Below are 115,343 nucleotides of genomic sequence, written 5' to 3'. Positions count from 1 at the left end.
CCATTGGTCTATTTGCTGGAGGGTTCCTTTACGTCCTATTTCAAGAATCGCTTTCTTCCCGAGGGAGTTGATGAATCCGCCTTTCGGGATTCCGGCAATACCGGCAAGGTACTGGTGGTAGGTGACGGCGGTTTTGTAAAAAGCATGCTGAATCCTGTTTCCGGTGATCCTCTTGCTCTAGGGGAGGATCCTATCGGAGAGTCTTCCTTGGCAAATAAAGCATTTTTGCAGCATGCACTGCATTACTTGTCCGACCCTGAGGGGATAATCGCTTCCCGTACCAAGCAGTTTCAGATTAGGCCCTTAAACAGGGCCAAGGTTAAAAGTCAACAAACCTTTTGGCAACTGCTTAATTTGCTCGTACCGGTAGCTCTTATCCTGATCGTCGGGTTTGTCAGGCAATTGCTGAGGAGGAGCAGGTATGAATCCGCCTAACGACATGTACGGCATTTCCTGTTTTTTCAAAAACTTTCACAGGAATACCCCCATACACAAGGGCATTTGTGATTTTATTTCTATTTTTACCCTGTTATAAAAGGAGGTAAAAAAAATGCAGGGATAGCGATGGATAATTTGCAGCGATTCCTTTATTTTGGCAGCCTAAATTCAGCGAGTAGCCCAGTACAAACGGTCGAATAAGGCCATAAATATAAATCAAGATCAAATGAAATTCATTGTTTCTTCTTCTTCGCTTTTAAAGCATCTTTCGTCCATTAACGGTGTGGTCACTACGAACCCGGTAGTGCCTATACTTGAGAATTTTCTTTTTGAGATAAAGGACAGCAAGCTTACCGTTACGGCTTCTGACCTGCAGACCTCCATGATTACGGAGATAGATGTGGAGGCAAAAGAGGATGGAAACATTGCAGTGCCTGCAAAGATTCTGATCGAAACCCTCAAGAACCTTCCGGAACAACCCGTTACTTTCAGCATAGACAAGGAAACCTATAGCATAGAGATCAGTTCGGACAATGGCCGGTATAAGTTGGCAGGCGAAAATGCCACCGACTTTCCGAAAATACCGGTGGTAAACAACGCCACTTCCGTCGATATGTCTACGGAAGTCCTGAGCAGTGCAATAAACAATACCATTTTTGCAACCAGTGGCGACGAACTTAGGCCGGCGATGACGGGGGTGTACGTCAACCTAAGTGACACAAATACCACCTTTGTGGCAACAGACGGCCATCGATTGATCCGCTACCGGCGGGTAGATATCGTGTCAAGTGACCCTGCAAGTATCATTATACCGAGAAAGGCACTTAACCTGTTAAAGGCAACCTTGCCCTCCGACAACGTACCCGTGAGTGTGGAGTTTAATGCCTCCAACGCGTATTTCAAATTCAACAGCATCAAGATGATCTGTAGGCTCATCGACGAGCGCTTTCCCGATTACGAAAACGTCATCCCTTTGGACAACAACAACAATATGACCATTGATCGGTTGGATTTTCTGGGTTCGCTTCGTCGGATTGCCATCTATGCCAACAAGACGACCCATCAGGTTAGGCTTAAGTTGACCGGAAGTGAACTGCAGATTTCGGCGGAAGATCTGGATTTTTCAAACGAGGCCAACGAGCGACTAAGCTGTGTGCATGATGGGGAAGATATTGAGATCGGCTTCAATGCCAAGTTTTTGGTCGAGATGCTTAACAACATCAACTCCAGGGAGATCACCTTGAAGTTTAGCGCACCAAACCGGGCGGGACTTATTACCCCATCGGATATGAAAGACAATGAAGATATCCTTATGTTGGTGATGCCGGTGATGCTCAGCAACTACGTGTAAGATTTTCTTTATCCGGCAGAACGTCTACAACCCTTTTTTCCTCCTCCAGGCATTTGTTTGGGGGAGGTTTTTTGTTTTATTTCCTTTTTAATTAAAAAATTAGGTGTATATTAGGGTATGAAATTCATATGGTTATCTATTTTTCTGACAGTAGCGTGCACCAAGCCTAGCGACCGGGAGGTTGAGACAGAATTATCTTCAGATTTGATTTTGGTCGCCGTTGATAGCATAGAAATTCCCTTTATTGGCAAACCAGTCGTTAACGACATACATCCCAGAGCACGTCGTATCCTCTTTATGGATCAAAGGGATTTGGGGGAAGAAATTTATGTAGTAGATTTTGAGGGTAATACATTGCATTCCTATTCCAAGTTTGGAGATGTGCCAGACAGATATGGGGTACTGATGGCACCGTTGACCTTCGTGGACAACCATCATTTCTTAGCGTATGGGTTCGTAGGTTTTAATACCTATTAATTATCAGGAAAGCTCGTGAGTTCAACAAAAGAAAACAATATGGAGCCCCACGTTTTTGCCCAACGGGTTTTTGGTAAAAGTTTTGCCAAACATGGCGACCGCTTGTTGTATTTCGACCAAGGGTCACGGACTAGAGAAAACGAGGGGCCTGCAAGCTACGCAGCAATGCACTTACTTAAGTGGCTTGATCCATCAACTGGAAAAAAGGAGGCTTTTGCCAACTTCCCAAATGGGAGCTTGTTTAAAAACGGCAATTACTTTCCCTTTGGATCATGGTTGCCTGCTTTCTGTATTTCAGACGGATTCATTTATGTTGCCTTCGGGATTGAACCTGTGATTTATTTATATGATGTTGATCCACCGCATGAGCTGATTTCTCAGTTTAAACCCTCGCTAAAGGACTATCATTACTTCCAAGGTGGTGAAAATGCCAAGGTAGGAACCGATATTGGATTTTTTTTATTGGGCGGAAAAATTGAAAGTATCGTCCGTTTTAAAGAATTTCTCCTAATAGCGTATTTCCCGGGGTATAGTCCTGCGGATTTAAGCGCATTTCAGGAGAATATGGGTGTTGAGGAGCGCATTGCATTGAGGGAGCGCATGGACGAAAAATATAAGCGACGTGTATGGATAGGTGACCTGGAGGGTAACACTTTGGGTGATTTTGTCCCCGAGGTTTTTCAAGCCAATAATATAGGTGTTCGTGAGGGGGAATTGTTTGCCATTGGGGTGGAAAATCCAGATATTGAGGAAGATTTATTCCGTATATACCGGCTGGATATTGCAGAATCAACAAGTCGGGATATTGAATAGTAAGATTCGGGTCCTAGAGCAGTACGATATAATCCCTCCTGAATTTTTGAATATTGTGTTGCTTTTCCTAGTTTCGGATCAAACTCACGACTAGCTCTTACATCGAACCCATGCCAACCACCACCATTCGCCTGATGACTGCCGATGACCTGGATGCCGCCATGGCACTCAAGGATGCCGAGGGGTGGAACCAAACCCGGGAGGATTGGAATTTATTTCTTGGCATGGCACCTGACAGCTGTTTGGTAGCGGTGGAGGATGACAAGGTGGTCGGCACGGTGGTGGGCATAAACTATGCAGACAGGGTCGCATGGATTGGTATGATGCTTGTAAATCGATCCCACAGAGGTCGGGGCATCAGTAAAATGCTGATGAAGGCTGTGATCCAATCGCTGAATAGGGTAGCGTCTATTAAGTTGGATGCGACTCCGGCCGGATTTCCTGTGTATCGTCAACTTGGGTTTGAGGAGGAATATACCTTGTTGCGAATGGTGGCCTACGACCCCCAATCCCCTTCTTTTTCCAACGTGTTGGTAAACAGTGTAGGTGTTCTCACAGAGGAAGAAATGGTCCAGATTTACCCTTTGGATAGGAGGGTTTTTGGAGCAGATCGTGGGCAGGTGGTACAACATGCCTTTCGAAGCATGCCCGGATTGGCTTGTCGGATAAAATCAGAACAGGGAGCCCAAGGGTACCTTTTCGCACGTCAGGGAACCCGCTACTTGCATTTGGGGACAATCGTGGCCCAAACGGATGCCGAGGCGAAGGCATTGCTGGCCTTTGCACTTAATGGATTTACAGGAGGTTGGCTGGTCATCGATGTGCCTAAAGAAAAGCAGGCTTGGGTCTCTTGGCTTGAATCTTGTGGCTTTCAGGTTCAGCGTGAATTGTTTCGCATGTTCCTGAAGGGTAATCCGTATCCAGGGGATCCGACAAGGGTATTTGCCGTATGTGGTCCGGAACTGGGCTGAATGCCAACGATGTTTAGAATTTAACCAGTTGTTTTGAGTAGACGTTACCTGATAGTCCTTTTGCTGGTTCTCTTGTTCGTTTTCAGCGGAAAACGAGCCGATGCACAAATCTTGAATATTGAGCGGCTGCGTATGGAAAAGGACACCGCCAAGTATTTCCAGTTTAAGACCACGTTTGGGTTGAATCATTACAACCGGAGTGCGGGCGTAGATGATCCGGTAAGTCTTTTCGGGTATAACCTGGACGTAAATGCGATCTATTACCCCGCCAAACATGCCTTCGTTTTTGTTTCCAATTTTGACTACCTCAAGATCAATGACGCAGACTTCCTTAATTTTGGGTTTGTCCATGGTCGTGTTAACTTCCTTAGGGAGGAAAAAGTAAACTATGAGGTGTATGGGCAGTACTCATTTGATAATTTCCGGGGCTTGGATCCAAGATTGCTAATCGGCGGGTCTGTCCGGTTGAGTACAATCAAGACGGATCGGCTAACCTTACTTGTAGGGATAGGGGGGTTGAAGGAATGGGAGACTTGGCAGCACCCCTATTTGGAAGAAATTAGACAGATTAGTTTGTTCAAAAGCTCGAATTATTTCTCGTTACGTGCGACCTTAAACGACTTTGTCGATGTGAATCTGGTTAATTATTACCAAGTGGGGTTCGACCGGTCCATTTCTGATTTCCGACAGCGGTTTAATAGCTCCACTATAATCAACACCAAGATCAGTGACCGTTTTTCCCTTACCAATACGTTTGATCTCAGCTATGAAAACAGGCCAATCGTTCCTATTACGAATTTGATCTTTTCCTTCCGCACGGGCTTGTCACTGGATTTCTAACCTACATTAAATCAGGATGCTACAGGCATTCGTTTTTTTTAATCCAATTTGCCATTATTTCATTTGGATTAATTTTATAACTTGCATCAATGGAAAATTTTGTCGTCTCTGCCAGGAAATACAGGCCTTCCGATTTTAAGAGCGTAGTGGGACAGCAGCATATTACCACCACGCTGAAAAATGCCATCAAAAACGACCACCTTGCGCAAGCATTTTTGTTTTGTGGGCCCCGTGGTGTAGGCAAGACCACCTGTGCGCGTATTCTGGCGAAGACGATCAACTGTGAAAACCGTACCGCAGATTTCGAAGCTTGCGACCAATGTGATTCCTGCCTATCGTTCAAGGCAAACAGCTCCTTTAACGTCCACGAGCTTGATGCCGCCTCCAACAACTCTGTGGACGACATCAGAAACCTGGTAGACCAGGTGCGGTATGCACCGCAAAAAGGGAAGTTTAAGGTATACATAATCGATGAGGTGCATATGCTCAGCAATCAGGCTTTCAACGCATTTTTGAAAACCCTGGAAGAGCCGCCAAAGTATGCGATTTTTATTTTGGCCACTACGGAAAAGCACAAGATCATCCCCACCATCCTTTCCCGCTGTCAGATATTTGATTTCAACAGGATACAGATAGCCGATATCACGGAGCATCTTAAGTATATTGCCCAAAAGGAAGCAATTGCCTACGAGGAGGAGGCCCTTCGGCTTATTGCCACGAAGGCAGATGGAGCACTGAGGGACGCACTTTCGATTTTTGACCTAATAGTCACATTTTCGGACGGCAATAAGCTTACCTACCAGGAGACGATCAATAACCTGCATATCCTTGACTATGATTATTATTTCAAGGTGACCGATGCCTTATTGGAAGAGAGTATATCGGCTGCCCTGTTGATCTTTGATGAAATCCTGAAGAAAGGGTTTGATGCGCATAATTTTTTGGTAGGTCTAGCGGAGCATTTTCGGGAGCTCATGGTCTGTAAGGATCCGGCGACGTTACATCTATTACAGGTTTCCGAATCCGCGAAACAGCGCTACAAAGAGCAATCAGAGAAGGCTTCCCTCTCCTTTTTGCTCACTGCCCTGAACATGGCAAACCATGCTGATTTCTCCTACAGGACCAGCAAAAACCAACGGCTTCATGTGGAGCTTTTATTGATGAAGCTGGCCAATCTTCCAAGCGCCATTTCCCTGGCAGCCCTTGCCCAAGATGAGGCAAAAAAAAAAGTTTAGCAGCTGAACCCAAATCCGCTGGGTCTGCGGCGTTGTCCGTGATTGCCGCATCCGGAAGGGAAGGGAATACCCCGGTAAAAAAGACCATTTCCATACCCACTACCCTTCGGGAAGCCGAGAGGCAATCCAAGGATAGACCTATTGTGTCGGTTTCGGCAACTAAGGAGGAGCCCGGTGGCGAACCGGTGGATCATGTTCTGTCCACAGATCCCCTCGAAATCGAACGGGTTTCCGCCGCACTGGAGGAGATTCTTTCCGATTATAAGGCAGCTCATAAAAACATGGAAGTAGCTGTGCTTCGTCAACCTTATGAGTTGCGTGGGATAGCGATTCATTTTCTCTTGGCAGGGGAGTTGCAGCAGGATATTTTTATGCGCTGTAAGCCGGAGCTTACCGGGCTTTTCAGGCGAAAGCTTCATCACGCAAAGGCGGAGATCACCTGCGAGATCAAGGAGGAGGCCCAGGATCAGTCAAAAAATCTGTACACCGCAAGCGAAAGACTTCAGTATCTATTGAAAAAATCACCAGCACTCAACGAACTGAAAAAAAGGTTTGATCTGGAAACCGATTTCTGACCTTCAAATACGCTATCATCAAAAGTCAATACCAATGCCGAAGTTAATCATGTTTTGAAGCTGGATCGCCCGGGAGGAGGTGCCATCTTCCTGTTGGATGAAAACCCGCTCATCATATATAAGTACCGTTTCGATTCGGGTGGTAATGTAGCGGTTGACCCGCATGGAAAGAACAGAGTTGAAGTTCACCACCATGTTTCCGAGACGTTCGTAATTTGAGAATAGGTTAAGGTCTGCCTTCCAACGGATATTTTCCATGACTTGGGTGTCAATAGAGTTTCCCAGTGAAACACCCGCCTCTGCCCGTACATTTTCTCCGGGTATTACCCCAAAAGCTCCAGCCCTGCTTAGCGAATCATCCAGCACGATTGTAAAACGACCTGTGAAGGGGGATATAATGGTCGAGAATCTACCGTTTTTTTTCAGCTCTTTCTGGTAATTGAGACCGGTGGAGGACTGCACATAGCCTGGGCTTAGTAAATCTGAAATGCGGGATCGGCTTTCCCTGTCCTCACCAGGAGGCCTGAAATATCTGTATCCTCGAAGAAGTTGGGTTCTGGCATCTATCTGGGTAGATAGGTACATTTTTTTGGTGATCTCCCTACCATATTTGCTGATAAAGATGAAGTTGTCATTGGTTTTTCGGGTAGGGAAAGCCCGACCGGTCTGCCGGTTGAGCCCATAGTTCACCGTGAGTTTGGTGTCCCAAATCTTATCGCCTTTTTTATAGTTGGCAAACAACAGAAGACCGGTATTCAGGGCAGAGGAACTTGCACCACCAGCCGACCAATTGCTTAGCGATACCTGCTGAATACTTAAATTGAAGTTTCCCCCTTTTTTCCAATAGATTTCCCGTGCGATTGGGGCAAAAATAAGGGAGTCACCCAACATAATGAGTGTATCGCCGCTGATTATAACCGTATCGGCTCTACTCAGCGCTCCCACGTCTTGCGCATTGGCCCGCAGGGCAACGCAGCATAGTAAAAAAAATAATGCTATTGGGAAATACTGCTTCATCACATACTGGGTTATTTCAACACCAAAAAGCGAACTATGCCGATCACTTTCGGATGACAAGCTTTTGTCCAACTTTTAACAGGTTGTCTGCGCCGATTTGATTCCATTGTTTTAGCTGTTCAACGGTTACCTGATGCTTCCGCGAAATGGCATAGAGCGTATCCCCTGGTTCCACCACGTGCTCTATGATAGAAGCCGGCAAAGTAGTGGTGGTGGAAGGGGAGGTGGTTTGGGAAACACGGGGAGCCACTTGGGATGTGACAGTGTTGGACGACGAGGCCTGAGGTCTGTTCCCTGTATCGGCCAATCGAGTCTCTGTGCGCACAGGTGCGGAAGGCCTAGGGGTTGGGGATGCCATTTTGATTTCCTCTCCCCGCTTTCTGTAATCTTGAAGCAACAGAACCATTCCCGGTTTCAGGTCTTTATCCTGGTAGATGCGGTTTTTTGCCTTAAGTGAATGAACCCTTATGCCGTGGATTTGCGAGATTTTCCAAAGTGTTTCCCCCGCTTGAACGACGTGTTCGGTGGCTTCGGCTTTTCCTCTTTTTCGTTTGGTATAATAATATTGACCGGCTTGGATGGGATCGGACTTACTGAGATCATTTAATCTCCTTAGTTTCTTTTCTTTCATATCCACTTGGTTTGCAAGCTGGGTGATGGGACCACTGGCCGAAGCCATGACGGCTTTTATGCCGTTTACGCTTACTTGGCCACGTTGAGTGGCTTTGGAGGTGTTGCCTGTTACCTTCGGGTAGGGAGATACCTGCCCGCTTTGGGCCAGCACCGGGCCCGTCTGTCCTTTTTCGGTTGGTGGGAGGTCTGTCTGAATGGCCGGTCGAACAGGCGCGATGCCTTTTTGAATATAAGTCACGACATAGGTTTTGTCACCAGGGATCGTACCGGTCGGGGCCCATTTGTTATAATCTTTTAAGTGGTTTTCGGATACTCCCAACTGCCTGGCCACCTCGGCCAGTGTGGTTGGGCCTTTGACCGTATATTCGTGTAGGTAATCGCCATTACTTACGAGTTTGCCGGTTTGTCCTTCGAAGGCGATTTTATGGGCGAGGTACTTTTTAAGGTACCAATGGGAATTTCTGTCTATTTCCATGGTTCGCTTCCCCTTATACTGGTCGCCAAAATACCCCCGTGCTCCTCCGAGGCCCATTTGATAAGACACCAAGGCTGTTGCCCAGTTGTTCAGATGCCCTTGGTGCTTTTTCAGGTACAGGGCAGCCCCTCGGGTAGAGGAGACGATATTCTTTCGCTCGTCGACTTGGTTGTCCACACGCAGAAAGACCTCTTCGGCCGTCCCTTTTTTAAATTGCCAGAAACCCACTGCATTGGAGGTGGAAACGGCATCTGAAATCAAGCTACTCTCTTGGATAACCAGGTATTTTAAATCATCCGGAACGCCCTGTTCACGAAGCACCCGCTCTACTATGGGCATGTACAGGTTGACACGGTCCAGCTTGATCTGAAAATATTGGGGATTTCGATAGAGTGCGTTCACATCCGCTTGTATTTCCCTACGTGCCTGCTCATTGAGCTGAAGCGTCATGTCCGCAAAGTAGATCACAGAAGGAACTTCCGGTACCTGCGCAATGGCCGGCAGGGAAGCCAGCCAAATCATTAAAAGTGGAAATATTTTTGCTATTCTCATGCCCTGTATTAGGTTCGTTTTCTGGCCATCATAATGCCGTCACGAATCGGGAGTATGACATTTTCTACCCTGTGATCGTTTTGAACTTTTCGGTTAAACGCCAATATGGCGGCCGTATCTTTATCCAGCTTTTTGCGGTGGCTCTCAAGTACCTTACCGGACCAGAGAATATTGTCGGCAAAAATGATTCCTCCCGGATTAAGGCGGTCTATTACCAAGTCATAATACCGGGAATAGTTGATTTTGTCCGCATCGATGAACACCATATCAAAGTTACCAGTAATTTTTGGAATTAATTTAAGGGCATTGCCTATGCGGTAGTCAATTTTATGTCCAACACCCGAAGACCCGAAGAAGCCCCTCACCATTTCCTCAAGCTCATCGTTGATGTCCAGTGTAATAAGACGACCCATGTCATCCAAGCCTCTGGCCATGCAAACAGCCGCATAGCCGGTAAATGTGCCTATTTCCAGCACCAAGCGAGGCTTAAGCATTTTGGTCTGTAGTTCCAAAAATTTTCCCTGAACGGGGCCGGATATCATGCGGGGTTTGAGCACTTTCAGATGGGTCTGCCGTGCGATATTCTCCAACACCGCATCCTCCTTGTCAGTATGATCGACACAGTAGGTAAACAAAGCATCTTCTATCATGGTCTAATCGGGTTTGGGGAGGTAGGATAACACACTGAATTGATCCTCGTTGTAAACTTCTTGGGCAAGATCTTGAAGATCCTCTGCAGAGGCCGATTTTATGAGGGAAAAAATACGCTCCAACGGCTCAATATAGCCTTTGTCAAGCAACGTTTTGCCGTATACCAACATTAAGCCAGGGTAGTTTTCCTCTGCCATAGCCATTTGGCCGATGGTCTGTTCTTTTGCCATGTGGAGTTGCAATGTGCCGAGTTTTTTTTCGCGTATACGCCTGAGTTCCCGCATGACTATCCTACGGGCTTTGGTCGCGGACGGTTCTTCCGTACCGTAAAATATACCAATGAATCCTGCGTCGGTATAGGCCTGATACACGGATTCAATGCTGTAAACCAGCCCATGTTTTTCCCGCAGGGCCATATTCAATCGCGAGTTCATGCTTGGTCCACCTAAAATATTATTGAGCAAAAACAACTTGTAACGGTTGGGGTCTTTGAGCCCCAAAGTAGGCCTTCCCAAGGCACAGTGGGCCTGTGTTATCTCCTTGTAGGTGGTGGTAACCTTTGGTACATACCCATTGACGGGAAGACGCCTGTATACGCTGCGTTTTGAGGGGATGGCAGACAAGAAGGGAACTACTACTGTCAAAACTTTTTTAAAGCTGATGTTTCCAACTACCGAAAAGACAATTTTTGAGGTATCCATGCGGCTCTGGATAAAGTCGAGGAAGTGTGCTTGCCTAAATGCCCGAACAGATTCTTCCGTCCCTAGGATGTTGTTTCCTAGACTGTGCCCGGGAAACAATATTTCATCAAAATCATCTTGGATGGAGTCGTCAGGGGAATCTTGGTACATGGCCATCTCTTCCAATATCACCTGTCGTTCTTTTTCAATCTGCTTCGGAGGAAAAATGCTGTTGAAGGTAATATCGCATAGCAGCTCGGCGGCTTTGCCAAAGTGCTCTTTTAGTACACTGGAGTAAAAGCACAGCTTTTCCTTGGTTGTATAGGCATTGAGCTCGCCACCCAGGGAATCGAGCCGGTTGATGATATGAAAGGCTTTACGTTTATGGGTACCTTTAAAAGCCATGTGTTCCCAAAAATGCGCCAACCCTACCTGGTCTTTTTCCTCATCCCTACTTCCTATGTCCAAAATAAATCCACAATGCACCATTCGGGTATGGGTGACCTCTTGGTGAACAATGCGGATCCCGTTTGCTAATTCCTTGATCTGATACGACATTCCAATTTGATACACTTCTAAAATACAAAAATAGCAGCAATAATCGGTAATACATGATAGGAATTGTGGGAACGCATGAAAAACCTGTTTTAAGGTAGACCATGGTTTTGCTGCCCATTTGGAGACCATGCCGGAGCAATACAAATAGGTATTTGACCTTGCCTGTCTTTCGGTGGTTGGATGACTTTTATGTGTTTCTGGTAACTTTTTATCGGTAAAGGTGATATCTTGCCGCGGCTTGGGCGGCCTGCTTGTATGTTGCTTCGAACGGGGACTTTACCGCAAGTGGAGGATAATTTCCTTCCTTGCGGGTTATTTCCCAGTGTGTGAGGGCTGCGAAGTGTTTGATTTATTTACACTAAATGTTTTATCAATTACACCAATCTGATTAGTATGCGTTATCAACCGTTGGATAAGGATCTGTACATTCGAAATCGAAAAAAGTTGGTTGGGAAGCTTCCCCAAAATGCACTTGCCATATTTCACGCAAACGACGTACTGCCTACCAATGCAGACGGTACCATGAGGTTTAGACAGAACAATGATCTCTTTTACCTCACAGGTATAGACCAGGAAGAGACGATCTTGGTTCTTTGCCCGAATTGTCCCAAAGAAGAAATGAGGGAAATTCTCTTTATACGTAAAACAGACGAGCACATAGCGGTTTGGGAGGGCCATAAACTGACCAAGGAGGAAGCAAGTGCAAGTTCCGGAGTCTCCCGAATAGAATGGCTGGACGCTTTTGAAGGGATATGGACGATGCTGATGGCACTAAGTGATGAGGTCTTTTTAAACACGAATGAACATCTGAGGGCCACCGTGCACGTGGAAACAAGAGACGCTCGGTTTATCAAGCAATGCCGCGAGCGATATCCCCTGCACACTTACCGGAGGGTAGCCCCATTGATGCACCGACTACGAGCGGTGAAGGAATCCGAAGAAGTCGCGCAGATGCAGCATGCATGTGATATCACGGAGGCGGGGTTTCGTCGGATTTTACAAGTACTCAAACCCGGTGTGAAGGAATACGAGTTAGAGGCTGAATTTTTGCATGAGTTTGTACGTCGAGGAAGTAAAGGCTTTGCCTATGAGCCCATCATTGCCTCTGGAAAGAATGCCTGTGTCCTTCATTACACCGATAATGACCAAGTCTGTCAAGAAGGGGATTTGGTGTTGTTTGACGTGGGTGCGGAGTATGGTAATTACAATGCGGACATGACCCGTACCCTGCCGGTGGGTGGGCGATTTTCCAAAAGGCAACGACAGGTATATGAAGCGGTTTTGAGGGTTCACCGAAAGGCCTGCAATATGCTCTGCCCGGGGATCACTATTCAGGACTATCACCGGGAAATCGGCGCGGTGATGCAGTATGAACTGATGGGGCTGGGCTTGATTTCTGAGGAAGATGTGGCCAAGCAGGATCCGCAATGGCCGGCATACAAGAAATATTTTATGCACGGGACCTCCCACCATTTGGGTCTCGATGTGCACGACGTTGGAACCATTTACGATCCTATCGAGGAAGGGATGGTTTTCACCGTGGAGCCGGGGATCTATATTCCGGAGGAGGGGATCGGGATTCGTTTGGAAAATAATCTTTTGATACAGCAAGGCGGAAACCTGGATCTAATGCAACATATCCCCATCGAAGCAGAGGAAATAGAGGAATTGATGAATCAGGGCAGGGTTTTTTAACCCGCGTCCGGATTGAGGTCAAACCCTATCGGAGGTAATTGATCTGCAGTTGGATCAGCTCCTCTGCTTCCATCCAAGTACTCATTTCCATCAGGTAGCTGCTTGCATAGTTGGCTTGGCCGATTTTTCTGCTATACCTAACCAACTCTATCCAAAGTAGCGGGTCGCGGTTTAATCTGGTGGCAGCGTGAAGCAAGTTGTATGCATCAATGTCGTTTTCGGTTTCCCTCGTTTTGCGCAATACGAGTGGGGTCATATAGGCATTTGCGACGGGATCTGTGGCGATTTTTGGTAGCCACTCTAACGCTTGATTATCAGGGATGGGTAGGTCATCCCTAAAAAAGGCAATAATGGATTCAATATCAGCCGTTTTGTCGGGGTAGGCTGCTTTTAGTACTTTTCCTATGGTCTCGAACTCGTGGGATTCGAGCCAGTGGGATTTCCGGAAAAGTAACTGAACTGCATAATCGGCCTTTCGCTGTGCGCCATTAAGCCGATCTAGGAATTCCCAGGCAGGTTCCTTGGTGTTGGTAAGCAAGCCGGCCAATCCTTCAGCCAAAATCATAAGATCGTTGGGTTCTGTAGAGGTATCTTCGCCCAAACTCATCCAAGCTGGAAAAGTTACGCTGTATTTTTCGGCGAGTCTTTGCGCTTCATCCCCTTTTCCCGCTAGTTTGATTATTGCCAGGACATCTTCGTCTACCTGTGAAAAGCCTTGTTTCTCAGCTTCTAAAAAGGCGTCGGCTGCCCGGTTAAAGTCGTACTGAGAGGCAAAGATTTTGGCCTGCATGGAAAGAAAAAAACCTGCACTGCCCGTATAATTGGTTGCCAGGAATCCAAGGTTGTTCAACGTGGCGTTTAGTTCCCCTTCCTGGTAGTTCCTGATTACTTTGGTTTCCATGAGTTCAGCGACCACAGACGGTGGAAGTTCCCTTTCCAGGATTCGGTCTATTTGGTGAATGTCTTGGACGTAATCTGTATCAGCTGCTTGGCTCCATTGGTTTCTGAGTATGGCAAGATTTACCGAGGAGGGTATCCGGATCGAATCGGTATGGAGGGAAAATGGGGCGGTTTGATGTACCATGTTATAATTGGCCATTCTGTTTACCTGCCCCAGTGGGTTTTTGTCCAATTCCCCGTCAACCCAAGATAGGTCATGCAAGGCATACAACGCTTGTAGGTTGGCATCTCGAATATCTACCTTTTTATCCATCTCCTGCCACAGTGCCAACGCCTCTCTGGGCTTAAGCTGTTTGGCTTTTAGATACGCAAGGTTATTTAACAGATAGGGATTTCTGGGGAAATACTTGAGACCCTCCTCAAGGTAAAACAGGGCATCGCTGTGTTTGGAAGTGCCCTGCAATTTTGACGTCAGCAGGATGATATCCGGTACGTTTGGGCGTTCGTCAAAACTTCTTATCAGGGCTTGAATACCGGGAGTGGGCTGTCGCTCATTGAAATAGAAATGGGCAAGGGTGTTTAGGTTTTTCGGGTTGTTCCGGTATCGGTCAAACGCATGTTCATAAAGAATAGCTGCCTCTCGATTCCTTCCCAATGCCTGGTAGTAGTCGGCAGAAAGATTGATCGAAGTAGAATGAAGCTGAACCAGAAGAACAGCATCAGAAAAGATTGCCAGTACAAGAAAGCTCAGCAAAGCTCCCATACGCATGTGAAAATAAGGGAAAAAGGGCGGCCGATACATGATTTTTTCCACAGGAGTACCTGTGTTCATGATGCCAATGAAGTTGGAAATCAAATACAAAAAAAACAACAACCCAAATCCGATCTGTGAATACAGGAATACATGCGTAAGGAAGTCGCCCATCGGGGCATTGGCGGTAAGTTCTGCCTTAAACCAAACCAAGCTGCTAATGGCAAACCCTATGAGGTAAATGCCCTTGCCAATCAATGCCAGACCATAAGGCTGAGGTATCTGCCTGATTTTGCGACTCGTTTCAAAGTAGCCAAGAATGCCGGTTGCGATAAAAATCAGGTATACGGGAGGCAAAGGGAACGAAGTCCGGATCTCACCTATGGCCTGCAAAAACAGCAATGCAATCAATGAAAGGTAAGCGATCGACAGTAAGGTGAAGTGCCAGGTAATTTTTAGCCCTATCCCTTGGTTTAGCGTCGAAAGCGCCACAAAACAACTGCCTATGACTGCATGCCCGATGTAAAGAATAAATATAGTGGATATAATCAGGGCACTTAGACCGCCCAGTTCGGACAGGAGCAACGTAGGTGCCGGTACCGGAGACAGCTGGATAAGTGTTGCCCAGGTAACGAACGCGATTGCAAGGATAATGCCGCTCCGTAGTTTCAGGGTGCTGTTTGGGAAAAAAGTATGTAGGACAATGGCAGGAAAGATCAGTCCAAGAAGAGAAATGACCAAGCCTGAGTTTTGTCCCAGCTGGCTTATCTCAAGGTCATTTACCCCAGACAGGACTAGTAGAAAAATAGCAACAACCATACCTCCTATAAATGGGTATCGCTGAAACCCACTGACCAATATCACTCCCAGCGAAAACAACAACCAGATAGATAAACCGATGATTTGGCTTTCCAAGGGAAAACTGAGTGGAGGGAGGGATTCAAACAGTTGGAATAGGAGGAAATTCTGTGTTTCCAAATGGAACTGGGCAAATCCCAATGAAATGGTATCAAGGGGTACATTGACCCTGTCGGAAACCACACCGGTAGCCAAGGGAATGGAACCTCGATAGAAAAACAATCCGGAATAGATGAGACCAATCCCCCCTAAAGCGGCCAGAACGATTGGCAATAACACGAAGATTGCTGAAAAAATCCGTTTTTCGGTGCTGGATTTCATTACTCCAATACCTTCGGAACCCTAAAGTAATCTGAGTCCCGGTGGGGGGCATTCATTAATCCTTTTTCATGGTTCAAGTGAGTACCTACCACATCCTCTCTCAAAACATTTTCTTCCGACGACATAGTAGTGATAGGTGATACGTTGCTGGTATCTACTTCGTTTAGCTTTTCTACCCAGTCCAGAATCTGCGTCATATCGGAAGTCATTTTTTCCGCACTTTCTTCATCAAATTCAAGTCGGGCCAAGTGGGCGATCTTTTTTAACGTAGCTACGTCTATTTTCATTTTTCTCTTATTTCAACAAATTACCTGTATTACTGCCTTGTGTCCATCGACACATCTGCCCCCGGATTGTCCCTAAGCAATTGTTCCTGAATAACACCAAAGCAATGCTCCTTCAGACCGTTCACCGTTTTTGTATTGGAACCATGAACAGACACTGGTGGGTGTATGACGACTTTGGCCTTTTTATGTCGAAGTAAAAACCTTCCGTCGTCGGGCAAAATTAAATGATTATAGGATAAGGTGATAGGAATAAGGGGAATTTGTTTGTCCATGGCGATACGAAACGCACCGTCCTTGAACCTTGCCAGACGCGGAGGGTTCTGACTGTTGATGCCGCCTTCTGGGAAAACTACCACACTGGCACCTTGATCAATTGCCTCTTTTGCCTTGGCGATGGAGGCTCCCCTGCTCTTGAGACTGGTTCTGTCTACGGCAATATGAAGATTCCTAAACATATAGCCGAAAAGGGGGATCTTTCCCAAAGAGGCTTTGCCCACAAACACCAAATCAAAGGGTATCAATCCCAATACAGGGATATCCAGGTAAGAGAAGTGGTTGGAAACGATCACGTATTGGCGGTTGGCCTTGAGATATTCCAAGTTTTCAAATCTTACGCGTATGAGAAGAAAACTGAAAAAGATGGTAGACCAAATCCGGTTAAGTTTTCGTCCGTATTTGTTCCAAGAAGGCACTTCAATCGTAAGAACAAAAACTGGCAGCAGCAAGAAGAAAGTGCCAAAAAACACGATTGTGCCGTAAATTGAGTATATTCTCCGTAAAAGGCGCATGAACGATCAAGTACAAGGTTAAAAGTTTAAGATACCCGGCAGCAGTGGACAGGGGAAGCATCTGTTTTACGTAATGGGATCAATCTTTCTCACTCGGAGCGACGTCCCCTCCGCACTGATGATTTTGACCCGATCTCCCCTGTCTATAAACTCCCCACGGGAATATGCGTCATATAGTTCGTCGTCTACTAGGATCTTGCCACTAGGAAGCAGACGGGTATGAGCGACACCCTCTTTGCCCACCAGATCGATGGAATAAATAGAAGAAGTGAAGCCGTCCGCGCGTTGTTGAGTGGTGGCCAAGGAGATCCGACTAAATGCCTTCCAAGAATTTACCTTTGGCATAATGGTGAACAGTAAAATGGTGGCAGTAATCGCCGATAAAAGCACCGTGAGAAGCGCAGTAAACAGTTTTCCTGATGCTACAAAGGTAAAATCAAAGAGATCGTTTGGCAGCATGCCCAAAGTTAGTCCTGTGAGGATCCCCAGAATTCCCAATACCCCAAAAATGCCAAATCCGGGTAGGACAAAAATCTCAATCAAGAGGAAGATGACGCCAAGGATAAACACCGCTATTTCCCAGTTGGCCGCAAGCCCGGTGAGGTAATAGGGTATAAAATAGAGGATGATAGCGATGACGCTTGCCAAAATGGGAAAGCCAATGCCGGGAGTCTGCAATTCAAAGTAGATGCCGGCAAAAATAATTAGGATCAAGAAGCCGCTGACAACCGGGTTTAGAAAAATGGATATGATATCCTCCACAGAGGAAGGCTCGTACTCAACCAGCTCGTGATTCTCCCATCCAATATGCGATAGGAGATCAGCGATTGTGGACACTTGGGCTTCGCAAAAATTGTTGGCAATGGCTTCTGACACCGTAAAGGTCAATACTTCTCCTTCCTTGGTAATTCCTGGTATCTCAATTTTTTCGTCTACCATCGCCTCGGCGATTTTAGGATCCCTGCCCCGCGCTTCGGCCGTGCTCCGCATCATAGACCTCATGTAGGATTGGTACTTATCGGGGGCGGCTTCACCTGTACCGCCAACTACAACGGTAGCAGCACCTATACTTCCACCCGGTGCCATGTAAATACTGTCGCATGCAATGGAAATCAATGCACCCGCTGAAGCGGCGTCTTTGTCAATGAAGGAATAGACTGGAATCTTGGACTCAAGGATCATGGTACGGATATCATCTGCGTCCTTGACGGCACCACCATAGGTGTCCATGTGGATGATAATCAGGTCAGCGTATATTTTCTCTGCCTCCGCCATTGCCAGTTTGACCTTCCGGTTGGTTCTTGGGTCAATGTCACTCTTCAGTTCAAAAACGAACACCTTTTTTTTGTCCGTCTCACGCTCATTTTCGTTACCATAGGCATGTAGGCCCAGTAGGACGAAAAAAATAATGATAATCAGCAAAACGTGTTGTCGATTCATAGTCATGGCTATTTGGGGTTGAATATACATATAAAATCCCTGAATGGCCTAATTGGTCATGGGCTCAGTTGCAATTGAAAAAATAAAGTTGAACTTTGCATTAGGATCAAAATTAGCATACACAAAACCAGCATTAGGGCATGAGAAGGTATCTGTTACTGTCTGTTTTTAGTATTATAACCACCCTGTCTTGGGCGGAAAATTTGATTCCTGTAGATTCCATCGGTGTTGAAAGGATAGGGGGAAAGACGTATATCGTTCACCAAGTGGCACCCCAAGAGACTATTTTTGGGATCTCCCGTCGATATAATACGCCCGTTAGTGACATTGTTCAAAATAACGAAGTGCTCAAGGATGGACTCAAAATCGGACAGCGGATTTTGGTACCATTTGTGGAGAAAGAAGCAATCCCTGAGGGAGCTATATTGTATAATGTCCAACCTGGTGAAACGCTTTTTGGCATTTCCCGAAAGCATGGCGTGAGTGTACAGGATATTCAGGAGTGGAATAAATTACAAGGCGCAGATTTGAGTGTAGGCCAGGCATTGGTGATCAAGGGAGTCAACCAAGAAGTGGCTGATCCGGTGACGCAGCAAATTCAAGAAACGGTGGCCTTGGCAGACCAAAAAGTGGCAGTTGCACAACCGAAAAGAGGTGAAGCCGCCAGGACGGAGTCCAAGCCCAAAAGGGAAGAAGTAGTGGCTGTAGCGGAGGAGAAACCCTCATCTCGCCCGGAAAGGAATGTCTCATCCGCTTCCCCGCCTCCAGCTCCCGCTACATCCAGTGTAGGCGGATGGAAATCCCATACCGTTTCCCAAGGGGAGACCCTCTTTTCTATTGCACAGACCCATCAGGCCAAGGTAGAGGATCTAATCACTTGGAACGCGCTTTCATCAAATAACCTTTCGGTGGGCCAAGTTCTTAAAGTAGGCCGGGAAACAGGTGCCAGTATACCTGTTACCAGGCTTCCAGCCCCGGATGCAGGCACTTCTAGTGCCTCCAATACCGTCTCATCTCCTCCGGCTTCCACTTCATCAGGTGCGGGGTCGACGGCAGAGGCAGAATCCACTGCTTTCAAAAATGTTAAAGAAACAGGGCAGGCTGAGGTAATTGAGGGAACAGGAAATCACAAAAAATACCTGGTTCTCCATAGAAACGCTCCGGTAGGCACCATCATGAGAATACGAAACGAAGACAACGACGTGACAATATTTGCGAGAGTGGTAGGCACCCTGCCCAATACTGGAGATAATTCCAGATTGCTCATAAAAGTATCCAAAGCGGCGTATGATCAGCTAAAGGCGGTGAACCCACGTTTTCCGGTTGAGATTTCCTACTAATACAGCAGAAGCTTTGGTTTTTGTTTGGCTCGCTCGGTTCGTTCATGATGGTCACTTTTTGGTTATTTGTTGATTATCAATTAATTTTGAGCAGTTGACTACCTACTAATGAATAAAATTCAGTTACTGTTCCATCACGTATTTAAATTCATTTGGAACGCAATCTTTATAATCTCCTATCCTGTGTTGGCTACCTTTGGCGTTTTGTTCGTCACAGTGACAATGTTCTTTTCATGGATTTCCACACTGCTAAGCAGACTAAGTAAGTCCAAGGTGAAGGAGGTGGTGAACAGTGGATGGGAGCAGATGAGCAATGAGTCCGACCTATTGGAAGGCAAACTGTACAAGCAGATTATTTTCGGCCCCAACTGTTATCATTTCAGGCGTAGAGACGGCATACCTTCGATAATCGAGGATTTTATTTTCGGCAAGAAGGTAAAGGTTTTGGACGAGGGGTTGATCGTAGAAAAATGGAACACTACTGATATCAAGGAAATTCCCGATTTTGACATCTGCTTATATAATCCTGACGATGATAAGCTGACTAAGCTCACCAATGTCAAATGCTTTGATTGGCATCTTTCGGAGAAGACTGATGACTTTTTGTATTTTAAGTGGTTTGATGGAATTCAGGGTGGGGAGGTGAAAGTTTCCATTGCAGGATGATTTTAGAAAACCTGCGGGAATTTCTAGAGGAGAAAGTGTTGGAATTTAACCAACCAGCTTTTATCCCTTCGGATCCCATCGTTGTACCCCACCAGTTTACCAAAAAGCAGGATATTGAAATTGCCGGCTTCTTTGCCGCCACATTAGCGTGGGGGCAGCGGAAAACCATCATTCAAAAAAGCTTCCAGCTATTGGAGTGGATGGACAATAGCCCTCATGACTTCATTCTTCACCATAGTGAGCAGGATTTGAGGCCGTTTTTAGCCTTTAAGCACCGAACCTTCAACGACGTAGACACTCTGTATTTCATTGCTTTTTTCAAGTTCCTATATGGGAAGCATGAGAGCTTGGAGGATGCGTTCACATTGGCTTGGTCCGGGGAAGTGGATGTCATGGAAAGGCTTCTGACTGGCTTCCACGAATATTTTTTTAGTTTGGAGGATGCCCCTGCAAGGACAAAAAAGCATGTGGCGACACCCGCAAGGAAGGCAGCGTGTAAGCGAATCAATATGTTTTTGCGCTGGATGGTCAGGGACGACGGGCGAGGGGTGGATTTTGGGATCTGGAGAAAGATCAAGCCCTACCAGCTAGTTTGCCCCTGTGATCTGCACGTAGACCGGGTCGCTAGAAAGCTGGGGCTGATCCAACGAAAGCAGACGGATTGGCTAACAGCCCAAGAACTTACGGCCAATCTTCGGCTATTGGATCCACAGGACCCTGTTAAGTACGATTTCGCACTTTTTGGATTAGGTGTGATTGAAAAATTCTAACGGAAACAGTGAATGTTCGTCACTGTTTCCAATTGGCAGGGTCTTGCCTCCATTGCCCCAAGGTTGCGAGGTCCTCTGCGGATACATAGGCGTTTTTGACGGCATTTGGTAGCATATGCTCATAATCGCTCAGTGAGATTAACTTGACACCGGCTTTTTCAAAATTCTCCCTGGCTATGTCAAACCCATAGGTAAAGATGCAGACCATGCCCATAACCACAAATCCGGCCGCCCGAAGGTCTTCGACTGCTTTTAACGAACTTCCGCCCGTAGACACCAAATCCTCAATAACGACCACCCGCTGTCCGGGGGTGACTTTTCCTTCGATCATATTTTCCATACCGTGCCCCTTCGGCTTGGAGCGAACGTAGAGAAACGGTAAGTTCAATGCGTCTGCTGTGAGGGCACCTTGTGGTATTCCGGCGGTAGCTACCCCGGCGATTGCCTCCGCCTCGGCGAAGTGTTCACTGACCACAGCCACAATGGCGTCTTTGATATAACTCCGAACTTTGGGATAAGAAAGAGCGAGGCGGTTATCGCAATAAATGGGGGATTTCCAGCCCGAGGCCCAAGTGAAGGGATCATTGGGTTTTAATCGGATGGCATTGATTTCCAGTAAGTATTGGGCGATTTTCTCCGAAGTATTCACTTGTTCTAATTCCATGGATCAAAATTATGGTATAAATTTTTAACCAAGGTTGTGAGGGGTAAAAAAAAAGTGCATTTTTGAAAAAACTTGCTTGGGCAATGAAGATTTTTATCAACGACAAGCCTTTGGAGCTTTGTTCCCCGTCAGAATTACAGACCAACCGTACCTTTGAAGTCATTTACGACAAACCAGAGGATTTGCCCCATTTTACCGGGTTGTTTGACGATGTGTTGATCATTAACCCCTCCCGTGAGATCATAGTGAAGCTGCTCTATCTTCTTCGTACCCGGAAGTTGAAAAAACTGGACAGTATTACGGTTGTCAGTGGGATCAAAGAGGAGTTGCAGGAATTCATCAAGAGCAGGTTTTACATAGTAAAGGCAGCGGGTGGAGTGGTTACGAAAGAGGATGATAAAATACTTTTTATCCATCGTCTTGGTAAATGGGATTTTCCCAAAGGTAAGTTTGAGAAAAAAGAAACCCCGGAAGCGTGTGCCATTCGGGAAGTGGAGGAGGAGTGTGGCCTTAAGGTCAGGTTAAAGGCACCTATAGGTAAAACGTGGCATACGTATACCCAAAACCGGAAGAATATCCTTAAAAAGACCTATTGGTACTCGATGGAATGCGTGAAGGATTCGGAAATGGCCCCTCAGGTAGAGGAGGGTATAGACGATATCCGATGGATGACGCATCAGGAAGCCAAAATTGCCCTAGTGAATTCCTATCCATCGATGCGATACCTGTATAAGCGTTTTTTGAAGTCCTGCCCCAAAGTGCTTCAGATGTCGTAGGGTAAAAATTCAGATACATCGCCTCCATAGCGGTGAACCTCCCGAATGATGGTGGAGGAAATTGCTGCGAATTGTGGGGATGTGATCAAGAAAACCGTTTCAAGCTCCTCGTTGAGGTACCGGTTCATCTGACTGATGGTGTTCTCGTACTCAAAGTCCGTAGTGTTTCTCAATCCCCGGAGCAGGTAATTTGCCCCCTCTCGTTTGGCAAGCGAAGAAGTGAGTTCGTTGTAGAGAACCACCCGGACATTGGGGTGATTTTGATACAGTTTTTCGATTTTGTCTACCATGAAATCCACCTCGAAATAGCGGGTCTTTTTGGTCGTATTATGTCCAATAGATATGATGATTTCATCGAACAGGTTTAGTCCGCGCAGCACAATGTCGTGATGCCCTTTGGTAAAAGGGTCAAAGGAACCTGGAAACAGTGCAGTCTTCATAATTGAACGTTAATGGCCCCAGTAGGCTTCAAGTAGACCGGATTTTTGAAACTCGATGGCGCCTGGCTCGTAGAGAAGGGTCTCCGGAGTGGCCATATGGTCAAGGCGATTGAAAAACGGCTGTAGCTGTTCTGTCGAACCAAATACATGGGCCAAATCCCCTATAATCCACGCCTGTATCGTCTGTTGGTCAAAGCCAAGTGTTTTAACCGTCGAGAAGAGGTATTTCATTAGGTCTTGTTCCGTATGTATGGGGAAATGATTGAATAAGACCAACTTTCCGGATTGAAAAGCACCAACATACAATGACCCTAGAGAGGGCATTAAAACAAGTTCTTGCTCGTTGGACGGGGTGAAGCTATCCAGGAGAAAAGAAAGATAGACAGTAGCCCCCGAGGAAACATCTAAATCAGGGAGTGCCGTGTCCAAGGCCGATAGCAACTCCTTCTCTGCGCATCCAACCACTTGGATGCTATTGCCATGAACACCATCGTAAAACACTTCCATCTCTGATGGAATGAAGGACGTGTGTAAGTTAAGGTATGCGTCGCAATGGGAAGGGTCAAAAAGGGATTGAGGCACCAAAATGAAGCAACCGTTGTGAAGGTAAAGTCGTCCGGAGGTATTGGGTGAGTTTATAAGCGGATCTTCGTCGATGATATTGTTTAAGTCCGATCGCTCCTGAAATGAATATAGATTGACCGCAGCAATTCTTTTGGATTCATTTTTGGCCAATACAATCAGATTCCTGGTAAACAAGAAAAGCGATAAACCGGATACCTCATCGAGATCCAGTTTATCGCCATGAAATTTACTCAGGATATATTTTCCGCTATTAGCCAAGGTTTATTCCCAGTTACCCGAGGTAGAGGCATCGACTCTAGAGCCCACGCGGAGTGCCTTTTCATTGTTGTTCTTCCTTCTTGCCGGGTTGATGGGAGCAGGATCCCTAATTTCAAATACGGCGATTTCACGCCCGCTTCTTTCGATTTTGTCGGTGAAGAACTCAAAGGTTTTTCCACCGGATCCAGGTACCACATTCAGGGTTTCCAAGTTGAAATCTGGATACTTTCGTTCGTTAAACAAGGAATCCATTACGTTAACAGAACCAAGTGTATCGAAGGTAACGGTAATCTCTTCCTTACCATAATCCAACAGCTTGGTGGTTTCTTTTCTCACCACTATGAAAATGTCACCATCACTGATGTAATCCCTTAACTCTTCCCAGCTTCCGGCATACTGACCTTTTGCCCCTCGGTAGGCGATCTGCGCATCACGGAGCATCTGGAGTTTTTCGATAATCCTGGCTTCTGTACGAGCAAGTCTTTTCTCTTCTTCCACTACTTCGTCCACTCCCAAATAAAGTTTGTACCCTAATCCAAGTGCACCCAATAGGAAGACGACGGATAAAATTCTGGTCAGATTCATTTTTGATTGATTTTAACGTCTGTTAATATGATTTAAAGATTTGATGGTTTTTAATAAGATGCTAGTTTATGCATTTATTTCCAAAATTAAAATATCCTTTCCATTTTCCTAGGTCATCCGCAGATTTTATTCCCCAGAACATGGCATGTTTTTCTTTGTTGCTGATTTTTTCTATGTCATCTACTCCAAGGAACTGAATTTCGCTGATCAGTTGGCTATTGCCATCCAGTTCGGGATCTTTTCCCAATTCCAGTTTGCCTCCTACCACCGACACCGCAAAGTATAGCTCGATGGCATGAAGGGGAGGCTCGAGAAACTCGTGGAGAAATAGGTATTCATCCACCTGTATGTGGAGCCCGGTTTCCTCTTTAAATTCCCTTATCAAGTTTTCGGGTGCGCTGCTGCCATACTTCATGCCTCCGCCCGGTACGTTCCAAAAAAATCTGCCTTCACCCATGCGGTGTTTGATCATGAGTATTTTGTTGTCCCTGACCAAGATTCCATTCACCCTGGTACGTAGCCGGTTTCCAAATTTCTCCTCAATTTCTTTTTTTATGTTAGGCATATTCCCCTTAGATTCGTGTCTGTTCCGTAAATATAACGCGTTGCAAAAGCCATCTGTCCACATTCGAAAATATTTTCCCCATCGGCCCACTGCCAGTCAAGAGCGTTTCTTCCACCTTATGGACAGATTTCTGGGGGAAGAGGTTGTACCTAAGTCTGCCTTCGTATTAAAGGGCTATGCCGGCACGGGGAAAACTTCGGTGGTTGCTGCGCTGGTAAAAGCACTGCCCCGCCTAAACATGCGGTCACTGATGATGGCCCCTACCGGTAGGGCGGCCAAGGTAATGAGCGGATATGCAGGCAAAACCGGATTTACCATACACAAGATAATTTATCGGCCCAGTGAAGACGGGGCTTCTTCCGGAGGAGGCTTTGAGCTTCAAAAGAACTACTATCAGCAGACCTTGTTTATCGTTGACGAAGCATCAATGTTGGCGGACGACAGCGGGACCTCCAACTTTCTGCTTCGGGATTTGGCGCTGTTTGTTTTTCAGCACGACTCCAATCGATTACTGCTCATAGGTGACGAGGCTCAGCTTCCGCCTGTCGGAAGCGAACATAGTCCGGCATTGGATAGACATTATCTAGTCCGACACTTTGGGCTTACGGTTGAGGAGGTGCAGTTTACAGAGGTGACCAGGCAGCAAATGGATTCTGGCATTCTCTATAATGCGACCAGGCTGAGAAATGAACTTGCAAAAAAGGAACCAACAATTAGGTTTTATTCTAGATCCTTCAAGGATTTTTTTCGTATGAACGGAGAACGCCTGGAAGATGGATTGAGGTATGCCTACGATACCTTTGGCCTGGACAGTACAGTGATAGTGACCCGTTCCAATAAGGCGGCGGTTCAGTACAATCAGTACATTAGACGAACGATCCATTTTTTTGAGGATGAGATCTCCGCAGGGGATAGGTTAATGATTGTTAAAAACAACTACACCTACATGGCCGATTCGGATCGGATAAGCTTTTTGGCAAACGGGGATTTTGTGGAGATTTTAAAAATCCGTTCCTTTGAGGAACTGTATGGCCTAAGGTTTGCTACGTTGGAACTGAGGCTAATTGATTATCCAGATGAGCCCTATTTCGAAGCAAAGATCATTCTGGATACATTGTATAGCACTTCGCCTTCATTAGGGCAGGAGGAATGGAGTAGACTTTATCGAGAGGTGTCTATGGACTACCAAGACGTGTCGGGCAAAAAGGAGCTTAGGGAGTCGTTGAAGAAAGATCCCTATCTCAATGCCCTGCAGGTAAAGTTTGCCTACGCATTGACTTGCCATAAATCCCAAGGTGGACAGTGGGATGCCGTTTTTGTGGATCAAGGTTATCTCACCGATCAGCAGTTGGATCGACAGTACATCCGTTGGCTTTATACGGCCATGACCCGAGCAAAAGAAGTGTTGTTTATGGTGAACTTTCACGGAAAGTTTTTCCTTAAAAGCGTAGAGGAGTTGGATTAACCACAATTTGAAAATATGAAGAAGATAGCTTATTTGTTGTTCGTCGGAATACTGATGGCAATGACTGTTCATGCACAGGAAAGGTCGGCCGAAACACCGGTGATTTCCTTTCAGGAATCCTCTGTTGATTTTGGCAATATTACCCAAGGGGATAAGGTACAGCATGTGTTCAAGTTTGAAAATACGGGTAAAACACCGTTGATTATCTCAAACGTAGCTGCCACCTGCGGGTGTACCGTTCCTGCTTGGCCAAAGGAACCTATTGCCCCGGGTCAGGGGGGAGAAATCAAGGTCTCCTTCAATTCAGCGGGTAAAATGGGAAAGCAGAATTCGGTGGTCAGGATTTATTCCAACGCCTCAGAACCTATCGAAAAGGTGTCGTTGATATCTAATGTGCTTCCTAAAGGAACAAGGTAGCATGTTCTCAGGTAATCCCATCGCTTTCCGTGGGCTTACCTGAGATTCATTTCATTCAAGATTATTTCCAGCAGCATTTCCGACCATCGGTCATATACTTTTTCGCTCGGATGTAGGTCGTCGCCTGCAAGGTATTGCTCCATATGGCCCAGCGAACGGTATTCTGTAGTTATGTCCAAATACCTGACGCCCAAAGCTTCGGTCAATGAATTCTTTTTCTCGTTAAAAAGGTCGATTTCCAATGCAATTTTCGTCTTATCACGCCCCAACGAAGTGGCATAGGGCGTCACTCCCCAGTCAGGGATCGAAATGACAATGACCCTTTCTTTTTCACTTCCGACCAATCTCAACGATTTCTCCAGTAGTTCGGTAAAATCCTTCCCATAATCATCAAGTGATTGCCCCCTGTATTGATTGTTTACTCCGATTAATAGCGTCACCAAATCAAACTGTTTATTGTCCAGGTCGGCTTCCCGGATTCCCTTTAGCAAGTCCTGTGTAGTCCATCCGGTCGTGGCAATGATTAGGGGGGGATTTATCTCAATCTCCCTTTTTTTCAATTTTGAGGTTAGGAGACTTGGGAAGTTCTGTGATGGCGCAACACCCTGACCAATGGTATAGGAATCGCCCAGTGCCAAATACGATATTGGTCCAGTCCGAAACGGGAGGCTTCTCTTTTGAGATGGATGAATGGGTGTATCTTCCATGATTGATAACCTGCCATCGCTGCATGAAATCCATAGGAATACCAGCAAGGAAAGCAGTACGACTGTTTTTAGGGGATGAATAATTTCTTTAAGGAAGAAGGAGGACATGGTGGGGTAACCAAAACCATCCATAGAAGTTTACAGGTGTTTTTCAATTAATTCAAATCCAGCCAAGAGTTTCGAGTAGTAAAAGCAAACAGAGATACCCATTAGCTAAATATCCGTTCGTTTAGTTTAAAATTGCCGGCATCTGCATCTAGGGTGATGCTAGCGCCCATCGGCAAGATAAACTGTTTTGGCACATGTCCGATCATGGCACCCCGGTAGGCGGGGATGCCTAGGGGTAGAATGTAGTCGTCGAAAATCTGGTCTAAGTTAAGATTGCCGTAGCCAGAGGAGGGGTCACAATCTGTACACTGACCAAATATGAATCCCCGGATCTGGTCCAGCGCGCCCATGAGTTTCAGTGTGCTCATCATACGGTCAATCCGGTAAGGTTCTTCGCCAATATCTTCCAGAAATAGGATTTTGTCTCGGAAGTCCGCAAGGTACGGGGATCCGGCAATGGCTGTAAGAACCGTCAGGTTACCTCCAAACAAAATTCCCTCCGCCGTTCCGCCGCGGATGGTTTGAATCCGGTTTTTTTTGATAACAAGATCATCTTCCTCCACCAATTCATTTTCCCATGTCAGGAGTTCACGTTCGAAAAAGATCTTTTCAAATTGACGCACGTTGAAGCTGTTCCAGCTTCCGGTACCGTTTGGCCCGTGGAAGGTGATCAGGCCGGTTTTTGCGTAGATGGCGTGGTGGAGTGCCGTGATGTCGCTGTATCCCAATAAGGGCTTGGGGTTTCTCCGGATCGCCTCGTAATCGATCAAAGGCAGTATCCTGGCGGCTCCGGAACCTCCTCGAAGGCATATCACGGCTTTTATCTCCGGATCCGAAAACATGGCGTTCAGATCTGCAGCCCGTTCTGCATCTGTGCCGGCCAGGTGTCCTCTTCGGTTAAAGAGGTTGGGCCCTGCCTTGACACGAAACCCGAGTGCTTCCAGTGCTTCGGTGGCAAAAGTGATCAGGATTTTTTCGGGTGTGGCGGCTGAGGGGCTGATCAATCCTACCAGGTCACCCTTTTTGAGTGGAGCGGGGAACAACTTTGCAGGGATTTCATAAGAGCTGGCGAACGATCTATGTCCTACAAACGGCAGGACGCTCCCGGCCATCAGCAGGCTTTTCATAAAATTTCTTTTGTTCATGGCGGTGGTTTTTGGTTCGGGATTGAAATTAAAAATTATCCCGGATATAAAGTAAGACTTTTTCGATTTCCCTTCGGACAGCCGTAGCACGGTAGGGGTAGTTGTTGTTCATCAGTGCAAAGGCATAGGTTTTGTTGCTCCGCGTTTTTATAAACCCTGCTAGACTATGGTTATTGCTTACGGTGCCAGTTTTGGCGATTACGTAAGGGGTGGGAGCATAATAGTTATTTTTGAGTGTGCCCGTTCGGCCGCCTACCGGAAAAATCTGGGCAATTTCTTCGTCCGGCAGTAATCGGTAGATTTTTTCCAGCACCGTTACAAGCGATCGGGGAGTTATCAGATTATGTCTGGAAAGGCCGGAACCATCTACCCACTGTGGCTTGTCAGGCAGGTCCATCAGGTAGGTTTTTTGAATGTACTCAATTGTCTTCTCGGTATTTAATTCCCGAAAAACTTCGTCTGATACCTGAAGCAACAATTGCTCGGCGATGAAATTGTCACTTTCAAGCATCATTTCCTTGTAAAGTGTACGTGTAGGTACACCTTTTAGTACAAAATGATTAGGGGGAAGAGGGTCTTTTGACGCATGAACTACCTTGCCCCATTCCAGGCTTGCCAAGTTGACAAAGGTCTTTTGGGAGGTAATAAATGGTACCTGCGCACGCATGCCATTGTAGGTTTTTGGATTGTAGAAAAAATCATTTGAACGCCATTCCCTAGTGACGTTGCGCACATTTTTGTCACTTTGGTAGACACTGAACAAAGAGGGGCTTAGGTGCGGACGGTTGTTCACGTTTATTGCCGTTACCAAATTGCCATAAAGCGGCAGTGGTGATTTTTCGGCGGAGTAGGCGAAATTATAGTCATCCCATTGCCAGCCGTATCCAAATGCTTCGTCTTTCCAGTTGTGGTCGGAGAAGAAGATTTCTTTGTAGCGGGCTAGAAACGGGTCAATTTTTGGTTTCGGTATGCCAGCGGCGGGGTAGTAGAGCGAAGGGTCTCCTGTTCCCCAGATGACGACATCATTCCCTTTGGGCAAATACCTAAGTAGCGTTGTGCTATCTCCCAGCACCAATAGTGAGGCAAAAAACGTAAGGATCTTGGTGGTGGAGGCGGGAATAAAATACAGGTGGCTGTTTTTTTCAAATTGTACTGTTTGGCTATCCAGGTCATACAGCAGGAAGCCTGTCAGGTGGTTGTTGAAGAATGAGTTTTGACCTATCAATCCATCCAGCTCCCTGTACCTCTCTCTTGGTGACTGAGCGAGCAACGAGGTGTAGATGAAAAAGGTTATGACAAAAATCGAAATCGTTTTGATGCCCATTCAGAATAATTCGGTTTAGCGATTGTTGATCACTGGTCTAGTTGGGATCCTCCCCAGGCGATCCAGCACCAGCCCAGGATGAAAGCAACTCCCCCCAAAGGCGTGATGGCTCCCAGCCAAGTGATTCCCGTAAGAGACAATACGTAAAGTGAGCCCGAGAAAATCAAGATTCCTACGAAAAAAAACAGTGCTGCCTGCCTCCACTGACGAATGGCAGGAAAACGGAGGGCAATGGAAGCACAGATCAGTGCGGCCAAGCTGTGGTAAAAATGATACTTAACAGCGGTTTCGAAGGTGTCCGATCTACCTTGCGCCTGCAATATCTCCGCGAGGCCGTGGGCGCCGAATGCGCCGATTCCTACCGCTAGGGCACCTAGCAGGGCTGCTGTTTGTACAATGTGTTTTATAGACATGGCTTACGTATATTTTCTCTCACCAAAAATAGCACTTCCTATTCGCACGAGGGTGCTACCCTCTTCTTGGGCTATCATGTAGTCACCGCTCATTCCCATGCTTAGCTCCTCCAAGCTTACGTTTGCAGGTAAATTTTCCGATTGAAAGGAGTCCCGAAGCGCGCGAAGCCCTGCAAATTCAGATCGGATGGTCTTTTCATCATCGGTAAACGTAGCCATTCCCATGAGTCCGGCAATTCGGATATTTGAGAGGTTTGGAAGCTCGGGCCCCAGCAGGATGGCCTTCAGTTCTGCGGGGTCTAATCCGAACTTGGTTTCTTCGGTAGCAATATGCACCTGAAGGAGGCAGGTAATGACCCGTTTGGTTTTTTTTGCTTCTTTATCGATCTGTGTCAATAGATTCAGCGAGTCCACCCCATGAATAAGGTGAATGAAAGAAGCGATGTATTTTACTTTGTTTCGCTGCAGGTGACCTATCATGTGCCATCGGATGTCGGTAGGCAATTGAGGTGCCTTTTCGGCCAATTCCTGCACTTTGTTCTCGCCAAAATCGCGAATCCCGGCATCGTAAGCTTCTTGAATAGCCGTTATTGGCTGGGTTTTGCTCACGGCAACCAATAGGCAGTCTTCTTTTTTGAAGGTTCTTTTGATTTGGTTAAGGTTTTCTTGAATGCTCATGTTTCGGGGGATTGCGAGATTTATTCTAGGTGTTTTCGCCTTTTGCAAAGATAGGTGTATATCTTTTTATGTGTAGAAAATTGACAGGATTAAAATCGGATAAATCAATAAGATACCTTGGGTGTTGTCGGTGCAGAGTTAAGATATAGCATAGATTTAATTGAATAATACTTTTAAAAGTTTACCGGATATTTTACGCAAAGGCTTTTCCGTTCATAAAATTTTTTTAATTGAAAGAGGTAAAAAAAACCGTTAACCTATTTTTTTTAATTCTAAAAACCTTAACTTTCGAAGTTTTTATTAGTCGCTATTCTTTGTAATTAAAACATAATACTGCATTGTTTGGCAATTCGAAATAAAATTTTATATTATATATTCAAAGGTCAGGCAGATGGAATTTCCGTTAGTGTAAAATGGTAGTGTTAGTTAATTTATATCGAAAACCGACAAATGTTTCAAATTAAACCAAAATGATCCGTTATGAAAAAACGATTACTAATGACCTGCCTGGCAATGCTGACGTCGCTGGGCATGGCACTTCAGGCCCAGACCATCTCTGGTAGGGTCACCGACCAGGCCGATAACAGCCCTTTGCCGGGTGTATCGGTCCTGATCAAAGGCACATCTACAGGTACAGCTACCGATGTGGATGGCAGGTATAGTTTGAATGTGCCGGGAGGAGAGACAGTACTGGTCTTTTCTTACCTTGGCTTTCAGACTGTTGAACAGACTGTGGGAAACCGCACCACCATAAATCTGGTGATGCAGGAGGATGCCTCTGAGCTTAGTGAGGTAGTGGTAACTGCGTTGGGTATTGAGCGTAATGTGAAAGCGTTGCAGTATTCCATTACCCAAGTCGGCGGTGAAGAGTTTACCCAGGCGAGGGAAAATAATCTGGCCAATCAGTTGGCGGGTCGTGTAGCCGGGGTGAACGTGACCAACGTGGCTTCTGGACCGGCTGGCTCTTCCCGTGTAATTATTCGTGGTAACACGTCGTTGCAGGGCAATAACCAGCCGCTATATGTGGTTGATGGTGTTCCCATGGACAATACTAACTTTGGACAAGCTGGCGTTTGGGGTGGCTCCGATGGGGGAGATGGTATGACCAGCGTGAACCCGGACGATATTGAGTCTATGTCGGTTCTTAAAGGTGCGAGTGCGGCTGCCTTATATGGATCCAGGGCAGCCAATGGAGTTATCTTGATCACCACCAAAAGGGGAACTTCTCGGAAAGGAATTGGAGTTGAATTTAACTCAAATGCTGTATTCGAGCGGATTAATGATCAGACGGATCTTCAGACCACCTTCGGATCCGGTAGATTTCAAGGTCCTCAGGCAACCGGTGCCTTTGTGCGTCCCACGACCGTACGTCAGGCCTATGACTGGGGTACACAAGCTTGGGGAGAGCGTTTGGGTTCAGGTACCGCCATGTATTTTGATGGGGTAGAAAGGCCCTATGTGCATGCTGGTGACAACTGGAGTCGTTTTTATGAGACCGGACAGGCATTTACCAACAGCATTTCCTTATCGGGTGGCAGCGACACACAGACCTTCCGGTTTAACTTAACTGACTTGCGCAGCACCTCAGTAATTCCTAATGCAGGCTTTGATCGGATTAATATGTCTATGTCTACGTCGGGCAAATTTGGCAAAAGACTTACCTTTGACGCCAAGGTCTTGTACTCAAACGAGAATACCAAAAACCGACCCCGCCTTTCCGACTCTCCGGGTAATGCCTTTCAATCGATCTTCGCCCTGCCGCCCAATGTGAATATAGAGTGGGGTAGGGGAAATCCGAACCGACTTGGTACCATTGCCCCCGGAACAGATCCGGCTTTGTTGGCGGTATGGGGGTTTGCCGAAAACGAGGAATACCTGATGACCAACAACCCATGGGGTCAGAACCCGTATTTCTCCACCTATCAGCTTTCGGTCAATGATATCAGGGATAGGATAATCACGTCCGGTTCCATGAAGTACAATATCACCGATCACTTGTATATAACCGGAAGGGCCGGTATGGACTGGTTTGTAAGACGGTTTTCGAGCCTTACTCCTCAAGGAACCGGCTACGATAGGGGCGGGAATATCTCTGAAGGAAATCGTACCGTGAGCGAAATCAACCTGGAGTCCATGTTGGGCTACAGTAGGGAGTTTGGAAAATTTGGGGTAAATGCGTTTCTAGGATCCAATTGGATGCGACGTAAGGACGAAACCATTTCCGCAAACGGTCAGCGTTTCAATGTGCCCTTCTTCCACGCGATCAATAATGCGGTGGTTCGAAACTACGGGTATGGCTTTTCCGAGTGGGGGATCAACTCAGTTTTTGGGTCTGCGGAATTCAGCTACAACAACTTCTTGTTTATCACAGCTACGGCTCGTCAGGACTGGTTTTCTACACTCAATCCGGCGTCCAACAGCGTACTTTACCCCTCTATCGGAGGATCCTTTGTGTTCTCGGATGCAATGACCGAGCTGCCCACTTGGTTGAGTTTTGGAAAGGTTAGGTCTTCTTGGGCGAGGGTAGGTAACTCCACAGTGGGGCCGTATCAGACGCTGAATGTGTATTCGCTGTTGGGAGCTCCTGCGGTGAATTTTGCCGGGCAAAACGTTCCCATGGCGTCTTTTGCTACCGCACAGGGCAATGCAGGCACCATTCCCAACCCATTCTTGGTTCCGCTGCTGTCCACAGAAACAGAGGTTGGATTTGATGTCCGGTTTTTGCGTAATCGGTTAGGCCTTGATTTTACGTACTACAGTCAGCTCAGCTCTGAGGATCAGCTGAATGCCCAGATTTCACGTACTTCCGGCTTTGGGTCGACCCTGGTGAATTTGGGTAGAATGAGGAACCGTGGCATCGAGGTATTGTTGACTGGTACGCCGATACAGAATTCAAAACTGACCTGGGATGTTTCGTTCAATATAGCCAGAAACCGTAACCGGGTGCTGTCATTGATAGAGGGTACAGAGTTGCTAAATGTGGAAGAGCCCAGAACAAGGACTGTATTTGTACAACATCGGGTAGATCAGCCTTTCGGGGTGCTTGCCGGATGGGTACAGAAGAGAACGCCCGATGGCCAGCCCATTTTTGAGCCAAACGGTGCACCCGTCCAATCTGATCAAATGGAAGTGATTGGTAATGGTATTGCTGATTTTACCGGAGGCATCAACAATAGTATCACATTTAAAGGGTTTAATCTCTCTGCACTTGTAGACTTCCGAATCGGCGGGGATATCTATTCTGGAACCAACCTGCGATTGACTCAGTGGGGATTGCATAAGCAAAGTTTGGCTGGTCGACCAGGCGAAGAGCCGCTGACCGTGACCGGGGTAGTTCAGGAAGGTGTCAATTCCAATGGACAGCCGGTGTACGTTCCTTTTACGAAGACCCTTACTCCGGGAGAGGCAGTCAATTACTGGGGACGTATGGGAGATCGCGTACAGGATCATTTCATCTACGACGGATCCTTCGCCAAGTTAAGGCAGATCACGTTCGGCTATAATTTCCCGAGAAGGATCGTAGAGAAAACCCCGTTTAACACGTTGGGTCTCTCATTTGTCGGAAGGAACCTTTCCATTCTTTGGAAAAACATTGAAAACGTGGATCCTGAATCGGCATATTCCTCTGGAAATGGCCAGGGCTTGGATTACTTTGGCATGCCCCAGACCCGTACGTATGGATTCAACCTGAGAGCTACGTTTTAAATCTAAAAACTAGAGCATTATGAAACTGATTAATAAAGCCATTTTGTTTGTCTTGGTTGCGCTGATCCCAATGGTAGGTTGCGACACAGAAAACCTGCATAACTTGAATATAAATCCGCAGGCAGTCACCCAGATCGATTTGAATTTCATCTTTACGGCGGCAGCTTTGGGGTCTGCATCTGGCGGATCAGCCGGAGATAACAGGTACATCGATTGGAGAACTAACATTGGTATGGGAGCGTATTTGATCCAGCAATTGGCCAATGCAGGAGGAGGAATAGCACCCGGCGATAAATACACCGAAAACTTTGAGTCCAGCAATGCACCCTTTGAGTTTTTCTACGGTGATGCGTTGAAGAATATTTCGGAGGTACTTCGTCAAACAGGTCCCGGTGGGTACGATGAAGGAAATAAGGTGAATATGAGAAATGCTGCCCGTATCTTATGGGTGTTGAATTTTCATCGCCTTACAGACTTCTATGGAAATATCCCCTATTTCGAAGCACTGAAAGGAATGGACGGTGTGTTTTTTCCCAAATACGACAAGCAATCGGATATCTATCCGGCCTTACTGAAGGAGCTGGAGGAGGCTACAGCTGCCATGAGCGCTACCAATCCGAATGAAGGGTTTTCCACCGCAGATATCATTTTCAACGGCGATATCGCAAAATGGAAAAAGTTTGGGTACTCCCTTATGCTTCGATTGGCGATGCGGGCTTCCAATGTAGCTCCCCAGCTTGCTGCTGAATACGTGACAAAGGCAGTAGCCGGAGGTGTAATGATGACCAATGCGGATAATGCATGGGTTCCAATGTCCGAAGGTCCCAGTGTTTGGATCAACCAAAACGGTATATCAAGAGCGTTTTATCCCGGTGATGGTGGACAACCCAGCTTCTTGAGCAAAACGCTCGTAGACTGGCTGAAGGCAGGTGCAACCACAGCAGACGAGGTGGATCCGAGGCTGATGATCCTAAGCGGAGGTATTGCACAATGGACAGCAAACGCATGGATCCCGACCAATACGGATCCTCTTGAACAAAAGGGCATGCCCAATGGATACGACGCAGCTGGTTTGGATGAACTGGAAGGACGCACGGTAGATCAAGTAGCTACCTATTCCCGAATTAATTTTTTGATGCTACAGCGAGATGATCCCTACATGTTAATGAATGCTGCTGAATCCCACTTTTTGATGGCGGAAGCCTTGGAAAGGGGTATCGGATCCGGTATTTCAGGAACTGCTAGAGGGCATTACGAAGCTGGTGTAAAGGCTGCCATGCAGATGTATACCCCCTTCGATGAGTCCTTGGTAGTTACAGATGCTCAGGTAGATGCGTATTTACAGCGGCATCCCTATGGTGTCGGAAAGCCGGCCTTGCAGATGATTGGGGAACAACTCTGGGTGAGCAAGTTCTTCAACTGGTGGGAGGCCTGGTCGGATTGGAGAAGGACAGGCTATCCGGTTTTGACCCCCACTAACCATCCGGCCGGTGTAACGAACGGCGTGATCATGCGGAAGTTGCGATACCCAGCTTATGAGGTGGCTGCCAATGCTAACTTCCAAACCGGTGCCACACTTCCCGATTTATTTACCACAAGGGTTTGGTGGGACGGAGGCAACTAAATTCCGCGCTTCATTGGATTCATTAACAAAGAGGCTGTCTTGATGGACAGCCTCTTTATTTTTTTGATCTCCCAGAAGACACAATCGACGAAAAATACGCTGATCGCTCTGAAAGGCCTGCTTTTTGGAGCAAGGCTTCGAGCAGTTTTAAGCCTATAAAATCAAGTAAAAGGGTATGCCTATCGGCGGTTTAAATAGGAGTTCCGAAATATACCGTCTCCATTGCGCCCCATGTAAGCACCCCAAGCGGGAAGCTTCTTTGTTTTGATCGGGAGATCGATGCGCTTGATACGCATTCCCAAAAACGACAGCAAGTCTGAATGGCTGAAGTATTGACAGTGCACCAAGTCTACAAATCCATCACCATCCATGTCACCGACCCATGGGGTTGTAAAGATGTTTTTCATGCCTTGGGTTTGGTCTAGGGTAAAGATTTCCCCGTTTTTAAAATCAATTCCTATGAGTCGATTAACGATCGGAAAGGAAGTTTGGTCTCCGATAAAGCGGTTGCAGTCAAACTCATTGATGCTTAAGATTACTTCATCACGACCGTCATAGTTGAGATCAGTGGCAATGGGAGAAGAGAAACCCGTACATCCTATTTCGGACATGAAGGTGATTTCGCCCGATTCCCCATCGATCATTACTTGGACAGAGCCGGTGTTTTCAGGCCAGACTCCCTTGCTCACGAACGTAAAGAAGTCTGGTATATCGTCGTCAGTAAAAAAGCCGACTGCAAAACTGTTGCTACACTCCGTATTCGGTATCGATTGTTTCCAGATAGTTCGTCGGGTTTTGCCGTCAATCGCAAAAACCGAGCTGCCATGAGAGATAGCAATGATGTCTAGGTATCCGTCCCGGTTGAGGTCAGCTAGGGATGGTGGCGCAATAAATCCATGTCCTTCTTCGGAGGCGATTCTTTCCGCCTTGCTGAGGTCGTTGGACATCAAATCGGTAAGTTTGGCAAGGTACAGGGATCCGTCCAGGGTTTCTCCGCCTGTTCCAAAAAGTACCATCCACTCTCCATTGTCGGGGCTTTGAAATGCCAGGGGGGTCATATAGGTTTCCTGTCCGTCGGGCACGGTGTCTGCGGCGAGCACCTCTCCTGTCTTGGAATCCAAAACAAGTATAACGGCAGGGAATCGGTTTTCTGTCATATAGGGTAGGGCTTCGTAATTTCCCCCGTTTGAGAGCAGGAGTTCAGGATAGCCGTTTCCATTTTGGTCCGGTACCTGCACCGAATGGTTGAAGTTGAATCGGGCATACTGAAGGATCGGATGATCGGCGTAGTTCAGCCCAAATTTCCATAGCAGTTTTCCCGATTTCCCGTCAATCGCTCTAAACTCGCAGGATCTTCCACCGATGAATATATCCGGAATCCCATCGCCGGTTATGTCGTGGAATGTCGCAGACCCATATATCTGATCGGATGCACCGTGTGCCCAGAGAAGCGAGCCATCCTTTCCATTTATGGCGATCACTCCGTGATCGGTTTCCTGAAACTCGTTTTTTCCCGCTCCCATCACAAAATCCAGTATGCCATCCTGATTTAGGTCTATTGAGCGGGGAGAGGATTGAGAACCTATCTGTTGGAAGCTGGTTTCCCAAATCAGTTCGCTTTGTTTTTTCTGTTTGCACTGGACACAAAGCACTAGGGCCATGGAAAAAATGAAAAGGTTTAGGGAATGGATCCCGCAAGAATTAGGGCGAGAATGGTGTCTTTTTTCCATGGCGGTTTACTGGATGAGGGCGGATAGGGCAGATGCACTCTTGGCTTGGGAAGATAATGCATTATTTGGGATTTCACAGCAGTTTTGGTTTGGAAAAGCGTGTCGATTTTGAAGCACTAGACCGGTTTTTTAGTTGGTAGAAAGGTATTAATCTCTTAGATTTACCTATCTTATCCAAATGGTATTTGGGGATTTCCCCAAATATCACTCGTCGGGGATTTCACAAAAAAAGGAATTGACCACTACAAGCCAGCGTCCAACCTTGCCTGCTTTTTCTGTGTTGTTAACGGAAGGGTAGCCAATTTTATCCTTAATTTGCCTTGAGCAATGCATAGGATCGATGATCCGACGATTTTAAAAAAGTTAAACTGAATTGCTTAAACAGCTATAAATCGGATATGCGCCAGCTAGAAAGAGGGACTGTATCGAAGTCGATAAATCGAATCACCTGTCTTATTTTGTTTTTGATGGGTGTCCTTTCGTTTGGTTCGCAAGCCCAGCAGCTTTTCGAAAGCCAACCGGCAAGAAGGAGTGGCATCCGTTTTCAAAATTCGCTTGCCGAAGACAGAAAGACAAACATCCTAACCTATGAGTACATGTACAATGGGGGAGGGGTGGCAGTGGGGGATATCAATAACGATGGTTTAGATGATATCTATTTTACCGGAAACATGGTTCCCAATAAATTGTATTTGAATCAAGGCAACTTTAAATTCAAAGACATAACAAAGGAAGCAGGAGTCGAAGGGAAATCTGCATGGACAACCGGCGTAACCATGGTAGATATCAATGCGGATGGTTTTCTGGACATTTACGTTTGCTATTCCGGAAAAGGGAATCCGGACGAACGAAGAAACCAGTTATTTGTCAATCAAGGTGACGGTACGTTTATAGATGAGGCGGCCGCTTACGGATTGGACGATGTGACCAACAGCATACAGGCGTTGTTTTTTGATTACGATCTGGATGGAGACTTGGACATGTATCTGCTCAATCACAATACCAATGTAATCAACGAGATCGAGTTTGATGCGAAACGGCGGGATCGAAACAAGTTTGCAGGCGATAAATTATTCCGGAATGACGGAGGAAGGTTCACAGACGTGAGCCAAGAAGCAGGTATCAAGGGCAGTTCCATGGGGTTTGGGCTTGGTGTGGCAGTAGCGGATATTACGGGAAATGGATACCCCGATATTTATATTTCCAATGACTATATTGAGCCTGATTACCTGTATACAAACAATGGGGATGGGACTTTCTCGGAAAGCCTCACGGAATACTTGCAGCACATCTCCTACTTTTCCATGGGTTCAGATATCAGTGACTTCAACAACGATGGATTGCCGGACATTTTTACGTTGGATATGCTGCCGGAAGAAAACAAGCGGCAAAAGCTGTTATATGGGCCTGAGAATTACGAACAATATGCGTTGATGGTGTTGAAGGGTTTTTACCATCAAAATATGCGCAACATGCTCCATCTCAATCTAGGAGGTGGTTTTTTTTCCGAAGTTGGCCAACTGGCAGGTGTGTCCAATACGGACTGGAGTTGGGCGGCTCTCTTTGCAGATTTTAACAACGACGGCTGGAAGGATTTATTTGTTACCAATGGATATTTCCGGGATTATACCAACCGGGATTTCCTAAAGTACAAAGGGGATTACTACTTTGCGCAGGCCAGGGCCAAGGAGCCCGCCGATACCCTGCATTTGGTTACTTCAATGAGTTCGACGCCCATTTCCAATTACATCTTCAGCAACAATCGTGATCTGACTTTTGCGGATCGGACCAAGGAATGGGGATTGGGTAGTCTGGGTTTTTCCAGCGGTGCGTCTTTCGCAGACTTGGACAACGATGGGGCGTTGGACTTGGTAGTCAATAATCTAAACGGGTCTGCGGGTATTTATCGCAACCGTAATCAGGAGCTGGGAAAGCGTACCAGCTACATTCAGCTGCATTTGGTAGGCGAAAATGGAAATTCCCTCGGAATTGGAGCCAAGGTTTATCTATACATAGACGGAGGCATGCAGTTTTATGAACAGCAGATAACCCGCGGATTTCAGTCTTCCGTAAGTCCAAGAATTCATTTCGGGCTGGAAAACAACAGCAGGGTGGATTCGATTCGGGTCATATGGCCAAGTGGAAAATCGCAGATCTTGACAGATTTGGCGGCAAATCAACAATACCGCATTTTCGAGCGCGAGGCTGTACCATTTAAGCCTGCGGTACGTGTCGCCGATAAGCCTATATTTACCGCTATTGTTCCGCCGTTGAATTTTGAGCATATTGAGCCCGGCTATAATGATTTCAAGCGGCAGCCCCTGCTTAATTATATGCTTTCTCCGGTAGGGCCGGTAATCTCGGTTGGTGATGTAAACCGAAACGGGTTCAATGATGTGTATGTAGGGGGTGTTCAGGGAACACCTGGAAAATTGTTTTTTCAGGTATCTACGGGTCAGTTTATTGAATCCCAAGGATTGGATACATCCAAAGATCAAGAGTTTACGGATTCTGATGCGGTTTTTTTTGATGCCAATGGAGATGGATGGCAGGATTTATACATCGTTTCCGGGGGGTACCACGACTATGAACCCAATGACGATAGGCTTCAGGATCGACTTTACATTAATCAAGGTGGAGGAAATTTTGTAAAAGCAGAAGCGGCGTTGCCCGATCTGCGGGTGAGCGGAAGCTGTGTGCGGCCGGTTGATTTTGATGGTGACGGTCATATTGATCTATTTGTGGGAGGCCGTGTTATTCCCGGTGAGTTTCCGGAGTCACCTAGATCCTATTTGTTGAAAAATGATGGGGCTGGGAAATTCACCGATGTGACTGAGGCTTTTAGTCCAGCGTTGGTGAACCTAGGTATGGTTACTGATGCCCAGTGGGTGGACTTGGATGGGGATGGGTATCAGGATTTGGTGGTTGTTGGCGAGTTTATGCCCATCCAGGTCTTTGTCAATCAAGGAGGTACCAAGTTGGAGTTGGCCACAGATCGCTTTTTTAAGGAGCCAATCACCGGTCTTTGGTCCAGTCTTCGGGTAGTGGATGTAGACGGGGACGGCGATATGGATTTGGTGGTGGGCAATTTTGGGTTAAATTCTCAATTGAGAGCTAGCAAAGAGGAGCCGATCACCTTGATCTTTGACGATTTTGATAAGAATGGTTCTCTTGACCCGATCCTGAGCACCTACATTCAGGGTCAATCCTACCCTTTTTTGAGCCGGGATGAGTTGTTGGATCAGATGTATGGCATGCGCAGCAAGTTTACGGACTATGAATCGTTTGCCGGCGCAAAGCTTACGGATATTTTCAGTAGAGAGCAACTGGCCAATGCCAAAAAACTGGATGTGACGGAACTAAGAACCATGTATTTTGAAAACCGAAATGGCGTGTTCGAGGGACATGCGCTTCCCAAGGAGGCACAATTTGCGCCTGTTTATGCCATCGAGTTTTTGGATTTTAACGGAGACGGCCACTTGGATCTAATTCTGGCAGGCAACCAAAACTCCATGCGGTTGAGGTACGGGGTTATTGACGCAAATTTCGGGCAGCTTTTCGAAGGGGATGGTGCCGGCAATTTCAAGTACGTAGATCAACAGCAATCCGGATTAGGTTTCTTCGGAGACGTAAAAGCCCTCCAGTTCATAAAGATGGGAAAGCTTAATGTGTTGTTGGTCGGCACAAACAACCAATCCGTAGCGGCTTATTTGTTGAACAAGCCCTAAAAAAAGAGTGAAAAACCACTATCTTGGGCACAAGAAAAATAGACCTAAAACATCCGATAATTTATGGACAGAAGAAAAATTATTTTGGAGGAATCCCAGATTCCTGAAAAATGGTACAACATCATTGCGGATATGCCCAATAAGCCGCTTCCTCCTCTTCATCCGGGAACATTGGAACCAATTGGGCCGGATTCATTGGCCCCTTTGTTTCCAGAGGCCTTGATCAAGCAGGAAGTAACGACGGATAAATGGGTGACTATTCCAGATGAGGTCAGGCATATGTACAGCCTTTGGCGACCTACTCCGCTTTATAGAGCGTATGGGTTGGAGAAGGCACTGGATACGCCTGCAAAGATCTATTATAAGTACGAAGGGGTGAGCCCTTCCGGTTCACACAAGCCGAATACGGCGATTCCGCAAGCCTATTACAACAAGCAGGAGGGTATCAAGCGGATCACTACCGAGACCGGTGCCGGTCAGTGGGGCAGTGCGTTAAGCTTTGCCTGTCAGCATTTTGGTATCAAATGCGAGGTGTACATGGTGAAGCTCTCCTTTCATGACAAGCCTTATCGAAAGATCATGATGAATACTTGGGGTGCGGATGTGTATCCGTCTCCTTCAGACCGTACCCAAGCAGGGAGGAATATTCTCGCGGCAAACCCGGATTCTCCGGGGTCATTGGGCATTGCGATCTCAGAAGCCGTCGAAATGGCCGCCACTCGGGACGATACCAAATACGCCCTGGGGTCTGTTTTGAACCACGTGAAGCTTCACCAGACCATTATTGGATTGGAAGCGATCAAGCAACTCGAAATAGCGGGGGACCTACCTGATATCGTGATCGCACCATTCGGTGGCGGCTCCAATTTTGCCGGTCTGGCCTTTCCATTTCTTCGACTGAACATGGATGAGGGAAAGAATATCCGCTGTATCGCAAGCGAGCCTGCCTCCTGTCCCAAACTTACACGGGGTGTATTTAGGTATGATTTTGGTGACACGGCAGGGATGACACCCCTTTTGCCGATGTATACGCTGGGCCATGATTTCATACCTGCACCTATCCATGCCGGTGGACTCCGGTATCACGGAGCGGGGGTAATTGTCAGTCAATTGCTCAAGGACAAATTGATTGAGGCGCAGGCCCACGACAATATTGAAATCTTTGAGGCAGGTGTACAATTTGCAAGGGCGGAGGGCATAATACCGGCTCCTGAAGCAAACCACGGGATAGCCACAGCTATAGCAGAGGCAAAAAAATGCCGGGAAGAGGGTGTCTCAAAGACGATTCTTTTCAATCTCTGCGGCCACGGAAACTTCGACATGAAGGCCTATGATGACTACTTTGCCGGAAAGATCAAGCAGCACGAGTTGACCCAAGCAGAGATAGACGCGTCGATTGCACGGCTGACAACACCATTGATTCCATCCTAAACGATGGCCCCTGAGCCGATTAGCCGGTTCGGGGGCTTTTTTTATATGAACAGGAGGGATTTTGTCGTGAAGGCCAGTATTTTCGGTGCAGCTACTTGGGTTGGATCCGGAATGAAGGCCCGTTCAAGTGCAGTATGGGATAATATCCCCTTGGTGGACACCCACTTGCACCTGTGGGATCGTCGTGAGATGGATTACCCTTGGCTTAGTGGGGTATTGGATAGGGATTTTTTGCCGGTAGATTTCGAAGTGGCGTCAGAGGCATTGCCGATATCTAAAATGGTTTTTGTCGAATGCGGCCGCCGTCCGGATCAGTATCTCCAAGAGGTGGATTGGGTTTTGGATAGGAGTAAGGAGGATCCTCGGATTCGTGGGATGGTTGCCTATTTTCCGTTGGAAAAGGGTCTTCAGTCCGAGCAAGAAATGGAATCGCTGGTGTCAAGGGGGATCGTACGAGGCATTAGACGGGGTATATCGGAAGAGCTTGTTGAAAATCCCCGTTTTTTGGAGGGCATATCGATGCTCAGGAGGCATGGGCTGGGTTTTGACCTAAACGTTTCTCCCTCTCTTATGGAGGCTTCGATCCGTTTGGTGCGTAGGTATCCGGATTTGACGTTTGTGTTAAATCATATTGGCAACCCAGATATTCGTGGGGGAGGGGATTTTGATCTTTGGAAGCGACAAATGCGGGTTCTTGGAAAATTCGAAAACGTAGTATGTAAGGTATCCGGAGTTATTACCAAGGCGAACCTTGATGCCTGGCGTTTTGCCGATTTGGTTCCGTATTTGGATCATGTCTTTATGGCATTTGGTATGGATCGTTTGGTGTTTGGAGGGGATTGGCCCGTAGTGCTTCGTGCGGGGTCCTACAGACAGTGGGCAGACGTTTTTTTACAGTATACTGCTTCGTTGAGCAAGAACGAGAGGGAATTGGTGTATCATGCCAATGCAGAGCGTATCTATCGCATTTGATTCCGATTCTTGTCGAGTTTTCGAAAAATGCGCTATATTCGGGTGTATTTACCATGTTGAACCATAAGAAATAATCCCCGAGGTATGAATAGCACGCCAGAAGCCACCCCGCATCAAGCAAGCACCAGAAGAAGATTTATAAAAAAGGCTGTGGTCTCAGCTACAGGGTTTTACATAGTTCCTCGGTTTGTTTTGGGTGGGCAGGGGTATACGGCTCCTAGTGATAAGGTCAATATAGGGATTGTAGGAGCCGGAGGAAAGGGAAGGCAGAACGCTGAGGATCTGATGAAGCTGGACGATGTGCAGTTGACGGCAATTGCCGATCCGGGAAATTTTTGGGATTTGGCCAATTTTTATTACCGCTCGATTGCCGGCAGAGGACCGGTAAAGCGGTTGATAGAAGAACACTACGAAAGCAAAACGGCTAATTACAAAGTTGCGGAGTACCTGGACTTCCGGCGAATGTTGGAACGCCAAACTGACCTGGATGCCATCTGTTGCTCAACACCTGACAATACCCATGCTTACATCACCTACATGGCTATGAAAGCGGGCAAACATGTATACTGCGAAAAACCCCTCACTCATAATATCTGGGAGGCGAGGATGATCAAAAAACTGACCCAAGAAACAGGTTTGGCCACTCAGATGGGAAATGTGGGGCATAGTACCGATGGTATTCGGGAGACAGTGGAGTATTTACGAGCTGGTGTGATAGGAGAGGTAAAGGACGTTCATGCATGGGTTCCGGCGACAAGGTGGATTCCTGAACTGAAGGCCATGCCTACTAAGAGCAGCCGAAAGCCGGACGGGTTTGACTGGGATCTGTGGTTAGGTCCCACCCCGCACAAAGCGTTCCATGATTGGTATTCTCCGGTTACCTGGAGGGATTTTTGGGATTTTGGCTGTGGTGCGTTGGGAGATTTTGGTTGTCATGACATGGATGCCGCCACTTGGGCTTTGGAGCTTGGTTATCCGGAAACCGTGGAGGTATTTCCTGCCGGGTTCAGTAACGAAGACATTGCTCCCTATGGTGAGATAGGTTATTACCGATTCGGGGCAAAGGGCAGTCGTCCCCCAGTGAACCTTACCTGGTACTCCGGAGGCGTAAGGCCCCCTTTGCATCCTGCCCTGCCGGCTAATTATCAGTGGACGGCTAGAGGTACCCTGTTCATTGGGGAAAAGGGTGTCATCGTGAATGAAGGAGGGAATAGAGCACCTAAGGTTTTCCCCGATTCCCTTGCCAAGTCGATGAAAATTCCTGCCCAGACCATTGCCCGATCAAAGGGACATTTTCGGGATTGGGTAGATGCAATTAAGGGTGGGCCAATGGCCAGTGCCAACTTTGAATATGGCGCGCACCTAACGGAGATAACACTGTTGGGTGTTCTGTCACTGCGAATGAAAGGTCAAAAAATCCATTGGGACTCCGACCAAATGAAAGCGAACGGGATCCCGGAAGCGGATAGGTTTATAAAAGAGCCAGTTCGTTCCGGTTGGGAAATGGTATAGAAAAAGGTTGTACCACTTTGGGCTCTTACGACTATTTGGTTTAGTTGGATACAGCACTATTCCCAAAAAGCCTTATTCATTTGGGCGATGTGGCTTATCGAAATGCTTTGGGGACATTCCACTTCGCAGGCACCGGTGTTGGAGCAGGCACCGAAACCCAGTTCATCCATCTTTTGGATCATCTTTTCAGTTCTTTCTTTGTTTTCAGGTTGGCCCTGTGGCAATTTGGCGAGGTGTACGATTTTTGCGGCAGTAAACAGGGCCGCTGAGGCATTTTTACAACTGGCGATGCACGCGCCGCAGCCAATGCATGCAGCGGCATCAAATGCCTCTTCGACTTGGTCGGAAGGAATCAGGATGCTATTGGCCTCCGGTGCCTGACCGGTACGAACAGAGATAAATCCCCCCGCCTGGATGATCAAGTCCAATGCGGAGCGGTCTACGCGAAGGTCTTTTTTGATGGGGAAACTGTTTGCTCTAAAAGGCTCAATGTAGATGGTATCCCCGTGGTTAAAGGATCGCATATGAAGGGTGCAGGTAGTCGTATTGGCCAGGGGGCCGTGAGCCCGACCGTTAATAACGATTCCGCATTGCCCGCAGATTCCCTCTCGGCAATCGTGATCAAATGCAATCGGATCGTCCCCTTTCAGTATAAGGGCTTCGTTCAGTTGATCCAGCATTTCCAGGAATGACATATCCGCCGAAATATCGTACACTAGGTAGTCCACGAATCTCCCCTTGACTTTTTGGGATTCTTGCCGCCAAATCTTTAATAGAAAATCCATTACTTATAACTTCTTTCGGTTGGTTTTACAAATTCAAATTCAAGGGGTTCCTTTAAAAGGACAGAGCCCTTTTCGGTATGTTTCCAGCAAGAAATAAAGGCAAAATCGATATCGTTTCTGAGTGCTTCGCCCTCGGCAGTTTGGAATTCTTCGCGAAAATGGGCACCACAGGACTCGTCACGGGTGAGGGCATCTTGGCACATTTGAATGGCAATGTCAAGATAGTCTGCCACGCGGCCTGCCTTTTCCAGTTCATCGTTCATCTCCTGGGGGCTTCCTGGTATTTTCACGTCTTGATAGAATTCTTCGCGCAGATCTTGTATGGAGGATATGGCACGATGGAGGCCTTCTGCCGTTCGGCTTAGTCCACAGCTATCGTAAAGCAAGGTTCCAAGTTGCCTATGGAAATGATCTACGGTTTTTGTTCCGTTCGCTGTGCAAAGGCGCTCCAACAGGGCGGACACTTCCTCTTCTGCCGTTTCAAATGCGGGATGGGAAATATCCGGTCTGTCGGAGGGTTTAACATCCGCTAGGTAATGCGGCAGGGTGTAGGGAATAATGTAGTATCCGTCTACACAGGCTTGAAGCAGAGAATTGGCTCCAAGTCGGTTTGCTCCATGGTCGGCGAAATTAGCCTCTCCGATTGCATAAAGTCCAGGGATTGTCGTACTCAATTCGTAGTCGACCCAGAGGCCTCCCATGGAAAAATGAGCGGCGGGCGAAATGAGCATGGGTTCAGAATAGGCGTTGACCCCGGTGATTTTTTCGTACATGTCAAACAGGTTGCCGTACTTTTTTTTGATGGATTCCATTCCCTGATGCCTGATGGCGTCTTTAAAATCCAAAAATACCGCATTTTTCATGGGACCCACTCCAAAGCCAGCATCTATACGTTCTTTGGCCGCGCGGGAAGATATATCTCTGGGGGCGAGATTGCCGTAAGACGGGTACCGTCGTTCGAGGTAATAGTCCCGTTCATTTTCGGGAATCTCGTTTGCTTTGCGCGCATCACTCTTGGACTTCGGTACCCAAATCCTTCCATCGTTTCTCAATGATTCCGACATAAGGGTAAGCTTGGACTGATGGCTGCCCGATTGCGGCAAGCAGGTGGGGTGAATCTGCGTCCAGCTGGGGCATGCAGTGAGTGCTCCTTTTTTATGTGCCCGCCATATTGCCGATCCGTTGCAGCCCATGGCCAGGGTGGATAAATAAAAAATCTTTCCAAAGCCACCGGTAGCAAGGATTATCGCATCGGCTGCATGCCGTGTAATTTTCCCAGTGTCCATGTTTCGGGCAATTATCCCTTTTGCGTGGCCTGCTATGGTTACCAAGTCCAGCATTTCATGACGGGAATAGCTCTCGACCTTTCCGAGAGAAACCTGTCTCATCAACGCTTGGTACGCCCCGAGCAGCAGTTGCTGGCCCGTCTGTCCCCTGGCGTAGAATGTCCGGCTTACCTGCACACCGCCAAAAGACCGATTGTTGAGGTACCCGCTGTACTCTCTCGCAAAAGGTACGCCTTGCGCTACGGCTTGGTCAATGAGATGGGCGGAGCACTCGGCCAAACGATATACATTTGCTTCCCTCGCCCGGAAATCACCCCCCTTAAGCGTATCATAAAACATGCGATAGACGCTATCCCCGTCGTTCTGATAGTTTTTGGCGGCATTTACCCCACCTTGTGCGGCAACGGAATGGGCTCGTCGGGGAGAATCATGGAAGCAAAACGTACTGACCTGGAACCCCATTTCTGCCAAAGAGGCAGCGGCGGAGGATCCAGCTAGCCCGGTGCCCACCACGATAACCTTGTATTTGGATCGATTGGTAGGACTGACCAAACGGGCATTTTTCTTGAAATTCGACCACTTCTGATCAAGTGCGCCTTCCGGAATCTTCGCATTGAGAACAAAGTTGGTTTCCATCTGGTTTTTTTATTACTTATAGCGGGTTTTTGGAAAGGAATTTATCCAGTTCTGAAATAATTTCAAACGAATATCGGTTTACACCTGTAGAGGTTAACACGTAAGTATACCAAAAAACCACCATTGAATCAACGGACTCTGTCCGTAATTGTTAAAAACCTGTTGGTACGGAGCGTATATGTATCTAAACAGGCGAAAATTTGGTGTAATTGATGAACCTTAATCAAGTATGGAAGGCATATCGCTCGAAAAATACCTCCAAATAGTGGCAGATGCCTATTATGGCTATATGCATTATCTGATCAACGAGATCATGTATCCGTCTTGGAACAATTACTTCTGGTGGCTGGTAGGGTTGTCCTTGGCTGTTTGGGCATTGGAGATTGTGTTTCCTTGGAGAAAAAATCAGGGTGCCATACGGAAAGACTTCTGGCTGGACGTCTTTTACATGTTTTTTAATTTCTTCCTGTTTTCCTTAATCATCTACAATGCGGTTTCAAATGTGGCTGTGGAGGCTTTCAATGACTTTTTGGGTTGGTTTGGTATAGAGAACCTGGTAGCCATAGAGGTAAGCAGTTGGCCAAGATGGGCGCAACTTCTGCTTTTGTTTGTGGTGGCGGATTTCGTTCAGTGGAATGTGCATCGGTTATTGCACCGTGTTCCGACCCTTTGGGAATACCACAAACTCCATCATTCTGTCGAGGAGATGGGGTTTGCCGCACACCTACGGTTTCATTGGATGGAAACTGTCATCTATAAGACCGCACAGTATATCCCCCTTGCGATGATTGGGTTTGGGTTGGATGATTTTTTTCTGGTGCACCTTTTTACGATCGCCATCGGACATTTAAACCATGCCAATCTGCGGATTTCATACGGACCATTGAAGTATGTGTTGAATTCACCGACCATGCATATCTGGCACCATGCAAAGATACTTCCTGAGGGTACGTATGGTGTCAACTTTGGGTTGACGTTGAGTGTATGGGATTACCTCTTTGGTACTGCTTATGTGCCTAGGGAGGGACGTGATGAGCGGTTGGGTTTCGAGGGAATGGAGTCGTTTCCGAATACGCTGTGGGAGCAGTTAACCTACCCTTTTTCCTCCAAAAGGAAGCCTAGGAGGGGCTAGACCTTACCGTTCAAGGCGGGGTACGGCGTTTTATGTGTGATAAAGGTTACTTTTTTTGGTTTCTGCGTAGCGTAATTTTGTATTGTTCATTAAATAATTAGAGCTATGTTTGGTTTATTCGGAAGCAGAACAAAAAATTACAAAGACATACATGCTGAAGCATTTAACAAAGGGATGAAGTCCCCGAACGCCGTTTTGATCGACGTACGTAGCCCGGGCGAGTTTTCAGCCGGGAAAATCGCGGGAGCGAGAAATATCGATTTGTTTTCTCCTACTTTTCAGCAACAGATAGCCAATCTACCAAAGGACAAGGAGTATTATCTGTACTGTCGTAGCGGCAACCGTAGCGGTCAGGCATGCAGCATGATGGCCAATTTGGGTTTTGAAAAGCTGTATAATTTGGAAGGCGGAATCATTAGCTGGCCGTATTAAGGGTTATTTGGAGCGGAATACCTGTGTGACAAAAGTCCTTTGTAGAAGGTTCCGCTCCAATTAAACTTGCCAAACCAAATCAATTGAAAAAAACATCAACGTACCTTATAAGAATTGAAATTATGAAAATAGAACAGATTTATACCGGTTGTTTGGCTCAGGGAGCCTATTACATAGAGTCTGACGGCGAGGCTGCCATCGTGGATCCACTCCGTGAAGTTCAGCCCTACATCGATCGCGCAGCGGAAGCCACTGCCAAAATAAAGTATATTTTCGAAACCCATTTTCATGCTGACTTTGTTTCCGGCCACAAGGATCTGGCAGAAAAAACAGGAGCAAAGATCGTTTTTGGCCCCACATCCATGCCGCTTGGTTTTGATGCGATCATAGGGGAAGATGGTCAGGAGTTTGAGTTGGGCAAAATAAAGATCAAGTTAATCCATACGCCAGGACATACCATGGAAAGCTCCGTGTTTCTCCTGATAGACGAAGAGGGCAATGAGCAGGCACTTTTTACAGGTGACACCTTGTTTATTGGAGATGTGGGCAGACCGGATCTGGCACAGAAAGTTATAGCAGACCTAACACAGGATAAGTTGGCGGGGCATCTATACGACTCGCTTAGAAACAAGATTTTACCACTTCCCGATCACCTGATTGTTTATCCAGCCCATGGTGCGGGAAGTGCCTGTGGCAAGAACATGAGCAAGGAAACGACTGATACGCTAGGTAACCAGAAAAAGACAAACTACGCGCTTCAGAAAATGACCAAAGAAGAGTTTATCAAGGAAGTGACTACAGGCCTTACCCCTCCCCCTGCTTATTTCCCACAGAATGTAATGATGAATATCCAAGGGTATGACAGCATCGACGATGTGTTGGACAGAGGACAACAGGCACTAACCCCTGAGGCTTTTGAAATTGCCGCAAACGAGACGGGTGCTGTGATCTTGGATACAAGAAAGCCAGAAGAATTTGCGCAGGCATTTATTCCTAATTCCATCAATATAGGAATTGATGGTAATTTTGCTCCTTGGGTTGGCACGCTGATTCCCGATGTACGGCAGGAAATATTGGTGGTGGCAGAGGATGGAAGAGAAGAAGAGATCATTACCCGACTTGCCAGGGTTGGGTATGACCACGCATTGGGATACCTAAAAGGAGGAATAGATGCATGGAAAGCAAGCGGGTTCGAAATTGATAGTGTGCCTGCCATCACGGTGGACGAGCTTGCGGATCTGATGGAGAGTGGGGAGATTTCCCTTCTGGATGTGAGAAAGAACAGCGAGCATCAAAGTGAGCATGTACTAGGATCCGAAAATATTCCCCTAGACTACATCAATCAGCATATGGCGGAGGTAAGTAAAGATAAGACCTATTACGTCCACTGTGCAGGTGGTTATAGGTCGATGATCTTCAATTCTATCTTACGTGCCAGAGGATATGAAAACTTGGTGGATGTAAGGGGTGGATTTGATGCCATCAAGGCCTCCGGTAAGTTTAAGGTTAGTGATTATGTATGCCCCACTACGTTGTTGTAGTCAGGCTTAGGTTGATTGGTGATTGTGAAAGTGGCAGAACAATGTATTCTGCCACTTTCATTTCCAGCCGGCCAGATGTGACTAATATCACCTATTTCGGAGGGTAGAACGGTTAATTTTACAATCGTGGGAAGGTATTTAGCATGGTTGATACTCGGTTTGACCCCCTTGGGCTTGGTTGCCCAGGAAGGGCATATCGAATCAGATAGTACAGGCATACATGCATCTCCTACGTTGGGTGAGCGTGTCAAGGCTGGCGAGGTGGAGTTTCATTTGCGGTCGTTCTTTATGGGGACGATCAATAGGGGGGATCTAATCGATTATCATTCCCTCGCTGTGGGGGGTGGAATCGGCTATTTTAGCCCCTCGTTCAAAGGGTTTCAGGTGGGTTTTAGTGGGTTCTTTGTGTTTCAGTTATATGAGCACAATCTTCGAATTCCAGATCCGACTACCGGTAACGTAAACCGCTATGAGATTCTGTTGTATGATATGAATGATTTGGAAAATACCCGGGATTTGGATCGTTTGGAGCATCTTTATCTGTCATATGAGAGAAATGGATTTCAGGCCGTACTGGGTAGGCAAAAGGTAAATACCCCTTTTCTGAATGAGCAGGATAACCGTATGAGGCCAAATATTTTCAATGGAATGTCCGTGTCCCGTCGGTCCAGTAATTGGCAGGGAAGCCTAAGCTGGTTCGATCATGTTACCATGCGTGGAACGGTTGATTGGTATTCGGTAGAGGAGTCTTTTGGTGTTTACCCTTTTGGCCGGAATGTTTTCGGTACCAGTTCAGGTTATAAGGGGAATGTGAGCAGTAAAGGAATTGGTGTAGGGAATGTTTCCTACTCCGGTAATAACGGAGAAAAATTCCAATATTGGTCTTATCTGGCTGACAACGTGTTTCAAATGCAGTTTGCCCAATTGGAAAAAAAATCAGTGGTTGGAGGGTTTGAGTTGACCGCCGGGCTACAGGGTTTTTACCAATCTGCCATCAATGACGGTGGAAATCCTGACCCCGAAAAGGCCTACATCATGAAAGGTGAAAAATCCATGGGATATGGCGCAAAGGTAGGTTCAAAGGTAGGAAAGCATGAATTCTCCCTCAATGCCCTTTCCATCACACGAGATGGACGGTTTTTGTTTCCAAGGGAGTGGGGGAGGGAAACCTTCTTTGCAAGTCTACCGAGGGAGCGTTTTGAGGGCAATGGTGGAGTCCGCGCCATCTCACTGAAATACGAATACAGGTTTGACAGAAAAACCAATGGGTTGCTCGGTGCCAGTAGCGTGGACCACCCCGATGTAAATAACTTCTCGCTGAATAAATACGGCGTGCCCTCGTACTACCATTTCGTTGGCTCCCTAGATCATCGTTTGGATGGATACTTGGAGGGTTTGAATATTAAAGTACTGGTTGTAAATAAAGCAGCTAAAAATCCGGATGAAATCCCAGATCAGAACAGGATCAACCGGGTAGATATGTGGAATTTCAATGTAGTTATGGATTACAGGTTTTAGAAAAAAACAAACAAGAATAGAAAAATGGAACAATTTATTGAATGGATTAGCCAACCTTGGCCTTGGTATGTAGCCGGGCCACTCATCGGGCTTACTGTGCCCGTATTATTGATCATCGGAAACAAATCTTTCGGAATATCCTCTTCCCTGAGGCATATCTGTGCGGCTTGTGTTCCGGCCAACATCCCGTTCTTTACCTATGATTGGAAGAAAGAAATGTGGAACCTGATGTTTGTGTTGGGGGTATTGATAGGGGGCTTCCTGGCGGGTACCTTCCTGTCAAATCCCGAAACGATCGTGGTAGCAGAGAGTACACAGCAAGATTTGGCAGCCTTGGGGATAACCGATTTTAGGTCGTTGCTTCCGGCAGATATTTTCACTTGGGCCAACCTGTTTACATTGAAGGGCTTGTTTTTCTTTGTGATAGGGGGCTTCTTGGTGGGTTTTGGAACCCGCTATGCCGGAGGGTGTACTTCAGGCCATGCTATCATGGGTATCAGTAGCCTGCAGTGGCCGTCTTTGGTGGCGACCATCTTCTTTATGCTGGGAGGCTTCTTTATGACGCACTTATTGTTGCCCCACATCATGGCCTTCGCAGGTTTTTAATTTAAAAAAAACAAATGATTGAGATCGGATTTGTAAGTCCAATCCTTTAGATCAACGAGTTCGTAAGCGAGTGAATGGTTCACGGAAATACGCTTATTGGGCAAAGGTTGTTCCTGGCTGGATCAAATTCCGATCTTTTAAAGACAAGGAAAAGTATATGACAGTAAAGGAAAAAAATATTCGGCAGGCGGGTAGTCCCGTGGAATGTGAAGCACCTAACATGCGACAGCAATCATCAAGGGATGGGCTTCTCAAGTATTTGATCGTGGGGATCATTTTCGGGATCGTGTTTGTGAAGGCAGAGATTGTATCCTGGTTCAGGATTCAGGAGATGTTCCGGTTTCAATCGCTATTCATGTATCTGGTGATTGGTTCTGCTATTGCGGTAGGGGTCATTGCTGTCCAGTTGATTAAGCGTTTCAATGTTAAAACCCTGACCGGCGAGCCGATCAAAATAGCAACAAAGGAATTCCGTAAAGGCCAAATCATTGGTGGATTCATTTTCGGACTTGGCTGGGCAATCACCGGGGCATGTCCAGGCCCACTTTTTGCCCAGATTGGGACGGGATTTACTGTGGTATTCGTGACGCTGCTAAGTGCCATCGGAGGCACCTGGCTATACGGACGGTTTGCTGATAAATTACCCAATTAAGGTTTGTTGAGTTTAGTGTTGAGAAAAGAGGCTGATTCCGGTGGAGTCAGCCTCTTTCATTTTTTTGTGCACTCTAGTACGACGGGAGCTTGACTTTGGTTATTGCCGCACAAATCACTACTCCATGTCGTCTACGAGCTCTCTTAAGTCTACAGGCACCACCCGTGAAACCCCCGCCTCTATCATGGTGATTCCATAGATGATGTCGGTGCTGGCCATCGTCCTTTTGTTGTGGGTTACGATGATAAACTGGGACTCATTCGAAAAAGTCTGGATAATTTGATTGAACTTGTCAATATTGGCATCATCCAGTGGCGCATCTACTTCATCAAAAATACAAAATGGGGCAGGTTTTAGCAGGTAGATGGAAAACAGCAACGAGGTGGCGGTTAGCGTTTTTTCGCCTCCCGAGAGCTGATTGATGGATAGGGGTCTCTTTCCCTTTGGCTTTGCGATGATCTCAATGGAGCTTTCCAGCGGATTGTCAGGATCGAGCAACTTCAAGTCACAATCATCCTCTGCCGTGAAAAGGGATCGAAAGACTTTTACGAAATTATCCTTGATTTTACCAAACGCATCTAAAAAGGTTACACGCGCCACTTCATCGATTTCCTGGATGGTTTCCAGGAGGGAGTTTTTGGCTTTGATAAGGTCATCCCGTTGACTGATGATGAAAGAGTGCCTCTCCTTTATTTCATCGTAGGCCTCCATGGCCATTGGGTTGATGGGTCCAATTTTTTCGAGGCGTTCTTTGGCTTTTTTTACTTCCTCCCTAATGGACTCCTCCGGTCTATCCCGATATTCGGGAGCTACTTCAGGATCTTCTTCCATCAGTCGCTCCAGATCCAGCTCAAACTCAATATTTAATCGCTCCTGCAAGCCGGTCAGCTTTAACTTCACCTCGTTGGATGCCTGCTGAAGATCCATAATTACGGTATCTATGCCCTGCAACTGCCGCTGATGTTCCCGAATGCTGCGGTCTGTATCATCTATCTGCCCCCGGTGGGCGTAATAGTCTTTTTCTGCCTCGGTTACACCTCCTTCAATACGGTCTTTTTCGCTGTACAGCTCGATCAACTCATCGTCCTGTAACTCGTTGTTTTCAATGAGGTTCCGTATCTCATGGTCTATTTGGGAAAGCTCCTGTTGACCCTTTCCTATTCGCTCCACGCTGCTGTCAAACGTACTTTGTTTGAATGAAAGCTCCTGTTCCAGTGTATTGGCACGGTTCATTTGCTGGTGGAAAAGGATGTTCTCCTCGTTGTATCGCTGGGAATGATGCCCCACTTCCTCCGTGGAGAGTTCAAGTGTTTCGTTGATTTCCGCCAATTCAATTTCCCATTCCGAAAATGACCGCCGTTCTTCTTCGAGGGCGGGATTTATCTCCAGCAATTCTTCCCCTAGTTGCTCGATCCGCGCCATAATGTCCTCCCGCTTGGTAGCATTGGACGACAGCATTTCCCCCAATTGCTCTTTTTTGGTCTTTACAGAAATATATTCTTGGTTTATTTCATTGATTTCTTGCTGCAGCGTTTCTATTCGGCTTCGATAGCTTATTTCTTTCAGTTTTAAAACCTCGCTTAGTTTGTGGTCTAGGTTGGCGCGAATGCCAGATATCCTCCTGTTCAGGTCTTTGATATCCTTTTCCAATTTCTCCAAGTTCTTGGCACGTCCGATTCGCTTACCTTCAAACAGGCCCACGGAACCTCCGGAGATGCTGAATTTTCGTTTGATGTACTTGGCATTTTCCGCTATGAAAATCGATTCTTCGGTTGTTGGGATGTCCTGAATCCCACCTTGAAGGATATAGACGTCGTCCAAAATGAAGGCAATCAGCTTGCCATATTTTTGGTCGTATTCGATTATTTCCGTTGCGGGGATCGTGTTGGGGTAGATCCTGCTTTGTGTGGCTTTAAACCGGTTGAATTGCTCCAGGACAAAAAAGTTTGCCTTTCCTTTGGCGGCGTCGCTCAGCAGGTTAATGGCAGCGACCGCTTCTTGATAGGTATCCACTACATAATAGTTCATGTAGTTTTCCAGGTAATTTTCTATGGTAACCCGGTAGCGCTCTTCCGTGGTTAGGATATCCGAAAGCAGGGGAATGTTCTTGCCCCAGCTGGAATTCTTTTTGAGGAATTTGATGGCTTCGGGAAAGCCCTCTAAATTTTCAACCAATGACTTGGTAAGGTTGTATTCGTTTTGCTTGGCATCGAGCTTCCTGCTTAGCTGTGTCAGTTCTTCTCGAATGATTTCCACGGTGTGGTTTTCTTCTTCGAGTTTTTGGAGGTGCTTCTCCTCTTCGGATTTTAACTGGCTGAGACTGCCGAGTTTTGCGTCAAGTTCCTCCTTGACCTGGAGAAGTCGATATTCAAATTCAGACAGGGTTTCCTCTTGGTTGTAGTCATCCGATGTCGTCTTTTCAAGTTCCTGTTTGAAGGTAGACAGCTGTATTTGCTTGATTTCCTGGGATTTTGTTAGTTGGTATATTTTCTCTTTTCGGATCAATACCTGACTGTTGAGGTGTTTTTGCTTTTCTTGGATGGCGGTTAGCTGTCTTTTCTTTTCCTCATAGATCTCTCGTAGACCAGCCACTTGCACTTTCCGTTCTGCCAGTAGTTTATCGGCGGCGGATTTTTCATGTTCCAGTGATTGGATTGCGAAGGCCGCACGTTCGTTACTTTTCTTATCCTGCGAGATTTGTTCCCTGAGCGCATTTGCCCGATTCTCCAGAAATCGAAGTCGCTCATTCTTGATCTTTTTCTCGCTTTCGAACTGTCGTATCTTATTAACCTGATCGTTGAGCGCGCGTTGGCGGGAAGCTAAGGTTTTTTCACGCCCGATCAATGAAGCCTTTTGAGCTTCCAGTGAGGCCTCTTTTTCGGAAAGTAGGGTTTGCAGGCTTAGCTTTCGGTCGTTCTCTTTTTGAAGGAGGGTGTGGATATTTAAAAGGTTTTCGCGGTGGAGCACCACACTTTTCTTTGCCAATGCGATGCTGGCACTTTTGTATTCCTTTTTGATTTCAAAGTACCTAGCCGTTTGTTTTGCCTGTTTTTCGAGGGATTTCAGGTTTTTGTCGATTTCGTACAGCAGGTCCTCTACGCGCGCGAGGTCGGCATCTGTGCCCTCCAGTTTTCGTAATGTCTCCTTTTTTCTGGTTTTGAATTTGGAGATCCCGGCTGCCTCTTCGAATAACTCCCTCCGCGAGTTGTTCTTGTCGTTTAGGAGTTCGTCGATCATTTTCAATTCGATGATCGCGTAGCTGTTCGAATTGATTCCGGTATCCATGAAAAGATTGGTGATGTCTTTTAGACGGCAGGCGATGCCGTTTAAGAGATATTCGCTTTCTCCTGAACGGTAATACCTTCGGGTGATGGTGACCTGCGTGTATTCGGTAGGGAGGAGGTTTTTGGTATTTTCGAACGTGAGGGAAACCTCTGCCATGTGGAGTGGCTTACGGCTTTTGGTGCCATTAAAGATCACGTTCTCCATCTTATCCGACCGCAGCATACGGGTTTTTTGTTCCCCGAGTACCCAACGGATTGCATCAACCACATTGGATTTTCCGCAGCCATTAGGGCCTACAATTCCTGTGATTCCCTTGTCGAAATGGATGACTACCCTGTCGCCAAAGCTTTTGAATCCCCGAACCTCTAACTTTGAAAGCTGCATGAAAACTATCGTTGATCAGGACAAAAATAAGCAGTTCAGCCAGATTATCAATAAAGGTTTTACATTGGCCTGGTTTTGGTTTTTTCGGAATACCATCCATTTTTCCCTGATTCAGGATCTGACCTTTTAGGGTGTTGATAAATTGTTCCCAGTTCTTTGCTTTTGGAGGAACCAGTCCTGCTTTGATCAGTCAGAAAGAAGATACCTTCAGCAGGTTCAAGCATTTACCAACAGATATTGGTTTAGTAAGATGATTTTTGTCAGGTTATACCGAAATAGTGCCGTTAATCTACACAAAAATACTTTTTATACGTTATATTTAGTATATAAAATAAGATATCGGGTAGGGTTGTTATAAATGCAGGAAAAAATGAGACAATATGATAATCAATCTATGGTTTGGGTGAACAAGGCGATACCAAGTATCCCCATCAAAACCCACTTCGGAAATACGTTTCTGAATAAATTATTCACAAACCAGTGGTTGCTCATTTACAGCAATCCCTTTGATCTGATTCCGAAGAATGCTGGCGAGAAAATACATCTCGAAGATTTTCTGGCGAGTTTGCGTAAAATGAACTGTCAGATGGTTGGGTTCAGTAATCGAACCTTTGAGGAGCACTTGGAGTGTACAAATTGGATCAATTCCTACCTCTCGGACGAGGATTTGTTTCCTGTGTTTTTTCAGAGCGAGAATTTAATGGCCTCGTTGGAAAAGGAAACCGTAGAGCAGGGTGGCAAAAAAGCATTGAATCCAATTTACTTGGTAGATGGCTCCGGTATAGCAAAAATCAGGTTTGATAGCCGTTCGAAGGAAAGTGATCATTTCCGTAAGCTCCTGAGCAAAGTTGGGGAGCTGGTCTTAAATGGTCAACTCAGCCACAAAAATGCTTTTCAGAGTTAATGACCAGCTGTTGACCTGATCGAGGCTGGTTGCCTGCGCCCAGAGTGTTCGACGAACAAGTCGGCACCCTTTTCAATAAGAAGGGTGCCGACTTGTTTTTTGGCATGTATATGGTCGAAATTTCTGACCCTATCACCGGTTTAGTCTGGCTTCGTGACGATCAGGTTGTTATCGAACAAATAGAGTACCTCGCGTAGGGTTTCCGTAGCCAAGGGCTTTTCAATATAGCCAATTACCTCTTTGTATTTTTTGGAACGGTCTTTATCTATCTGCGAGGTGGAAGAAGTGACGATGACCACCAACGTTTTTTCTTTATATGGTTTTCCGGTTAAAAGATCCAAAAAATCCCAACCAGTCATAACTGGCATATTTAGATCCAATAATACGAGGACCTGGTCGGTATCATCACTTAGATCTTCAAGTTTATCTATTGCCTCTTTGCCATTTTCGGCAACGTGGAAATCACCGGGTATTAGGGTTTCTTTAGCCCTTCGCATAATGTAATGCAGGGCGAGTTTGTCGTCGTCTACGATCAAAGTTGAAAAGGTACTCTTCATAATGTGGATGGGTTTGAATCATAAAGTAAGAGATGCTCACATCTATTTACGTTATGATCCCGTTGTAATTGAAACACAAAATAAGGACTTATCCGTGTAAATAAACTTTTTTTTATCTTTTTTTAGCTCATTTCTTACTTTGTGTTTTTGGTGGACATCCTTGATTTCTGATTTACGTACATTTTAAGTAAATTCAAGCCATGGATTCAGGTACTATATTCTACATCATCGCGGTTGTTATCTATTTTATTTATTCTGCATTGCAGCAAAAGAAAAACCAACCCAAAGAAGGGGATATTCCGGATGGTTCGCAATCCGGGGATCCTACTGATTTGCCTCAAAAAGGGACTTTTGAGGATCTGCTGCGGGAAATCCGAAAAGGGCAGGCCCGCCATGAGGAGGATGCTCCCAAACCGGTAGAAAGAAGAGAAAAGCCTGCCCCCGTAGAGGTTCCGTCCTACAGGGAGGTTTCTATTCCCAAAGAAAAGACGACAACCTACCCAAGTACAGGTGGCTTGGCGGAGAAGTACGGGAAGTACCAAAGTAAGCAACCACTTGTTAAACTGGATGATGTGGTGGATATTCATGATGACCGCAAAATCCTTGGAGAGGTGGAAGGGACAACCAAAACCACCCGCCAAAATCCGTATGCCAAACTGCTCAAGGACCCGAAAAGCCTTAGGGAGGCTGTAGTGGTCGCCGAAATATTAAACCGAAAGCATTTTTAAAAAGGCCTATAATTTTTGTTTGTTGATCTATTTACAGGTTTCGCAGAAAATCAATCAATCAGAAAGTTGTTAAAAAAGGTGTTCTTTAACAGAATCCAGATAAAGAAAAAGAATACCCCCCACATAAGGTAGACCCTATAAAAGTCAATGGTTTCTTTGTAGCGGGATTCTGTAATTTCCGCTTTTTCCAATTCGTCGATTTCGTCGAAAATCCTGTCGAGGGCATCTCCGTCGGAAGCGCGGTAGAATTTGCCTTTTCCAATGCGGGCGATATCCCGAAGGGTAGTTTCATTTAAGTAACTTTCCACCATTTGTGGCCGACCGAAAAAGTCGGTTCCATAAGGTACCATGCCATCTTTTCCTACCGCAATGGTGTAGATTTTAATATCCAATGCTTCGGCCAGTTGTGCGGCGAAGATTGGATCCACATTTCCCGCGTTGTTATCTCCGTCACTCAATAATACCATTACTTTTGAATTGGCCTCCGATTCCCTCATGCGGTTGGTGGCCACCGCAAGCGCGCTTCCGATTGCAGTCCCTTTGGCGTCCATCATATTAAAGGCGATCTCTTGAATCAAATCTTTTAGTAGATCATAGTCGGTGGTAAGAGGAGCAAGGGAAAAAGCCTCGCCGGAAAATATAACTACCCCGATACGGTCGCCAAAACGACCCTCGATAAACTCAATGGCCGTTTCTTTTGCCGCCTCCAGCCGATTTGGAGTAAAATCCTGAAGATCCATTGACTCGGATATGTCCAAGACAAGCATAATATCGATTCCTTCCGTATACTGCTCTACCTTCTCATTTGTACGTTGGGGCCTTGCCAATGATACAATGACCATCCACATGCACAACGTAAAAAATGCCATAGGTACCAGTCTGAGGTAAGTCCAGGGATTATTGCGAGGAGCCATTTTTGGAATCGACAACTCAAGGCGGGGATTTTTTAGAATTTTGGTGAACTTACGAACCAACAGAATCAATGGAATAACCCAGAGAAGGTGCAATGCCCACAAATTTTCCCACTCGTAGGACCGGAAGGTTTCCGGGGTAAACCATGTCCACGAGAGGTAGCTGCTCAAATCATTCATGGTTGTGGAGATTTTTTATTTTAGCACTAAAGACGTCCTCAGATAGCAAAGAAAGTCTATCGCAGGACTCCTTGATTCGGTCTGTTACCCGGTTTGCATAGATTACCATCTCGATTTCCCGTAGATCGTTTACCAAAGTGGGCTGGTTTAGGCTGTCTGCTATTTCTGTGGCTGTCCATTCCCTGAAAGGTTTTCCGGTTAGTGATTCCATATAGCCTCTCCATAACCCCAACAGTTCATCGGCTGCCTGAAGGTTCTTATCAGCGAAAAACACCTGCTGCGCGGTTTCCCAACGGGTGAGAAACCTTTTTCTACGTTTTCTTTCCCTGTAAACAAGCCATTCATTTTTGATGCGTTCGCCAAAAAAGTAGTACCCCGCCAGCAAAAGTACTCCAAAGAGAACAGCAATTAGAATCAGAAATGGATAATCAAGGGCTCCCCGCATCGATTGGTAGGCATTGGTTTCCTGGAAAGCCAACACATCGGGTAGCTCATCAATGACCAGATGCAGGAAGAGTTCTGCATCCTGCGGGCGATGGATGATGCTGTCGTATCGTAAAATTTCGAATACAGGTAAATGATATCGTTTGACAGGCTCCAGTGAAAAATTGGAAAGGTAATAGATAGCACTATCCTGCGTGACCGAATCTTTGGTAAACGAACGGAACGTTTGTTTTTCGAGAAACTCCATACTGCCAAAACTATACAGGGAGTCTGGAAAAAGGATATCGACGCCGAGGGAATACTCCGCTTTTAACACATAGGCTACCCGTTCTCCAAGCTTGGCCGAGTCCTGCATAAAATAGCCATGTACCTTTACCTCTTGAGCTGGTAGCAGAGATGGAGTGAGGATCAAAAATAAGAAAAGGATTAAATAGCAGGTTCTAGCCACGCTTCATGCTTCGGTTTCTGATTTTGAATAGTTCCATCAAAGGTAAGACAATGTCCTGCCTCGTGTCAATCTGTAGGTAGTTGATTTGATTTTTTTTGCAGAGATCCCGCAGAGTTTCCCTGTCCTGATGGAAGGATTGGTAAATCTTTTTTGCAAATCCGCCAAAGGCCGTGTTCACCCAGGTTGTCTTGCCGAGTTCTTTGTCGTAGACTGGAATGATTCCCAAGGAAGGTAAGGCAGATTCCAATGGATCTGTGACCTGTATGACGATCACGTCGTGTTTGTTGGCAAGGGATTTCAACGGTTGCTCATAACCCTCGTCAATAAAATCCGAGATGATGATGAGTATGCTCCTTTTTTTTATCAGGTTAAGACAAAAGGAAAACATGGCCCGAAGATCGGTTTTCAACGACCGGTTGGTGTGTTTGAATATTCCTTGGATCACTTTTACGGCCTGCCTTGGCCCCTTGCCGGGGACGATGATTTTTTCCTTTTGGTCTGAATAACTGATCAGGCCTACTTGACTTCCTTCATGTACTGCTGCCAGTGCCAATACGCCGGCGATTTCCCTGCTCGTGTCTATTTTTTTATGCTGTTTGCTGCCAATGTCTTGGGATCCACTGATATCCAACAGAAAGTACACCGACTGATCTTTGTCTTCCTTGAAGGTCTTCACGAAGGTGCCGTGCCCCTTTGCGGAAACCTTCCATTCTACCGTCCGAATATCGTCGCCATATTGATAAGGCCGCAAATCGTCGAATTCCAGGCCTGCTCCTTTGAAAATGGATTGGTAATCTCCTTGAAGATGGTTGTTGGCAATCTTCCGGAGCATAATCTCATATCTTCGGAGTTTTTTGATCAGTTGGTTCATGCGAGCTATCAATGAGGGGCTAAGTTAAGAGACTAGGCCGAATAATAAAACGACTAGTTGGATACATATTGTCAAAATTGTGAAGAAATGGGTAATTTTGATCCGTGAAGTATTTTGTTTGGTTGGTTTTTATTGTGGCGGGATCCTTTGGGTGTACCTCTGGAGATAAGCCTCGGGGTCTGCTCTCTGAGGATGTGATGGTCTCGATCCTAGTGGACATACATCTGACGGAGGGTTTTGTTCAATCTTTGCCCATTCCCTACGATTCATCGAAAAAGGTATACCCTATCCTAGAAAGGGATGTTTTTGAGAAACATCGTGTACCTGATTCAGTTTATCTGGCTAGTCTACAGTATTACCTTCGGTACCCGGTTATGATGGAGCGCATTTATGCCCGCACCGTCGATTCGCTAACCGTGTATGAAAAAAGAGCAGAAAGTACACCATGAAGCTATATCCGACGAATCTTGAGCAAAAGATAAATTTCGACAAGATAAGGGAATTGATACGGGAAGAATGCAGCAGTACCTTGGGGACTGATTTTGTCCAAAAGATTTCTTTTTCGCGCGATGCGCCCCTGATTCAGCGGTTGTTGGATCAGACAGAGGAATTCAAGAGGCTGCTGCTTTCCGGAGAGACCTTTCCATCTTCAAATTTTGTAAACATTCATCCCTATCTGGATAAGGCCCGGTTGGAGGGGGCCTTTCTTTACGAGGAAGAGTTTCATGAAATCAGCTTGGGTCTGCAGACCCTTTCGGCCTGTGTGGATTTTTTTAATTACTACGCGGAGGATTATCCGCAGCTTTTTGCACTATTGGGAATGGTCAACGACGATCGGACCCTGGTTAAGGCCATCGAGCGGGTGTTGGATGAGCGCGGTAAAATTAAAAACAATGCCAGCCCGGAGCTCGCAATAATCCGAAACCAGCTTTTGTATGAGGAAAACCGCCTGCGCAAGGTGTTGGATTCAATTTTTAGACAAGCAAAGGCACAGGGGCTTACTCCTGAGGATGCATCCATTACCATTAGGGGTGGCAGAATGGTCATGCCGGTCCTTGCGGAATATAAACGGCGAATAAAAGGGTTTATCCACGACGAATCCGCGACAGGTCAGACAGTATTTATGGAGCCTGCAGAGGTGTTGGATATCAACAACGAAATACGGGATCTCGAATACATGGAGCGGCGGGAGGTGCAGAAGATTTTAACAAAGCTCACAGACATACTTCGTGCTTTTATTCCCGACCTACGAAAGGCCTTTCATTTTCTGGGCTTGGTGGATTTTATCCGTGCTAAGGCCAAGTTTGCCATAAAAATTCGGGCCAACAAACCGCTCCTCGAGAAGACCAAGCAAATACGCTGGACAAAGGCTAGGCATCCCCTTCTGGAACTAAGCCTAAAAGCCCAGCAAAAACAAATTGTGCCGATTGATGTGTCGGTAGACCATAACAAAAGGATCCTGCTCATATCGGGGCCAAATGCAGGAGGGAAATCAGTTGCACTTAAGACAGTGGCGCTGTTGCAATATATGTTTCAATGCGGGATTTTGATCCCGGTGGAGGAAGAATCTGTCTGCGGGGTTTTTGATCAGTTTTTTATTGATATCGGTGACGAACAAAGCCTCGAAAATGACCTGAGTACCTACAGTTCGCACCTTAATAATATGAAGCATTTCACCCGTTTTGCAAATAAGCGGACCATTTTTTTTATCGACGAATTTGGAACAGGTACAGAGCCTCAATTTGGGGGTGCCATCGCCGAGGGAATTTTGATTGCACTCAATAAATCAGGGGCCTTTGGAGTGATTACCACTCACTACGGAAACCTCAAGCAGTTGGCGGCAAAGGGGCAGGGGCTGTTCAATGGTGCCATGCGCTACGACGTGGAAAAGTTAGAGCCGTTGTATCAACTGGAACTGGGCAAACCGGGTAGTTCCTTTGCGTTTGAAATAGCCAGAAAGATTGGAATTGATGAAGAGATAATTCTTCATGCAAAAGCCCAAGTAGGGGAGGTGAGGGTGAATTATGACAAGATGTTACTCAAGCTGGAGAGTGAGAAAAACCGCTACGAGCAAGTATTAATTGAAAATGAAAAAAAGGAAAAGCTTCTCAACAAGCGATTGGAGGAATACAATGCGTTGAAATCAACGCTGGAAGTCAGTAAAAAGACCATTATAAACGAGGCAAAGGTACAAGCGAAAGCATTATTGGATGAAGCTAACCGTCGCATTGAAAGCACTATCCGGGAAATCAAGGAGAAGAATGCCGACAAAGAAAAGACCAAGCAAATAAGAAAGGAACTCGAGGCACACAAAGAGGCCATAAAACCTGAAAAGACCAAGATACCCCAACCACCCAAAGAAGTGAAGGTACTGGAAGGCGAAATTAAAGAGGGCGATCATGTACGGCTAAAGGACAACGGTGCGATAGCAGAAGTTATATCCGTACAGCAGCGATTTGCCGAAATAAGCATAGGAGATTTAAAGTCAAAAGTCAAACTGAACAGATTGGAACGGATATCCAATACCGCAGTCAAGAAAGAAAAGAAATCATACGTGCGAAGCAGTGGTTTTGACAGTCATTCCCGCATGCTGGAGTTTTCCCCAAACCTAGACCTCAGGGGAAAACGGGGAGAAGAGATTTTTCCTTTGGTTCAACATTTCGTAGATGATGGCCACATGTTTGGTCAGTCTGAGTTAAGAATCGTTCATGGTAAAGGAGACGGAATCTTACGGGACCTTTGCAGAAATATCCTTAGAAACATGCCTGCTGTCAGTAGGTTTGAAGATGAGCACGTAGAAAGGGGTGGTGCTGGCGTAACCCTCGTTTACCTAAAAAGCTCCTGAATCAATTCTGCGACCTTGGAAGGGGGCGATTTCCCACCCCCTTCCAAACTTGGCCGGGCAAAGCGGTTCTTGATGGTGATTTTATCGTTTGAAAGCTTGCCTTGCCAGGAGTTTCCAATCTTTTCCTTCCTTTTGCCAGACCATGAGCACTCCCAAATTAACAGTGGCCGGATCTGCCCCCTTGTTATGGGTATTCCCTACTAGGTTGTGCCTTACAAGTGCAATCTTGCCCAGGACTTCAACCGTTTGGTCGGATAGTTCGATTTTTGTAAAGTTGTTTTTTCCGCTGGCAAGAACCTCCACAAAAGCAGCACGATCTTCGATGGTTCCGTTTGAATGGCCATAGGTGAGATGAGGGGACGCAATCGCGGTCAGTGAAGTAGCGTCTCCGCTTAGCATTGCCTCGCGTAGCTGAGCAACTGCTTTTTCTACAGCAGCGATTTCTTTATTTTGGGCGTAGGTAAAATGGGCTATGCTGCACGCGAGCAAGAAAGTAGTTAAAAGGGACTTAAGCATGGGTTATTGTTTTGGTTTGAGTGTAAATACATAGAATCCAACAAGCGCTTCCACACGGGCAGAAGCACTTGAAGGATTAGGAACGGTAAATTCAAGTCGTAAGTCAGTTCCCACCCGTTCGTAGAGGATGTCCCGGTTAGCGACGGGTTGTATTCCCGATAGGCGGAGTCTATTGTAATTTTCTCCCTCTAAAGTCCATGACCCAGAGGGGTCGAAAAGGCCACCGCTGCCTACGGTTTCATAATTTAAACCTGCCGACCCTCTATTTCTGAATTTTATCTCAAAATCACTGTAATTATTTGTCAGGGAGGTGCCATCTCGGGACACCGAGCCTCCTCCACTAATGGACCAAGTTTGCTCTGAGCTACCCGCCAGGATTTCAATAGCCAATTCCTCTGCCGTTTTTTGAGGGCCGTCGTCGTCGGAACAAGAAAAGTGAACCCAGGACAGAAAACCTAGGATTAGCATTGTTTTGGCTAGCTGCTTCATTTGACTGTCGGTAAAGATCATAAAATTAAACAAATTAGTAACAAATCAAATCAAAAGTGGTTCACTTGAAATTTTCAATCGCGACCTTTTCTGTGCAAAATTGGTACTCTCTCGGATCATTTGACCCAACTATGATCGATTTATCATTTCCAAAATCTGCTACCAAACCTTGAAACCATTGTACTCCCCGCTCATCCAGGTTGGAAGTGGGTTCATCCAATAGTAGAAGAGGGCAGGCAGAAAAAAAACACATCCCAAGTTTGAGCCGTTGCTTCATTCCAGATGAAAAATGCTGTATTGTCTTTTCCGTAGACTTCTCTAAATACATATACTGAACGGCATCTTCTATGGAAATCCCATTTTTGAGAGATTTGAACCGGAAATGGAAGCGAAGAAATTCAATCAATGTAAACTCTTCCGGTAGCTCCAGGTAGGGTGCCGACAGGGCCAACTGCCTATAGATTTCGGATGAGGGGATTTCCACACCCCTAATTCTGTACCTGATTTGCCCGGAACTAAGGGGCATTTGTCCCGCAATGCATTTAATCAACGTGGATTTTCCGGAGCCATTACTTCCGGTGATGGCGGTTTTTTGGCCAGAGGAAAGCAAAAGCGTGAGGTTTTTGAAAATCCATTCGTACTGAAACCGCTTTCCAGCTTCCTCAAGGCTAATTTCCAGCATGTTATTGAATGTAACCTTTCATCACACCCCGTTCTGAAGAGCGGATGAAATTGACAATCTCATCCCGTTCTTTGGTAGCGGGCAGGTTGATCTCGATTTCTTCGAGTGCCCGGCTATTATTAAGACTGTTCAGAAACAAATACCGGTAGACCTCCTGAATCTGATTGATCGTCTCACTTGTAAATCCTCTTCTTCGTAGACCCAAGGAGTTTACGCCGGCATAGCTGAGCGGTTCCCTGGCGGCTTTGGTGTAGGGAGGTACATCTTTCCGAACCAAAGATCCTCCGGAAATCATGCTGTGAGTGCCGATTTTGACAAACTGATGGATGGCACTGCTGCCCCCTACGAAGGCCCAATCGTCGATGGTCACGTGGCCCGCTACCTGCACGGTGTTTGCAATGATCACGTTGTTATTAATGATGCAATCGTGGGCGATGTGGACGTAGGCCATTACCAGGCATGAATTGCCAATTTTCGTAGTCTTTTTGTCGAGTGTGCCTCTATTGATGGTGACGCATTCCCGAATGGTGGTGTTGTCTCCTATCTCAGCGAGCGATACCTCACCCTGAAATTTCAGGTCTTGGGGGATTGCCGAAATGACGGCACCCGGAAAAATCTTGCAACCCTTGCCAATTCGTGCGCCCGGGTATATGGTTACGTTCGAACCAATCCAAGTACCGTCACCGATCTCCACGTTTTCGTGGATAGTAGTAAACGGCTCTACCGTAATCTGTTCGCCAAGCTTGGCATCGGGGTGAATATGGGACAGTTTACTAATCATGCGTCTTTCCTTACAATACTAGCGGTCATGACTGCTTCACACACAAGCGTATTGCCCACGAAGGCCTCGCCTTTCATCTTCGCTATACCCCTTCTTATTGGATTCAAAAGCTCACATTTGAAAATAAGGGTATCACCCGGAAGTACCATTTTTCGAAATTTGCAGTTTTCAATACTCAAAAAGTACGTCCAGTAGTTTTCCGGATCGCTTACCGTACTTAAAACCAAAATCCCGCCGGTCTGCGCCATTGCTTCCACCTGCAAGACACCCGGCATTACGGGGTTGTTGGGGAAATGCCCCATAAAAAAAGGCTCGTTAATTGTCACATTCTTCACGCCTGCAACCACCGTTTGGTCCAAATAGATGATTTTATCCAGAAGTTGGAAGGGATATCGGTGGGGGAGAATATTGCTGATCTGATTGATGTCCAGAACTGGAGGCAGCTTCGGGTCGTAATAGGGGATGTGCATGGGGCCTGCTTTTTCCATTGCACGTTTGATTTTTTTCGCAAAGGCCACATTGGCGGCGTGTCCCGGCCTTGCTGCCATTATTTGCGCTTTCAGTGGTCTCCCTACGAGGGCCAGATCCCCGATTACATCCAACAATTTGTGTCTGGCTGGTTCATTCTTGTAACGCAGCTCCACATTGTTCAATATCCCCTCTTTCCTAACCTCAACTTTTGGTTTTTTGAACATTTTGGCCAAGTGACTTAATTCTTCCTCTTGGATGGCCCTATCTACCACGACGATGGCATTGTTTAAATCCCCTCCTTTGATAAGGTTTTGATTATAAAGCATTTCGAGTTCGTGCAGGAAGCAAAAAGTTCGACAGGATGCAATTTCTGTTTTGAACTGGCTGATATCCGTGAGCGAGGCGTGTTGGCTTCCAAGCACAGGCGAGTTATAGTCAACCATCACCGTAACTCGAAAATCATCGAGAGGCAAGGCCGCCATTTCCACCTCCCGGGAGGCATCTTTGTAGTGGATGCTCTCAGGGATCTCGAAGAATCTTCGGAGCGCATTTTGTTCCTCCAACCCTGCCTCTTCCAAAATCTTAATGAAAGGCAGACTACTGCCGTCCATGATGGGCGGTTCAGGGCCGTTTAACTGAATCAGCACATTGTCTATTTCTAAGCCAACCAAGGCGGCAAGCACATGCTCCACCGTGAAAACCCGTGCATCGCCCTGTTCCAAGGTAGTGCCTCTCGAAACATCCACTACGTTGTCTACATCTGCCTCAACGATTGGATACCCTTCCAAGTCCATCCGTTGGAATTTGTATCCGTGATTAGATGGAGCGGGGACAAAGGTCATTGTCGCCACGACTCCAGTGTGTAAACCTACGCCGGAAAGGGTAACCTGCTTTCCAATGGTATGCTGTTTAACTTTCATTAAAATTTCTTATGAGGCCCTAATTGTCAGTGATAAGGGCACAAATTTATTGGTTTTTTTCCAGATCTTTTAATTTGTTCTGTAATTCGGGTAATTTTTTGAATACCGCATAGGACTTAAGAAAATCTTTAATGTCCATGCCTATGTACCCTAGAAGCGTTGAACCTGACGTTTCAATCCCCTTCATAATAGCTGTGTTGCCCCCTACTGTCGTGTTATCAGCGATCTTTATATGGCCTACAATGCTGGACTTACCGGCAAGTATGCAGTTTTTTCCGATTTCAGCCGATCCCGAAATGCCCGATTGGGATGCAATGACGGTGTTTTCCCCGATCTTGACGTTATGGGCAATCTGTACAAGGTTGTCGATTTTGACGCCCTGTCCTATTAGGGTAGATCCAATCGTAGCACAGTCTATGGTGGTATTGGCACCTATTGACACATGATCCCCAATCTGCACGTTGCCCAGTTGGGGGATGTTTTTATAGCGTCCGTCCGCCTGCGGGGCAAAACCAAACCCATCGCTCCCTATGACCGCACCCGGATGGATTTCGCAGTTCGTTCCCAGTCTGCTTTTTCGCATTATTTTTGCCCCCGGATGGATGATACAGTCATCTCCTATTGCGACATCGTCACCGATGTAGACATGGGGATGGATTTGAACCCTTTCTCCCAAGTGGCAGTTTTTGCCAATATAAGAGAAAGCACCGCGGTAGCCATCTTTTCCCATGACGCTGCTTTCATGCATATAGGAAGGGTCCTCTACGCCACCGAATTGGGGCTTTGACATCCGTTCCACTGATTCCAAGAGTAGCGTGAACCCCAAGTAGGCATCGGCCACGCGAATAAGGGCCGATTTAACCGGCTTAGACGGGCGAAACCCTTCCGAAACGATCACCGCAGAACTTTCAGTTGTATACAGGTAGGGTTCATATTTCAGATTCGACAAAAAACTGATTCCGCCGGGCTTGCCTTCTTGTATCTTGTCAATGCGGTAAACGTTTTGGGAACCATCACCCTCTACCTTTCCATTTAAAAGTTTGGCAATCTGGCTTATGGTAAACTCCATCGATGACTAGCTTAATAAATTTTTAACGTAAAGGTAAATCTTTAGCCCGACAAGCGTAGTGTTTTTTTACGATTTTGCTCATGGCCTTTATGTTCGGCAAGTCCGCGGCTTGTGCCACATCCACCACTTCTCCCTTTTTTGTAAGCACATAGATACTTTCATTGGCTACGTAAGCGTGGTTGCTGATACTGCCATGGGTGAAAAAATAGGGCATTTCTTCATTCGACAGGCGGAGTTTTTGCTGTGTTTTTTGTTGCATGTAGGCCAGTTCTTCCGCCAAAAAGGGAGTATTGGTTAGGGTTACCTTAAAAAGTTGCCGCGTCAAAAACATTCTGGCAATGTTAGAAAGTACCCTATCGGTATTTTTTTGCCATAACTTCAGGGCTCCCCATACGTCAAAGTCGTCCAGTTCAGCGTAGTGGTCCAGTACTTCTTTCCTTTGTTCAAAATCTGCCAGCGTGAGGGTGTTCTCTAAGAGAAAAAGTAAGGATTCAGATCCCGGGATGGGATGCCCTGACTTCCGTAAGTGCTTTGCCCGAAGTATCAGATTGATCAACATCTTTTCGGCACTTACCGTTGTTTTGTGCAGGTATACCTGCCAATACATCAGTCTTCGTGCGCTTAGAAAGTTTTCTATGCTATAAATGCCCTTTTCCTCTATCACCAACTGGTCATCTTTGATGTGCATCATTTTGATGATACGGTCTGCTCCTATCGTGCCTTCTGATACCCCCGTGAAAAAACAATCCCGCTGCAAGTAGTCGAGCCTATCGATGTCCAACTGACTGCTGACAAGCTGGTGGAAGAACTTCCTTTCATAGGTGCCATTGAAAATTTTAACAGCGAGGTCTAATTGGCCGCCAAATTGCTTGTTTAAACCCCGAAGAAAGAGTTGGGAGAGTGATTCGTGCCGAATGGAGGGAAGGAGGCTAAACTCCAGGGCATGGGAAAAAGGACCATGTCCAATGTCGTGAAGCAGGATAGCGATCAACGCCGACTCATATTCCTGATCGTCGATTTCTATGCCTTTATTTCGCAGATGGTCTAAGGTGATGCTCATGAGGTGCATAGCTCCAATTGCGTGGTGGAATCTCGTATGCAATGCCCCCGGATACACGTAATCGGTCAAACCTAACTGTTTGATTCTTCGTAATCTTTGAAAGCTGGGGTGGTCTATGATGGAAAAAATCAGTTCACCCGGTATATTTATGAATCCATAGACAGGATCGTTTATAATTTTGTGGCTTTTCAATGATCGCTTATTTACAGTAGTAAATCAAAAGTAAGTATTATCTATAAAAGAACTAACGAATAGGAGATGCAAAAATTCAATATATTGTGGGCAGACGACGAAATCGATTTGCTCAAACCCCATATTTTGTTCCTTCAGCAGAAAGGGTACGACATCGTGACCGTAAATAGTGGAATCGACGCAGTTGAAAAAGTAGAGGAACAGAACTTCGATATTATTTTTCTTGACGAGATGATGCCGGGTATGACGGGGCTCGAAACCCTTCAGCAAATAAAACTCCTTAAGCCTCAGGTACCGGTGGTCATGATTACCAAAAGCGAGGAGGAACACATCATGGACGATGCGATCGGTGCGAAAATCGCCGACTATCTGATCAAACCAATCAATCCCAACCAAATATTTTTGTCGGTTAAGAAGATCCTGCAAAACAAACAGTTGATCAGCGAGAAGACAAACCTTTCGTATCAGCAGGATTTCAGAAACATCAGCATGGCATACAACGATGCCATAGACCATCAGGAATGGACAGAAATATATAAAAAGCTTACCTACTGGGAGATAGAGATCGGGGAGACCGAGAACAGGGGCATGCATGAGGTGCTTGAAACCCAAAAGGCTGAGGCAAACGCGAACTTTGCTAAGTTTATTAAGGAGAACTACTTGGATTGGCTGAATGATCCCAAATCATCCAAGCCTGTGTTGTCCCATCAGGTAATGAAAAAGCATGTCTTCCCGAAGGTAAGGGAAGGAAAACCTCTGTTTTTTATCGTGATAGATAATCTGAGGCTGGATCAGTGGGAGGTAATAGAACCCATGCTGAGTGACTATTTTGTTTCGGTGTCAGACGACACCTATTACAGCATATTGCCGACCACTACAGCTTATGCAAGGAATGCGCTGTTTAGTGGCATGATGCCCTCGGATATGGCGAGATTTCACCCGGATTTATGGGAAGGAGAAGATACCGACGAAGGGAAGAACAACCAAGAGGAAGAGTTCCTGCGGGCCAACCTAAAACGTAACAACCTAAACATACGGTCATCTTATCATAAAATCATCCAGGTTTCGCAGGGGAAGAACGTTCTTGAGCAATTCAATAATATGTTGAAGAATGATTTGAATGTATTGGTATATAATTTTGTGGACATGATGTCGCACGCCCGTACGGACATGAAGATGATACGCGAGCTGGCCCCCGACGAATCAGCCTACCGGTCGTTGACGTTGAGTTGGTTTACGCATTCCTCACTTTTTGAGCTATTCAAAAAGATAGCAGAGGCAGGTGCCGAGGTTATCATAACCACGGATCACGGTACCAAACGGGTAAATAAGCCGTATAAAATCATCGGAGACAGAAATGTTACGACTAATTTGCGGTACAAACAGGGGAAAAACCTTAATTTTGAGTCTGGAAAGGTCTTTGAAATAGCCAAACCTGAGGAAGCAAAGTTGCCGAAGTTCAATATTTCTACCAGCTATGTTTTTGCCGTGGAAGACTATTTCTTCGCTTATCCCAATAACTATAATTATTACGTGAATTATTATCGGGATACCTTCCAGCATGGGGGGGTTTCTCTAGAGGAAATAATTGTTCCGATAGTCCACATGAGTCCAAAATCGTAATCGTTGAAGAAGTTTATCTGTTCCCATTTAGACGATATTGATGCCTGTGCAAAAGCCGTGATTGATTCTTGCAGGGGCAAAGAGGTGTGGGTTTTTAAGGGGCCAATGGGAGCGGGCAAAACAACACTAATCAAAGCGATTGCCTTTCGGATGGGCATAGTCGACCGGGTTTCCAGCCCTACCTTTGGGTTGGTAAATGAATACGGAGATGGCGGGGGGAATACCTACTACCATTTTGATTTTTATCGGATATCCGATCAATCGGAGGCGGTCGACATGGGCGTAATGGAGTATTTTGATAGCGGTAATTTGTGTTGGATCGAATGGGGTGAACGGATTCCAGACCTGATCCCGCCTGAATCCGTAATTATTTCAATCAATCCTTTGGACGAACATAAAAGAGAAATAACTATTGGGTAGCATGCCGTCGCAGATCGAACTTGCTGAGATAGCCGTGAAGGCGGGAGCAATCCCGAAGGAGTCCCTCGCGCGTATCGGAAAAGCTAAAAAGAAAATAATCATTGGAGTTCCCAAAGAGGACGCCAATCAGGAGAAGCGTGTTCTGCTTACTCCTGAAGCGGTCGGCTTGCTGATCAATAATGGACAGCAGGTAATCGTGGAATCGAATGCGGGAGTTGCTGCCAAGTTCTCTGATAAGGCGTATCTCGACGCGGGCGCGAAGGTGGTGTCCTCTAAAGAGGAGGCCTACGACGCCGAGGTTGTCCTACGGGTTGATCCACCCTCTGTCCAAGAGATCGGTTTTATGCGGCAGGGTGCCTGTTTGTTGTCTTCGTTGCAGATAAGAAATCAGACCGCTGAGTTTATCCAAGCCCTAAATCAAAAAAAGATCACAGCCGTAGCCTTCGAGTACTTGGAAGACAAGGTGGGCGGCATGCCGGTGGTGCGTGCGATGAGCGAAATAGCAGGTAGTACGGTGATGCTAATTGCGGCTGAGTATCTCAGCAGTGTGAACGGAGGGAAAGGACTGATTTTAGGGGGGATTACCGGAGTACCGCCTACGCAAGTTGTCATTATTGGTGCCGGAACGGTGGCAGAGTATGCGGCGAGGACTGCACTTGGGCTAGGAGCCAATATAAAGATTTTTGACAACCAACTTTATAAACTAAGACGGATAAAGCAGTTATTGGGTCAACAGGTGTTTACCTCTACCATCGATAATTTTACGCTCTGTCAGGCTTTGCGAGAGGCGGATGTTGTTATCGGGGCATTGCGAGCCGAGAGAGGGCGGGCCAAAATGGTGGTTACAGAGGAAATGGTCGCCCAGATGATGGATGGGTCGATCATCATAGATGTAAGCATAGATCAGGGAGGGTGTATAGAGACGGCTGAAGCAACCACCCATGACAATCCCGTTTATACCAAGCACAATATTGTTCATTATTGTGTGCCAAACATTGCGTCTAGGGTCGCAAGGACAGCTTCATTTTCCTTTAGCAATATCTTTACGCCTATGTTGTTACAGATGGCCGACCTTGGCGGGGCGGAAGAAATGATTTTTAACTACAAGTGGTTTATGAAGGGAGTGTATGGGTACAGGGGTAGCCTTACTAATGCTTACCTTGCGCGCAAATTTGGAATGCCGCATAAAGAACTACAGTTGTTGCTGGCCGCTAGGTACTGATGCTTTAGGATAGCAGGTTCTGCCTTAGTAGAAACTCAAGCTGGTCGTTGGCCTTTATTAGGCTGTCTGTCAACTGCTTGTTTTCCCTTCGTAACGAGTAAACCTCGTAGGCGTTCTTTACCACAGTCCGCAGATAATCTTCTTCCCATGGTTTTGTCAGATAGTGGTAGACTTTGCCTTTGTTGATGGCATCGATTACGGCCTGAACGTCTGTGTATCCTGTAAGGAGGATGCGCATGGGTTCTGGATGCAACGGAATAATGGACTTAAGGAAATCGACACCATTTTCCTCAGGCATACGTTGATCGGTGATTATGACGTCAATCTCTTCATTAAGAAGTACTTGCCTTCCCTCGTTGGCGGATTCTGCCAAAAAGATCTTATAGTCCCTTCTAAACGTCGCCTTAAACGCCTGCAAGTTATTGATCTCATCATCGACATAAAGGACCCTGATCTTCTCTCTCTCCATTTGCTAAATATCGTTATAAGCCTTCAAATAGTAAAGAAATAGGCTTGTAAAAATAAGCGTTCAATTGGTTTTCTGTCTTTTAATTTTCTGGTCAGCTAAGGGGTTACCTTTGTCTTGTTCTTGTAACATTGCGTTGATAGGTGTAAATCTATCAAGTTTGTTCAAAAAAAGCGAGCTTTTTTTTGAATGTAGGCACATTTATGGATACAAACATATAACTTTACTTCACTTATCACCTAATTTACACTACTGCTTGTTATGAATGAATCGGAGAAGGCTGGTGGCATGAAGCATGTTTACAAGCCTGAGATTTTATCTCCTCGAATACAGAAAGAAAAGCAACGGATTGAATTTTTGTTACATCAGCCTGGCGTTTTTATTGTCGATGAGATCGGAAGGCAACTAGATGAGCTAATTAAGATCGATCACCCCTCGAACCAGCTTGTGGAAGCAGATTTTGGGCGGATTCGGTTACGTTACCTTGACGGAGAGCCCATTGAGGATTGTGGAAATTGGGTTTGGTACCCGTGGAGAAATACCTTGGTTCACCTTCTTTCAGAACCTGAATTTGTTAGGCTAAGGACATCCCGGAATCAGTTTAAAATCACTCCGGAGGAACAGTCTATGTTGGCCCAAAAGAAGATCGGTGTGATTGGGCTATCGGTTGGGCAGAGTGTTGCGTTGAGTTTAGCGATGGAGCGGGCCTTTGGAGAGCTGCGCATAGCTGATTTTGATACCCTTGATTTGAGTAACCTAAACCGTATTCGTACAGGTCTGTATAATTTGGGACTAAAAAAAACGTATATTGTAGCCAGGGAAATAGCAGAAATTGATCCATATTTAAAAATCACGCTATATAATGAAGGAATAAATGAGCAAAATATGCATGATTTTTTTACCTTGGGGGGACAATTGGATATCCTTGTTGAAGAGTGTGACAGTCTACCCATTAAAATTAGCAGCCGGTTGAAGTCTAAAGCCCTACGGATTCCGGTTTTGATGGATACGAGTGACAGGGGGATGATGGATGTGGAGCGATTTGATATGGAACCTGACCGCCCAATTCTGCATGGACTTCTTGCTGCGTTTGGTGATGAGACAGAGCTTACGCGAATTTTGGCAGCAAATGCCAAGGATATTATGATGGCATTATTGCAGTTTGAACAGCTTTCGGACCGGGCAAAATACAGTTTTAGTGAGATTGGCAAGTCCATTACAACTTGGCCTCAGTTGGCGTCTTCCGTATTAATGGGAGGGGCTGCTTGCAGCCATCTATGTAGGATGATATTGTTAGGTCAACGTGTTTCTTCAGGAAGGTATTACTTAGACTTGGAGTCATTATTCAATTCCCATGAAGGTAAGAGTTAGGATAGTCAAAGCCATTGATGATGTGGAAGCAACCGAAAAGTATATCTATGGTCATCATAAGGTATTGGAGTCCTATGGGATCACGAAGGTTACCTCCGCTGACAGGTCTTGGGCATTAAATCCCCACGTCTACCTAATTCTTTTTGAATCAATGGAGGATTTTAGGGTGCTGGGTGGTGGAAGGATACAGATGCGGACTTCCTATTTTCCGTTACCTTTCGAAACAGCCATACAGGATATTGACCCGGGGGTAATCAGCTACTTGGCCGAGTATAAGGATCTGGAAGTGGCAGAGTACTGTGGTCTTTGGAACAGCAGAGAAGTGGCGGGCTATGGAATCGGAAGCATATATCTTGTTCGGGTCGGTATTGCGATATTACCCCAGCTAAACCTGAGGAAGCTGTTTGGATTGAGTTCCCCGGTTACCTTGAGTATCTCGAAAAGCGTAGGTTACGAGGTGATTACCTGTCTAGGGGACAACGGGTCATTTTATTATCCTAAAGAAGGCTTGATCGCAACCGCATTAGAAATAGTGGACATCGAAAATCTTCCTCTCGCCAATGAAGTTGAGCGTGAGTATATCTTTGATTTGAGGCGGAAAATGAGCTTTAACACCGTAGAGAGCGGGCCGAGGGGGAAGATGGAGTTACAGTTTGAGTTACAGATACCTAAACCAAATCAATGAAAAAAAAATACTCCAATTTCTTAAATACGGGCCTGACGCTCGTATTGGTTTTGTTGGTGATTATCCCAACCTTTTACTTTTTAGGTGTTTTCGGCGGTGGAGAGGCGATGACCTTTCAACAATTCAGGTATCAATTTGGCACGGTCGATACCTCCCAACCCTTTGACCTTAGCCAATATGACCGAACCGTGGAGAATAAAGTATCACTTGGTTTTATCCGTGAACCAGTTTCAGTTCTTATTGACCTTGATGAGCTTGATGGATTTAAAGAAGACACAGCTTACTTTTTGGAATTTAGCAACAGCGATATCCAGGAGGCGTACCTCTATGCAATTGATGAGCAAGGAGACTACCAATTGGCAGGGGTTTCCGGAACCAAACATCCCGAAGTAAACGATCTCAGATCTCCCAATATCTATTTTCCGGTTTTGGGAGACATTGTCAAAGCCAAGTACCTGGTTTTTGAAATCCACACGCAGATGCCTGTGGATTTTTCGGTTTCTGTATATGAACGAAATGAGTTCCTGGAAAATAACTCAAAGCGAAGTGTAATTATCAGTGTATATGCAGGGATCATGGTCGCCCTCTTTTTATACAACCTCATTTTGTTCTTTTCTATTCTGGATAAGGTTTATCTGTATTACTGTTTCTACATATTTTTTATTGGCTTGGCACAACTGTCGCTTTCCGGATATTCTTTTTTTATTCTCGGGCAAAATGTCTTTTTGTACGAAATCAGTATGGTGGGTTTCACGGCTCTTTCGAGCATCTTTGTGATTCCCTTTTTTCAACTCTTTATCAAGACATCGGTGTATGTTCCCAAAATTGAAAAATACCTGTACGTCATTATCGTATTTTACCTTCTTGCTTTTGCGCTGAGATTGTTCGGTTTGGTAGAGGTCAGTTATTCGATCGTAGATGTAAGTGGGCTATTGTTGGCAGTCGCGTTTTTCTCAATAGGTGGTTACGTTGCCAGCAAAGGGGATCGTTCGGCTTACTTTTTTCTATTGGCGTGGAGCTTTCTCCTGGTAGGATTGGTTTTGTTCATCATGAATAACCAGGGCGTGGTTGATTTGGGGGCCTATGCCAACCTGCCGATGCTTTCCGGTACGGCAATAGAAGCACTCTTGCTTTCTTTTGCGTTGGCCGATAAAATCAACATCCTTAAAGAGGAAAAGGAGAAAGAGCAGCACGATAAGCTGGAGGCGTTGAAAGAAAACGAGCGGCTGATCAAAGAACAAAACGTATACCTGGAAGACATGGTCAAATCCAGGACTATGGAGTTGGAGCAGACCCTGAAAAACCTAAAAGATACCCAGACACAACTGGTCAATCAAGAGAAAATGGCATCCTTAGGTCAGTTGACTGCAGGGATTGCGCATGAGATCAATAACCCAATAAACTTTGTCAGCTCAAACATTTCTCCTTTAAAAAGAGATATAAAGGACATATTGGAGTTGATGGATCTTTACAGGGAAAAAGGGGAGTTGGAGTTTTCGGAAGACAGCAAGTCCGAGGTCAGGGATCTGGAGGAGGATCTTGAGCTGGATTACCTGCTGGATGAAGTCAACCAGCTATTGGCAGGGATGGAGGACGGAGCGAAAAGGACGGTGGAGATTGTTAGGGGATTGAAACTCTTTTCTAGGATCGATGAGCAAGATGTTAAGGAAGTGGACATACATGATGGGCTTGATAGTACACTAATCTTGTTGAACAGCTCCATGGCCGGAAGGATCAACATCAGAAAGGAGTACGGTGATCTGCCATTGGTAGAATGTTTGGCTGGGAAGATCAACCAGGTTTTCATGAATATTATTAGCAACGCCATACAGGCGATGTTGGACCATCAAATAGAAGGAAGGACGCCCCAACTCACCTTGAAGACCTCAATATCAAACGATAAGGTGATCATTGAAATTGGCGATAATGGTCCGGGGATGCCGGAGCATGTACGGGAGAAGGTGTTTGAGCCGTTTTTTACCACCAAGCCTGTTGGCAAAGGAACGGGGTTGGGATTGTCAATTGTATATACTATAATTGAAAATCATAAAGGAACGGTGGTGGTAAAATCTGCACCTGGGGAGGGTACCAAATTTATCATTACCCTTCCCGTCAGGCAATAACAACAGAAAGAATGGAGCGGAAGATAAACGTGCTGTACATTGACGATGAGGACAATAACTTAAGTTCTTTTAAGGCCAGTTTACGCCGTGAGTTTAAAATATACACCGCATCCGATGCTGAGGAGGGTCTCCGGCTCGCAAAGGAACAAGAGTTTGAAGTAGTAATTGCCGATCAACGGATGCCGGGAATGACCGGCGTTGAGTTTTTTGAGAAGTTGGTTTCAGTTAATCCGCTTCCTACCAGGATTCTGCTTACAGGATATTCTGACATTGCCAGCGTGATAGATGCCATTAACAAAGGGGAGGTTTATCGATTTATCGATAAACCTTGGAATTTGGAGCAAATAAAGAATGCCATCATTAACGCTGCCGAAATCTACGAGGCAAAAAAGGAACTCAGGGAGAAGAACGAACGGCTACGAAAACTCCATTCCGAGATGAATCAGTTTGTATACAGCCTCTCGCACGAACTACGAGGGCCTCTGATGAGTATATCCGGAATCTCCAAGTTGGCGAAAATGGAAACTACGGACGAAGGGATTCTGGAGTATTTTGACATGATTGATTCCGCCACGCTAAAGTTGGATGATTTCATCTACAAAATGCTCGATTTTTACCGGTCTACCAAAATGGATAATAAAGTAGAGATGGTTGACTTTAGGCAGGTTTTTGATCAACAAATTGAAGATTATAAGGTAAAATGGGATCTTTCTGATGTGGATATCACGGTTGAAATTCATCAGGATTTCCCGTTTCATTCCGACGAGGCGAAAATACGGGTGATTTTAAACAACCTGATAGGGAATGCCTACAAATTCCAAAAAGAGAACGGTACCAAACGCATTGGGATCAAAATATCGGTTGCCAAGGGCCAAGCGATTATCATCGTTTCGGATAATGGCATCGGAATAGAAGAACGGCACCAAAAGGAGGTTTTTAATCTATTTCATAGGGCCACCCAAAGGAATGTTGGATCCGGGCTGGGGTTATATATGGTAAAAGAGTCCGTGGAGCAAATGAAAGGATCCGTTGACCTTAAATCGGAACAGGGTAGTGGCACCACAGTCACCGTAGTGCTCCCGGATCTACTAACTGAATAGTTTGGTTGGTGCCTGCAGGAATTCCCAACGATTTTCCCCTACGTTTTTTGTAAACAGCCGAATAGGAGGTAATTTGCGCCCTTAAATAACTTTCATTAAAACCTGATTTTTATGATTAATCCTTGGCATGATGTTAATATTGGAGAGGGAGCGCCGGAATACGTGACGGGGGTCATCGAAATTCCAAAGGGAAGTAAGGGTAAGTACGAGCTTGACAAGAAGTCTGGCATGTTGCTGTTGGACAGGGTGCTTTTTTCCTCGGTTCACTATCCAGCTAATTATGGATTCATTCCCCAGACGTTCTGCGAAGACCACGATCCGTTGGACATCCTGATCATCTCCCAAATTGATATTCCATCCATGACCCTCGTAAAGGCGAAGGTGATTGGGGTAATGCGAATGATTGACGGTGGCGAAGCAGATGACAAAATCATAGCAGTAGCGGCAGATGACCAGTCAGTCAATTACATCGAAGACATAGATGAATTGCCTCCCTATCTGATGAAGGAGACGCGCCGATTCTTCGAAGACTACAAAAAGCTGGAAAACAAAGAAGTGAAGGTAGAAAACTTTCTGGGAAAAGAAGAGGCGCAACAAATCATCTTGGATTCTATCAAGCTGTATGATAGGACCTTTAGGACGGTGAAGTAGCTGTTTGCAACATTGGCCCAATCGATAGATTGGGTTTCTTTTTTCAGATCTCTGCGGTATCATTCATGAAACTGAAACGTATTGCTTTGGTGCTTCTAATTAGTTTTCCCTTGATCTCGCAGGGTCAGGGAATTCAATCTCCCTTGGCGTTCGAAGGGTATCTGGAAACTTACTACCTCTATGATTTTGGTAGGCCTGAAAACCACGAACGTCCGGATTTTTTGTATAACTTTAAGAGACACAATGAGTTTTCTGTCAATTTCGCCAGCCTAGGTGTTAACTATCAAGAAGACGCCTACCGGGGTGCCCTCAGGTTGATGGTGGGAAACTACAGCCAGTATAACCTCGCGGATGAACCAGCTTGGGCACAGTTTGTTTACGAAGCCTCGGTCGGAGTAAGCCTCGGAGACCGCCTGTGGCTGGATATGGGCGTCATGCCTTCCCACATTGGGTTCGAAAGTGCTGTAGGGTCAGATTGTTGGCATTTATCCAGGTCTCTGCTTGCCGAAAACTCCCCCTATTTTCTAACCGGTATGCGTCTATCCTACGAGCTATTGGATGGCTTGAACAGTACGTTTTGGGTAACCAATGGCTGGCAGAATGTACAGCGTAGAGACCGGCATGAATCGCTAGGGTTCGGCCTGGGACTTAATTATCGTAAGGAAGGCAGGTGGGAGCTTAACTACGCCAATTACTTCGGCAATGAGTACCCCCAGCCGCTCCAACTGTACCGGTTTTTCCAAAACACCTATTTGCAATACCTTGGCGGCCCCGTAGATATTACCTTTGGAGTGGACCATGGAATAGAGCAAAGGTTGTTTACGGCTACATTTAACCAGTGGTTTGGAGTGACGGGATCTCTTCGAAAATCCCTGTCCGAATCCCTCAAAGCCGCGGCACGCCTCGAATATTATGCCGATCCAGCCGGTGTGATCCTATCCGATGGTATGAGGATATCTGGAGCGTCCTTAAACGTCGACTACCAAATCAGTCCCAATGCGGTATTTAGGGTGGAAGGCAGGCGGTTCATTTCTCCGGAACCCATTTTCAATCGGCCCTTGGGGTTGGTAAACCGAGGTAATTCCGCCCTGGCCACTTCGCTCGCGATTCGCTTTGACTAAAGGGGCTGGCGTTGAGTTACTGAGTCGTTTCACCAATCCTGTGGATTTTGAAGGGACGATACCGACAACGGTTTTTAGCCCAGTTTTGACAGGGATTCCTCCAGTGCTTTGATCTTCGCTTCCGCATCCGCCTGTTTTTTCTTTTCGTTTTCCACGACTGCTTCAGGGGCACCGGAAACGAAACGTTCATTGGACAGTTTCTTTAGGACGGAGGCAAGAAAGCCCTGTTGATACGTCAGCTCTTTCAGGAGGCTTTCCCGTTCTTTATCCACATCAATCTGCTGTCCGAGCGGGACAAAGCATTCGTCTCCCTTCACGACAAAACTCACGGCGTTTTCCACGGTTGTTCCAAAGTGGATGGCTGATAGATTGGCGAGTTTTTTAAGCACGCTGCCATAAGACTCGTAGACGCTTGGTTTTTCGGTATTTACCGTCATTTCAAAGGGTTCCTTTGGAGAAATCCCCTTGGATGCCCTTACGTTTCGTAATTGAGTCACGGTTTCGAATATCTGTTGCGCCTGCTCAATAACACTCGGGTCAAAGGGTTTGGCGCTTGGCCAGCTACTGACAATCAACGCATGTTTTGGATCCCTGGAAGCCAACTGTTGCCAGATTTCCTCGGTAATGAAAGGCATGAAGGGGTGAAGCACCTTAAGGATATTTTCCAAGAATGCGATCGTATGGTCGTAGGTCTGTTGGTCTATTGGATACTGGTAGGGGGGCTTGATCATTTCCAAATACCAGGAGCAGAAATCATCCCAAACCAACTTATAGGTACTCAACAATGCATCAGAGATGCGGTATTTACTGAAGTGATCTTCAATTTCCACCAATCCCTGCGAAAACCTGCTGTCAAACCATCGGATGGCTGCCGAATTTTCCGGATTTGCTGTCTCCGCAGACACTTCCCATCCCTTGATAAGTCTGAAAGCGTTCCAGATCTTATTCGAAAAATTCCGACCCTGTTCCACAAGTTTTTCGTCAAACGGAAGGTCATTTCCGGCCGGCGAACTAAACAGCATGCCGGTGCGTACACCGTCCGCTCCATAGTTTTTTATCAATTCCAACGGGTCAGGGGAATTGCCCAGCGATTTGGACATTTTTCTGCCCAGCTTATCCCTTACTATCCCTGTGAGGTAAACATTTCTAAACGGCTTGTCTCCCAGGTATTCGTACCCTGCAATGATCATACGGGCTACCCAGAAAAACAATATCTCCGGGGCGGTCACCAAGTCATTGGTAGGGTAATAGTAAGCCAAATCCGGGTTCTTTTTACCGGTGCGGAAAAAGTCTGCGTCAAACACCGAAATTGGCCATAGCCAGGAGGAGAACCACGTATCAAGGACATCCTCATCCTGACGAAGATCCATAAGGGTGTATTTTTTATCTCCCCTTTGATTGGCCTCTCTTAATGCCTCCTCCGCAGTGTAGGCTACAATAAACTCCCCGTTTGGCAGATAGAATGCGGGAATACGGTGTCCCCACCAAAGCTGTCTGGAAATACACCAGTCCCGCACATTCTCCATCCAGCTGCGATACATGTTTTTGAACTTGGGCGGAAAAAGTCTTACCTGGTCTTCCATTACAGCCGAAAGGGCAGGCTTGGTGATGTCGCTCATCTGTAAAAACCACTGCATGGAAAGCTTGGGTTCGATGACGGCATCGGTGCGCTCAGAGTGTCCGACATTAGAGACGTAGTCTTCTACGTTTGCAAGCTGGCCGGCCTCCTCAAGTAGTTTGGCTATTTTCTTACGGGCGATAAAACGGTCCTCACCAACAAGGATCTGCGCTTTTTCGTTTAAGGTGCCGTCATCAGCCAAAATGTCTATCACCTCTAGGTTGTGGCGGATGCCGATTTCGTAGTCGTTGATGTCATGCGCGGGTGTGATCTTTAGGCAGCCCGTTCCAAATTCGCGGTCAACATACTCATCCTGTATGATCGGAATGGTTCTGTTTATAAGCGGAATCAGGGCATTTTTTCCGTGTAGATGCTTAAATCTATCATCCTCTGGATGCACACAGATCGCGACGTCTGCCATGATGGTTTCAGGTCGAGTGGTGGCAATGGTCAGGTGTTCTTCGCTCCCCTCGATCAAATACTTGATATAGTACAGTTTGGAAGGGATTTCTTTAAAAATTACTTCGTCATCCGACAATGCCGTTTTCCCTTTAGGGTCCCAGTTGACCATACGGATACCTCGGTATATTTTTCCTTTTTTGTAGAGATCGACAAATACATGGATGACAGCATCGCTTAGATCCTCGTCCATGGTGAATTTCGTCCTTTCCCAATCACAGGATGCGCCCAGTTTTTTAAGCTGTTCTAGAATTATGCCCCCATATTTTTCTTTCCACTGCCAGGCGTGGGCAAGGAACTCTTCTCGGTTGAGTTGCTTTTTGTCGAGGCCTTTATCTTTCAGCATGGCTACTACCTTGGCCTCGGTGGCAATGGATGCATGATCAGTCCCTGGTACCCAGCAGGCATTTTTACCCTCCATTCTAGCTTTTCGGATCAGGATATCCTGGATGGTATTGTTCAGCATATGCCCCATATGTAGCACGCCCGTTACGTTGGGAGGTGGAATCACGATGGAATAAGGCTCTTTGCTGTGGTCAACCTGGGAAGAAAAATGCCTGTTTTCCATCCAATAGGCGTACCATTTGGACTCTGAGGAACTGGGATCGTACTTTGTAGATAAAGACATGCAAAATTGTTTTAAGAGCGCAAAATTAACATAAATACGGTTTTATCAGTAGCTATGGGACGTTTTTATGGTTGAGTGAACATCTACAAAAAAACGCTCAAACGCAGAAGAAAGGCTGCCTCTAGCAGGCATTTAGCAGCTCAAAACTGTTCCAATAAAAGATAGAAAAAGAGTCGGATTTAGCTTTCTGGCGCGGGAGATAGCTCTATAGCGTTGATACCCGGAATGATAGATTCCTCTGAACCAAATCCTCCGGTCAAGATATAAGGCAGTCCTTCCTTGTTTATTAGCTGAATCTCCTGAAGGATCAACCTCTTTAATTCGGACATTGGTTCCTGTTGCCCGCTCGCTACATCTACATCTACATTGAAGACATAAAGCAACCGTCCATCTTCTAGGTTTCGTAATTTTCCCCAAACACAATGTTGATGGTCTTGCTTTAAATCCATTTCGGAAGAGGTTTCCAAAGGTTGTATAGAGAAGTGACTATGATCTAAAAGCTCAAATTTTTCAGGGTTGTAGAAAATACCGGTAGACTTGGAAGATTCTTTGCTTAGCGAAACATAGCCTGTTTCCTTAAGCGACTCTTCATTTTCGGTGAAAATACCCTTATTTGGACCCAGTATGTCCAGTTCATGAAACTCAATCAATTGAATAAGATGGGGGGATCGTTGGCTGCCATCGTTTGATTTTTCAAAACAAATGGAATAGGTGGGAAGGATGCCGGGAAGTTCTTGTCCCTGCGATACACCTGCTTGAAAAAACAGGATGGCAACAAAAGGGAAACGTAAGGTATAGGAAAGAACTTTCATGGTACGCTATTGTGAAATCAATAGCAAAGGTAGCTATTTAAATTGATTTTTGTAAAAAATCAAACGAAAATTCGCCAAAGCGTTTGTTCAAGACTACCGACCCCCCAATCTCATCGTATTTGGTCGAAAAAAGGCATCCTAGCAACCACCCCTTCCAATCTTTTGATCTTTTCCAATTCCTTCCAGAACTCAACGGGTATGCCGGTTTTATAGCTCTGATAGGTTACTTCTACATCTCGGCTGATATCGGAGAGCAGGCGCTCTATCCAGGATTTCTGCTCGGGATAAAAGACTACTCTGAAGTCATCCGCAATTTCGGCTTTATTTGTTACCCAATTAATTGCTTCATCCAATCCTCCCAACTCGTCCACTAATCCGATTTCTTTTGCCTGTACACCGCTCCAAACCCTTCCGGATGCGATTTTTTCAACTTCGTTTCTATCCATTCCTCTCCCGTCTACGACTCGTGACAAGAAGGTGTCGTATCCCTCCTCAACGATTCGTTGGTAAATTGCTTCTTCGTCGGTTCTCATCGTACGGAAGGGACTTGGGAAATCTGCAAACTCCCCTGTTTTGACTACATCGGTGGTTATCCCGAGCTTTTTGTTCAATAGTTCTTGGGCATTAAACCATATACCAAAAATGCCAATGGAACCCGTGAGGGTATTCGGATGCGCAAAAATACGATCTGCCGCAGCGGACATATAGTACCCACCCGAAGCAGCAAAATCAGACATGGATACCACGAATGGCTTTTCCTCCTTTAACTCCTTTAACTCACGCCACATGACGTCCGATGCCAAGGCAGACCCTCCTGGAGAATTGATGCGCAGAATTACCGCTTTTATGTCCTTGTTTTTCTTGAGTTTTTGGATCTCGCGGATAAAGGCCTCCGAACTGATAAAACGGTCATCATTGCCACCCACTATTTCGCCTTCGGCAACCAAGACGGCTACCCGGTTTCGTGACAGTCGGTTTTTAGAGGGAGAGGCAAGATTCAAATTGGTAACATTGATGGTATTTATTTCTTTGTCTTCATCGATTTCCAGTTTTTCACGCAGTAATGCCATGACTTGATCGTCGTACCAGAGCCCGTCTACGAGCTTGTGCTCAAGTGCGTCTTTTGGTGTTTTTACCAACATGCGATTACTGATTTCGGCAATTTTGGATTGTTCAATACCTCTAGAGTAAGCCACACCTGCAATAATTACTTGATTCAACTCATCCAAGTAGGCCTGGCTTTGCAACCTGCTCTCTTCGCTCATCTTATCCAAAAGAAAGGGCTCTACGGCACTTTTAAAGTCCCCCACCCGAAATACCTGCGGCTCTACCCCTATCTTCTCAAAAAAACCCTTGAAAAACATCCCTTCACTTGCAAGGCCATTTAGTTCCAGCATCCCCTGCGGATTTATGTAAAGTTGGTTTGCCACAGAACTCAGGTAGTACCCACCTTCCGTGTAGAACTCTGAATAGGAGATGATAAATTTCCCACTTTCTTTGAAGGATTCCAAGGCCTCCCGTAATTCCCGGAGCGTAGCCTGACCAGCTTGGGGATATCCGGCTCGGAGGTAAATACCCTTGATCTTGTCATTTTCTCCCGCCAGCTGAATGGCCCTTTTGAGTTGGATCAATCCGGCAGTAGGAGTGCCTCCGAAACCCGGGATAGATGAAAAATCAAACTCGTCGTCGGAGGTCCTCTCAACGATGCTTTTTCCTTCCAAATTTATACTCAACAGGCTGTTTTCCTCAACGTTCACTTTTTCGGACGACGAAGCTAACGTAATAAGCCCGGCAATAAAAAAGAAAGCCAGTATTGTAAAAACAAACAAGCCGACGATTACGGAAAGCACATTACTTAAAAATTTCATAGGTTTACGGTTTGTTTAAAACAAGCAAAGGGACTTAATCGCCCGATACGTATCTTGAACACACAAATGCATAAAGTAGTTTTGTTGCTGGGGGGTAATTTAGGGGATAGGTATAAGAATTTATGTCTTGCGGATGAGCTTATTTCGCAACAGATGGTTTGCACCCAAAGATCTCCCATTTATGAGACCGAGGCATGGGGCGGCAGATCAAAGGGATTTTTTTTAAATCGAGTGATGGTGTTTGAGACCGAAGCCCAACCAATAGAGGTGCTCAGAATCTGCCAACGGGTAGAAAATCGCTTGGGAAGGGCACGGGATTTGAAATGGGGAGACCGAACCATGGACATTGATATTCTTTATTACGACAGCCTAATCATAGATTCACCCAAATTGAAGATCCCACATCCCTTTATAGCTGATAGGAGGTTTGCGTTGGCGCCGCTGGCTGCGCTCATGCCAGCGTTTATCCATCCATTGCTCAACAGAACCCAAAAAGACCTTCTGTTTGCCACCACTGATTCGGCAGAGGTTAGGGAATGGTCACCGGCATCCGAGCCTTGATACCTTTTCCGTTGTTTACTGTACACTCGCTACCTCGGCGGTTCGAGATATTTTCTTTACCAGCCCCTGAAGTACCTTACCGGGGCCACATTCAATAAACTCCGTTGCTCCGTCTTTGACCATTTGTTCTACCGATTGGGTCCATTTGACCGGGGCGGTGAGTTGGGCGATTAGGTTTGCTTTGATGGTGTCGATATCGGTCACCCCAATTGTGCTGACATTCTGGTATACCGGACAGGAAGGCGATGAAAACCTGGTTCCCTCAATGGCTTTCTGCAGCTTGATGCCGGCCGGTTCCATCAATGGGGAGTGAAAGGCACCACCTACTGGCAGGGGCAATGCCCGTTTTGCGCCCGCCTCAAGCATTTTGGCACAAGCGATGGCAATCCCTTCATTGCTCCCGGAAATCACCAGTTGGCCGGGGCAATTGTAGTTGGCAGGTACTACGGTTTGATCGGTGATGGAAGCACAGATTTCCTCCACTTTTTCATCCGGTAGACCCAATATCGCAGCCATGGTTGATGGATTGATTTCACATGCTTCCTGCATGGCCAAGGCCCGTTGGTACACCAGTAGCAGTCCATCTTCGAATGAAAGCACGCCATTGGCTACCAGTGCGGAAAACTCCCCCAAGGAATGGCCGGCCACCATATCCGGGTTGAATAGGGTTGCCGTCTTTGCCAATATGACCGAATGTAGAAAAATGGCTGGTTGAGTAACATTGGTTTGCTTCAATGCCTCCTCGCTGCCTTCAAACATTATATCGGTAATGCGGAAACCAAGCAGCTCATTTGCCCGTTCGAACAGCTCTTTGGCCCTTGGGTTTTCGGTATATAGATTTTTCCCCATTCCGGGAAATTGGGCTCCTTGGCCAGGAAACACAAATGCTTTCATGATTGGTAGGTTGTTTGGAATCTAGGGTGCGAAACTACAAATAAAACGGGAGAAAATTGTAGTTCAACTCTAGGCAATACAGTCTTCTGATTGCAAGGTGGGCTAATCTTCAAAGAAGTCAACGATACCTGTTTCTACGTCGTAAATGCCGCCGACTATGAGGATTCTTCCTTCCTTTTCTAAGGCAGAAATAATATCACTCCGTTCCCGTATTTCTTCTATGGCGTGAAATACATTTAGATTGGCCACTTTCTCGACGAATTCGGCGTTTTTTCCGTTACGCTCCTCTTTCACCGTATTTTCCTTATCAATTGCTGGCTTGATCTTGTGCATGAGGGCTGTGATGTTGCCATCTTTCACGCGATTGCAGGCAGAAGTCACCGCCCCACACTTCGTATGGCCCAAAACTACAATCAGTTTGGATCCGGCATATTTTACGGCGTATTCCATACTCCCAAGCACATCTTCGTTGACCACGTTTCCGGCCACCCTAACGCTAAAGACGTCACCTAGTCCCTGATCAAAAATCAATTCTGTAGCCGTACGTGAGTCAATGCAACTCAAGATTATGGCAAATGGCCACTGTCCCTCGGAGGTGTCATTGACCATTTGGAGCAGGTTTCGGTTTGCTCTGAGGTTATTGATAAAGCGATTGTTACCTTCTTTAAGGTAATCAAGGGCATCTTGGGGTGTAAGGCTATCCTGACTTTTTTTGTCGTGTGCTTTCATAAAGTATGCAAAATTAATACCTGCAGTCGACTCGAGGCCCACTGTGTGTGGTGAAGATAACTAAAAACTTGGATATGCCCGAAAAAAATCGGTCTGTTGACCATGATATAAATTAGCATTAGACACTAAAATGCTGTTTATTAGGTAGAAAACGAGAAGGGGCACCTCGCGTGATGCCCCTTCTACCAGTTACTTCATAAGCTGAATGGTACCTTTGAGCTTTTGTTCCCTTTGTGCAGGATCCAATACATTGAACAGCACGGTGCCGGAGTAGAAATAGGTTCCGGCCGGCAGGTCTCTTCCCTCCCGATCTCTGCCGTCCCAATTTATATAGATATTGTTTTCGGTAGACGATAGGCTGTTATAAGAATGGACAAGTACTCCCCAGCGGTTGTAAATTTTAATTTCTACGGCTTCCACAAAGCGCGGGCAACGCGGAAACGGATTGTCAAATGCCTGGAAGGTATCATTGATATTGTCTCCGTTGGGGGTGAAGGCATTGGGCAGTTCGTAATTTGGGCAGTTGTCTACGCACACGATATTAGAAGGATCACTTTCGTTTCCAGATCGGTCTACTGCCGTGATATAATAACAACCTTTCAGATCGGTAAGGCCACTGATTCGCGTGCTGTTTTCGACCACAGCCAGCGTACGGACGAGGGCAAAAGTTCCTTCCTCTCCCGTCGATGAGAAGTAAAGCCTATACCCGTTTAGCTCGGTATCGCAATTTCCGGAGAAATCAGGTTGCCAGCTGAGGTCATGGTAAAACTCATTGAAATTACAGGTTTTATCCGACAGGTACTCCTCGCAGTCTGGACCCTCATAGGTAAGTACAGGCGGACAGGGTAGGCGGTCGTCGTCGGGACGGGCGCACACTACCTGTGATTTGTTTGCCAGTGGGTACTCAAGTAGGGCGATATTGTAGGCACCATTTGTTACCACATAGTAACAATATTCCTTCTCGGTATCCAGTGTGACGCCGTTGTGACTGCCGTCATCCAGAAAAACAAATCCAGAAGTGGTTACATCTACCTCACCAATCAATGTAAATGTTTCGGTGTCGTTTGCCCCGGGATCTGTCCTGTTTCGATAGATCAAATGGGGAAATTCGGAAATCTCATTATTCCAAGGTACGGTAAAATTCCAGGTCAACTCGATCGCCTCGTTTATTATTGTCGGTTCCACCCGAACAGATGAGGCAGTGCTGGACCGATCCACTTCATCTCCTTGCGAAATCAATACCACTTGGTAGTTATGTACTAAGTTTTCTGTATTTAATCCGGTATCAACAAAAACCGTATCAGATGTAGTAATTAGACTTACCGAGTTTTGGGTGCCCATAAACCCTTGGTTACGAATGAGTCTGTACTGATAGGGACCCGGGAACTGCTCTTGGTCTATGTCGTAGGGAGGCGTCCATCGAACCAGTATTTCACCGGATTCCGTATCGGTATTTTCGATGCTTACGTTGGTAATTATCGGAACGTCTACGTCTATCGTTATACACCTTTCCTCCGATACGATACTCAAGCCACCCCTTGGAGAGGGGTAACTGGCCACTAGTCGGTAGCAATAGGTGTTTCCAGGGCTCAGCCCCATGCCATTATTCGAATCCACAAAATTCAGGGTGCCCATGCCCGTGGTACCCACCAAGTCGTAGCCGGGACGAATTCCCACCTCGCAAGAATCCGGTTCGTAGGGATCGCTGTTTATTCGCCGCCATATCTGTATATTTTCAGCCGAGGCCCCACAGCTATACGGATCCCATTCCAAGCTGGCTGACCGCCCTTCTCCTTGGACTATATCATCAAGGATGGGCGGAGGCCCTACAACGGTGATGTTCCACGTTTTGATATCCACCAAGGATGGACCTGACGAGGGTTGGTCGGAAATCCTAATCCGAACCTGGTACTGTCTGGCCCTTACGTGGTTGCAAACCGTTTGCCATTGGAAATTGATAATACCCGGCGAAGGCTGAAAGACCGAGACCGGCGAATAGGAGGCAGGGGAGGAGGTGATCTCGATTGGATCTCCGAATACCTCGATCTTAATAGGATCTCCATCGGGATCAAATCCCTGAATGATCTCGGATATGTTTGTGCCAGCTTCCACACAAATATCGTCGGGCATAATCAGCTCAGGGCGGCGGTTATCGGTATTTTCAATAATGATCTGCATGTCCCGGATGACATAGCCTATCCGAACCCATTCACCGGCCACGAGTCGCCATTCCTCGATACGGAAGGCTACGTTGTATTGACCGGCCAATCCCGGCGCATCCCAAATCAAATCTCCCGTGAGAGGATCCAATTCAAGGAAAGGCGGTGTCGAGCCATCCTGCCGGGTAAACGAAAACTCGGCTGATGCGGGGCTTCGGTAGTTGTTTACGGGTCGTTGAAACGCCTGCCTTGGAATATCCATTACATAAGCTAGCGAGTCACCGTCCGGATCATAGGCGCCTGGATTGTGAATATACGTCTGGTTTACCGCACCGTTATCGACCGGAGGAATGGTCAAGACCGGCGAATTGTTTACGCCTAAAAACGGATCAATGCGGATCATGGTCTCTAGGTAAAAAGGTGTATCCACCGATTGATCCATGTTTAGCGTCCCCGCGTTTCGGTTGAATTCCAAAAAGCGAATCGTGTAATTGCCGGGCCCTTGGTAGGTATGGGTGATGATAAAAACGTTTTTTTGGATGTTATTGCCCAAGGTTTCTGTCTGTTCGAAGTCACTTTCCGTATTCAGACGTTCTTCCCTACCATCACCAAAATTGATAACGCCTGGACCAAAGATAACCGAAGAGCGGGTATCCGTGTATCCTACTACGGTGATCCGATAGGTAAGGGTCTGGACAGAGACCCGCTCGGCAATAATCTCGCCGGCTCTAATATGAGTACCAAATACATTAGTCGATATTAGACTCAATAAAAGGGAAAAACCCAAAAGTAAGTAGCTATGCCTCATTTGATCTTCTATAGTTATCCAACAGGTGCAGATGCAGTCTCCGCGTGAGTATGATCGAGCTTTGGAAAATTTTACAAAGCAGCACCTCTCATTAAAACCCATGCCAATGAAACGACTGTCCGAAACCTATGGTTACTCTAAGTTAACTGATTGTCTCCCAATATTTCAAATTAATGGCAATATTAACAAAAATATTACCCGCCAACTAAGGGATACATTACACCTTTTTGATAACGAATTCCCTAAAACCGTGTAAGGATCTAACGCTACTTTCCCTGAATTAGTACTATAGGGCTAATTGTCAATAATTTAATGTGGTATTAAAACCTAAGGCACAAAGGTTGTAATTGGTTCGTCTTGCATAAACAAAGCTAGCCGTGGATTGGTTATTGTCGTTGGAGGAAAACACCGCCGAATTGGTTAATTGGCGGTTATTTAGAACGTTTTAAAATAAGAAGCTGCGTTTTGTTATTGATTGTTTGCTATTGAATCCAAGCGTAAATTTGGCGTTCGATAAAAAAAGCCATCAAAACTAGACAAAAGAATCTATATGAGTTGGGTAACGAAAACCTTAAGCAGTACCTTGGGCCGAAAGTTGATTATGGCTCTGACGGGATTATTTCTTATATTATTTTTAGTGGTGCACCTGGCCGGGAACCTGCAGTTATTGGCCGGAGATGGAGGAAGATTATTTAACATTTACGCAGAGAGTATGGCCTCCAATCCGCTGATACGGGTGGTCTCCATATTGAATTTTGTCTTCATCGCACTTCATGTGGTATATTCGATCATATTGACCAAATATAATAAGCAAGCTAGGCCGGTGGGCTATGCGGTTTCAGGAGCCTCCTCCAATTCTTCCTGGGCTTCCAGAAACATGGGAGTCTTGGGCACCATCTTGTTGATCTTCATCCTGGTACACTTAAGAGGGTTTTGGTACGAGTTCAAGTTCGGCTCAATTCCAACGGCTACCTATGAGGAAGGGACTTTCAAAGATGTATACACCATCGTTTCCTCGGCTTATTCCAACGTCATATATGTCTTGTTTTATGTGGTGAGCATGGGTTTCTTAGCCTTTCACCTATCCCATGGTTTTGCGAGTGCATTCCAAACCCTGGGACTGAATCATAAGAAGTATTCACCTCTGATCAAGAAGGTAGGGATTGGGTTTTCGATCCTTATTCCTTTGTTGTTTGCGCTGATTCCTGTGGTCATGTTCCTACAGGGGATGTAAAAAAGTTGAATCTAAATTGATTACGAATATAAATCTGCAGATCAATGATACTGGACGCTAAAATACCCTCCGGCCCCTTGGCGGAGAAGTGGACTAAACATAAATTCAACGTAAAGCTGGTCAATCCGGCAAATAAAAGAAAGTACGACGTGATCGTCGTAGGCACAGGCCTTGCGGGCGCCTCTGCGGCTGCTTCGTTGGCGGAGTTGGGTTACAACGTAAAGGCGTTCTGTTTTCAGGATAGCCCTCGGCGAGCCCATTCCATTGCTGCCCAAGGTGGTATAAACGCAGCTAAAAACTATCAAAATGATGGTGACTCTGTGTTCCGCCTTTTTTACGACACCATCAAAGGTGGAGATTATCGGTCTAGAGAGGCTAACGTGTATCGTTTGGCAGAAGTATCTGTGAACATTATTGACCAATGTGTCGCTCAGGGCGTTCCTTTCGCCCGGGAATACGGCGGATTGCTAGCCAACAGATCCTTTGGCGGTGCCCAAGTGTCCAGAACCTTCTACGCAAGGGGCCAAACTGGTCAGCAGTTGCTACTGGGAGCTTATTCTGCCCTCAGTCGGCAAGTGGCAAATGGAAAAGTAAAGCTGTATCCCAGGACAGAGATGATGGATGTGGTGAAAATTGACGGTAAAGCAAGGGGGATTGTAACCCGAAACCTGATTACCGGAGCCATCGAATCCCACAGTGCCCACGCAGTGCTTCTTTGTACCGGCGGCTATGGAAACGTCTTTTTTCTCTCCACCAACGCGATGGGTTCCAATGTAACCGCTGCTTGGAGAGCGCATAAAAAAGGTGCCTACTTCAGCAATCCCTGCTACACGCAGATTCACCCAACCTGTATCCCCGTATCGGGCGACCATCAGTCCAAACTGACACTGATGTCCGAGTCACTTCGAAACGACGGTCGGGTGTGGGTGCCTAAGACTGTCGAGACCGCAGAGAAGTTGCGTAAGAAGCAAATCAAGCCCCAGGATATCAAGGATGAAGACCGTGACTATTACCTGGAGACCAAATACCCGTCTTTTGGTAATTTGGTGCCTAGGGACGTGGCCTCTAGGAATGCCAAATACGTTTGCGATGAGGGTCGTGGTGTAAATGAAACCGGCGAAGCAGTGTTCCTGGACTTCAGGGATGCGATCCTACGGGACGGCGAAGACCTGGTGAGAAGCAAATATGGTAACCTGTTTGACATGTATCAGCAGATCACGGGAGAGAACCCCTACAAGACGCCAATGATGATTTATCCCGCGGTTCACTACACCATGGGTGGACTTTGGGTAGACTATAACTTAATGACAACTGTACCGGGGCTTTATGCACTGGGTGAGGCTAACTTCTCAGATCACGGGGCAAACCGATTGGGTGCTTCCGCTCTGATGCAGGGACTGGCCGATGGGTATTTTGTGGTCCCTTATACCATTGGTGATTACCTTGCGGGTATGTCCTCAGAAAAGATTTCGGTAGATCATCCCGCATTTAAGGAAGCCGAAGCAGATGTGAAAGGCCGCATTCAGCAGCTATTATCCATCAACGGTTCCAAAACAGTGGACTACTACCACAAAAAGCTGGGTAAGATCATGTGGAACTACTGTGGCATGGCCAGGTCGGCTGATGGCCTGACCAAAGCCAAAGCCATGATAAAGGAATTGAAGGCAGAGTTTTGGTCCAATGTGAAGGTGTTGGGTACAGGTGAGGAGCTAAACCAATCCTTGGAAAAGGCACACAGGGTGGCAGATTTTCTTGAATTGGGAGAGCTAATGATAGACGATGCTTTGAATCGTGACGAAAGCTGCGGAGGTCACTTCAGGGAGGAATTCCAGACGCCGGAAGGCGAGGCGCTTAGGGATGACGAAAATTTCGCCTACGTAGCAGCTTGGGAATATTTGGGTGAAGGCAAAGAAGAACAACTGCACAAAGAGCCGTTGGTTTTCGAAAATGTAAAGCTTACCCAACGTAGCTACAAGTAAACAAAAACCACAAAAGAAATCGACCGTATGAATCTTACACTAAAAATATGGAGACAGAAAAACCACAGTGACAAAGGTGGTTTTAAGGATTATAAATTGGCCAATATTTCCGAGGACATGTCTTTTTTGGAAATGTTGGACGTGCTAAACGAGGAGCTTTCCGAAAAGGGAGAGGATCCAGTGCATTTTGATCACGACTGTAGGGAGGGAATTTGTGGTATGTGCTCCCTATATATTAACGGAAGGCCACACGGCCCCCAGCAGACGACTACCTGTCAGTTACATATGCGGTCATTTAAGGACGGTGATACCATTACGATTGAGCCGTGGAGGGCAAAGGCTTTCCCCATTATGAAGGACCTGGTGGTAGATCGGGGAGCGTTTGATCGGATCATCCAGGCTGGTGGTTACGTTTCGGTAAATACTGGCGGGGTTCCCGATGCCAATGAAATTCCCATTCCGAAGGTTATCGCCGACGAAGCGTTTGATGCAGCTACCTGTATTGGCTGTGGAGCCTGTGTTGCTGCTTGCAAGAACGCATCTGCGATGCTTTTCGTATCTGCCAAGATTTCGCAATTGGCCCTGTTGCCACAAGGGCAGGTAGAAAGGAGAGATCGTGCCGAGAAAATGATTGCACAGATGGACGCGGAAGAGTTCGGTGCCTGTACCAATACCGGCGCTTGTGCGGCGGAATGTCCAAAGGAGATCAAACTGAGTAACATCGCCCGATTGAACCGCGAGTTTTATACGGCAGCAGTTACTACGGAAAACGTTTAGTAAGCTGAGAATTGTTCTAATTATTTGAAAAAGACCCCGTTTTTCCGGGGTCTTTTTCGTTTGGTGCTTCCTGACCGGTTTAATCCCATTTTTCTAACAGAATTTTGTTACAACATGAATGATATTCAAGTACTTACGCCAACGGATAACGTGACCTATCTGGAAAAAAGGGAAATCGCAGACTTCCTCTTTCAACAGCTAGGACAATATGGCGACCCTTGTGAACACATACTGCGCTGCTTGGACTATGCATTGGATCCGGTAGGAGACCGGGGTGGGCTTGTGGTTTTGGCGCGGGAAGGCGATCAGCTGGTAGGGGCCGTGGTGGTGAACAAAACAGGGATGTCCGGGTACATCCCCGAAAATATTCTGGTATATATAGCGGTAGATGCCTCAAAACGGGGGCAGGGCTTAGGGAAGTGCCTGATGCAAGTGGTCCTAAACCTTACGGAGGGAGATATGGCACTTCACGTGGAGCCCGATAATCCAGCGAGACGACTTTACGAGGAACTAGGATTTACCAGTAAATATTTGGAGATGAGGATTTTAAAATCTAACATAACATAGCCGTCACACACTGGGATGCGCCGATGGCTTTCGGGGAAACAATGCAACCATTCTCCAAGCCCCTAAAATACCTTCATTGGTCGGTGGGTTTTTTGTCTGTAATTTTCAATAGGTTGGAAAGTGGAAGGGAGATATGCTAGGTTTTTGGCACAGTATTAGAAAGGCAGGGAATGCAAACCAATTAGAATAATTACCATGCAAAAGTTATCTTTATTCGTTTTAGTATTCATGGGAGCGGGAATTATGGCCGCACATGCGCAAATGAGAAGCCCTGCCGAAGAGCAGAGGGCTAGTTTTGGAATCCGGGGAGGAGCAAACTTCTTCAATTGGGGAGGGGCAGATGTGAGCAGCAACGATTACACCAACCGGGTTGGATTCCATGCAGGTGTTTTTGCAAACATGTTTGTGGTGGATAATTTTGCCATTGAGCCAGGAGTTTATTATTCGGTCAAGGGCACCCAAAACGATGATTTCGTCGATTCAAGGGCAATTTTGACCTATCTCGATGTACCAATTTTGTTTCGATTCTATGCTGGTGAAGGATTGAATTTCTTTGCGGGCCCTCAGGGATCAATATTGATGGGGTCGAAGTTCGAGGCCAATGTCCTTGGAAGTACGTTGGGGTGGAATACAGATGCCATCAATGACATTGATGCGGGTGTCGTGTTCGGATTGGGGTATAATTTGCCCGTAGGGCTCAACCTACAGGCGAGTTATGACTTAGGCCTTACGCCGGTGTTTAAGGATTCGCAGGCGGAAGTCTATAACCGAGGCTTTAAACTTTCTCTTGGGATTAGTTTTTAAAGGTTTCAGAGAGAAATAACCCTCATGACAAGCCTTCCTGATGGAGGGCTTGTCAGGTTTTCTTTAGCTGATCAATTTCTTCTTGTTGGTAACTTGGCGTTCCTCCTTCCTTGGTCGCTACCAGCGCGCCTAATGCACAGGCGTAGTCCAGCGTTTGTTCCAATGGTTTCTTTTCGAGGTAATTGGCCACAAAGCCGGCCAAAAAAGCATCGCCCGAACCTACCGTGTCCTTTACGGTAACCGGATAACCGGGATGGGAAATGACCTCGCCATCTTGGTAGATCAAAGCCCCTTTGGCGCCTAGCGTGACGCAGAGAAGTTCTATGTCGAACTGTTCGGCCAACCGCTCCAGTGCGAGGCTCATTTTGGTGGGAAGGTTGTGAAACCCTGCTATTGTGGTAAGCTCTTCCTCGTTGATTTTCAATACATTGCACGAATTCAAAAGTTGCTCAATGAGCTCTGCGGTGTAAAAAGGAGGTCGGAGGTTGATATCCAAGACTTTTAGGCAGTCCGTTTGGGCCAGGATATCAAAAAGTGTACCCCTACTGAGAGGCTCCCTTAAAGCCAAGCTGCCGTAAATAAACGCATCGGCTAGCAGGGCATTTCTCCGAATGGATTCATTCCATTCAATGCGGTCCCACGCGGCCGGCTTAACGATTTCGTATTTTATGTTTTCGGGATCGGAATCATCTACGTGAACGGTGCCGGTGGGGAGCGTCTCGTCCGTTTGGATCAGCGAGGTGTCCAGTCCGTAAGATTCCACAAAACGTATCAGGTCGGCCCCCATCTTGTCCTTTCCTACCCGGGAAATCATAGATGTTTCCAATCCCAGATGTTGGAGGTGCAGGGCGACGTTCATGGGGGCGCCTCCTGCAATTTTCTTTTTGGGAAAGACGTCCCAGAGCATTTCTCCGAAGCAGATTGCTTTTTTGGCCATGTCAGTTGGATAAATCTTGCTGAATCTCTTCCAGGGATCTTCCCTTGGTCTCGGGCATTTTCAACGCAACCCAAATTAGTTGTAGAACCATCATGACTGCGAAGAAGCCAAAGATCGGAACGGCCCCGAATTGATTGGCGAAAAACGGGAATATATTGGCAATGAGGGCAGCCAGAATCCAATGGGTAAAGCAGCCTATTGACTGACCAAACGCACGAAGCTCATTGGGGAATACTTCCGAAATGAAAACCCAAATGACTGCTCCCTGACCAACGGCGTGGGAGGCAATGAACATAAAAACAAAAATCGGAAGCAGGCTTACGCTGATTTGCCCACCTGAGAATGAATAGGCAATTAGCGAAAGGGAAATGATGTACCCAACAGATCCTATGTACATCAGTTTTTTTCGGCCTATTCGGTCGATAAGAAACAACCCCAGCATGGTGGCGACTAAATTGATGACGCCGATCCCGACAGTAGAGAGCAAGGCTCCTTCTGAACTTATCCCTGCCATTTCGAAGACCCTAGGTGCGAAATAAATGATGGCATTGATACCTGACAATTGGTTAAATAGAGCAATGACAACCGCCAGTAGGGTGACATGAATGTACTGGGTTTTGAATAGTGCCATAAAACCAACCTTGAGGGTGTTCTTTTCCTTTTCTTCCAGTGCCAGCCGGATAGCCTCTTTTACGCCGTCCGGATCGGTCTTGGAAAGAATCCGTTCTGCTTCTGCGAATGCATCTTTTTTGGAGATCAGCCAGCGGGGGCTTTGTGGAACCCGAAAAACCAAGAGGGTATAGATTAGAGCAGGTATGGCTTCCATGCCGAGCATCCACCTCCAACTGTCATTTTCGATAGCTGTATCGATCAGGTAGTTGCTGAAATAGGCCACCAAGATGCCAAAAACAAGGTTAAACTGAAACAAGGCGACCAGTTGCCCACGGTTTTTTGCCGGAGAGATTTCGCTGATATACATAGGGGCCACTACCGAGGATGCGCCTACCCCCAAACCGCCAATAAAGCGGAACACCATAAAAGAGATTACCTCCGGTGCAACGGCAGAACCCAAGGCAGATACAAAATACAAAACCCCAATCCAGATAAGCGATTTTTTTCGTCCGTACTTGTCAGCAGGGATACCTCCAAAAAGCGCTCCGATCACCGTGCCATAGAGGGCGATGGCTACCGCTAGGCCATGGCTCCAGTCACTGAGTCCCCACACCTGCTGAATATACCGCTCCGCGCCGGAGATAACGGCGGTGTCAAAACCAAAAAGAAAACCTCCCAGCGCGGCAACCACCGAAAGAAATAGCACGTACTTGTTCACTTGCATAAGTTGATTGGGTTTAGGGTGTTCATCAAATACTAAAACTAGAAAGTTTGCCAAGATAATAAAACCCAACGGACGAAAATAAATTGCCGAAAGTGAATTGTTACCAGATAGAGGTGGGTTAGATCACCAGCGTACCGGTCAGTGCTCCGGTATCGCTGTGTCAGCTGGCAATGATTGTTTCGGGGCTTGCCGGTTTTCTTTTCTTCGCAAACAGCTCTTTTTGCACTTCTTTTACCGCGCGGATTAGTTGCTGAATATCTGTCTCCGGTTCGGGAATTTCGTGGCAGGTGTACGCATGAAACTTCCAGATTTCCAATACTTGGCCTGCTGGAACGGTAAACGGCTCGAACAGTGGGTTGAGGGATGTCAGTGTTAGGACACCTTCTGGGTGGACTGTGACCAGCTTAAAGACAAAATCCTGCTGACCGTCGAGAACCACAATGCAGGGAGTGTTGGGTTTCAGGCGTGTCCAATCTTCTACGTATTGGGTTATGATGTCACTCCCTCCGGGAATGGGAAGCATCGAATCACCTATCGTGGGAAATATCCGATAAGTGCCCTGCTTGGGCAGGTTTGGCAGGGAAAATTTCGGCAAACTGGCGATAAACTCCGGGTCATTGAATCCCGACATGTACCCTGATTTGGCCTTTACGGGGACGTACTCTACGTTTTCAGTGTTGGTTTTATCCACGCTGATTGCCAATACTCTCAAGTTGCCACCTCGTATGTACACATCGTTACCGGCTTCCAGTTCACGGAGTTTTAGCTCACCGAGCTTAGATAGATCCACCCGGATCAGGCTGTCTATGCTGATGCCAAAAAAGCCGGATATGCCTAAAAAATCCTCCGGGGAAGGAGATTTCGTCTGCCCCGACTCCAGCGCGTTGACCTTTGACCGGGTGAGGCCCAGCGAATCTGCCAAGTTGTGCTGTGTCAATCCTTTGCGTTCGCGCAAAAATTTTAAGTTGCCAGGAAAATAACTTTTTGCAATGCTCATGGACAGGTGGGTTTCCGATAGGTTCAATTGACATTTATCGTGTCAATTTTACGAAAAATTTTTGCTAAAAAAAAGATCAATCCTCTAGGAAAGCCTATGCGCTCCTATTTTGGATAGGGACAGGCCAGCTTCGCCAAGGCCTTGGGATGGAAAATGAAAACCCCATTCCTCCCGAGGCTATTAGCCAACCGTGAAATGATAACCGAATCGTTAGAAAAGAGGTGTGGGATAACTCGTTGTTATTTACCTATAGGGATGCGGTAGTACACGATGAGTTGAGCGGCAATATCTGGTCTTAGGAGTTTTTGTTGCTGATCATTTCCCTCCATTTGACCGGTGGCAGCTATCAGTAAGGAACCTTCCAACCCAATTTCCCCTTTGGTTTTTTCCAACTCGATATAGCCACCCAACCTAACCGGAATGTACAATCCGGAGTTGGAACCGTTACTTGTTTCATCTCTAAATCCACCGGCATTGTTGAAGAATCGCCTGGTGTCCTCCCGAGACGAGCCAAAAAATCCAAGTCCCAGGCCTGTGTAGACTTTCACGAGCGAGGGAAGGTAGCCGCTTTTGTTCGGGTTGATATGGTAGATCGGCATGGCATCTACCAAAAACATTGAGCCGGTAAACGCGTGGGGCAGGCCGGCATCTGCGATTTTGGAGATTTCATTCATTCCGTAAAAGTCACCGCTCTGGATAGACTGAAATCCTATCGTGACTTTTGCATCAAAATTTTCATTGATTTTTTTACTGTAATCAAGGGAGAAAGCCGGTAATACCCTGAATTTAAACTCACTGTGTATACCCGTGTTGTCGCCATATAATTTGGAAGGGCCTAATCCTATGCCAATGCGGTCGGTTCGGTCATCTTGCCCAATAAGTAGCTGGAAGGTGGATAATACAAGGGTGATGAATAGGATTAATCTCTTCATGCGAACGAGGGAATTTCGTCGCAATATAATAAAATATGTATTTTAAATAAAGTTTTTTGTTCTTTAACCTTGTTTTTTGATTGAAACCCTGATCGTCAGGATGGGCTTACTTCACTGAGGGGTTTCAGGTTTTCAGGAATGGGAGGGTTGAGGTCGTCGTCTTTTTCGTAGGGGAATACCTCCACGATGGGGCTTTCCACTACCTCAGGGACATTAAAAGTTACCAGCATGTTGTTCAGACTCTCATAAATCCGTTCGTAGGCTTCCTTCACGTGGTGAGCAGTAACGAGCATAAATTGAGTGACTTTTTTTTCTTTACCACTGTCCGCGTCGGCCACTATGTAGGTGATCTTGCATTTATGCCAAATGTCTATGTCCTCGAAAAAAAAGACGTCCACAATATTGCTCTTACTGATATTGGTTACCTGAAAATCGCCGCGAATGACCGAGCCCAGCATATCGTAGATCCTTGCTTCGGCCTCGGTAAAGGATACTGCGTCTACCAAATATTGTTCAGATACGTTCTTCAGTAGTCCCTGCTCGTTTTCCTTGGCATATTTTACTTTGCACAAAAACCAAACTCTCATGTTTTTTCCCTATTCGTTTACGTCACGAAGGTACGGGTTAATCGGCAAAAGGAAAAAGCCTTTGGGATTTTCATCCTGCTGTTCCAAGTAGCCATTTCTATTATAGGTTAGTTTTTGATAGCCAAATTAACTTTGTAAAGTTTTACAAAATCTTCCTCCTGCTCTTTGTTGAACCTCGACAAAAACCACAATTCCCCGTCCCTATAGAGAAGTTGTCGGTAGTCCAGCTGACTGGGGATTTCAATATCAGCCAAGCGTTTCCCTCCCAGGTTCATGATGAGCAACCTATCGGTGTATTTGCGTTCCATTTCCGCCATGAATTCGGCGTAATTCCCCTCTAGGTTTTGATAGCGTTCCCTATCCAACGGATCAAACCCCGGATGGTAACAGGCCAAGAGGAGCGTGTCCACCAAGGCAAGCGATCGGGTTCTTCCGGCAGACGCATCCAACGCTATCCCTCTTACATCTGCCTCGGCCGGGGCTTTTCCCTGACCGGGGAAAAACAGGCTATGTTCCATTTTATGGACAGCAATCGGCGAGGAGGTGTCGTCTAGGTGGTACAGGTATAGGTTGGGATCGGTGCCCACGGTTACATACAGTGAATCTCCCCGTAGCGCAAATGAAGGTATCATCTCGGTGACGTCGTAAGCTTGGCCATTTCTAAAGAGACTTTCATTCGCAAGGTGTAGAAAACGGTGCAACTTACCGGAATCGGGGTTAAGGGTAGCCAACAACTGGAAGTTTTCATAGTATTCTGGCTCTGCTTTGGTGTGTTGTCCCCAAGCGGTAATTCCACGAAAGATGTATTTCGACCCATGACTTGCAGCAGGGTTGTCCGCGGCCGCTCTGCCCGAAAAGCCGGGTACATCTTGGGAAGAAAACGGCGTGGCCCGGGCTAATCGGCCATCCGGCCCAAATTCTTGGTAGCCTTTAAACCCAATGAGGAAGAAATGACCGTTTTCCAAAAATTGGGCTGGTGTCCACGGGTACATGCCGTAGCTATCCCTGTTATCGCCTCGTTTTTTCATAGTTTCCAGATGGGTTCCAGAAAAATCAGTCAGTAGGATGATCCCCCGCTGTGGGTCGTGTAGTAGGATTCTCTTGCGGGTTGGGTCGATGTCCATCAGATCCAGCAAGCCTTCGTAATTGACCTGGATGGAGTCCTCCAGCCGAAGTTCGACGGAGATGGGCTTTTCGTTTTCCGATGGCCGGTTGCAGGCGAAGATTGCTCCGATAGAGCAACTTAGGAAAAAGGAAAAAAGAGTTCGGTTCATGGACTGAAAGATAAGTTTCAGGTTGTAAGGTAGTTAATTAAAACTAAAAAAATAAGAATTCACGCTGTTTTTGCGGTATTTCTACAGCAAGTCCCTTTTAGCCAATTGGATCTTCAGACGAGTTGCCGGGCGGCAATCTGAATCGGGTCCCATACGCCCGAAAAGGGCGGCGCATAGGCCAGGTCCAAGTATACCAGGTCTTGTACAGTCAACTTTCCTTGGATTGCCGCTACCACGGTATCTATGCGTTTGGCAGCTCCTTGGGCTCCGGCAATTTGAGCACCTAATACAAGGCCGTTGTCTTTGCGGCATAGCAGTTTGACGGTGATCTTTCCGCTGCCGGGATAATACCGGGCTATGGTACTGCTTTCGATAGTGGTTTTTTGGTAGGGAATGGCCAATGCTACAGCTTCCGTTTCGGAGAGCCCTGTGCGGGCGATTTCCATATCCTTAAATTTAGTGATTGCTGTCCCGAGGACTCCGGGGAAGGTGGCTTTTTCGCTTGCGATGACAGAGCCTGCCACCAAACCGTGTTTGTTTGCGACCGTTCCCAAGGATATAAAGATGTCTTTGTTTTTAAGCAAATGCCGAGAAGAGGCACAGTCCCCCGCCGCCCAGATACCTGGCTCGGAGGTTTCCATCCGATCGTTTACGGCGATTGTGCCGGAGTCACAGAGCTGGATGCCTGCATCTGCCGCCAGTTCGGAGTTGGGTTTCACGCCTATGCCCAAAATGACCAGTTCGGCATCTAGGGTGCGCTTGTCCGTTTCCACCGCACAGACCTTTTGCGCAGCATCGGTCTGGATTTTGGTAAGGCTTTCTTCGAGAAAAAGCTGCACACCTTGGTCCTCCAGGTAGTGGGATACCAACAGCCCCATATCTTTGTCCAGCGTTCCCATGACCTGTTCGTTTCGGTCAATCAGGGAAACCGAGAGGCCCCGTTCCAATAGCGCTTCGGCCATTTCCAGCCCGATGTATCCTCCCCCAACGATGACAGCTCGCTTGGGTTGGTTAGCCGTTACATAGTTTTTGGCCAAGATACCAGATTGGAGCGTGGACAGGGAGAACACGCCTTGGGCTTGTACGCCCGGAATCTCGGGGCGTATGGGAGATGTACCCGTGGCGATAAGTAAATAATCGTACGTTTCCCATCCTGTACGCTGGGTAGCCAGGTTTTTTACCATCACCCGCTTCTTTTTGGGATCGATTTTTTCTACTTCGTGGCGGGTCTTGGCCTGGATTTGGTGTTTTTCCCAAAATGTCTCCGGACTGCGCGCAATGAGCGACGATGCTGCCTCGACGATGCCGCCAATAAGATAAGGAATGCCACAGGCCGAGTACGAGGTGTGGGGGCTACGTTCGTACACCACAATTTCCCAATCTGGTTGAGACCTTCTGACTTTGGAGGCGGCACTCATGCCGGCAGCATCCCCACCGATGACGACCAGTTTCTTTCTATCCATACCCTAAAAATACCCAATCAAAGCTTACCCAGCTTTAATTTCCCGACCAAAAAGCGTTTTTTCGTACGCTGGGTCTTCGACCGGTGGATTATTTCTTTTAGATATTCGATCACGGTTACGGTGTGTGGTCCCTTATTGATCATGATACACTCTGCCAGGGCGGCCTGTGCGGCGTCGGTGATCTCGGACCGAGTGGCAATACCTGTTTTATGTAGGGTTTCCAGCACTTGGGTAGCCCAAATTACCGGAATCTGTGCCGCTTCACATACCCAAAGGATATCGTCCTGGATTTCTGCCAACTTTTGAAATCCCGTTTCCACCGCCAGGTCCCCCCTCGCGATCATCACCCCCGATAACGGGTCTTTCATGCTTTCCAACAACAAGGCGGGCAGGTTCCTTACCGATAGTGCCGTTTCGATCTTTAGGATAACAGGAGGAGGGTTTTCGCTTAGCGTTCCTATGAGGCTGCGCAGCAATTGCAGGTCTTCTGGCGTATTGACAAACGAATAGCCGATTAGGTCTGCATGGGATACGATAAAAGGAAGGTTTTCCCGATCTGAGGCGGTGAGTGCCGGAATGTCTATCTTGCTATCGGGGAAGTTGATCCCCTTGTCGGCCTTCATGCGTTGTTTTTTGGTGAAGTATTTCCGTATCCGAACCGCTACGCCGCGTTTGTCTTTGGATTCGATGGTTCCATAGACCTTTCCGTCATCGAAAAGCACCCGTTGCTCCGGCCTAAGATAGGGAAGGACCTCCGGCACCGAGGGACTGACCACCCGGTCTTTTTTTCGGAAACCCTTACGCGACGCCGCCAGGTATAGCAATTCACCTTCTGCAATCGAGAGGGACTTCTTCTTCTTGTCGTCACCGAGAAATTTGGTTCGTATTTTAGGCCCGGCCAGATCCATGTAGATCCTGCACGGGATTCCTGAATCATGGGATGCCCTCCTAATGGTTTCAACCAGTTCTTTCCAGGTAGCCTGATCCCCGTGCGCACAGTTGATACGCGCCACGTTCATGCCGTGCTGCAGCAGTTCTCCCAGCTTATGATGCTCTCCTATCATGTCGGGATCCAATGTGACCATGATGTAGGGATGATGCCCGGGTTCCCCAGTCCCAAGGAGCTGATTGGCTTTTCTGGCCAAGTACGCCTTCGTTTCGGGGTAGGTGTGCTGAAACAGTTCCTCGGCTTCGTATTGATGGCCGAGCCGTTTTCTTACGGACTGTACCTGTGACAAGATATGGCTTTCGGCATTGGAAAGAGCCGACAGTCCGAGTCGATGTAGTGCCAGCTGTAGCTTAGTGCGGTCTTCGCTTCTAAACGCCAGGTAGTGCAGCAGATTTTTTGCGGCAGATTGATTATTGGGGTGGATGGCTTCGATTAGTTCCGGCTGTTCCAGGCACGCCTGTCGCATTTCTGATTCGATTAACGCCAATTGCTGCTCAATTAGGATCGGGTCCGCTTTCATTGAATGGTTTATGGAGTTGTCAGTAGGTTTTTCTTAACGATAAGGATGCCCTTTGGAAGGAGGTGGGCTTGCCGGGTGGCTTGGTGAAGAAACGAATTATTTAAAATGGTGTTGGCTTTTTTCGCAAATTTAATATTGGCGGATGCGGCCTTCCGCTTCTACTATTCCCTTACCGGATCCCATACGGGGTATAGAATCGGCTACACCTTCCTATTCCCAACCACCTTTTCTTTCGCAATCCCGTTTTGGCCATTTGCAATGGCTTACTAATGTGTTTTAGTAAACAATGACCTGCGATTTCGAGATCGGTCTGGATTAATAATGAACGGGCAGGCTTACCAGACATCCGGCAAGTAATTATTGTCCTTTGTTCGAGCGCGAGAAATAATGCGGGATTAGGTGATCTAACACTCATGGATTATTGGTAGACAGGTCCCTTTCCAACTGCTAAAAAACAGGAACTAATCGAAAAATAGAGTTAGCTATCGAGAGAAATTGGGTTTGTATTTTTTTTATCTGTAAATAAATTAGGGTTTTGCAAAGGGTATAAGTAAATATGAAAAATACAAAATAATAAAGGATTTACCCTTTCAATCCAGCCTTTTTTAGGAACTCGATGATCTGTTCTTTGGACAGGTTGTCGAGCTGTCCTTTATCGTAGATATGAACCAGGTACACTTCCAGATCTTCAGTCACCAGAAAGGTGATAATTCTTGCACCACCAGATTTTCCTTTGCCTTTGGAAGAAATGGCCATCCGTATTTTGTAAATGCCGTGACCAAGATCAATTCCTGTGGTTGGATTTTCTGCGAGTATGTTAATCAGCTGCTGCAGGTCAGCTTTAATTGAAGGATATTTCTTGACAAGCCTTTTAAAGAGTTTCTTGAAATCAGGCGTGGGGATTACCTTATAGCTCATTGAGAAAATCGCTGGCTGATTGCTTCGGGAGTTTGCCTTCCTGCATCAGCTTCACCTGATCAAGACTGCTTTGCAGTTCTTCCAGGGCTTTTTCCTCCGAATCTTCCACCTTCACATAGTCCAGGGTTTTGATGAACTCTAGAAAAGCTTTGAACTTACTGTCTGCGACGGATAGTGTGAGCTGCTTCATAGGACCAGATATTTTTTCGGCGTTGAAATCTTCGAGGAATCTATTTATAAGCAATTGCACCTGATTTTGTTCTGATCAACGATTTATTCCCTCCGTAATCTTTGACCATGCGTATTATTAATAGCAGCAAAATCATTTAATAAACAAAAATAGGTGAATAAAGGGTCAAAACCAACTCCGATTATTTAGGCAAGCCGTTCTTTGAGTGCACCGTTCTGAAGGAAATCCGCCCCATAATACTGGCGAATTCGGCCTGTCGCTTCTACTATTGCCTTACCGGCCCCCATACAGGGTATAGAATCGGCTACACCCTCCTAATCCCAACCTCCTTTTCTTTCGCAATCCCTTTTAGGCCATTTGCAATGGCTTACCAATGTGCGTTTTAGTAAACAATGACCTGCGATTTCGAGATCGGTCTGGATTAATAATGAACGGGCAGGCTTACCAGACATCCGGCAACTAATTAAAGTCCTTTTAGGTAATTTGTGGATGCTATGCGGATAACCTATTTTTCAGTTTTCATCCCGAATCTGAACCAAGTTGTTTTCCTTCCTTTTTTGGAATGGGATTTACACGATAACTGCGTTAATTTTCCGTCCGTACCCTCGTCTCCATTGATCAATGCCTTCGGGGATTTTTACAAACCCATCCTTGTAAGTACATAAAAATATTTTATTTTGTCTTACATAAATATCAAGAATATAAAAAATTACATTATAATTTGATATATAAAAATATATTAAATATAACTATTATTAATTTGATAATAAAAACGTTAAAAAAATAAATTATCAAAATACCTTTAAAATATATTTAGAAATAAATATATTAATTGATTAGGAAAGAAATTTTCCATCGCCTATCTTTCTAAAAAAGGAAAATAATGAGGTGTTTTTTAGTGCTTGTTTTTTTTACAGGTTTCTATGGTTTAGGTTTTGCCCAGGAAGGTGACATGATTCGTGCAGGCAGGCTTTTTCTAGATAAGAAGGTGTATAGTCTGGGGATCAATTCTCAGCTTGCGGTAGAGGGGCTGCTCGACCAAAGTACATTTACCCCGATGGAGATTTTGTTAAGGAAAGGGGCAAAGAACAACCAAGCGTTCCGGGTCCGGCTAAAAGGCCTATTGGCCAACACGGAAAGAAACGACGATCAGGAAAGGCGGAAAACCCATCAATCCCAGTTGGGCTTGGCGTTGGGGTACGAGTGGCACCTGCCTCTTGGTAACCGATTCGGCTATTATTATGGAGGGGAACTGGAACTGGGACGGAATAGAAATCATAACACAAGAAACTCTATTTTTCATGCATCTCATGGGGATTTTTTTTTAAAAAGATTGGATGTTGAAAAGGTCCATACGGTTGGAATTCTTCCTGTTACGGGTTTTACGTTTAGACCATTCTCCTATCTATTTGTTTCCTTTGAAATGCGGCTGGAAATACTTTATAAAGAAGCCAAATTAAGAGCTAATGGATTTCAAGCACCATTTGAAAATCCAAATGATTTCAGTTCCACAGGGTATAGCAGAGCTGATATAAAAAGTTGGATCTTTAACTTCCAGCCTTATTCGGGAATTTTTGTTAATATAATTTTATAACTATGAAAAAGATATACTTATAAAAAGACTTTGTTGCTGTTACTTAAAATTCAACTATTAGTAGAATAGTTGAATTTGGTTGGGATTGTCGCAATAAGCGACAATCCCAACTTGATCTCTGTTTTGACGAAAGATATATGAAACCAACGATAATCATCACGCTTTTTGCCTTTTTGGGTTGTATCAAGGTGTTTTCCCAAAGTCCTCCCGAGCAGGTTGAAGCCCCCATTGCCCTTCCTGAGACCTTGGGTAACTATGAAATGGGGATCAATACCTATTTTGCCTTTGACAGGTGGTTGAACCAAAGCGCAAGGTCTCCCTTGGAGGTCATGCTGAAGCGAAAAATCAAAGCCGATCGGATGCTAAGGGTAAGGGTCTACGGCAATTTATACAAATCCAATAAGGTTGAATTTAACGTTACGGACATGGACCGGCATGCAAAATACGGCCTTGCCATCGGGCACGAATGGCTAAAAACCATCCACAGGAAATGGCAGTGGTATTATGGGCTGGAACTGGAAGGCAGCCAGGACCGCCGCCATATCCTGTATGAAAGGCCGCGCTGGAATGAGGCTACAGATATTACCTATTTGGAAAAAACGGATAACTACCACCACCTGGACCGGCTAGCCCTGTCGCCCATCGCGGGTATCCGGTTTTCCATTTCACCTCGGCTGCTTTTCAGCACGGAATTCCGTCTAGTCGGCTCGGTCGGACGTCAAAGAATTACCACGGAAGAATCCACAAAAATCATGGATGAGGGAGCTAGGTACCAGCTGCAGTCAGCCGTTGGACATACCATAAGCGAAAACGGCATCCGGTTCCAGCCCTACACGGGGATATTTTTGAATTACCGCTTTTGAATGATGTCTTTTTTCTTCCCAGCCGGGGTGATTGATTAAACTTTCTATGCCTTGGTTTATATGCGTACCAGTAGTTCCTCCATGGGTCTTCTGACCTTTGGGGCATATACCATCGGATCGGCCTGTTGGTCTCGGTAGCCCAATGCCAGCATGGTGGCGCTGCCGAGGCCAAGTTTTTCCAGTTGCAAGATGCTATCTACCTCCTCAGGGTTGAAGCCCCCATACAGGGACAGGGTGTAGAGTTGGCTACACCCTGCGATTCCTAAATCCATTTTCATTCATAATCCCACTTATGCCTTCGGCGGAAAGCAACTGATTCACTTTAAACGGAATGTTGTATGATGGCAAGGGAAACATTACAAAGTTGGGTAGGCGCAATCAGATGACCGTATCCACCGACGGGGAGGTGGATAACCTGACCCAAACCTACCACCAACAGCGACTGACTAGCCCAGTTAGCTTAATCACAGCTATCGTTGACATTTGCCGCTAACGACTTTAAGGAACCTAGTACCACAGCATATTCCTACGATCCTGCGTATCTGAAATTCCATCCATAAGCAGAGGAAGAGAAATCTAATTCCCTCTAAAATCGTTATCTTTGAAAGGCCATAAATGTAGAAAGAATGAATACGATTGCAGCAAGGAAGTATGCAATTATCGAGAGGGTAATGCACTTGAATGAAGAAGAGCTCACTGAATTGGAAACCTCTTTGATCAAATTCACCGAGCAGCCGGTAAGTATTGATCAATACAATCAGGAAATGAAGGAGGCTGAAGCAGAGTTTGACAAGGGAGAATGCTATAGCCATGACGAAATAGAGAAAATGGCTAAAGAATGGTAAAAGAAAATGCTGATAGCAATTTTCCCCAAGAGCAACGCGCTATATCTTGGAGCAAAAGTGCCTATATTTCATTTCAAAAAGCGTACGAAAAAATCAGAGAAAACTCTCCTGCAAGTGCTGAAAAGGTCAAAGATGCCATTTTGTTTTTGGTACGTAACTTGCCAAAACACCCAGAAAGGTATCCATTAGACAGGTTTAAGCGAGACAACCCTGGCAATTACAGGGCATTTGAAAGATTCTCGTATCGAATCGCCTACCGCTACACCGACAAAGAAATACTAATACTCAGGTTTAGGCATGTGAAGCAGGAACCTAAGCCATTTTAAGCCTACGCCGACTAGGCGTAGGATCGGCTACACCCTCCTAATCCCAACCTCCTTTTCTTTCGCAATCCCTTTTTGGCTATTTGCAATGGCTTACTAATGTGTGTTTTAGTAAACAATGACCTGCGATTTCGAGATCGGTCTGGAATAATAATGAACGACCGCAATCTATGGCTTGTTTGAACGATAGGAAGTAAGCTGCGATTTCGAGATCGGTCTGGAATAATAATGAACGGGCAGGTTTACCAAACATCCGGCAACTAATTAAAGTCCTCTTAGGTAATTTGTGGATGCTAGGCGGATAACCTATTTTTCAGTTTTCATCCCGAATCTGAACCAAGTTGTTTTCCTTCCTTTTTTGGAATGGGATTTACACCAAAACTACGTTAATTTTCCGTCCGTACCCCAGTCTCCATTGATCAATGCCTTCGGGGATTTTTACAAACCTATCCTTATAAGTCCACAAAAATATTTTATTTTGTCTTACATAAATATCAAGAGTATAAAAAATTACATTATAATTTGATATATAAAAATATATTAAATATAATTATTATTACTTTGATAATAAAAACGTTAAAAAAATAAATTATCAAAATACCTTTAAAATATATTTAGAAATAAATATATTAATTGATTAGGAAAGAAATTTTCCATCGCCTATCTTTCTAAAAAAGGAAAATAATGAGGTGTTTTTTAGTGCTTGTTTTTTTTACAGGTTTCTATGGTTTAGGTTTTGCCCAGGAAGGTGACACGATTCGTGCAGGCAGGCTTTTTCTAGATAAGAACGTGTATAGTATGGGGATCAATTCTCAGCTTGCGGTAGAGGGGCTGCTCGACCAAAGTACATTTACCCCGATGGAGATTTTGTTAAGGAGAGGGGCAAAGAACAACCAGGCATTCCGGGTCCGGCTAAAAGGCCTATTGGCCAACACGGAAAGAAACGACGATCAGGAAAGGCGGAAAACCCATCAGTCCCAGTTGGGCTTGGCGTTGGGGTACGAGTGGCACCTGCCTCTTGGTAACCGATTCGGCTATTATTATGGAGGGGAAGTTGAAATGGGTGTGAATAACAACAAGGTTACCAGGTATTTTATCAATAGCACATCAATGGGGGATTTTTTTGTGAAACGAACAGACTTCGAAAAAACACGAAGAATCGGTGTATTACCTTTGGCTGGTTTTACCTATAGACCATCGCACTATTTATATGTTTCGCTTGAAATGCGGCTGGAAATTTTCTACGAGAAGCTCAAGTTTAATTCGGATTCGCTTATTGCCACAATTGAAAACCCAAATAATTCCATGCCTGGTTCTTGGGGCAGATATAACGTAGCAAACTGGAAATTCAATTTCCAGCCGTATTCGGGAATTTTTGTTAATATAATTTTATAACTATGAAAAAGATATACTTATAAAAAGACTTTGTTGCTGTTACTTAAAAGGCAAATATTAGAAGAATAATTGAATTTGGTTGGGATTGTCGCAATAAGCGACAATCCCAACTTGATCTCTGTTTTGACGAAAGATATATGAAACCAACGATAATCATCACGCTTTTTGCCTTTTTGGGTTGTATCAAGGTGTTTTCCCAAAGTCCTCCCGAGCAGGTTGTAGCCCCCATTGCCCTTCCTGAGACCTTTGGTAACTATGAACTGGGGATCAACACCTATTTTGCCTTTGACGGTTGGATGGACCAAAGCGCAAGGTCTCCCTTGGAGGTCATGTTGAAGCGAAAAATCAAAGCCAATCGGATGCTAAGGGTAAGGGTCTACGGCAATTTAAACAGATCAAACATGGTAGCTGGCACCATAGTGGAGATGAGCCAGCATGCAAAATACGGCCTTGCCATTGGGCACGAATGGCTAAAAACCATCCACAGGAAATGGCAGTGGTATTATGGGCTGGAACTGGAAGGCAGTCGGGACCGCCGCCATATCCTGTATGAAAGGCCCCGCTGGAATGAGGCTACGGATATTACCTATTTGGAAAAAACGGATAACTACCACCACCTGGACCGGCTAGCCCTGTCGCCCATCGCGGGTATCCGGTTCTCCATCTCACCTCGGCTGCTTTTCAGCACGGAGTTCCGTTTAGTCGGCTCGGTCGGACGTCAAAGAATTACCACGGAAGAATCCACAAAAATGCCGGATGAGGGAGCTAGGTACCAGCTGCAGTCAGCCGTTGGACATACCATAAGCGAAAACGGCATCCGGTTCCAGCCCTACACGGGGATATTTTTGAATTACCGCTTTTGATTGATGTCTTTTTTCTTCCCAGCCGGGGTAATTGATTAAACTTTCTATGCCATGGTTTATATGCGTACCAGTAGTTCCTCCATGGGTCTTCTGACCTTTGGGGCATGTACCATCGGATCGGCCTGTTGGTCTCGGTAGCCCAATGCCAGCATGGTGGCACTGCCGAGGCCAAGTTTATCCAGTTGCAAGATGCTGTCTACCTCCTCAGGGTAGAAGCCTTCCATGGGGGTGCTGTCCACGCGCTCTTCAGCAGCGGCAATCAACGCCGAGCCCAGCCCGATATAGGCCTGCCGGGCCGCCCATTCAAACTGGTCTTTTTCGGGCATGGATGCAAAGCGTTTGATCAGTGACTGCTCGTACCCGGCCAGGCTGCCAACCGCCAAGTTACGCTCACGGTAGACCTGCTCAAAGTAAGTGCGGATGCGCTGTTCGGAAATGG

At 46.2% G+C, this 115,343-nt stretch carries 105 protein-coding genes (2 of these 105 running past the window's edge); 53 read left to right on the top strand and 52 right to left on the bottom strand.

The window, feature by feature from the left end; genetic code table 11:
- The 8 genes from gldG to ADIS_RS15515 all read left to right on the top strand — a co-directional run.
- Nucleotides 1-435: the 3' end of a gliding motility-associated ABC transporter substrate-binding protein GldG gene (gene gldG / locus ADIS_RS15550; protein ID WP_010855576.1), read on the top strand. 1,248 nt of this gene lie to the left of the window's left edge; the window shows 435 of its 1,683 coding nt (coding positions 1,249-1,683); the start codon falls outside the window, past its left edge; the stop codon is at nucleotides 433-435.
- 229 nt (nucleotides 436-664) lie between these two features.
- Complete coding sequence (dnaN, locus tag ADIS_RS15545; protein WP_010855573.1) at nucleotides 665-1,789, top strand: DNA polymerase III subunit beta; 1,125 nt, start codon at nucleotides 665-667, stop codon at nucleotides 1,787-1,789.
- Between the two features lie 117 nt (nucleotides 1,790-1,906).
- Nucleotides 1,907-2,266, top strand: coding sequence for a hypothetical protein (locus tag ADIS_RS15540; protein WP_035806302.1), 360 nt, complete (start codon nucleotides 1,907-1,909; stop codon nucleotides 2,264-2,266).
- A 102-nt stretch (nucleotides 2,267-2,368) separates the two neighbouring features.
- Nucleotides 2,369-3,079, top strand: a complete 711-nt coding sequence (locus ADIS_RS15535) for a hypothetical protein (RefSeq protein WP_162141576.1) — start codon at nucleotides 2,369-2,371, stop codon at nucleotides 3,077-3,079.
- 110 nt (nucleotides 3,080-3,189) lie between these two features.
- A complete protein-coding gene (locus tag ADIS_RS15530) occupies nucleotides 3,190-4,050 on the top strand; it encodes a GNAT family N-acetyltransferase (RefSeq protein WP_010855570.1) in 861 nt (286 codons plus the stop codon).
- A 33-nt stretch (nucleotides 4,051-4,083) separates the two neighbouring features.
- The gene (locus tag ADIS_RS15525) at nucleotides 4,084-4,890 is read left to right on the top strand and encodes a DUF481 domain-containing protein (RefSeq protein WP_238325447.1); all 807 of its coding nucleotides are present in this window, start codon (nucleotides 4,084-4,086) and stop codon (nucleotides 4,888-4,890) included.
- An 89-nt stretch (nucleotides 4,891-4,979) separates the two neighbouring features.
- Complete coding sequence (locus ADIS_RS15520) at nucleotides 4,980-6,125, top strand: DNA polymerase III subunit gamma/tau (protein ID WP_010855568.1); 1,146 nt, start codon at nucleotides 4,980-4,982, stop codon at nucleotides 6,123-6,125.
- A gap of 32 nt (nucleotides 6,126-6,157) precedes the next feature.
- Nucleotides 6,158-6,700 (top strand): hypothetical protein, encoded by a 543-nt coding sequence (locus ADIS_RS15515; RefSeq protein ID WP_010855567.1) that lies wholly within the window; start codon nucleotides 6,158-6,160, stop codon nucleotides 6,698-6,700.
- Between the two features lie 18 nt (nucleotides 6,701-6,718).
- Here ADIS_RS15515 and ADIS_RS15510 read toward each other — a convergent pair whose 3' ends face one another.
- The 4 genes from ADIS_RS15510 to ADIS_RS15495 are packed head-to-tail and all read right to left on the bottom strand — an operon-like array spanning nucleotide 6,719 to nucleotide 11,266.
- Nucleotides 6,719-7,717 (bottom strand): DUF3078 domain-containing protein, encoded by a 999-nt coding sequence (locus ADIS_RS15510; RefSeq protein ID WP_035806390.1) that lies wholly within the window; start codon nucleotides 7,715-7,717, stop codon nucleotides 6,719-6,721.
- Between the two features lie 43 nt (nucleotides 7,718-7,760).
- A complete protein-coding gene (locus ADIS_RS15505) occupies nucleotides 7,761-9,377 on the bottom strand; it encodes a LysM peptidoglycan-binding domain-containing protein (protein ID WP_010855565.1) in 1,617 nt (538 codons plus the stop codon).
- An 8-nt stretch (nucleotides 9,378-9,385) separates the two neighbouring features.
- Nucleotides 9,386-10,027, bottom strand: a complete 642-nt coding sequence (locus ADIS_RS15500) for an O-methyltransferase (protein WP_010855564.1) — start codon at nucleotides 10,025-10,027, stop codon at nucleotides 9,386-9,388.
- A gap of 3 nt (nucleotides 10,028-10,030) precedes the next feature.
- Entirely contained in the window at nucleotides 10,031-11,266 is a 1,236-nt protein-coding gene (locus ADIS_RS15495) for a M16 family metallopeptidase (RefSeq protein ID WP_010855563.1), read from the bottom strand.
- A 393-nt stretch (nucleotides 11,267-11,659) separates the two neighbouring features.
- Here ADIS_RS15495 and ADIS_RS15490 point away from each other — a divergent pair, with 393 nt between their 5' ends.
- Nucleotides 11,660-12,961: an aminopeptidase P family protein gene (locus ADIS_RS15490; protein ID WP_010855562.1), complete on the top strand. Its 1,302-nt coding sequence runs from the start codon at nucleotides 11,660-11,662 to the stop codon at nucleotides 12,959-12,961.
- Nucleotides 12,962-12,986: 25 nt separating this feature from the next.
- Here ADIS_RS15490 and ADIS_RS15485 read toward each other — a convergent pair whose 3' ends face one another.
- The 4 genes from ADIS_RS15485 to ADIS_RS15470 form a co-directional block, all read right to left on the bottom strand.
- The gene (locus ADIS_RS15485) at nucleotides 12,987-15,791 is read right to left on the bottom strand and encodes a tetratricopeptide repeat protein (RefSeq protein WP_010855561.1); all 2,805 of its coding nucleotides are present in this window, start codon (nucleotides 15,789-15,791) and stop codon (nucleotides 12,987-12,989) included.
- Nucleotides 15,791-16,078, bottom strand: a complete 288-nt coding sequence (gatC, locus tag ADIS_RS15480) for an Asp-tRNA(Asn)/Glu-tRNA(Gln) amidotransferase subunit GatC (protein ID WP_010855560.1) — start codon at nucleotides 16,076-16,078, stop codon at nucleotides 15,791-15,793. The genes ADIS_RS15485 and gatC overlap by 1 nt, the downstream gene beginning before the upstream one ends.
- 29 nt (nucleotides 16,079-16,107) lie before the next feature.
- Nucleotides 16,108-16,866, bottom strand: a complete 759-nt coding sequence (locus ADIS_RS15475; RefSeq protein WP_035806299.1) for a lysophospholipid acyltransferase family protein — start codon at nucleotides 16,864-16,866, stop codon at nucleotides 16,108-16,110.
- Between the two features lie 66 nt (nucleotides 16,867-16,932).
- Nucleotides 16,933-18,306 carry an NfeD family protein gene (locus ADIS_RS15470; protein ID WP_035806297.1) on the bottom strand — a complete coding sequence of 458 codons (1,374 nt, stop codon included), beginning with the start codon at nucleotides 18,304-18,306 and terminating at the stop codon, nucleotides 16,933-16,935.
- Between the two features lie 140 nt (nucleotides 18,307-18,446).
- On the opposite strand from ADIS_RS15470, the gene ADIS_RS15465 reads away from it, so the two are divergent.
- From ADIS_RS15465 to ADIS_RS15455, 3 genes are all read left to right on the top strand, one after another.
- Nucleotides 18,447-19,646 (top strand): LysM peptidoglycan-binding domain-containing protein, encoded by a 1,200-nt coding sequence (locus tag ADIS_RS15465; RefSeq protein WP_010855557.1) that lies wholly within the window; start codon nucleotides 18,447-18,449, stop codon nucleotides 19,644-19,646.
- A gap of 108 nt (nucleotides 19,647-19,754) precedes the next feature.
- Complete coding sequence (locus tag ADIS_RS15460; protein ID WP_035806295.1) at nucleotides 19,755-20,312, top strand: hypothetical protein; 558 nt, start codon at nucleotides 19,755-19,757, stop codon at nucleotides 20,310-20,312.
- Nucleotides 20,309-21,082 carry a TIGR02757 family protein gene (locus ADIS_RS15455; RefSeq protein ID WP_010855555.1) on the top strand — a complete coding sequence of 258 codons (774 nt, stop codon included), beginning with the start codon at nucleotides 20,309-20,311 and terminating at the stop codon, nucleotides 21,080-21,082. Before ADIS_RS15460 ends, ADIS_RS15455 begins: the two co-directional genes overlap by 4 nt.
- Nucleotides 21,083-21,101: 19 nt before the next feature.
- Here ADIS_RS15455 and pyrE read toward each other — a convergent pair whose 3' ends face one another.
- Nucleotides 21,102-21,746 carry an orotate phosphoribosyltransferase gene (pyrE, locus tag ADIS_RS15450; RefSeq protein ID WP_010855554.1) on the bottom strand — a complete coding sequence of 215 codons (645 nt, stop codon included), beginning with the start codon at nucleotides 21,744-21,746 and terminating at the stop codon, nucleotides 21,102-21,104.
- A gap of 83 nt (nucleotides 21,747-21,829) precedes the next feature.
- On the opposite strand from pyrE, the gene ADIS_RS15445 reads away from it, so the two are divergent.
- Complete coding sequence (locus ADIS_RS15445; RefSeq protein ID WP_035806292.1) at nucleotides 21,830-22,522, top strand: NUDIX hydrolase; 693 nt, start codon at nucleotides 21,830-21,832, stop codon at nucleotides 22,520-22,522.
- On the opposite strand, the gene coaD is transcribed toward ADIS_RS15445, so the two are convergent.
- The 4 genes from coaD to ADIS_RS15425 form a co-directional block, all read right to left on the bottom strand.
- On the bottom strand, nucleotides 22,510-22,965 hold the full coding sequence (gene coaD, locus ADIS_RS15440) for a pantetheine-phosphate adenylyltransferase (protein WP_035806290.1): 456 nt from the start codon (nucleotides 22,963-22,965) through the stop codon (nucleotides 22,510-22,512). The two genes, ADIS_RS15445 and coaD, sit on opposite strands and share 13 nt — an antisense overlap.
- 6 nt (nucleotides 22,966-22,971) lie before the next feature.
- Nucleotides 22,972-23,805: a DUF3822 family protein gene (locus tag ADIS_RS15435; protein ID WP_010855551.1), complete on the bottom strand. Its 834-nt coding sequence runs from the start codon at nucleotides 23,803-23,805 to the stop codon at nucleotides 22,972-22,974.
- Nucleotides 23,806-23,808: 3 nt separating this feature from the next.
- The gene (locus ADIS_RS15430; RefSeq protein WP_010855550.1) at nucleotides 23,809-24,390 is read right to left on the bottom strand and encodes a hypothetical protein; all 582 of its coding nucleotides are present in this window, start codon (nucleotides 24,388-24,390) and stop codon (nucleotides 23,809-23,811) included.
- Nucleotides 24,391-24,451: 61 nt separating this feature from the next.
- Nucleotides 24,452-24,955: an NUDIX domain-containing protein gene (locus ADIS_RS15425; protein WP_010855549.1), complete on the bottom strand. Its 504-nt coding sequence runs from the start codon at nucleotides 24,953-24,955 to the stop codon at nucleotides 24,452-24,454.
- A 118-nt stretch (nucleotides 24,956-25,073) separates the two neighbouring features.
- Between ADIS_RS15425 and ADIS_RS15420 the strand changes: the two genes are divergently transcribed.
- Nucleotides 25,074-26,420, top strand: coding sequence for an ATP-dependent DNA helicase (locus ADIS_RS15420; protein WP_010855548.1), 1,347 nt, complete (start codon nucleotides 25,074-25,076; stop codon nucleotides 26,418-26,420).
- Between the two features lie 15 nt (nucleotides 26,421-26,435).
- Nucleotides 26,436-26,837 carry a DUF1573 domain-containing protein gene (locus ADIS_RS15415; RefSeq protein ID WP_010855547.1) on the top strand — a complete coding sequence of 134 codons (402 nt, stop codon included), beginning with the start codon at nucleotides 26,436-26,438 and terminating at the stop codon, nucleotides 26,835-26,837.
- A gap of 35 nt (nucleotides 26,838-26,872) precedes the next feature.
- On the opposite strand, the gene ADIS_RS15410 is transcribed toward ADIS_RS15415, so the two are convergent.
- The 5 genes from ADIS_RS15410 to ADIS_RS15390 form a co-directional block, all read right to left on the bottom strand.
- On the bottom strand, nucleotides 26,873-27,676 hold the full coding sequence (locus tag ADIS_RS15410) for an SGNH/GDSL hydrolase family protein (RefSeq protein ID WP_010855546.1): 804 nt from the start codon (nucleotides 27,674-27,676) through the stop codon (nucleotides 26,873-26,875).
- Between the two features lie 77 nt (nucleotides 27,677-27,753).
- Nucleotides 27,754-28,797, bottom strand: coding sequence for a S66 peptidase family protein (locus ADIS_RS15405; RefSeq protein WP_010855545.1), 1,044 nt, complete (start codon nucleotides 28,795-28,797; stop codon nucleotides 27,754-27,756).
- 28 nt (nucleotides 28,798-28,825) lie between these two features.
- Nucleotides 28,826-30,121, bottom strand: a complete 1,296-nt coding sequence (locus tag ADIS_RS15400; protein WP_010855544.1) for a D-alanyl-D-alanine carboxypeptidase/D-alanyl-D-alanine-endopeptidase — start codon at nucleotides 30,119-30,121, stop codon at nucleotides 28,826-28,828.
- Between the two features lie 29 nt (nucleotides 30,122-30,150).
- Nucleotides 30,151-30,534 (bottom strand): DUF423 domain-containing protein, encoded by a 384-nt coding sequence (locus tag ADIS_RS15395; RefSeq protein WP_010855543.1) that lies wholly within the window; start codon nucleotides 30,532-30,534, stop codon nucleotides 30,151-30,153.
- 3 nt (nucleotides 30,535-30,537) lie between these two features.
- Nucleotides 30,538-31,212 (bottom strand): YggS family pyridoxal phosphate-dependent enzyme, encoded by a 675-nt coding sequence (locus tag ADIS_RS15390; protein ID WP_010855542.1) that lies wholly within the window; start codon nucleotides 31,210-31,212, stop codon nucleotides 30,538-30,540.
- A gap of 480 nt (nucleotides 31,213-31,692) precedes the next feature.
- Here ADIS_RS15390 and ADIS_RS15385 point away from each other — a divergent pair, with 480 nt between their 5' ends.
- Both ADIS_RS15385 and ADIS_RS15380 read left to right on the top strand, forming a co-directional pair.
- Nucleotides 31,693-34,917 carry a SusC/RagA family TonB-linked outer membrane protein gene (locus ADIS_RS15385; RefSeq protein ID WP_035806284.1) on the top strand — a complete coding sequence of 1,075 codons (3,225 nt, stop codon included), beginning with the start codon at nucleotides 31,693-31,695 and terminating at the stop codon, nucleotides 34,915-34,917.
- 19 nt (nucleotides 34,918-34,936) lie between these two features.
- Entirely contained in the window at nucleotides 34,937-36,541 is a 1,605-nt protein-coding gene (locus ADIS_RS15380) for a SusD/RagB family nutrient-binding outer membrane lipoprotein (protein ID WP_010855540.1), read from the top strand.
- 179 nt (nucleotides 36,542-36,720) lie between these two features.
- Here the strand turns inward: ADIS_RS15380 and ADIS_RS15375 are convergent, their stop codons facing one another.
- Nucleotides 36,721-38,202, bottom strand: coding sequence for a hypothetical protein (locus ADIS_RS15375; protein ID WP_010855538.1), 1,482 nt, complete (start codon nucleotides 38,200-38,202; stop codon nucleotides 36,721-36,723).
- Nucleotides 38,203-38,669: 467 nt separating this feature from the next.
- Here ADIS_RS15375 and ADIS_RS15370 point away from each other — a divergent pair, with 467 nt between their 5' ends.
- From ADIS_RS15370 to ADIS_RS15355, 4 genes are all read left to right on the top strand, one after another.
- Nucleotides 38,670-41,999, top strand: coding sequence for a VCBS repeat-containing protein (locus ADIS_RS15370; RefSeq protein ID WP_051113331.1), 3,330 nt, complete (start codon nucleotides 38,670-38,672; stop codon nucleotides 41,997-41,999).
- A 63-nt stretch (nucleotides 42,000-42,062) separates the two neighbouring features.
- Entirely contained in the window at nucleotides 42,063-43,430 is a 1,368-nt protein-coding gene (locus tag ADIS_RS15365) for a TrpB-like pyridoxal phosphate-dependent enzyme (RefSeq protein ID WP_010855534.1), read from the top strand.
- 3 nt (nucleotides 43,431-43,433) lie between these two features.
- Entirely contained in the window at nucleotides 43,434-44,402 is a 969-nt protein-coding gene (locus ADIS_RS15360) for an amidohydrolase family protein (protein WP_010855533.1), read from the top strand.
- Nucleotides 44,403-44,486: 84 nt separating this feature from the next.
- Entirely contained in the window at nucleotides 44,487-45,914 is a 1,428-nt protein-coding gene (locus ADIS_RS15355) for a Gfo/Idh/MocA family protein (protein ID WP_010855532.1), read from the top strand.
- Between the two features lie 56 nt (nucleotides 45,915-45,970).
- Here ADIS_RS15355 and ADIS_RS15350 read toward each other — a convergent pair whose 3' ends face one another.
- Nucleotides 45,971-46,699, bottom strand: coding sequence for a succinate dehydrogenase/fumarate reductase iron-sulfur subunit (locus ADIS_RS15350; protein ID WP_010855531.1), 729 nt, complete (start codon nucleotides 46,697-46,699; stop codon nucleotides 45,971-45,973).
- Nucleotides 46,699-48,621, bottom strand: a complete 1,923-nt coding sequence (locus tag ADIS_RS15345) for a fumarate reductase/succinate dehydrogenase flavoprotein subunit (RefSeq protein WP_010855530.1) — start codon at nucleotides 48,619-48,621, stop codon at nucleotides 46,699-46,701. Before ADIS_RS15345 ends, ADIS_RS15350 begins: the two co-directional genes overlap by 1 nt.
- 229 nt (nucleotides 48,622-48,850) lie before the next feature.
- Between ADIS_RS15345 and ADIS_RS15340 the strand changes: the two genes are divergently transcribed.
- The 6 genes from ADIS_RS15340 (at nucleotide 48,851) to ADIS_RS15315 (ending at nucleotide 54,502) form a co-directional block, all read left to right on the top strand.
- Nucleotides 48,851-49,753 carry a sterol desaturase family protein gene (locus ADIS_RS15340; RefSeq protein ID WP_010855529.1) on the top strand — a complete coding sequence of 301 codons (903 nt, stop codon included), beginning with the start codon at nucleotides 48,851-48,853 and terminating at the stop codon, nucleotides 49,751-49,753.
- Nucleotides 49,754-49,858: 105 nt separating this feature from the next.
- The gene (locus ADIS_RS15335) at nucleotides 49,859-50,185 is read left to right on the top strand and encodes a rhodanese-like domain-containing protein (RefSeq protein WP_010855528.1); all 327 of its coding nucleotides are present in this window, start codon (nucleotides 49,859-49,861) and stop codon (nucleotides 50,183-50,185) included.
- Nucleotides 50,186-50,307: 122 nt separating this feature from the next.
- Nucleotides 50,308-51,726 carry an MBL fold metallo-hydrolase gene (locus ADIS_RS15330; RefSeq protein ID WP_010855527.1) on the top strand — a complete coding sequence of 473 codons (1,419 nt, stop codon included), beginning with the start codon at nucleotides 50,308-50,310 and terminating at the stop codon, nucleotides 51,724-51,726.
- Nucleotides 51,727-51,852: 126 nt separating this feature from the next.
- Nucleotides 51,853-53,244: an OprD family outer membrane porin gene (locus ADIS_RS15325; protein ID WP_238325446.1), complete on the top strand. Its 1,392-nt coding sequence runs from the start codon at nucleotides 51,853-51,855 to the stop codon at nucleotides 53,242-53,244.
- Between the two features lie 24 nt (nucleotides 53,245-53,268).
- Nucleotides 53,269-53,850, top strand: coding sequence for a YeeE/YedE family protein (locus tag ADIS_RS15320; RefSeq protein ID WP_010855525.1), 582 nt, complete (start codon nucleotides 53,269-53,271; stop codon nucleotides 53,848-53,850).
- A 157-nt stretch (nucleotides 53,851-54,007) separates the two neighbouring features.
- A complete protein-coding gene (locus tag ADIS_RS15315) occupies nucleotides 54,008-54,502 on the top strand; it encodes a DUF6691 family protein (RefSeq protein WP_035806381.1) in 495 nt (164 codons plus the stop codon).
- A gap of 117 nt (nucleotides 54,503-54,619) precedes the next feature.
- Here ADIS_RS15315 and smc read toward each other — a convergent pair whose 3' ends face one another.
- A complete protein-coding gene (gene smc / locus ADIS_RS15310; protein WP_010855523.1) occupies nucleotides 54,620-58,171 on the bottom strand; it encodes a chromosome segregation protein SMC in 3,552 nt (1,183 codons plus the stop codon).
- On the opposite strand from smc, the gene ADIS_RS23580 reads away from it, so the two are divergent.
- Together ADIS_RS23580 and ADIS_RS15305 are read left to right on the top strand one after the other, a co-directional pair.
- Nucleotides 58,170-58,301: a hypothetical protein gene (locus ADIS_RS23580; protein ID WP_010855522.1), complete on the top strand. Its 132-nt coding sequence runs from the start codon at nucleotides 58,170-58,172 to the stop codon at nucleotides 58,299-58,301. The genes smc and ADIS_RS23580 overlap by 2 nt on opposite strands.
- Nucleotides 58,302-58,541: 240 nt before the next feature.
- Entirely contained in the window at nucleotides 58,542-59,075 is a 534-nt protein-coding gene (locus ADIS_RS15305; protein WP_155907521.1) for a hypothetical protein, read from the top strand.
- Nucleotides 59,076-59,215: 140 nt separating this feature from the next.
- Here the strand turns inward: ADIS_RS15305 and ADIS_RS15300 are convergent, their stop codons facing one another.
- The gene (locus ADIS_RS15300; protein WP_010855519.1) at nucleotides 59,216-59,632 is read right to left on the bottom strand and encodes a response regulator; all 417 of its coding nucleotides are present in this window, start codon (nucleotides 59,630-59,632) and stop codon (nucleotides 59,216-59,218) included.
- Between the two features lie 200 nt (nucleotides 59,633-59,832).
- On the opposite strand from ADIS_RS15300, the gene ADIS_RS15295 reads away from it, so the two are divergent.
- Nucleotides 59,833-60,360 (top strand): hypothetical protein, encoded by a 528-nt coding sequence (locus ADIS_RS15295; RefSeq protein ID WP_010855518.1) that lies wholly within the window; start codon nucleotides 59,833-59,835, stop codon nucleotides 60,358-60,360.
- Nucleotides 60,361-60,410: 50 nt separating this feature from the next.
- Here ADIS_RS15295 and ADIS_RS15290 read toward each other — a convergent pair whose 3' ends face one another.
- From ADIS_RS15290 to ADIS_RS15280, 3 genes are read right to left on the bottom strand one after another with little or no spacing between them, the layout of a single operon-like run.
- Complete coding sequence (locus ADIS_RS15290) at nucleotides 60,411-61,451, bottom strand: vWA domain-containing protein (RefSeq protein ID WP_010855517.1); 1,041 nt, start codon at nucleotides 61,449-61,451, stop codon at nucleotides 60,411-60,413.
- Nucleotides 61,444-62,343, bottom strand: a complete 900-nt coding sequence (locus ADIS_RS15285) for a hypothetical protein (RefSeq protein ID WP_035806278.1) — start codon at nucleotides 62,341-62,343, stop codon at nucleotides 61,444-61,446. Before ADIS_RS15285 ends, ADIS_RS15290 begins: the two co-directional genes overlap by 8 nt.
- Nucleotides 62,336-63,214: a DUF58 domain-containing protein gene (locus ADIS_RS15280; RefSeq protein WP_010855515.1), complete on the bottom strand. Its 879-nt coding sequence runs from the start codon at nucleotides 63,212-63,214 to the stop codon at nucleotides 62,336-62,338. Before ADIS_RS15280 ends, ADIS_RS15285 begins: the two co-directional genes overlap by 8 nt.
- Nucleotides 63,215-63,318: 104 nt before the next feature.
- Here ADIS_RS15280 and ADIS_RS15275 point away from each other — a divergent pair, with 104 nt between their 5' ends.
- Complete coding sequence (locus ADIS_RS15275) at nucleotides 63,319-63,663, top strand: DUF4296 domain-containing protein (RefSeq protein WP_010855514.1); 345 nt, start codon at nucleotides 63,319-63,321, stop codon at nucleotides 63,661-63,663.
- Complete coding sequence (locus ADIS_RS15270) at nucleotides 63,660-66,059, top strand: endonuclease MutS2 (RefSeq protein ID WP_010855513.1); 2,400 nt, start codon at nucleotides 63,660-63,662, stop codon at nucleotides 66,057-66,059. The genes ADIS_RS15275 and ADIS_RS15270 overlap by 4 nt, the downstream gene beginning before the upstream one ends.
- Before the next feature lie 81 nt (nucleotides 66,060-66,140).
- On the opposite strand, the gene ADIS_RS15265 is transcribed toward ADIS_RS15270, so the two are convergent.
- From ADIS_RS15265 to ADIS_RS15235, 7 genes are all read right to left on the bottom strand, one after another.
- Nucleotides 66,141-66,575, bottom strand: a complete 435-nt coding sequence (locus ADIS_RS15265; protein WP_010855512.1) for a nuclear transport factor 2 family protein — start codon at nucleotides 66,573-66,575, stop codon at nucleotides 66,141-66,143.
- A gap of 3 nt (nucleotides 66,576-66,578) precedes the next feature.
- Nucleotides 66,579-67,064 (bottom strand): hypothetical protein, encoded by a 486-nt coding sequence (locus ADIS_RS15260; protein ID WP_010855511.1) that lies wholly within the window; start codon nucleotides 67,062-67,064, stop codon nucleotides 66,579-66,581.
- Between the two features lie 61 nt (nucleotides 67,065-67,125).
- Nucleotides 67,126-67,746 (bottom strand): ABC transporter ATP-binding protein, encoded by a 621-nt coding sequence (locus tag ADIS_RS15255; RefSeq protein WP_035806274.1) that lies wholly within the window; start codon nucleotides 67,744-67,746, stop codon nucleotides 67,126-67,128.
- A 1-nt stretch (nucleotide 67,747) separates the two neighbouring features.
- The gene (gene lpxA, locus ADIS_RS15250; RefSeq protein WP_010855508.1) at nucleotides 67,748-68,527 is read right to left on the bottom strand and encodes an acyl-ACP--UDP-N-acetylglucosamine O-acyltransferase; all 780 of its coding nucleotides are present in this window, start codon (nucleotides 68,525-68,527) and stop codon (nucleotides 67,748-67,750) included.
- Nucleotides 68,524-69,918 carry a bifunctional UDP-3-O-[3-hydroxymyristoyl] N-acetylglucosamine deacetylase/3-hydroxyacyl-ACP dehydratase gene (locus tag ADIS_RS15245; RefSeq protein WP_010855507.1) on the bottom strand — a complete coding sequence of 465 codons (1,395 nt, stop codon included), beginning with the start codon at nucleotides 69,916-69,918 and terminating at the stop codon, nucleotides 68,524-68,526. Before ADIS_RS15245 ends, lpxA begins: the two co-directional genes overlap by 4 nt.
- Nucleotides 69,919-69,964: 46 nt before the next feature.
- Nucleotides 69,965-70,987, bottom strand: coding sequence for a UDP-3-O-(3-hydroxymyristoyl)glucosamine N-acyltransferase (lpxD, locus tag ADIS_RS15240; protein ID WP_010855506.1), 1,023 nt, complete (start codon nucleotides 70,985-70,987; stop codon nucleotides 69,965-69,967).
- 22 nt (nucleotides 70,988-71,009) lie between these two features.
- The gene (locus ADIS_RS15235) at nucleotides 71,010-72,239 is read right to left on the bottom strand and encodes an HD domain-containing protein (RefSeq protein ID WP_010855505.1); all 1,230 of its coding nucleotides are present in this window, start codon (nucleotides 72,237-72,239) and stop codon (nucleotides 71,010-71,012) included.
- Between the two features lie 66 nt (nucleotides 72,240-72,305).
- Here ADIS_RS15235 and porX point away from each other — a divergent pair, with 66 nt between their 5' ends.
- From porX to ADIS_RS15220, 3 genes are read left to right on the top strand one after another with little or no spacing between them, the layout of a single operon-like run.
- The gene (porX, locus tag ADIS_RS15230; protein WP_010855504.1) at nucleotides 72,306-73,862 is read left to right on the top strand and encodes a T9SS response regulator signal transducer PorX; all 1,557 of its coding nucleotides are present in this window, start codon (nucleotides 72,306-72,308) and stop codon (nucleotides 73,860-73,862) included.
- Between the two features lie 3 nt (nucleotides 73,863-73,865).
- Entirely contained in the window at nucleotides 73,866-74,282 is a 417-nt protein-coding gene (locus ADIS_RS15225; protein ID WP_010855503.1) for a bifunctional tRNA (adenosine(37)-N6)-threonylcarbamoyltransferase complex ATPase subunit type 1 TsaE/phosphotransferase, read from the top strand.
- Nucleotide 74,283: 1 nt separating this feature from the next.
- Entirely contained in the window at nucleotides 74,284-75,504 is a 1,221-nt protein-coding gene (locus tag ADIS_RS15220) for an alanine dehydrogenase (protein WP_010855502.1), read from the top strand.
- A 4-nt stretch (nucleotides 75,505-75,508) separates the two neighbouring features.
- Here ADIS_RS15220 and ADIS_RS15215 read toward each other — a convergent pair whose 3' ends face one another.
- Nucleotides 75,509-75,973 (bottom strand): response regulator, encoded by a 465-nt coding sequence (locus tag ADIS_RS15215; RefSeq protein ID WP_010855501.1) that lies wholly within the window; start codon nucleotides 75,971-75,973, stop codon nucleotides 75,509-75,511.
- A 258-nt stretch (nucleotides 75,974-76,231) separates the two neighbouring features.
- Between ADIS_RS15215 and ADIS_RS15210 the strand changes: the two genes are divergently transcribed.
- The 6 genes from ADIS_RS15210 (at nucleotide 76,232) to ADIS_RS15185 (ending at nucleotide 83,021) form a co-directional block, all read left to right on the top strand.
- The gene (locus ADIS_RS15210) at nucleotides 76,232-77,341 is read left to right on the top strand and encodes a ThiF family adenylyltransferase (protein WP_010855500.1); all 1,110 of its coding nucleotides are present in this window, start codon (nucleotides 76,232-76,234) and stop codon (nucleotides 77,339-77,341) included.
- Nucleotides 77,325-78,026 (top strand): hypothetical protein, encoded by a 702-nt coding sequence (locus ADIS_RS15205; protein WP_010855499.1) that lies wholly within the window; start codon nucleotides 77,325-77,327, stop codon nucleotides 78,024-78,026. The genes ADIS_RS15210 and ADIS_RS15205 overlap by 17 nt, the downstream gene beginning before the upstream one ends.
- Nucleotides 78,023-80,149 (top strand): 7TM diverse intracellular signaling domain-containing protein, encoded by a 2,127-nt coding sequence (locus ADIS_RS15200; protein WP_010855498.1) that lies wholly within the window; start codon nucleotides 78,023-78,025, stop codon nucleotides 80,147-80,149. The genes ADIS_RS15205 and ADIS_RS15200 overlap by 4 nt, the downstream gene beginning before the upstream one ends.
- A gap of 11 nt (nucleotides 80,150-80,160) precedes the next feature.
- The gene (locus ADIS_RS15195) at nucleotides 80,161-81,249 is read left to right on the top strand and encodes a hybrid sensor histidine kinase/response regulator (protein ID WP_010855497.1); all 1,089 of its coding nucleotides are present in this window, start codon (nucleotides 80,161-80,163) and stop codon (nucleotides 81,247-81,249) included.
- A gap of 111 nt (nucleotides 81,250-81,360) precedes the next feature.
- A complete protein-coding gene (locus ADIS_RS15190) occupies nucleotides 81,361-81,900 on the top strand; it encodes an inorganic diphosphatase (protein WP_010855496.1) in 540 nt (179 codons plus the stop codon).
- Between the two features lie 65 nt (nucleotides 81,901-81,965).
- On the top strand, nucleotides 81,966-83,021 hold the full coding sequence (locus tag ADIS_RS15185) for an outer membrane beta-barrel protein (RefSeq protein WP_155907519.1): 1,056 nt from the start codon (nucleotides 81,966-81,968) through the stop codon (nucleotides 83,019-83,021).
- A gap of 74 nt (nucleotides 83,022-83,095) precedes the next feature.
- Here the strand turns inward: ADIS_RS15185 and ADIS_RS15180 are convergent, their stop codons facing one another.
- The 3 genes from ADIS_RS15180 to sppA form a co-directional block, all read right to left on the bottom strand.
- Nucleotides 83,096-85,726: a valine--tRNA ligase gene (locus ADIS_RS15180; protein ID WP_010855494.1), complete on the bottom strand. Its 2,631-nt coding sequence runs from the start codon at nucleotides 85,724-85,726 to the stop codon at nucleotides 83,096-83,098.
- Nucleotides 85,727-85,905: 179 nt separating this feature from the next.
- On the bottom strand, nucleotides 85,906-86,538 hold the full coding sequence (locus tag ADIS_RS15175; protein WP_010855493.1) for an exonuclease/endonuclease/phosphatase family protein: 633 nt from the start codon (nucleotides 86,536-86,538) through the stop codon (nucleotides 85,906-85,908).
- A gap of 110 nt (nucleotides 86,539-86,648) precedes the next feature.
- A complete protein-coding gene (gene sppA / locus ADIS_RS15170) occupies nucleotides 86,649-88,406 on the bottom strand; it encodes a signal peptide peptidase SppA (protein WP_010855492.1) in 1,758 nt (585 codons plus the stop codon).
- A gap of 66 nt (nucleotides 88,407-88,472) precedes the next feature.
- On the opposite strand from sppA, the gene folK reads away from it, so the two are divergent.
- Nucleotides 88,473-88,967 (top strand): 2-amino-4-hydroxy-6-hydroxymethyldihydropteridine diphosphokinase, encoded by a 495-nt coding sequence (gene folK / locus ADIS_RS15165; RefSeq protein ID WP_035806271.1) that lies wholly within the window; start codon nucleotides 88,473-88,475, stop codon nucleotides 88,965-88,967.
- Nucleotides 88,968-88,982: 15 nt separating this feature from the next.
- On the opposite strand, the gene fabD is transcribed toward folK, so the two are convergent.
- From fabD to ADIS_RS15150, 3 genes are all read right to left on the bottom strand, one after another.
- On the bottom strand, nucleotides 88,983-89,861 hold the full coding sequence (fabD, locus tag ADIS_RS15160; protein WP_010855490.1) for an ACP S-malonyltransferase: 879 nt from the start codon (nucleotides 89,859-89,861) through the stop codon (nucleotides 88,983-88,985).
- A 102-nt stretch (nucleotides 89,862-89,963) separates the two neighbouring features.
- Nucleotides 89,964-90,590, bottom strand: coding sequence for a carbonic anhydrase family protein (locus tag ADIS_RS15155; protein WP_010855489.1), 627 nt, complete (start codon nucleotides 90,588-90,590; stop codon nucleotides 89,964-89,966).
- Nucleotides 90,591-90,779: 189 nt separating this feature from the next.
- Nucleotides 90,780-93,557, bottom strand: coding sequence for a T9SS C-terminal target domain-containing protein (locus tag ADIS_RS15150; protein ID WP_010855488.1), 2,778 nt, complete (start codon nucleotides 93,555-93,557; stop codon nucleotides 90,780-90,782).
- 550 nt (nucleotides 93,558-94,107) lie between these two features.
- On the opposite strand from ADIS_RS15150, the gene ADIS_RS15145 reads away from it, so the two are divergent.
- The 5 genes from ADIS_RS15145 (at nucleotide 94,108) to ADIS_RS15125 (ending at nucleotide 98,918) form a co-directional block, all read left to right on the top strand.
- Nucleotides 94,108-94,791, top strand: a complete 684-nt coding sequence (locus ADIS_RS15145) for a succinate dehydrogenase cytochrome b subunit (RefSeq protein ID WP_010855487.1) — start codon at nucleotides 94,108-94,110, stop codon at nucleotides 94,789-94,791.
- A 44-nt stretch (nucleotides 94,792-94,835) separates the two neighbouring features.
- A complete protein-coding gene (locus tag ADIS_RS15140) occupies nucleotides 94,836-96,770 on the top strand; it encodes a fumarate reductase/succinate dehydrogenase flavoprotein subunit (protein WP_010855486.1) in 1,935 nt (644 codons plus the stop codon).
- Between the two features lie 27 nt (nucleotides 96,771-96,797).
- On the top strand, nucleotides 96,798-97,547 hold the full coding sequence (locus tag ADIS_RS15135; RefSeq protein WP_010855485.1) for a succinate dehydrogenase/fumarate reductase iron-sulfur subunit: 750 nt from the start codon (nucleotides 96,798-96,800) through the stop codon (nucleotides 97,545-97,547).
- Between the two features lie 114 nt (nucleotides 97,548-97,661).
- A complete protein-coding gene (locus tag ADIS_RS15130; protein WP_010855484.1) occupies nucleotides 97,662-98,114 on the top strand; it encodes a GNAT family N-acetyltransferase in 453 nt (150 codons plus the stop codon).
- Between the two features lie 195 nt (nucleotides 98,115-98,309).
- The gene (locus tag ADIS_RS15125; protein WP_035806268.1) at nucleotides 98,310-98,918 is read left to right on the top strand and encodes a porin family protein; all 609 of its coding nucleotides are present in this window, start codon (nucleotides 98,310-98,312) and stop codon (nucleotides 98,916-98,918) included.
- 52 nt (nucleotides 98,919-98,970) lie between these two features.
- Here ADIS_RS15125 and ADIS_RS15120 read toward each other — a convergent pair whose 3' ends face one another.
- The 10 genes from ADIS_RS15120 to ADIS_RS15075 all read right to left on the bottom strand — a co-directional run bounded on the left by ADIS_RS15120 (nucleotide 98,971) and on the right by ADIS_RS15075 (nucleotide 109,021).
- A complete protein-coding gene (locus ADIS_RS15120; RefSeq protein ID WP_010855481.1) occupies nucleotides 98,971-99,855 on the bottom strand; it encodes a carbohydrate kinase family protein in 885 nt (294 codons plus the stop codon).
- Nucleotide 99,856: 1 nt separating this feature from the next.
- Complete coding sequence (locus ADIS_RS15115; protein WP_010855480.1) at nucleotides 99,857-101,191, bottom strand: sugar porter family MFS transporter; 1,335 nt, start codon at nucleotides 101,189-101,191, stop codon at nucleotides 99,857-99,859.
- A gap of 160 nt (nucleotides 101,192-101,351) precedes the next feature.
- Nucleotides 101,352-102,188, bottom strand: a complete 837-nt coding sequence (locus tag ADIS_RS15110; RefSeq protein WP_010855479.1) for an XRE family transcriptional regulator — start codon at nucleotides 102,186-102,188, stop codon at nucleotides 101,352-101,354.
- A 239-nt stretch (nucleotides 102,189-102,427) separates the two neighbouring features.
- A complete protein-coding gene (locus ADIS_RS15105) occupies nucleotides 102,428-103,120 on the bottom strand; it encodes a hypothetical protein (RefSeq protein WP_010855478.1) in 693 nt (230 codons plus the stop codon).
- A gap of 95 nt (nucleotides 103,121-103,215) precedes the next feature.
- The gene (locus ADIS_RS15100; protein ID WP_010855477.1) at nucleotides 103,216-103,707 is read right to left on the bottom strand and encodes a DUF4494 domain-containing protein; all 492 of its coding nucleotides are present in this window, start codon (nucleotides 103,705-103,707) and stop codon (nucleotides 103,216-103,218) included.
- Between the two features lie 107 nt (nucleotides 103,708-103,814).
- Entirely contained in the window at nucleotides 103,815-104,981 is a 1,167-nt protein-coding gene (locus ADIS_RS15095; protein WP_035806266.1) for a hypothetical protein, read from the bottom strand.
- 113 nt (nucleotides 104,982-105,094) lie between these two features.
- On the bottom strand, nucleotides 105,095-106,444 hold the full coding sequence (locus ADIS_RS15090; RefSeq protein ID WP_010855474.1) for an FAD-dependent oxidoreductase: 1,350 nt from the start codon (nucleotides 106,442-106,444) through the stop codon (nucleotides 105,095-105,097).
- Between the two features lie 17 nt (nucleotides 106,445-106,461).
- Nucleotides 106,462-107,913, bottom strand: a complete 1,452-nt coding sequence (locus ADIS_RS15085) for a pyruvate kinase (protein ID WP_010855473.1) — start codon at nucleotides 107,911-107,913, stop codon at nucleotides 106,462-106,464.
- A 582-nt stretch (nucleotides 107,914-108,495) separates the two neighbouring features.
- Nucleotides 108,496-108,831: a type II toxin-antitoxin system RelE/ParE family toxin gene (locus tag ADIS_RS15080; protein WP_010855471.1), complete on the bottom strand. Its 336-nt coding sequence runs from the start codon at nucleotides 108,829-108,831 to the stop codon at nucleotides 108,496-108,498.
- A complete protein-coding gene (locus ADIS_RS15075; protein ID WP_010855470.1) occupies nucleotides 108,821-109,021 on the bottom strand; it encodes a hypothetical protein in 201 nt (66 codons plus the stop codon). Before ADIS_RS15075 ends, ADIS_RS15080 begins: the two co-directional genes overlap by 11 nt.
- 883 nt (nucleotides 109,022-109,904) lie before the next feature.
- On the opposite strand from ADIS_RS15075, the gene ADIS_RS15070 reads away from it, so the two are divergent.
- Together ADIS_RS15070 and ADIS_RS15065 are read left to right on the top strand one after the other, a co-directional pair.
- Nucleotides 109,905-110,615 (top strand): hypothetical protein, encoded by a 711-nt coding sequence (locus ADIS_RS15070; RefSeq protein ID WP_010855468.1) that lies wholly within the window; start codon nucleotides 109,905-109,907, stop codon nucleotides 110,613-110,615.
- 137 nt (nucleotides 110,616-110,752) lie between these two features.
- The gene (locus ADIS_RS15065) at nucleotides 110,753-111,478 is read left to right on the top strand and encodes a hypothetical protein (RefSeq protein ID WP_010855467.1); all 726 of its coding nucleotides are present in this window, start codon (nucleotides 110,753-110,755) and stop codon (nucleotides 111,476-111,478) included.
- A 56-nt stretch (nucleotides 111,479-111,534) separates the two neighbouring features.
- Here ADIS_RS15065 and ADIS_RS15060 read toward each other — a convergent pair whose 3' ends face one another.
- Entirely contained in the window at nucleotides 111,535-111,756 is a 222-nt protein-coding gene (locus ADIS_RS15060) for a nitroreductase family protein (protein ID WP_035806263.1), read from the bottom strand.
- Nucleotides 111,757-112,104: 348 nt separating this feature from the next.
- Between ADIS_RS15060 and ADIS_RS15055 the strand changes: the two genes are divergently transcribed.
- The 4 genes from ADIS_RS15055 (at nucleotide 112,105) to ADIS_RS15035 (ending at nucleotide 114,904) form a co-directional block, all read left to right on the top strand.
- Nucleotides 112,105-112,323 carry a hypothetical protein gene (locus ADIS_RS15055; protein ID WP_035806262.1) on the top strand — a complete coding sequence of 73 codons (219 nt, stop codon included), beginning with the start codon at nucleotides 112,105-112,107 and terminating at the stop codon, nucleotides 112,321-112,323.
- Entirely contained in the window at nucleotides 112,317-112,649 is a 333-nt protein-coding gene (locus ADIS_RS15050) for a type II toxin-antitoxin system RelE/ParE family toxin (RefSeq protein WP_010855462.1), read from the top strand. Before ADIS_RS15055 ends, ADIS_RS15050 begins: the two co-directional genes overlap by 7 nt.
- A gap of 681 nt (nucleotides 112,650-113,330) precedes the next feature.
- Nucleotides 113,331-114,041, top strand: coding sequence for a hypothetical protein (locus ADIS_RS15040; RefSeq protein WP_010855460.1), 711 nt, complete (start codon nucleotides 113,331-113,333; stop codon nucleotides 114,039-114,041).
- Between the two features lie 137 nt (nucleotides 114,042-114,178).
- Entirely contained in the window at nucleotides 114,179-114,904 is a 726-nt protein-coding gene (locus ADIS_RS15035) for a hypothetical protein (RefSeq protein ID WP_010855459.1), read from the top strand.
- A gap of 56 nt (nucleotides 114,905-114,960) precedes the next feature.
- Here ADIS_RS15035 and ADIS_RS15030 read toward each other — a convergent pair whose 3' ends face one another.
- Nucleotides 114,961-115,343, bottom strand: the 3' portion of a protein-coding gene (locus ADIS_RS15030; protein ID WP_035806261.1) for an NAD(P)H-dependent oxidoreductase. 250 nt of this gene lie beyond the right edge of the window; the window shows 383 of its 633 coding nt (coding positions 251-633); its start codon lies beyond the right edge, outside the window; it ends in the stop codon at nucleotides 114,961-114,963.

It is taken from the genome of Lunatimonas lonarensis, from assembly GCF_000390185.1.
In the GTDB taxonomy this organism is placed as follows: Bacteria; Bacteroidota; Bacteroidia; order Cytophagales; family Cyclobacteriaceae; genus Lunatimonas; species Lunatimonas lonarensis.
Note: the sequence above shows the minus strand (reverse complement) of the source record. Positions and strands in the feature narration are given on the sequence as shown.

What these genes read in the sequence shown, in the direction of transcription:
- ADIS_RS15370 (WP_051113331.1), top strand. Translation starts at nt 38,670, where the DNA reads ATGCGCCAGCTAGAAAGAGGGACTGTATCGAAGTCGATAAATCGAATC.
- folK (WP_035806271.1), top strand. Translation starts at nt 88,473, where the DNA reads ATGCATAAAGTAGTTTTGTTGCTGGGGGGTAATTTAGGGGATAGGTAT.
- ADIS_RS15245 (WP_010855507.1), bottom strand. Translation starts at nt 69,918, where the DNA reads ATGAAAGTTAAACAGCATACCATTGGAAAGCAGGTTACCCTTTCCGGC.
- ADIS_RS15270 (WP_010855513.1), top strand. Translation starts at nt 63,660, where the DNA reads ATGAAGCTATATCCGACGAATCTTGAGCAAAAGATAAATTTCGACAAG.
- ADIS_RS15300 (WP_010855519.1), bottom strand. Translation starts at nt 59,632, where the DNA reads ATGAAGAGTACCTTTTCAACTTTGATCGTAGACGACGACAAACTCGCC.
- ADIS_RS15100 (WP_010855477.1), bottom strand. Translation starts at nt 103,707, where the DNA reads ATGAGAGTTTGGTTTTTGTGCAAAGTAAAATATGCCAAGGAAAACGAG.
- ADIS_RS15405 (WP_010855545.1), bottom strand. Translation starts at nt 28,797, where the DNA reads ATGAACAAAAGAAATTTTATGAAAAGCCTGCTGATGGCCGGGAGCGTC.
- ADIS_RS15115 (WP_010855480.1), bottom strand. Translation starts at nt 101,191, where the DNA reads ATGCAAGTGAACAAGTACGTGCTATTTCTTTCGGTGGTTGCCGCGCTG.
- gatC (WP_010855560.1), bottom strand. Translation starts at nt 16,078, where the DNA reads ATGAAAATAGACGTAGCTACGTTAAAAAAGATCGCCCACTTGGCCCGA.
- ADIS_RS15335 (WP_010855528.1), top strand. Translation starts at nt 49,859, where the DNA reads ATGTTTGGTTTATTCGGAAGCAGAACAAAAAATTACAAAGACATACAT.
- ADIS_RS15530 (WP_010855570.1), top strand. Translation starts at nt 3,190, where the DNA reads ATGCCAACCACCACCATTCGCCTGATGACTGCCGATGACCTGGATGCC.
- ADIS_RS15065 (WP_010855467.1), top strand. Translation starts at nt 110,753, where the DNA reads ATGAAACCAACGATAATCATCACGCTTTTTGCCTTTTTGGGTTGTATC.
- ADIS_RS15375 (WP_010855538.1), bottom strand. Translation starts at nt 38,202, where the DNA reads ATGGCCCTAGTGCTTTGTGTCCAGTGCAAACAGAAAAAACAAAGCGAA.
- ADIS_RS15265 (WP_010855512.1), bottom strand. Translation starts at nt 66,575, where the DNA reads ATGCTTAAGTCCCTTTTAACTACTTTCTTGCTCGCGTGCAGCATAGCC.
- ADIS_RS15070 (WP_010855468.1), top strand. Translation starts at nt 109,905, where the DNA reads ATGAGGTGTTTTTTAGTGCTTGTTTTTTTTACAGGTTTCTATGGTTTA.
- ADIS_RS15140 (WP_010855486.1), top strand. Translation starts at nt 94,836, where the DNA reads ATGATACTGGACGCTAAAATACCCTCCGGCCCCTTGGCGGAGAAGTGG.
- ADIS_RS15205 (WP_010855499.1), top strand. Translation starts at nt 77,325, where the DNA reads ATGAAGGTAAGAGTTAGGATAGTCAAAGCCATTGATGATGTGGAAGCA.
- ADIS_RS15385 (WP_035806284.1), top strand. Translation starts at nt 31,693, where the DNA reads ATGAAAAAACGATTACTAATGACCTGCCTGGCAATGCTGACGTCGCTG.
- ADIS_RS15120 (WP_010855481.1), bottom strand. Translation starts at nt 99,855, where the DNA reads ATGGCCAAAAAAGCAATCTGCTTCGGAGAAATGCTCTGGGACGTCTTT.
- ADIS_RS15415 (WP_010855547.1), top strand. Translation starts at nt 26,436, where the DNA reads ATGAAGAAGATAGCTTATTTGTTGTTCGTCGGAATACTGATGGCAATG.
- ADIS_RS15150 (WP_010855488.1), bottom strand. Translation starts at nt 93,557, where the DNA reads ATGAGGCATAGCTACTTACTTTTGGGTTTTTCCCTTTTATTGAGTCTA.
- ADIS_RS15125 (WP_035806268.1), top strand. Translation starts at nt 98,310, where the DNA reads ATGCAAAAGTTATCTTTATTCGTTTTAGTATTCATGGGAGCGGGAATT.
- ADIS_RS15430 (WP_010855550.1), bottom strand. Translation starts at nt 24,390, where the DNA reads ATGAATCTGACCAGAATTTTATCCGTCGTCTTCCTATTGGGTGCACTT.
- ADIS_RS15180 (WP_010855494.1), bottom strand. Translation starts at nt 85,726, where the DNA reads ATGTCTTTATCTACAAAGTACGATCCCAGTTCCTCAGAGTCCAAATGG.
- ADIS_RS15210 (WP_010855500.1), top strand. Translation starts at nt 76,232, where the DNA reads ATGAATGAATCGGAGAAGGCTGGTGGCATGAAGCATGTTTACAAGCCT.
- ADIS_RS15490 (WP_010855562.1), top strand. Translation starts at nt 11,660, where the DNA reads ATGCGTTATCAACCGTTGGATAAGGATCTGTACATTCGAAATCGAAAA.
- ADIS_RS15320 (WP_010855525.1), top strand. Translation starts at nt 53,269, where the DNA reads ATGGAACAATTTATTGAATGGATTAGCCAACCTTGGCCTTGGTATGTA.
- ADIS_RS15175 (WP_010855493.1), bottom strand. Translation starts at nt 86,538, where the DNA reads ATGAAAGTTCTTTCCTATACCTTACGTTTCCCTTTTGTTGCCATCCTG.
- ADIS_RS15455 (WP_010855555.1), top strand. Translation starts at nt 20,309, where the DNA reads ATGATTTTAGAAAACCTGCGGGAATTTCTAGAGGAGAAAGTGTTGGAA.
- ADIS_RS15475 (WP_035806299.1), bottom strand. Translation starts at nt 16,866, where the DNA reads ATGCGCCTTTTACGGAGAATATACTCAATTTACGGCACAATCGTGTTT.
- ADIS_RS15095 (WP_035806266.1), bottom strand. Translation starts at nt 104,981, where the DNA reads ATGAACCGAACTCTTTTTTCCTTTTTCCTAAGTTGCTCTATCGGAGCA.
- ADIS_RS15135 (WP_010855485.1), top strand. Translation starts at nt 96,798, where the DNA reads ATGAATCTTACACTAAAAATATGGAGACAGAAAAACCACAGTGACAAA.
- ADIS_RS15355 (WP_010855532.1), top strand. Translation starts at nt 44,487, where the DNA reads ATGAATAGCACGCCAGAAGCCACCCCGCATCAAGCAAGCACCAGAAGA.
- pyrE (WP_010855554.1), bottom strand. Translation starts at nt 21,746, where the DNA reads ATGGAATTAGAACAAGTGAATACTTCGGAGAAAATCGCCCAATACTTA.
- ADIS_RS15445 (WP_035806292.1), top strand. Translation starts at nt 21,830, where the DNA reads ATGAAGATTTTTATCAACGACAAGCCTTTGGAGCTTTGTTCCCCGTCA.
- sppA (WP_010855492.1), bottom strand. Translation starts at nt 88,406, where the DNA reads ATGAAATTTTTAAGTAATGTGCTTTCCGTAATCGTCGGCTTGTTTGTT.
- ADIS_RS15145 (WP_010855487.1), top strand. Translation starts at nt 94,108, where the DNA reads ATGAGTTGGGTAACGAAAACCTTAAGCAGTACCTTGGGCCGAAAGTTG.
- ADIS_RS15060 (WP_035806263.1), bottom strand. Translation starts at nt 111,756, where the DNA reads ATGAAAATGGATTTAGGAATCGCAGGGTGTAGCCAACTCTACACCCTG.
- ADIS_RS15390 (WP_010855542.1), bottom strand. Translation starts at nt 31,212, where the DNA reads ATGAGCATTCAAGAAAACCTTAACCAAATCAAAAGAACCTTCAAAAAA.
- ADIS_RS15365 (WP_010855534.1), top strand. Translation starts at nt 42,063, where the DNA reads ATGGACAGAAGAAAAATTATTTTGGAGGAATCCCAGATTCCTGAAAAA.
- lpxA (WP_010855508.1), bottom strand. Translation starts at nt 68,527, where the DNA reads ATGATTAGTAAACTGTCCCATATTCACCCCGATGCCAAGCTTGGCGAA.
- ADIS_RS15195 (WP_010855497.1), top strand. Translation starts at nt 80,161, where the DNA reads ATGGAGCGGAAGATAAACGTGCTGTACATTGACGATGAGGACAATAAC.
- ADIS_RS15330 (WP_010855527.1), top strand. Translation starts at nt 50,308, where the DNA reads ATGAAAATAGAACAGATTTATACCGGTTGTTTGGCTCAGGGAGCCTAT.
- ADIS_RS15500 (WP_010855564.1), bottom strand. Translation starts at nt 10,027, where the DNA reads ATGATAGAAGATGCTTTGTTTACCTACTGTGTCGATCATACTGACAAG.
- ADIS_RS15035 (WP_010855459.1), top strand. Translation starts at nt 114,179, where the DNA reads ATGAAACCAACGATAATCATCACGCTTTTTGCCTTTTTGGGTTGTATC.
- ADIS_RS15215 (WP_010855501.1), bottom strand. Translation starts at nt 75,973, where the DNA reads ATGGAGAGAGAGAAGATCAGGGTCCTTTATGTCGATGATGAGATCAAT.
- ADIS_RS15350 (WP_010855531.1), bottom strand. Translation starts at nt 46,699, where the DNA reads ATGGATTTTCTATTAAAGATTTGGCGGCAAGAATCCCAAAAAGTCAAG.
- ADIS_RS15410 (WP_010855546.1), bottom strand. Translation starts at nt 27,676, where the DNA reads ATGGATGGTTTTGGTTACCCCACCATGTCCTCCTTCTTCCTTAAAGAA.
- ADIS_RS15465 (WP_010855557.1), top strand. Translation starts at nt 18,447, where the DNA reads ATGAGAAGGTATCTGTTACTGTCTGTTTTTAGTATTATAACCACCCTG.
- ADIS_RS15425 (WP_010855549.1), bottom strand. Translation starts at nt 24,955, where the DNA reads ATGCCTAACATAAAAAAAGAAATTGAGGAGAAATTTGGAAACCGGCTA.
- ADIS_RS15105 (WP_010855478.1), bottom strand. Translation starts at nt 103,120, where the DNA reads ATGAAGAGATTAATCCTATTCATCACCCTTGTATTATCCACCTTCCAG.
- ADIS_RS15505 (WP_010855565.1), bottom strand. Translation starts at nt 9,377, where the DNA reads ATGAGAATAGCAAAAATATTTCCACTTTTAATGATTTGGCTGGCTTCC.
- ADIS_RS15050 (WP_010855462.1), top strand. Translation starts at nt 112,317, where the DNA reads ATGGTAAAAGAAAATGCTGATAGCAATTTTCCCCAAGAGCAACGCGCT.
- ADIS_RS15485 (WP_010855561.1), bottom strand. Translation starts at nt 15,791, where the DNA reads ATGAAATCCAGCACCGAAAAACGGATTTTTTCAGCAATCTTCGTGTTA.
- ADIS_RS15400 (WP_010855544.1), bottom strand. Translation starts at nt 30,121, where the DNA reads ATGGGCATCAAAACGATTTCGATTTTTGTCATAACCTTTTTCATCTAC.
- ADIS_RS15090 (WP_010855474.1), bottom strand. Translation starts at nt 106,444, where the DNA reads ATGGATAGAAAGAAACTGGTCGTCATCGGTGGGGATGCTGCCGGCATG.
- ADIS_RS15495 (WP_010855563.1), bottom strand. Translation starts at nt 11,266, where the DNA reads ATGTCGTATCAGATCAAGGAATTAGCAAACGGGATCCGCATTGTTCAC.
- ADIS_RS15200 (WP_010855498.1), top strand. Translation starts at nt 78,023, where the DNA reads ATGAAAAAAAAATACTCCAATTTCTTAAATACGGGCCTGACGCTCGTA.
- fabD (WP_010855490.1), bottom strand. Translation starts at nt 89,861, where the DNA reads ATGAAAGCATTTGTGTTTCCTGGCCAAGGAGCCCAATTTCCCGGAATG.
- ADIS_RS15315 (WP_035806381.1), top strand. Translation starts at nt 54,008, where the DNA reads ATGACAGTAAAGGAAAAAAATATTCGGCAGGCGGGTAGTCCCGTGGAA.
- ADIS_RS15360 (WP_010855533.1), top strand. Translation starts at nt 43,434, where the DNA reads ATGGCCCCTGAGCCGATTAGCCGGTTCGGGGGCTTTTTTTATATGAAC.
- porX (WP_010855504.1), top strand. Translation starts at nt 72,306, where the DNA reads ATGCAAAAATTCAATATATTGTGGGCAGACGACGAAATCGATTTGCTC.
- dnaN (WP_010855573.1), top strand. Translation starts at nt 665, where the DNA reads ATGAAATTCATTGTTTCTTCTTCTTCGCTTTTAAAGCATCTTTCGTCC.
- ADIS_RS15305 (WP_155907521.1), top strand. Translation starts at nt 58,542, where the DNA reads ATGAGACAATATGATAATCAATCTATGGTTTGGGTGAACAAGGCGATA.
- ADIS_RS15395 (WP_010855543.1), bottom strand. Translation starts at nt 30,534, where the DNA reads ATGTCTATAAAACACATTGTACAAACAGCAGCCCTGCTAGGTGCCCTA.
- ADIS_RS15540 (WP_035806302.1), top strand. Translation starts at nt 1,907, where the DNA reads ATGAAATTCATATGGTTATCTATTTTTCTGACAGTAGCGTGCACCAAG.
- lpxD (WP_010855506.1), bottom strand. Translation starts at nt 70,987, where the DNA reads ATGGAGTTTACCATAAGCCAGATTGCCAAACTTTTAAATGGAAAGGTA.
- ADIS_RS15290 (WP_010855517.1), bottom strand. Translation starts at nt 61,451, where the DNA reads ATGAATGATTTGAGCAGCTACCTCTCGTGGACATGGTTTACCCCGGAA.
- ADIS_RS15420 (WP_010855548.1), top strand. Translation starts at nt 25,074, where the DNA reads ATGGACAGATTTCTGGGGGAAGAGGTTGTACCTAAGTCTGCCTTCGTA.
- ADIS_RS15255 (WP_035806274.1), bottom strand. Translation starts at nt 67,746, where the DNA reads ATGCTGGAAATTAGCCTTGAGGAAGCTGGAAAGCGGTTTCAGTACGAA.
- ADIS_RS23580 (WP_010855522.1), top strand. Translation starts at nt 58,170, where the DNA reads ATGAAAACTATCGTTGATCAGGACAAAAATAAGCAGTTCAGCCAGATT.
- ADIS_RS15190 (WP_010855496.1), top strand. Translation starts at nt 81,361, where the DNA reads ATGATTAATCCTTGGCATGATGTTAATATTGGAGAGGGAGCGCCGGAA.
- ADIS_RS15155 (WP_010855489.1), bottom strand. Translation starts at nt 90,590, where the DNA reads ATGAAAGCACACGACAAAAAAAGTCAGGATAGCCTTACACCCCAAGAT.
- ADIS_RS15080 (WP_010855471.1), bottom strand. Translation starts at nt 108,831, where the DNA reads ATGAGCTATAAGGTAATCCCCACGCCTGATTTCAAGAAACTCTTTAAA.
- ADIS_RS15340 (WP_010855529.1), top strand. Translation starts at nt 48,851, where the DNA reads ATGGAAGGCATATCGCTCGAAAAATACCTCCAAATAGTGGCAGATGCC.
- smc (WP_010855523.1), bottom strand. Translation starts at nt 58,171, where the DNA reads ATGCAGCTTTCAAAGTTAGAGGTTCGGGGATTCAAAAGCTTTGGCGAC.
- ADIS_RS15510 (WP_035806390.1), bottom strand. Translation starts at nt 7,717, where the DNA reads ATGAAGCAGTATTTCCCAATAGCATTATTTTTTTTACTATGCTGCGTT.
- ADIS_RS15280 (WP_010855515.1), bottom strand. Translation starts at nt 63,214, where the DNA reads ATGAACCAACTGATCAAAAAACTCCGAAGATATGAGATTATGCTCCGG.
- ADIS_RS15185 (WP_155907519.1), top strand. Translation starts at nt 81,966, where the DNA reads ATGAAACTGAAACGTATTGCTTTGGTGCTTCTAATTAGTTTTCCCTTG.
- ADIS_RS15520 (WP_010855568.1), top strand. Translation starts at nt 4,980, where the DNA reads ATGGAAAATTTTGTCGTCTCTGCCAGGAAATACAGGCCTTCCGATTTT.
- ADIS_RS15040 (WP_010855460.1), top strand. Translation starts at nt 113,331, where the DNA reads ATGAGGTGTTTTTTAGTGCTTGTTTTTTTTACAGGTTTCTATGGTTTA.
- ADIS_RS15130 (WP_010855484.1), top strand. Translation starts at nt 97,662, where the DNA reads ATGAATGATATTCAAGTACTTACGCCAACGGATAACGTGACCTATCTG.
- ADIS_RS15260 (WP_010855511.1), bottom strand. Translation starts at nt 67,064, where the DNA reads ATGAAGCAGCTAGCCAAAACAATGCTAATCCTAGGTTTTCTGTCCTGG.
- ADIS_RS15075 (WP_010855470.1), bottom strand. Translation starts at nt 109,021, where the DNA reads ATGAAGCAGCTCACACTATCCGTCGCAGACAGTAAGTTCAAAGCTTTT.
- ADIS_RS15380 (WP_010855540.1), top strand. Translation starts at nt 34,937, where the DNA reads ATGAAACTGATTAATAAAGCCATTTTGTTTGTCTTGGTTGCGCTGATC.
- ADIS_RS15055 (WP_035806262.1), top strand. Translation starts at nt 112,105, where the DNA reads ATGAATACGATTGCAGCAAGGAAGTATGCAATTATCGAGAGGGTAATG.
- ADIS_RS15460 (WP_035806295.1), top strand. Translation starts at nt 19,755, where the DNA reads ATGAATAAAATTCAGTTACTGTTCCATCACGTATTTAAATTCATTTGG.
- ADIS_RS15085 (WP_010855473.1), bottom strand. Translation starts at nt 107,913, where the DNA reads ATGAAAGCGGACCCGATCCTAATTGAGCAGCAATTGGCGTTAATCGAA.
- ADIS_RS15220 (WP_010855502.1), top strand. Translation starts at nt 74,284, where the DNA reads ATGCCGTCGCAGATCGAACTTGCTGAGATAGCCGTGAAGGCGGGAGCA.
- ADIS_RS15295 (WP_010855518.1), top strand. Translation starts at nt 59,833, where the DNA reads ATGGATTCAGGTACTATATTCTACATCATCGCGGTTGTTATCTATTTT.
- ADIS_RS15470 (WP_035806297.1), bottom strand. Translation starts at nt 18,306, where the DNA reads ATGAATCGACAACACGTTTTGCTGATTATCATTATTTTTTTCGTCCTA.
- ADIS_RS15345 (WP_010855530.1), bottom strand. Translation starts at nt 48,621, where the DNA reads ATGGAAACCAACTTTGTTCTCAATGCGAAGATTCCGGAAGGCGCACTT.
- ADIS_RS15110 (WP_010855479.1), bottom strand. Translation starts at nt 102,188, where the DNA reads ATGAGCATTGCAAAAAGTTATTTTCCTGGCAACTTAAAATTTTTGCGC.